This window comes from Shewanella sediminis HAW-EB3, assembly GCF_000018025.1.
GTDB lineage: Bacteria > Pseudomonadota > Gammaproteobacteria > Enterobacterales > Shewanellaceae > Shewanella > Shewanella sediminis.
Genome location: NC_009831.1, coordinates 1,211,099 through 1,326,441, shown reverse-complemented (window position 1 = coordinate 1,326,441; position 115,343 = coordinate 1,211,099). Strand labels below are relative to the sequence as shown.

The 115,343-nt window shown below is 47.8% G+C and carries 100 protein-coding genes and 1 tRNA gene (2 of these 101 running past the window's edge); 55 read left to right on the top strand and 46 right to left on the bottom strand.

All coding sequences use genetic code 11. The annotated features are described in order from the left end of the window. From SSED_RS05715 to SSED_RS05680, 8 genes are all read left to right on the top strand, one after another. On the top strand, window positions 1–512 hold the 3' portion of the coding sequence (locus SSED_RS05715) for a trimeric intracellular cation channel family protein (RefSeq protein ID WP_012141459.1). It extends 115 nt beyond the left edge of the window; only the last 512 of its 627 coding nucleotides appear in the window; the start codon falls outside the window, past its left edge; the stop codon is at window positions 510–512. Window positions 513–514: 2 nt separating this feature from the next. After that, the gene (locus SSED_RS05710) at window positions 515–988 is read left to right on the top strand and encodes a nuclear transport factor 2 family protein (RefSeq protein ID WP_398355938.1); all 474 of its coding nucleotides are present in this window, start codon (window positions 515–517) and stop codon (window positions 986–988) included. Window positions 989–1,452: 464 nt separating this feature from the next. Continuing rightward, window positions 1,453–4,041 carry a TonB-dependent receptor gene (locus SSED_RS05705; protein ID WP_012141457.1) on the top strand — a complete coding sequence of 863 codons (2,589 nt, stop codon included), beginning with the start codon at window positions 1,453–1,455 and terminating at the stop codon, window positions 4,039–4,041. 223 nt (window positions 4,042–4,264) lie between these two features. Further along, window positions 4,265–5,302, top strand: a complete 1,038-nt coding sequence (locus tag SSED_RS05700) for a helix-turn-helix domain-containing protein (protein WP_190273194.1) — start codon at window positions 4,265–4,267, stop codon at window positions 5,300–5,302. 115 nt (window positions 5,303–5,417) lie between these two features. Beyond that, complete coding sequence (locus tag SSED_RS05695) at window positions 5,418–6,164, top strand: c-type cytochrome (protein WP_012141455.1); 747 nt, start codon at window positions 5,418–5,420, stop codon at window positions 6,162–6,164. 8 nt (window positions 6,165–6,172) lie between these two features. Further along, window positions 6,173–7,426 (top strand): cytochrome-c peroxidase, encoded by a 1,254-nt coding sequence (locus SSED_RS05690; protein ID WP_012141454.1) that lies wholly within the window; start codon window positions 6,173–6,175, stop codon window positions 7,424–7,426. Window position 7,427: 1 nt separating this feature from the next. Continuing rightward, window positions 7,428–8,957: a parallel beta-helix domain-containing protein gene (locus SSED_RS05685; protein WP_012141453.1), complete on the top strand. Its 1,530-nt coding sequence runs from the start codon at window positions 7,428–7,430 to the stop codon at window positions 8,955–8,957. Window positions 8,958–9,528: 571 nt separating this feature from the next. Next, window positions 9,529–11,163, top strand: coding sequence for a peptide MFS transporter (locus SSED_RS05680; RefSeq protein WP_012141452.1), 1,635 nt, complete (start codon window positions 9,529–9,531; stop codon window positions 11,161–11,163). Window positions 11,164–11,315: 152 nt separating this feature from the next. On the opposite strand, the gene tyrS is transcribed toward SSED_RS05680, so the two are convergent. Beyond that, window positions 11,316–12,512: a tyrosine--tRNA ligase gene (gene tyrS / locus SSED_RS05675; RefSeq protein WP_012141451.1), complete on the bottom strand. Its 1,197-nt coding sequence runs from the start codon at window positions 12,510–12,512 to the stop codon at window positions 11,316–11,318. Window positions 12,513–12,652: 140 nt separating this feature from the next. Between tyrS and SSED_RS05670 the strand changes: the two genes are divergently transcribed. Both SSED_RS05670 and SSED_RS05665 read left to right on the top strand, forming a co-directional pair. After that, window positions 12,653–14,080, top strand: a complete 1,428-nt coding sequence (locus SSED_RS05670; protein ID WP_012141450.1) for a peptidoglycan DD-metalloendopeptidase family protein — start codon at window positions 12,653–12,655, stop codon at window positions 14,078–14,080. A 154-nt stretch (window positions 14,081–14,234) separates the two neighbouring features. Further along, complete coding sequence (locus SSED_RS05665; RefSeq protein WP_012141449.1) at window positions 14,235–15,344, top strand: anhydro-N-acetylmuramic acid kinase; 1,110 nt, start codon at window positions 14,235–14,237, stop codon at window positions 15,342–15,344. 423 nt (window positions 15,345–15,767) lie between these two features. Here SSED_RS05665 and SSED_RS05660 read toward each other — a convergent pair whose 3' ends face one another. Beyond that, window positions 15,768–17,909 carry a winged helix-turn-helix domain-containing protein gene (locus SSED_RS05660; RefSeq protein ID WP_012141448.1) on the bottom strand — a complete coding sequence of 714 codons (2,142 nt, stop codon included), beginning with the start codon at window positions 17,907–17,909 and terminating at the stop codon, window positions 15,768–15,770. A 354-nt stretch (window positions 17,910–18,263) separates the two neighbouring features. Between SSED_RS05660 and SSED_RS05655 the strand changes: the two genes are divergently transcribed. The 5 genes from SSED_RS05655 to SSED_RS05635 all read left to right on the top strand — a co-directional run bounded on the left by SSED_RS05655 (window position 18,264) and on the right by SSED_RS05635 (window position 26,371). Further along, the gene (locus SSED_RS05655; protein WP_012141447.1) at window positions 18,264–21,032 is read left to right on the top strand and encodes a TonB-dependent receptor plug domain-containing protein; all 2,769 of its coding nucleotides are present in this window, start codon (window positions 18,264–18,266) and stop codon (window positions 21,030–21,032) included. A 120-nt stretch (window positions 21,033–21,152) separates the two neighbouring features. Further along, the gene (locus tag SSED_RS05650) at window positions 21,153–23,729 is read left to right on the top strand and encodes an alpha/beta hydrolase family protein (RefSeq protein ID WP_012141446.1); all 2,577 of its coding nucleotides are present in this window, start codon (window positions 21,153–21,155) and stop codon (window positions 23,727–23,729) included. Window positions 23,730–23,753: 24 nt separating this feature from the next. Next, window positions 23,754–25,175 (top strand): alkaline phosphatase, encoded by a 1,422-nt coding sequence (locus tag SSED_RS05645; protein WP_012141445.1) that lies wholly within the window; start codon window positions 23,754–23,756, stop codon window positions 25,173–25,175. A 294-nt stretch (window positions 25,176–25,469) separates the two neighbouring features. Further along, window positions 25,470–25,841, top strand: a complete 372-nt coding sequence (locus SSED_RS05640; protein WP_012141444.1) for a DUF2750 domain-containing protein — start codon at window positions 25,470–25,472, stop codon at window positions 25,839–25,841. A 125-nt stretch (window positions 25,842–25,966) separates the two neighbouring features. After that, entirely contained in the window at window positions 25,967–26,371 is a 405-nt protein-coding gene (locus SSED_RS05635; protein WP_049772150.1) for a hypothetical protein, read from the top strand. 82 nt (window positions 26,372–26,453) lie between these two features. Here SSED_RS05635 and erpA read toward each other — a convergent pair whose 3' ends face one another. Then, complete coding sequence (gene erpA / locus SSED_RS05630; protein ID WP_012141442.1) at window positions 26,454–26,816, bottom strand: iron-sulfur cluster insertion protein ErpA; 363 nt, start codon at window positions 26,814–26,816, stop codon at window positions 26,454–26,456. Window positions 26,817–26,942: 126 nt separating this feature from the next. Beyond that, window positions 26,943–27,782 carry a DUF6776 family protein gene (locus SSED_RS05625; protein ID WP_012141441.1) on the bottom strand — a complete coding sequence of 280 codons (840 nt, stop codon included), beginning with the start codon at window positions 27,780–27,782 and terminating at the stop codon, window positions 26,943–26,945. Window positions 27,783–27,878: 96 nt separating this feature from the next. Here SSED_RS05625 and SSED_RS05620 point away from each other — a divergent pair, with 96 nt between their 5' ends. After that, a complete protein-coding gene (locus tag SSED_RS05620; RefSeq protein ID WP_012141440.1) occupies window positions 27,879–29,588 on the top strand; it encodes a chloride channel protein in 1,710 nt (569 codons plus the stop codon). A 614-nt stretch (window positions 29,589–30,202) separates the two neighbouring features. Continuing rightward, window positions 30,203–30,763 carry an NAD(P)H-dependent oxidoreductase gene (locus SSED_RS05615; RefSeq protein ID WP_012141439.1) on the top strand — a complete coding sequence of 187 codons (561 nt, stop codon included), beginning with the start codon at window positions 30,203–30,205 and terminating at the stop codon, window positions 30,761–30,763. A gap of 130 nt (window positions 30,764–30,893) precedes the next feature. Here the strand turns inward: SSED_RS05615 and aspA are convergent, their stop codons facing one another. Together aspA and SSED_RS05605 are read right to left on the bottom strand one after the other, a co-directional pair. Beyond that, complete coding sequence (aspA, locus tag SSED_RS05610; RefSeq protein WP_012141438.1) at window positions 30,894–32,351, bottom strand: aspartate ammonia-lyase; 1,458 nt, start codon at window positions 32,349–32,351, stop codon at window positions 30,894–30,896. Window positions 32,352–32,613: 262 nt separating this feature from the next. Next, window positions 32,614–33,117: a hypothetical protein gene (locus SSED_RS05605; protein WP_012141437.1), complete on the bottom strand. Its 504-nt coding sequence runs from the start codon at window positions 33,115–33,117 to the stop codon at window positions 32,614–32,616. A gap of 437 nt (window positions 33,118–33,554) precedes the next feature. Here SSED_RS05605 and SSED_RS05600 point away from each other — a divergent pair, with 437 nt between their 5' ends. The 3 genes from SSED_RS05600 (at window position 33,555) to nhaD (ending at window position 37,693) form a co-directional block, all read left to right on the top strand. Next, a complete protein-coding gene (locus SSED_RS05600) occupies window positions 33,555–34,574 on the top strand; it encodes an aspartate carbamoyltransferase (RefSeq protein ID WP_012141436.1) in 1,020 nt (339 codons plus the stop codon). 27 nt (window positions 34,575–34,601) lie between these two features. Next, on the top strand, window positions 34,602–35,888 hold the full coding sequence (gene hemL, locus SSED_RS05595) for a glutamate-1-semialdehyde 2,1-aminomutase (RefSeq protein WP_012141435.1): 1,287 nt from the start codon (window positions 34,602–34,604) through the stop codon (window positions 35,886–35,888). A 557-nt stretch (window positions 35,889–36,445) separates the two neighbouring features. Further along, on the top strand, window positions 36,446–37,693 hold the full coding sequence (gene nhaD, locus SSED_RS05590) for a sodium:proton antiporter NhaD (RefSeq protein WP_012141434.1): 1,248 nt from the start codon (window positions 36,446–36,448) through the stop codon (window positions 37,691–37,693). A 73-nt stretch (window positions 37,694–37,766) separates the two neighbouring features. Here the strand turns inward: nhaD and SSED_RS05585 are convergent, their stop codons facing one another. Together SSED_RS05585 and SSED_RS05580 are read right to left on the bottom strand one after the other, a co-directional pair. Then, on the bottom strand, window positions 37,767–38,786 hold the full coding sequence (locus SSED_RS05585; RefSeq protein WP_012141433.1) for a general secretion pathway protein GspB: 1,020 nt from the start codon (window positions 38,784–38,786) through the stop codon (window positions 37,767–37,769). Continuing rightward, window positions 38,786–40,411 (bottom strand): ExeA family protein, encoded by a 1,626-nt coding sequence (locus tag SSED_RS05580; RefSeq protein WP_012141432.1) that lies wholly within the window; start codon window positions 40,409–40,411, stop codon window positions 38,786–38,788. The genes SSED_RS05585 and SSED_RS05580 overlap by 1 nt, the downstream gene beginning before the upstream one ends. A gap of 211 nt (window positions 40,412–40,622) precedes the next feature. On the opposite strand from SSED_RS05580, the gene SSED_RS05575 reads away from it, so the two are divergent. Both SSED_RS05575 and SSED_RS05570 read left to right on the top strand, forming a co-directional pair. Beyond that, window positions 40,623–41,864 carry a multifunctional CCA addition/repair protein gene (locus SSED_RS05575; protein ID WP_012141431.1) on the top strand — a complete coding sequence of 414 codons (1,242 nt, stop codon included), beginning with the start codon at window positions 40,623–40,625 and terminating at the stop codon, window positions 41,862–41,864. Window positions 41,865–42,074: 210 nt separating this feature from the next. Continuing rightward, the gene (locus SSED_RS05570) at window positions 42,075–42,341 is read left to right on the top strand and encodes an Lpp/OprI family alanine-zipper lipoprotein (RefSeq protein ID WP_012141430.1); all 267 of its coding nucleotides are present in this window, start codon (window positions 42,075–42,077) and stop codon (window positions 42,339–42,341) included. Window positions 42,342–42,606: 265 nt separating this feature from the next. On the opposite strand, the gene SSED_RS05565 is transcribed toward SSED_RS05570, so the two are convergent. The 5 genes from SSED_RS05565 to folB form a co-directional block, all read right to left on the bottom strand. Further along, window positions 42,607–43,608, bottom strand: a complete 1,002-nt coding sequence (locus tag SSED_RS05565) for a L,D-transpeptidase family protein (RefSeq protein ID WP_012141429.1) — start codon at window positions 43,606–43,608, stop codon at window positions 42,607–42,609. A 117-nt stretch (window positions 43,609–43,725) separates the two neighbouring features. Continuing rightward, on the bottom strand, window positions 43,726–44,622 hold the full coding sequence (locus SSED_RS05560; RefSeq protein ID WP_012141428.1) for a putative RNA methyltransferase: 897 nt from the start codon (window positions 44,620–44,622) through the stop codon (window positions 43,726–43,728). A gap of 58 nt (window positions 44,623–44,680) precedes the next feature. Next, a complete protein-coding gene (locus SSED_RS05555; RefSeq protein WP_012141427.1) occupies window positions 44,681–45,481 on the bottom strand; it encodes an undecaprenyl-diphosphate phosphatase in 801 nt (266 codons plus the stop codon). Between the two features lie 98 nt (window positions 45,482–45,579). Next, window positions 45,580–46,077, bottom strand: coding sequence for a 2-amino-4-hydroxy-6-hydroxymethyldihydropteridine diphosphokinase (gene folK, locus SSED_RS05550; protein WP_012141426.1), 498 nt, complete (start codon window positions 46,075–46,077; stop codon window positions 45,580–45,582). Then, window positions 46,078–46,431, bottom strand: coding sequence for a dihydroneopterin aldolase (gene folB, locus SSED_RS05545; protein ID WP_012141425.1), 354 nt, complete (start codon window positions 46,429–46,431; stop codon window positions 46,078–46,080). Between the two features lie 308 nt (window positions 46,432–46,739). Between folB and plsY the strand changes: the two genes are divergently transcribed. After that, window positions 46,740–47,342, top strand: coding sequence for a glycerol-3-phosphate 1-O-acyltransferase PlsY (gene plsY, locus SSED_RS05540; protein WP_012141424.1), 603 nt, complete (start codon window positions 46,740–46,742; stop codon window positions 47,340–47,342). 144 nt (window positions 47,343–47,486) lie between these two features. On the opposite strand, the gene tsaD is transcribed toward plsY, so the two are convergent. Further along, window positions 47,487–48,500, bottom strand: a complete 1,014-nt coding sequence (gene tsaD, locus SSED_RS05535) for a tRNA (adenosine(37)-N6)-threonylcarbamoyltransferase complex transferase subunit TsaD (RefSeq protein ID WP_012141423.1) — start codon at window positions 48,498–48,500, stop codon at window positions 47,487–47,489. A gap of 389 nt (window positions 48,501–48,889) precedes the next feature. Between tsaD and rpsU the strand changes: the two genes are divergently transcribed. From rpsU to SSED_RS05510, 5 genes are all read left to right on the top strand, one after another. After that, window positions 48,890–49,105 carry a 30S ribosomal protein S21 gene (gene rpsU, locus SSED_RS05530; RefSeq protein WP_012141422.1) on the top strand — a complete coding sequence of 72 codons (216 nt, stop codon included), beginning with the start codon at window positions 48,890–48,892 and terminating at the stop codon, window positions 49,103–49,105. 6 nt (window positions 49,106–49,111) lie between these two features. Next, window positions 49,112–49,555, top strand: a complete 444-nt coding sequence (locus tag SSED_RS05525) for a GatB/YqeY domain-containing protein (RefSeq protein WP_012141421.1) — start codon at window positions 49,112–49,114, stop codon at window positions 49,553–49,555. Window positions 49,556–49,652: 97 nt separating this feature from the next. Continuing rightward, window positions 49,653–51,374, top strand: coding sequence for a DNA primase (dnaG, locus tag SSED_RS05520; protein ID WP_012141420.1), 1,722 nt, complete (start codon window positions 49,653–49,655; stop codon window positions 51,372–51,374). Window positions 51,375–51,505: 131 nt separating this feature from the next. Next, window positions 51,506–53,335 carry an RNA polymerase sigma factor RpoD gene (gene rpoD / locus SSED_RS05515; RefSeq protein WP_190273193.1) on the top strand — a complete coding sequence of 610 codons (1,830 nt, stop codon included), beginning with the start codon at window positions 51,506–51,508 and terminating at the stop codon, window positions 53,333–53,335. A 207-nt stretch (window positions 53,336–53,542) separates the two neighbouring features. After that, window positions 53,543–53,619 (top strand) — tRNA-Ile (locus tag SSED_RS05510). A gap of 69 nt (window positions 53,620–53,688) precedes the next feature. Here the strand turns inward: SSED_RS05510 and SSED_RS25060 are convergent. After that, entirely contained in the window at window positions 53,689–53,817 is a 129-nt protein-coding gene (locus SSED_RS25060) for a hypothetical protein (RefSeq protein ID WP_263053383.1), read from the bottom strand. Between the two features lie 89 nt (window positions 53,818–53,906). On the opposite strand from SSED_RS25060, the gene SSED_RS05505 reads away from it, so the two are divergent. Together SSED_RS05505 and SSED_RS05500 are read left to right on the top strand one after the other, a co-directional pair. Beyond that, window positions 53,907–54,329 (top strand): hypothetical protein, encoded by a 423-nt coding sequence (locus SSED_RS05505; protein WP_012141418.1) that lies wholly within the window; start codon window positions 53,907–53,909, stop codon window positions 54,327–54,329. An 875-nt stretch (window positions 54,330–55,204) separates the two neighbouring features. Next, window positions 55,205–55,855 (top strand): hypothetical protein, encoded by a 651-nt coding sequence (locus SSED_RS05500; RefSeq protein ID WP_150104312.1) that lies wholly within the window; start codon window positions 55,205–55,207, stop codon window positions 55,853–55,855. Window positions 55,856–55,984: 129 nt separating this feature from the next. Here the strand turns inward: SSED_RS05500 and SSED_RS05495 are convergent, their stop codons facing one another. The 12 genes from SSED_RS05495 to SSED_RS05440 form a co-directional block, all read right to left on the bottom strand. Then, window positions 55,985–57,037: a 2-oxoacid:ferredoxin oxidoreductase subunit beta gene (locus tag SSED_RS05495; RefSeq protein WP_012141416.1), complete on the bottom strand. Its 1,053-nt coding sequence runs from the start codon at window positions 57,035–57,037 to the stop codon at window positions 55,985–55,987. Window positions 57,038–57,112: 75 nt separating this feature from the next. Continuing rightward, complete coding sequence (locus tag SSED_RS05490; RefSeq protein ID WP_012141415.1) at window positions 57,113–58,942, bottom strand: 2-oxoacid:acceptor oxidoreductase subunit alpha; 1,830 nt, start codon at window positions 58,940–58,942, stop codon at window positions 57,113–57,115. Then, window positions 58,939–60,732, bottom strand: coding sequence for an FAD-dependent oxidoreductase (locus SSED_RS05485; protein ID WP_012141414.1), 1,794 nt, complete (start codon window positions 60,730–60,732; stop codon window positions 58,939–58,941). The genes SSED_RS05490 and SSED_RS05485 overlap by 4 nt, the downstream gene beginning before the upstream one ends. A 143-nt stretch (window positions 60,733–60,875) precedes the next feature. Continuing rightward, window positions 60,876–62,993, bottom strand: a complete 2,118-nt coding sequence (locus SSED_RS05480) for a methyl-accepting chemotaxis protein (protein WP_012141413.1) — start codon at window positions 62,991–62,993, stop codon at window positions 60,876–60,878. 248 nt (window positions 62,994–63,241) lie between these two features. Then, a complete protein-coding gene (locus SSED_RS05475; protein ID WP_012141412.1) occupies window positions 63,242–64,528 on the bottom strand; it encodes an NAD(P)/FAD-dependent oxidoreductase in 1,287 nt (428 codons plus the stop codon). Between the two features lie 171 nt (window positions 64,529–64,699). After that, on the bottom strand, window positions 64,700–65,527 hold the full coding sequence (locus SSED_RS05470) for an ABC transporter permease subunit (protein WP_012141411.1): 828 nt from the start codon (window positions 65,525–65,527) through the stop codon (window positions 64,700–64,702). Beyond that, entirely contained in the window at window positions 65,524–66,429 is a 906-nt protein-coding gene (locus tag SSED_RS05465) for an ABC transporter permease subunit (RefSeq protein ID WP_012141410.1), read from the bottom strand. The genes SSED_RS05470 and SSED_RS05465 overlap by 4 nt, the downstream gene beginning before the upstream one ends. Window positions 66,430–66,440: 11 nt before the next feature. Next, a complete protein-coding gene (gene potA / locus SSED_RS05460; protein ID WP_041421557.1) occupies window positions 66,441–67,577 on the bottom strand; it encodes a polyamine ABC transporter ATP-binding protein in 1,137 nt (378 codons plus the stop codon). Between the two features lie 102 nt (window positions 67,578–67,679). Further along, the gene (locus SSED_RS05455) at window positions 67,680–68,780 is read right to left on the bottom strand and encodes a polyamine ABC transporter substrate-binding protein (RefSeq protein WP_012141408.1); all 1,101 of its coding nucleotides are present in this window, start codon (window positions 68,778–68,780) and stop codon (window positions 67,680–67,682) included. Between the two features lie 317 nt (window positions 68,781–69,097). Continuing rightward, complete coding sequence (locus SSED_RS05450; protein WP_012141407.1) at window positions 69,098–70,447, bottom strand: glutamine synthetase family protein; 1,350 nt, start codon at window positions 70,445–70,447, stop codon at window positions 69,098–69,100. Window positions 70,448–70,449: 2 nt separating this feature from the next. Next, window positions 70,450–71,211 carry a gamma-glutamyl-gamma-aminobutyrate hydrolase family protein gene (locus SSED_RS05445; RefSeq protein ID WP_012141406.1) on the bottom strand — a complete coding sequence of 254 codons (762 nt, stop codon included), beginning with the start codon at window positions 71,209–71,211 and terminating at the stop codon, window positions 70,450–70,452. 819 nt (window positions 71,212–72,030) lie between these two features. Next, the gene (locus tag SSED_RS05440; RefSeq protein ID WP_041421992.1) at window positions 72,031–72,579 is read right to left on the bottom strand and encodes a cupin domain-containing protein; all 549 of its coding nucleotides are present in this window, start codon (window positions 72,577–72,579) and stop codon (window positions 72,031–72,033) included. Window positions 72,580–72,782: 203 nt separating this feature from the next. On the opposite strand from SSED_RS05440, the gene SSED_RS05435 reads away from it, so the two are divergent. Then, window positions 72,783–74,090 carry an NAD(P)/FAD-dependent oxidoreductase gene (locus SSED_RS05435; protein ID WP_012141404.1) on the top strand — a complete coding sequence of 436 codons (1,308 nt, stop codon included), beginning with the start codon at window positions 72,783–72,785 and terminating at the stop codon, window positions 74,088–74,090. Between the two features lie 640 nt (window positions 74,091–74,730). On the opposite strand, the gene SSED_RS05430 is transcribed toward SSED_RS05435, so the two are convergent. From SSED_RS05430 to cyaB, 8 genes are all read right to left on the bottom strand, one after another. Further along, on the bottom strand, window positions 74,731–75,120 hold the full coding sequence (locus tag SSED_RS05430; protein WP_041421555.1) for a hypothetical protein: 390 nt from the start codon (window positions 75,118–75,120) through the stop codon (window positions 74,731–74,733). Between the two features lie 57 nt (window positions 75,121–75,177). Next, on the bottom strand, window positions 75,178–75,414 hold the full coding sequence (locus tag SSED_RS05425) for a hypothetical protein (RefSeq protein WP_012141402.1): 237 nt from the start codon (window positions 75,412–75,414) through the stop codon (window positions 75,178–75,180). A 125-nt stretch (window positions 75,415–75,539) separates the two neighbouring features. After that, entirely contained in the window at window positions 75,540–75,935 is a 396-nt protein-coding gene (locus SSED_RS05420) for a DUF4019 domain-containing protein (RefSeq protein ID WP_012141401.1), read from the bottom strand. A 106-nt stretch (window positions 75,936–76,041) separates the two neighbouring features. Next, window positions 76,042–76,521, bottom strand: a complete 480-nt coding sequence (locus SSED_RS05415; protein WP_041421554.1) for a hypothetical protein — start codon at window positions 76,519–76,521, stop codon at window positions 76,042–76,044. Between the two features lie 92 nt (window positions 76,522–76,613). Next, window positions 76,614–77,036, bottom strand: coding sequence for a GFA family protein (locus SSED_RS05410; RefSeq protein ID WP_012141400.1), 423 nt, complete (start codon window positions 77,034–77,036; stop codon window positions 76,614–76,616). A 230-nt stretch (window positions 77,037–77,266) separates the two neighbouring features. Beyond that, window positions 77,267–77,671 carry a GFA family protein gene (locus tag SSED_RS23900; protein WP_012141399.1) on the bottom strand — a complete coding sequence of 135 codons (405 nt, stop codon included), beginning with the start codon at window positions 77,669–77,671 and terminating at the stop codon, window positions 77,267–77,269. A gap of 131 nt (window positions 77,672–77,802) precedes the next feature. Then, window positions 77,803–78,486, bottom strand: a complete 684-nt coding sequence (locus SSED_RS05405) for a hypothetical protein (RefSeq protein WP_041421553.1) — start codon at window positions 78,484–78,486, stop codon at window positions 77,803–77,805. Between the two features lie 578 nt (window positions 78,487–79,064). After that, window positions 79,065–79,622 (bottom strand): class IV adenylate cyclase, encoded by a 558-nt coding sequence (gene cyaB, locus SSED_RS05400; protein WP_012141397.1) that lies wholly within the window; start codon window positions 79,620–79,622, stop codon window positions 79,065–79,067. A 268-nt stretch (window positions 79,623–79,890) separates the two neighbouring features. Here cyaB and rihA point away from each other — a divergent pair, with 268 nt between their 5' ends. The 4 genes from rihA (at window position 79,891) to SSED_RS05380 (ending at window position 84,280) form a co-directional block, all read left to right on the top strand. Next, on the top strand, window positions 79,891–80,829 hold the full coding sequence (gene rihA / locus SSED_RS05395) for a pyrimidine-specific ribonucleoside hydrolase RihA (RefSeq protein ID WP_012141396.1): 939 nt from the start codon (window positions 79,891–79,893) through the stop codon (window positions 80,827–80,829). A 76-nt stretch (window positions 80,830–80,905) separates the two neighbouring features. Further along, window positions 80,906–81,811: a ribokinase gene (gene rbsK, locus SSED_RS05390; RefSeq protein WP_012141395.1), complete on the top strand. Its 906-nt coding sequence runs from the start codon at window positions 80,906–80,908 to the stop codon at window positions 81,809–81,811. 171 nt (window positions 81,812–81,982) lie between these two features. Further along, the gene (locus tag SSED_RS05385; RefSeq protein ID WP_012141394.1) at window positions 81,983–82,759 is read left to right on the top strand and encodes a substrate-binding periplasmic protein; all 777 of its coding nucleotides are present in this window, start codon (window positions 81,983–81,985) and stop codon (window positions 82,757–82,759) included. A gap of 318 nt (window positions 82,760–83,077) precedes the next feature. Further along, window positions 83,078–84,280: a dicarboxylate/amino acid:cation symporter gene (locus tag SSED_RS05380; protein WP_398355934.1), complete on the top strand. Its 1,203-nt coding sequence runs from the start codon at window positions 83,078–83,080 to the stop codon at window positions 84,278–84,280. 59 nt (window positions 84,281–84,339) lie between these two features. Here SSED_RS05380 and SSED_RS05375 read toward each other — a convergent pair whose 3' ends face one another. Beyond that, window positions 84,340–85,851: an aldehyde dehydrogenase gene (locus SSED_RS05375; RefSeq protein WP_012141392.1), complete on the bottom strand. Its 1,512-nt coding sequence runs from the start codon at window positions 85,849–85,851 to the stop codon at window positions 84,340–84,342. 334 nt (window positions 85,852–86,185) lie between these two features. On the opposite strand from SSED_RS05375, the gene aptA reads away from it, so the two are divergent. The 4 genes from aptA to SSED_RS05355 all read left to right on the top strand — a co-directional run bounded on the left by aptA (window position 86,186) and on the right by SSED_RS05355 (window position 90,440). Beyond that, window positions 86,186–87,523: an omega-aminotransferase AptA gene (aptA, locus tag SSED_RS05370; RefSeq protein ID WP_012141391.1), complete on the top strand. Its 1,338-nt coding sequence runs from the start codon at window positions 86,186–86,188 to the stop codon at window positions 87,521–87,523. Between the two features lie 110 nt (window positions 87,524–87,633). Beyond that, window positions 87,634–89,124, top strand: a complete 1,491-nt coding sequence (locus tag SSED_RS05365; protein WP_012141390.1) for a CoA-acylating methylmalonate-semialdehyde dehydrogenase — start codon at window positions 87,634–87,636, stop codon at window positions 89,122–89,124. A 75-nt stretch (window positions 89,125–89,199) separates the two neighbouring features. Next, window positions 89,200–89,583 (top strand): cupin domain-containing protein, encoded by a 384-nt coding sequence (locus SSED_RS05360; RefSeq protein WP_012141389.1) that lies wholly within the window; start codon window positions 89,200–89,202, stop codon window positions 89,581–89,583. Between the two features lie 137 nt (window positions 89,584–89,720). Further along, the gene (locus SSED_RS05355) at window positions 89,721–90,440 is read left to right on the top strand and encodes a TorF family putative porin (protein ID WP_012141388.1); all 720 of its coding nucleotides are present in this window, start codon (window positions 89,721–89,723) and stop codon (window positions 90,438–90,440) included. A 74-nt stretch (window positions 90,441–90,514) separates the two neighbouring features. On the opposite strand, the gene SSED_RS05350 is transcribed toward SSED_RS05355, so the two are convergent. Beyond that, window positions 90,515–90,697: a hypothetical protein gene (locus tag SSED_RS05350; protein WP_012141387.1), complete on the bottom strand. Its 183-nt coding sequence runs from the start codon at window positions 90,695–90,697 to the stop codon at window positions 90,515–90,517. 219 nt (window positions 90,698–90,916) lie between these two features. Here SSED_RS05350 and SSED_RS05345 point away from each other — a divergent pair, with 219 nt between their 5' ends. Beyond that, window positions 90,917–91,261, top strand: a complete 345-nt coding sequence (locus tag SSED_RS05345; protein WP_012141386.1) for a DUF3634 family protein — start codon at window positions 90,917–90,919, stop codon at window positions 91,259–91,261. Window positions 91,262–91,310: 49 nt separating this feature from the next. Here SSED_RS05345 and SSED_RS05340 read toward each other — a convergent pair whose 3' ends face one another. Both SSED_RS05340 and SSED_RS05335 read right to left on the bottom strand, forming a co-directional pair. Further along, complete coding sequence (locus tag SSED_RS05340) at window positions 91,311–91,517, bottom strand: hypothetical protein (RefSeq protein ID WP_049772105.1); 207 nt, start codon at window positions 91,515–91,517, stop codon at window positions 91,311–91,313. 4 nt (window positions 91,518–91,521) lie between these two features. After that, window positions 91,522–92,454, bottom strand: a complete 933-nt coding sequence (locus SSED_RS05335; protein ID WP_012141385.1) for a polyprenyl-phosphate transporter — start codon at window positions 92,452–92,454, stop codon at window positions 91,522–91,524. A gap of 226 nt (window positions 92,455–92,680) precedes the next feature. Here SSED_RS05335 and SSED_RS05330 point away from each other — a divergent pair, with 226 nt between their 5' ends. Further along, window positions 92,681–93,157 carry a hotdog fold domain-containing protein gene (locus tag SSED_RS05330; protein ID WP_012141384.1) on the top strand — a complete coding sequence of 159 codons (477 nt, stop codon included), beginning with the start codon at window positions 92,681–92,683 and terminating at the stop codon, window positions 93,155–93,157. 1 nt (window position 93,158) lies between these two features. Here the strand turns inward: SSED_RS05330 and SSED_RS05325 are convergent, their stop codons facing one another. After that, the gene (locus tag SSED_RS05325) at window positions 93,159–93,428 is read right to left on the bottom strand and encodes a MarR family winged helix-turn-helix transcriptional regulator (RefSeq protein ID WP_398355932.1); all 270 of its coding nucleotides are present in this window, start codon (window positions 93,426–93,428) and stop codon (window positions 93,159–93,161) included. A gap of 155 nt (window positions 93,429–93,583) precedes the next feature. Here SSED_RS05325 and SSED_RS05320 point away from each other — a divergent pair, with 155 nt between their 5' ends. The 7 genes from SSED_RS05320 to bamJ all read left to right on the top strand — a co-directional run bounded on the left by SSED_RS05320 (window position 93,584) and on the right by bamJ (window position 100,474). Then, window positions 93,584–94,066: a hypothetical protein gene (locus tag SSED_RS05320; protein WP_012141382.1), complete on the top strand. Its 483-nt coding sequence runs from the start codon at window positions 93,584–93,586 to the stop codon at window positions 94,064–94,066. Window positions 94,067–94,224: 158 nt separating this feature from the next. Beyond that, window positions 94,225–96,885: a reprolysin-like metallopeptidase gene (locus SSED_RS05315; RefSeq protein ID WP_012141381.1), complete on the top strand. Its 2,661-nt coding sequence runs from the start codon at window positions 94,225–94,227 to the stop codon at window positions 96,883–96,885. Next, on the top strand, window positions 96,882–97,256 hold the full coding sequence (locus tag SSED_RS23600; protein WP_012141380.1) for a hypothetical protein: 375 nt from the start codon (window positions 96,882–96,884) through the stop codon (window positions 97,254–97,256). Before SSED_RS05315 ends, SSED_RS23600 begins: the two co-directional genes overlap by 4 nt. Window positions 97,257–97,320: 64 nt before the next feature. Beyond that, the gene (locus SSED_RS05305) at window positions 97,321–98,019 is read left to right on the top strand and encodes a response regulator (RefSeq protein WP_012141379.1); all 699 of its coding nucleotides are present in this window, start codon (window positions 97,321–97,323) and stop codon (window positions 98,017–98,019) included. Window positions 98,020–98,021: 2 nt separating this feature from the next. Then, window positions 98,022–99,311, top strand: a complete 1,290-nt coding sequence (locus SSED_RS23595; RefSeq protein WP_049772104.1) for a sensor histidine kinase — start codon at window positions 98,022–98,024, stop codon at window positions 99,309–99,311. Between the two features lie 88 nt (window positions 99,312–99,399). Then, window positions 99,400–99,807 (top strand): DUF1294 domain-containing protein, encoded by a 408-nt coding sequence (locus tag SSED_RS05295; protein ID WP_150104310.1) that lies wholly within the window; start codon window positions 99,400–99,402, stop codon window positions 99,805–99,807. 196 nt (window positions 99,808–100,003) lie between these two features. Continuing rightward, window positions 100,004–100,474 carry a BamJ family beta-barrel-assembly machinery protein gene (gene bamJ, locus SSED_RS05290; RefSeq protein ID WP_012141376.1) on the top strand — a complete coding sequence of 157 codons (471 nt, stop codon included), beginning with the start codon at window positions 100,004–100,006 and terminating at the stop codon, window positions 100,472–100,474. An 84-nt stretch (window positions 100,475–100,558) separates the two neighbouring features. Here bamJ and SSED_RS05285 read toward each other — a convergent pair whose 3' ends face one another. The 4 genes from SSED_RS05285 to SSED_RS05270 form a co-directional block, all read right to left on the bottom strand. Further along, window positions 100,559–101,776 carry a M24 family metallopeptidase gene (locus SSED_RS05285; protein ID WP_012141375.1) on the bottom strand — a complete coding sequence of 406 codons (1,218 nt, stop codon included), beginning with the start codon at window positions 101,774–101,776 and terminating at the stop codon, window positions 100,559–100,561. A 282-nt stretch (window positions 101,777–102,058) separates the two neighbouring features. Continuing rightward, on the bottom strand, window positions 102,059–103,372 hold the full coding sequence (locus SSED_RS05280) for a phosphatase PAP2 family protein (protein ID WP_012141374.1): 1,314 nt from the start codon (window positions 103,370–103,372) through the stop codon (window positions 102,059–102,061). A gap of 411 nt (window positions 103,373–103,783) precedes the next feature. Next, a complete protein-coding gene (locus SSED_RS05275) occupies window positions 103,784–104,563 on the bottom strand; it encodes an ROK family protein (RefSeq protein WP_012141373.1) in 780 nt (259 codons plus the stop codon). A 93-nt stretch (window positions 104,564–104,656) separates the two neighbouring features. Next, complete coding sequence (locus SSED_RS05270; protein WP_012141372.1) at window positions 104,657–105,853, bottom strand: MFS transporter; 1,197 nt, start codon at window positions 105,851–105,853, stop codon at window positions 104,657–104,659. Between the two features lie 294 nt (window positions 105,854–106,147). Here SSED_RS05270 and SSED_RS05265 point away from each other — a divergent pair, with 294 nt between their 5' ends. After that, window positions 106,148–107,935, top strand: coding sequence for an aminopeptidase P family protein (locus SSED_RS05265; RefSeq protein ID WP_012141371.1), 1,788 nt, complete (start codon window positions 106,148–106,150; stop codon window positions 107,933–107,935). 93 nt (window positions 107,936–108,028) lie between these two features. Here SSED_RS05265 and SSED_RS05260 read toward each other — a convergent pair whose 3' ends face one another. Then, entirely contained in the window at window positions 108,029–109,228 is a 1,200-nt protein-coding gene (locus tag SSED_RS05260) for an EAL domain-containing response regulator (RefSeq protein WP_012141370.1), read from the bottom strand. A gap of 379 nt (window positions 109,229–109,607) precedes the next feature. Between SSED_RS05260 and SSED_RS05255 the strand changes: the two genes are divergently transcribed. The 6 genes from SSED_RS05255 (at window position 109,608) to SSED_RS05230 (ending at window position 114,875) form a co-directional block, all read left to right on the top strand. Continuing rightward, window positions 109,608–110,915 carry a DEAD/DEAH box helicase gene (locus SSED_RS05255; protein ID WP_012141369.1) on the top strand — a complete coding sequence of 436 codons (1,308 nt, stop codon included), beginning with the start codon at window positions 109,608–109,610 and terminating at the stop codon, window positions 110,913–110,915. A gap of 81 nt (window positions 110,916–110,996) precedes the next feature. Beyond that, window positions 110,997–111,623 (top strand): DUF2913 family protein, encoded by a 627-nt coding sequence (locus tag SSED_RS05250; RefSeq protein ID WP_012141368.1) that lies wholly within the window; start codon window positions 110,997–110,999, stop codon window positions 111,621–111,623. 180 nt (window positions 111,624–111,803) lie between these two features. After that, window positions 111,804–113,294 (top strand): carboxypeptidase M32, encoded by a 1,491-nt coding sequence (locus SSED_RS05245; protein WP_012141367.1) that lies wholly within the window; start codon window positions 111,804–111,806, stop codon window positions 113,292–113,294. Window positions 113,295–113,400: 106 nt separating this feature from the next. Next, window positions 113,401–113,886 (top strand): GNAT family N-acetyltransferase, encoded by a 486-nt coding sequence (locus SSED_RS05240; RefSeq protein ID WP_012141366.1) that lies wholly within the window; start codon window positions 113,401–113,403, stop codon window positions 113,884–113,886. Window positions 113,887–114,005: 119 nt separating this feature from the next. Then, window positions 114,006–114,263, top strand: coding sequence for a DUF2960 domain-containing protein (locus SSED_RS05235; RefSeq protein ID WP_012141365.1), 258 nt, complete (start codon window positions 114,006–114,008; stop codon window positions 114,261–114,263). Window positions 114,264–114,365: 102 nt separating this feature from the next. Continuing rightward, complete coding sequence (locus SSED_RS05230; protein WP_086022463.1) at window positions 114,366–114,875, top strand: RDD family protein; 510 nt, start codon at window positions 114,366–114,368, stop codon at window positions 114,873–114,875. A 142-nt stretch (window positions 114,876–115,017) separates the two neighbouring features. Here the strand turns inward: SSED_RS05230 and lptG are convergent, their stop codons facing one another. Beyond that, window positions 115,018–115,343, bottom strand: the 3' portion of a protein-coding gene (lptG, locus tag SSED_RS05225) for an LPS export ABC transporter permease LptG (protein ID WP_012141363.1). It continues 733 nt past the right edge of the window; 326 of the gene's 1,059 nt are visible here — the last part of the coding sequence; its start codon lies beyond the right edge, outside the window — the gene reads right to left on this strand; its stop codon occupies window positions 115,018–115,020.

Genomic DNA, 115,343 nt, shown 5'->3' with positions numbered 1-115,343 from the left:
CGGTCACAGCAGTGGGCGGCGGCAGCATTCGTGATGCCCTGCTGGGAACGACTCCGGTTTTTTGGATCCGCGACCCCAACTACATCATCGTCATATTGATCACTGTGCTTCTGACCATGCTATTGGTGCGAAAGCCTAAGAAAGTCCCACAGCATACCTTACCCATAGCCGATGCATTAGGACTCGCTCTTTTTACCGTGATTGGTGCCGAGAAGGCTCTCAGCCTCGAGTTAGGTGGCATGATAGCCGTGGTCATGGGCTTGATAACTGGTGTCGGAGGAGGCATTATTCGAGACTTGTTGTGTCGACAAATACCTATGATCTTAAGGACCGAAATATATGCAACCGCATCTATCTTAGGCGGGATCTGCTACAGCCTGAGTATTCACTTAGGGGCCGTCGACAAACAAGCCTTGGTGCTTGCGATTATCGTAGCGTTGGCCATCAGGCTGGCCGCGATAAAATGGCACCTTTCTCTACCTGCATTTGATCTGAAGACGAACAAACAATGAACTTGCGATATCTGTGGTTAATTTTTACTTTTTTCAGCGTACCTTCGATGGCCAACACCGGAGAGATGCCCATCGAGCAGCAACTGGCCGTGCGGTATGTTCAGGCATTGACCGATCACGACTACAAAACCTTGTTTAATTTTTACAATCGGGACAGTGTTTTTTATGACAGGACCGCGAGTAAGAAGTACACCGGCAGACGTCATATACTCAGCTTCCTGAAGCGCGCTCATCAGGGCGTACTCGAATATGGGTTTAATATTGAACATATGTTTAACTCGGGCTCCCTGGTCGTAATGATAGGCAACTATCACTATAAGGGTCCCGGTGAACAGTTTGGTAAACCCGGCAAAATTATCGACCTGGCCATTCCTGGAGTCACCACGGTAAAATTAGATATGGATACTCATAGAGTCAAGGAACATGAAGATCTGATGGACTACCAAACTATGGCGGATCAGTTGGCGGTTCAATAGCTTTCGGTAGCGAAATCGTCTCCTCCGCCACTCACTTATGCCCAATCAGATAGGTTTGTAGCGGTGGTATAGACAGCTAACGTGTTTAAATTAACACGCAACCTCACCTCCCCAATTTAAGCCTTAACTCCCTACCAAGCCTCTCAGCCCGAAAGGCTCTACCTATTATTCGGCCCATAAAAACTCCCCAATTGGTTCTTATTACAAAACATTCTCTTGGATGAGATGAAAATGTACTTCACTGCAAACTCCCCTAGCAAATATAAAAAACAATTGCTGTGTTTTTGGCCGTAATTCTGTCATTTTGTAAAAATAACTCAGACTATTTTAACTATTCGTCACTGCTTTTCAGGAAAACATGAGCAATTCAAATTCTTGATGTATATGTTGAATGTTAACGCAAGGTTAAAAGTGTAGATAAGTGCGTATATAAAAATTCCAATAATACGATACTGGGGAAAGTTATGAGATCTGATTACCAACACCTTTGCTCTTCTAAGATGCTAAAGAGAAGCAAAATTGCACAAGCCGTCCTTTTCGCTATATCAATAGCCCCTATCACTCTTCAAGCTGAAGAAGCAGAACCACCATCAGCAGACACTGATAGCTCCTCTTTAGAAGTGATCACGGTAACGGCGCAGAAACGTGTGCAAAATATTATGAAGGTCCCGGTAACGGTTGGAACAGTTTCAGAGAGCACCATAAAAGAGAGTAGCTCTATACTCCTCAGCGATCTGGACAAGTTTATTCCCGGATTTGATTTTAGCGATGCCAACATGACACAGGGTGGCGTAACCATGCGCGGGATCTCCAGTCCAAATATCAGTGTCGGTGGTGACCCCTCATCAGCCGTATTCTTCGATGATGTCTATATGCCCAGAGCGGCACAGAATGTCATCTTTTCCGACATGGAGCGCATAGAGGTATTAAAAGGCCCTCAAGGGACACTGTTTGGGCGTAATGCGGCCATGGGTGTCGTCAACATGGTGCCTAAAAAACCGATATCCGATCTGGAGGGCTTCGTTAAAGGCAGTTACGGTACCGATAACCTCCAGCGCTATGAGGGGATGATTAACGTCCCCTTAAGTGAAACATTCTTTATTCGGGCTAACTTCTTAGCTAACGCCCAAGATGGAATCGTCGAAAATGTAGCAGACCCAAGCTGGAACCAGAATAGCAAGATCTGGGATCTCGGAGAGCGGGACCATAAGGCCGCCAGACTCTCTATGCTCTGGAAAATCGCCGATTCAACCAACCTCCAGCTCTCCTACGATTGGGACGATCTGGAGCAGGGTCCTCCGATGGCGATAGGCATTAGTGAATATGCTTACAATGGCGGGAAAACCCCATTTGCAGATAAAGCCGAAAATGATGTTAAAAATGGCGTCGAAGCGCGAGACATGTATGCACTGACCGCCAAACTTAATCATGACTTTAACAATGAATGGTCGATGAAATATATCCTCAGCTACCGGGATTGGGAGACGGTCAACCGTGAAGATGAGGATGGTACGGCTGACATCACCCGCTACTTCGACACCTCAAATAATGAAGACTCGAGCATCATCTACAGTGAGCTGCAGCTCAACTACATCGGCGGTAGAGTCAATGCAGTCGCAGGCTTCTCCTACTCTAAAGAGGATGTTAACCAAAGAACCGAACTTAACCTGACAGCAGATACCGCGGCAAGAATGATAACCTCAGAGCTTAACGAGCAGATTGGCGGGATAATGTCGGGTCAACTCGAAGCCATGCTAGGTGGCAACACCGACGCCCATGCGGAAGCGGCATTTGGCCCAGGCACGACCTTTGCCGGCGTCGTCGACAGCATCTACTCCTCTTCCGGGTTCCCGATGGATCACCTCTGGAACGCCAATGAGTGGGCCAATGTTCTGAACGTACTCGAGTTCCCCGGCTCCCCCTACTCACCAGAGATGGTCGAAGCTACGGGCGATATGACCTATGACGCCGTATCAATGGCCATGGGGATCCCGGAAATTTTTGGGCCAAGCTTTGCCGGTCAGTGGTGGCAGGAGAATATCTATAACAGTGGTGATTTTACGAACTGGGGAGTCTTTGCCGATGTCGATTATGCCCTCACCGACAAGTGGAATATCATAGGAGGTCTGCGCTATTCCAAAGATCAAAAAGAGTTTAGCTGGTATATCCCTAAAACCACCTTCGCCCAGGTGCGTGAAGGGGTCAGTAATATCTTGTTCGATGAGGTGGATATGAGCAGCTCTGACTCATGGGATGAGATAACCGGGCGCTTGGTGACCAGCTACCAGCTCACCGACAGGCATATGGTATTCGCCTCATACTCAACGGGCTATAAATCGGGTGGCTATGACTCACTGCAACCCAGTACAGAGTCATTCGCACCGGAGAACACGACTAACTATGAGGCAGGTTACAAAGGGATCATCTCTGACTCCCTGATAGCCAACATCAGCGCCTACTATCTGGAGGTCGATGGTCTTCAAACGACGGTATCTTCACAGCGGCCTGACAGTACAACGGCTGTGCCCTTGATCATCAACCTGGATAAGGAGATAACAGGCGTAGAGTTAGATCTTCGCTGGATGGCAACCGATAACCTGACACTCGGTGTCGTTAGCGAAGTACGAGCCACTGACACTTATAACCCTGAGTTTTACAACTCGGTTGGCGAACTTGTACCAGCTGAAACACGCTCCGAAGATCCCGCTTTAAACTACACATTAACCTTAGACTGGATGCCAGACTTTGGAGTAGGAACCACCAACCTACATCTGGACTATCAGTTTGTTGAAAATACCAACGCTGACGAAGTGGGACTGGAGGATTATAAGAAAGCGATACCCGAATATTTCAAAGATATGAAGAATCTCAGTGCACGACTCTCATGGACTGACGACAGTGAAAGTCTCGAGATCGGACTCTGGGGACGCAACCTGCTCGACGAGAGATATATGGAGTCACTGGGCGGCTTAGCCGTGGATTATCTGGGTACACCACACGGTAGAGTTAACCGTGGATTAGAGACAGGAATTGATCTGCAGTACACATTCTAACGAGCCTGAGGCCGGTATTCTGAAGCCTGATGTACTCATCAGGCTTCTTTGCCATCTAAAATAGTGACAGTTGCAATTACAAACTTAAACCTGTTAGGTTGAGGGAAAAGATAATAAATGGTTAACCATCAAGTTCTGCCTAGGCGTTAATTCGAATTTTCAGGTTAACTCACAATAACCCAATTTGAATCGGGCCGAATCCATGTATGAATTGCAGCATTTTTTGTCATCTATCGCTTTCTCTCAAATGCTTATCTGTAGTCTGTTACTGCTCCCTCAATGGAGAGAGAATCACTCCGTTCGCCTGTTTATTCTGCTGATGTTAGCCAGCTCCTGCTACCTGCTTGGCGAGGTGCTCGAGCCCGCCAGCCTACACTCACCCCTTTGGTGGATTGAGCTCATCGGTGGCAATGCGCTACCCGGTCTGTTCTGGCTTGTTAGCCTAAGTGTTTTCGGAGAACATATTGTGCTTAGGAGGTGGCAATATGCCTTAGCATCACTCACCTTAGTCATTCCGTTAAGTGTCAAACTGCTGGAAATTACCTTCTCATTTAAACTAAACACCTCCGTTGCCTTCAATGGTTTTATTCACTACGGTTCACTGCTGCTAGAGCTGATGCTTATCAGCCATGCACTGTTAATCGCAGCGCAGCAGTTACGGGACGATCTGGTTCAAAACAGACGCTATATTCGTGGCGCAGTGATCACCCTATCGGCAATCTACATCTTTCTTGTGATCTTAATTGAGCAAACCTTCAGAGTTCAGTGGGCCGGACTCGATCTGCTTAAGGGGGCAGGTCTTGCCCTATTGATGACGGGAATAAACTTTTTCCTGTTTCGTCTGCGCGAATCGAGCCTGTTTGAAACAGAAAAACCAAAGGAGCAGCCGACAGAAATTCAGAGCAAGCCGCCATCTAAGGAGCTGGAGCAGATCCTCAACGCGATGACCGAAGATAAGCTCTATCAACAGGAGGGGATCACCATTGCCACATTAGCCAAACATCTCTGCATCCACGAATATAAGCTGCGACATCTGATCAATCGCGAAATGAATTTCCGCAACTTTAATGATTTTCTCAACCACTACCGCATCAAAGAGATCACCGGGAAACTTGAACAGAGTGAGTTCAATCAAACTCCGGTGTTAACCCTGGCATTAGAGAGTGGTTTCAGAAGTTTAAGCTCATTTAATAAGGTATTTAAGACGACCCATCAGCTCACTCCCACCGAATACCGTAAAAGAGCAATCGCTAACGCTTAATAAATCCTGTTATTGCTGACGTTTTTCAAAAATTCGTCAGCATTTTTCGAAATAGATAAGCTTTCCCTCCTCCCAGTCCATATAGTGAATTAAACGTCTCCTATAGGGTTTCACTATGTTTTTCAATATCACAACGACAAATAAAACAGCCCCAAATGGCTCCGGTTATCGCCGGGGATTAAACGCCTCTCTCGGTCGATATATGGCAATAGCACTACTGCTATTCATCGCTCCCTTTCGGGTCATGGCCGGCACACCGATACAGCTAGCCTCAGCAGCTTCCCCAGAGGGGGGAGTAAAACTATTTAATCAATGTGTGGCATGCCATGGCGCTCGGGGAGAGGGTAATGCGCTCCTGAAAGCACCGGCAATCGCCGGACAAGCAGCATGGTATACAGACAGACAGCTCAACAACTTCATTAATGGACTCAGGGGAGCTCATGAGGAAGATATCAATGGCAAACAGATGCTAGCCATAGTCAAAGGACTAAGTAGGGATGATATTCCAGCTTTAACTGCCTATATAGAGTCCCTGCCTCGACCAGATGCTCAAGACAATGAAACTATCGGCCAAACGACAGGCTCTCTTAAGAATGGCAGCCGTTATTATCAAGGCAAGTGCGGCGCCTGCCACGGTGGACAGGCCGAAGGTAACCCGCAATTTAACGCTCCCAGACTGACCCATCTCTCCGCCAGCTACCTACACAGACAATTAGCTAATTTTACTCAGGGGATCCGTGGGAATCATAGCGAAGACAAGCTAGGAATGCAGATGGCTATGATGGCCAAAACCACATCCGGCGATGAGCTCAACGATATCGTCTATTTCATTACAACCCTGTCGAATAATGAGCAGAAGTAGGAGTTATCATGAGAGCCATCATCAATATCATCTCACTCGCTACATTAGCTCTTACACCCGGTGTCCTCCTGGCGCTAGAGGCTCAGGAGGTAGAGCTGCAAGGTACGCCGTTTACTCTGGCAGAGAGCTGCCCCCCCAGTTTTGAGTTGATCAAAGAGGAGGAGGAGAAGGATCGCTGCCGCCTGGTCAATCAATATCAATTTTATGACTCGGTTCAGGGGCGCGGACTTGGGGGTACTCAAACTTCACTGCCCAGACACAGAGATGGCTTCACTCCCGAGCAGATCGATCTCGGCCGATACCTGTTTTTCGATCCGCTACTGTCAAAAGATGGTTCAATCTCCTGCGCCAGCTGTCACCAGCCGGAAAAGGGATTCAGCGACGATCTGGACAGAAGCATAGGAATTACAGGTGAGAAAGTCGGCCGAGGGGCTCCGACACTGTGGAACGTCGCCTTTCTGGACAAGTTCTTCTGGGATGTGCGTGCAAAGACCCTGGAGGAACAGGCCCAGGGACCGCTGTTTGACCCGGGCGAGATGGGCAATACGCCCGAGAATCTACTGCAAACCCTGAGGGAGAATGGCAGCTACCCTTCAATGTTTGCTCAGGCCTTCCCGGAAGCTTCCCGGTTAGAACTTTCACAGGTCTATACTGCGATAACCGCCTTTCAGACGACACTTATCTCACTCAACAGTCGCTATGATCGCTACGCCCATGGCTATCACGAAGCACTGACGGAGAATGAGATCTTAGGGTTGAATGTATTTCGATCCTTCGTCGCCAGATGCGCCGAGTGCCACCAGCCTCCTCTGTTTACTAATAATCAGATAGCCGTAATAGGCACCCCTGAGCCGCAAGGTCGTGCGCTCGACATAGGTGCAGAGAAAACCTATGACGCACCAAAACTTCGTGGCGCCTTTAAGGTTCCAACACTAAGAAATATCACAAAATCTGCCCCGTACATGCACTCGGGGCGATATAGCAAACTCAGAGATGCGGTCAAATTTTATAACGATGGACGTGGCAACTCGATACCGGATGGGGAGAGTATGTTACTGCACTGGCATATCTCTGAGCCCGATCTCACCGATGATGAGCTGGACCGTATTGTCGACTTTCTCGGCGCATTAACTGACGAGAGCCTCACCCCTAAAGTTCCACAGGCGGTCCCATCGGGACTCGCGGTAATCGATGAAAAATACCAACAGGAAAAAATAAAACAAAACCCGAGCAGTAAAACTAAAAATCAGAGCGGAGAATAAGATGAAATCCGGAAAAATTATAACCACAATTCTGATAGTTGCAGCCTTTACTGGCGGTGCCTATTACGGCGGAAACAGCAGTGCGCCAACCATAACAGACAGCAAGGGTGGAGCAAGCTATGGCGGAGGTTATGACCGCAGTGCCGATAGCGATGCCAGCTCATCGACTCAAGTGGGTAAAAAAAGCGCCGCCGCTAAACGAACCAAACAGGGGAAAACCCATGTGATCGATGATGGCGACAGCATCATGGAGGCGGTAAAGCTGGCCAAGCCGGGCGATACGATTCAGATCATGCCAGGCACCTACCATGAAACCGTCTATATCGATAAAGACGACATCCATATCATAGGCGTAATTAAGGAGGGGCAACGCGCCACCTTAGACGGTCAAAATAAGTTAAATGACGCCATCCTCTATTCCGGCAACAACGTGATCGTTGAGAACCTGACCATAACCCGCTACAAGGGCAACGGCATCATGGGGCAAGCGGGTAACAACTTCGAGATCCGCAATAACATCATTGTCGATACCGGCGTCTATGGGATTTTCCCTCAGCTGGGTAAGAACGGTATCGTCGAATACAATGTGATCTCCGGTATCGAAGATGCAGCCATCTATGTCGGCATGAGTGACAACATCCATGTGGCCTATAACGATGTGTTCGACAGCGTCGCCGGCATCGAGATCGAAAATTCACGCCATAGCATAGTCGAAAATAACTTTGTCCATAACAATACCGGCGGGATCTTAGCCTTTATCACGCCGGGGCTTCCCATCAAGACCACCACAGATGTGATCATTCGTAATAACTTTATCACGGGAAATAATCATAAAAACTTCGGTGCCCCCGGCTCAACCGTTGGCGGGATCCCGGCGGGTACAGGGATCTTAGTTATGGCTGCGGACGAGGTGGTCATAGAGGGAAATATTATCTCAGATAATAAGACTGCGGGGATCTTAATCACAGATCACCATAACGCACCCAATGTCACCATCGACCCTGAGTCCGATCCAAATCCGGATAACATTATGATCTTAGACAATATGATGATCAACAATGGTTATGACACCATAGATGAGGTCAAGGCATTGATGTTGACTGAGTTTAAACAGGGCAACGCCGATATCGTTCGGGTTGGTAACAGCAGCAGTAGCTGTATCATCAACCGCCACCGCTACACGACAGTTGGCGTTAGCAGTTGGGATGAATGTAGCTTCACCCACACCTCAGGCATTGACAGCTATCTTTTGGATGAGCCGGTCCCCCCTCGTAACATTGACCCATCCGAACGTGGGAAAGTGGTCTACATGGGAATTTGTGCAGGCTGTCATACCTATACAGGCAGGATGATCGGCCCACCGGTACAGATCATTCAGGCGTTATATATGGATAATCCTCAGGGAATCGCCGACTTTATCGCCCACCCGATTAAGAAACGAGAGGACTATCCTGAAATGCCGCCTCAGGACTACCTTGATGCAGAGACTCGTCTCGCTGCCGCTAAATATATGCTAAGCCGTAAGGGATAAATGTTCCAGACACTAAGCCTGAGCTATACCATCCATGGTGCTAAGGCATAAATGTTCCAGACACTAAGCCTGAGCTATACCATCCGTGGTGCTCAGGCATAAGTGTTCCTGACACAAAGCCTGAGCTATACCATCCATGGTGCTAAGGCATAAATGTTCCAGACACTAAGCCTGATTCAGCCGTCCCCTACACAGATGGCTGAATCAGGCTTTCTCCTTCCCCGCCAAAACAGCGCAGGGCCATAACCATCGACTAGTATTATACCAACCCTACTAAATATGTGATCTTTCAGCGGGAGTTCAAAGCGCTGTAGGCAAGGCGGATGCTTGAAGCTAATCGTTATTCTATATCAAAAGCATCTCACGCAGCATAAAGTGCTTTGAAACCCGCACTAAGTGAGCCTCTCAGGCATTCCGATTCTGTGTTGCATTGACTTAAAAGGGAATAACCATTTCTTCATCAATGCGCCTTGAATTGAAAAGCCTGAATGGCTCTGAACTGCTCACCTATTTAGTGAGATTGGTATTAGTACTACAGCCATTTTTGTACTTATGGTTCAAGGAGCTGTTTATGGAGTCGGTGCCAAAGCTTCCCGAAGAAAATCAGCTAGCTAACGAAGAGTTATTTGGCCACCCCAAAGGCTTGTATATCTGTTTTACCACAGAGATGTGGGAGCGGTTTTCTTTCTATGGCATGAAGTATCTGCTACTCCTCTATCTGACCAAGTATCATCTGTTTTCCGATGGTGCCGGGTTGGAAGTCTTAGGGGCCTATGCCGGCCTGGTTTACTCATTACCGGTTATCGGTGGCATGTTGGCCGACCGATATTTAGGCATGCGTAAGGCTGTCATATTCGGCGGAATATTACTCTGCATAGGGCACTTTTTGATGGCGGTTGAAGGTCATCAGGCCATACAGTACGCCGCCGGTACTGAGCTCATCTCAGATATCACACTCAGCGACGGAACAACTCTGGTGGCCGGAACTGTGTTGACCGAAACGATTCAAATTCGTGATTTAGCTGCCCTTAACATCTTTTATCTGGCCTTAGCCTTGATTGTTGTCGGTGTCGGTTTTTTAAAACCCAATATCTCCACCATAGTGGGTCAGCTCTATGACAAAGATGATGTCCGTCGAGACTCCGGCTTCACCATTTTCTATATGGGGATCAATATCGGTGCCTTCGCCGCGACCATTATCTGTGTCTATCTGGGCGAGACATTCGGCTGGGGCTATGGCTTCGGCAGCGCGGGGGTCGGCATGCTGTTCGGTTTATTTACCTTCCTCAAGGGGCAAAAATACCTGAAGGGTTTAGCCGAACCCAGCGATCCGCAGCTTCTGACAGAGAAAGTGCTGGGGCCCATCAATAAGGAACAGCTTATCTACCTCATAGCTTTGATGAGTCTGGGGCTGATCTGGCTGATGCTCCAACATGAAACCCTTGTTTTTGCCGCTCAGCAGGTCGTATTACTGGCAGCCGGCATAGGGTTAATTGGCTATGCCGCGTTCAAAGGCACCCGGGAGGAGATGCACCAGATGAGCGTACTCATGGTGCTCATCGCATCGACGATAGTCTTCTGGGCACTGTTTGAGCAGGCGGCTGGCTCGATGACCCTCTTCGCCGATAGGGTGATCGACCGCAATATCCTGAATATTGAGATAGCAGCGGGTCAGTTTGGCTCCCTCAATGCCGGATTTATCATGCTACTGGCCCTGCCCTTTGCGGCACTTTGGGTCTGGCTCGACAAGTTCAACCTGAACCCCAATATCCCGGTAAAGTTTGGCTTAGGTATCATTCAGGCGGGACTGGGATTCGGTGTACTGGTTCTGGGATCCAATTTCCCCGATGAAGCGGGAAAAATGAGTCTATGGTGGCTGGTGCTGGCCTACCTGCTCCATACAACGGGTGAACTATGCCTGTCGCCGGTGGGACTGTCTGCGGTGACAAAACTGGCTATTCATAAGGTGGTCGGTCTGTCTATGGGGGTCTGGTTTCTGGCCATGGCGCTATCGGAAACCTTGGCGATGCGCTTAGGACAGCTCACGGCCATCGATATGTCCAGCCCTCAAGGCATGGACATAGCTCAGACTAGTGCGACTTACATACAGCTATTTGAATTCTTAATGTGGACCGGCATCATCTGTGGTGCCTTCATCATTATTATCTCACCGATACTGACGCGGGGCATGCATGGGGTCCGTTAATCAAGGGCGGGATCAAAAACGGCCTGTATAGACAGGCCGTTTTAACGTTTATTAAGCTGTAGTGGCTAAGGACTTAGCCCCAGCTCTTTAAACCAGAACTTTAAGCCAAGGCTTTAAACCAGCTATTTATACCAGGACTCTAAACCAGCTCTTTATACCAGAGTGATCTTAGCAAACTTGCGCTTACCCACCTGGAACACACCCGTAGTCCCGGCGCTTAGCTGAAGACGTGTATCTTCAATCTTAGTGCCATCAATCTTGGCGGCACCTTGCTTGATCATGCGCATCGCATCTGAGGTCGAGTTTACAAGACCCGCTTCTTTAAGCAGGTTAGCGATAGCTATCCCTTCACCGGCTGCGATCTCTAACTCTTGAATATCGGTAGGGATGGCGCCTTTTTGGAAGCGATTGATAAACTCCTGATGAGCAGCATCGGCAGCGGCTTCATCATGGAAGCGTGCAATGATCTCCTTGGCTAGCGCAATCTTGATGTCACGTGGGTTAGCACCGGCGTCTACATCGGCCTTGAACTGCTCTATTTCACCCAGTGGACGGAATGATAATAGCTCGAAGTAGCGCCACATCAACTCATCAGAGATGGACATTATCTTGCCAAACATCTCACCGGCAGGCTCACTCACACCAATATAATTGTGCGCAGACTTAGACATCTTCTTCACGCCATCGAGGCCTTCAAGCAATGGCATCATGATAACCGTTTGTGGCTTCTGACCTTCCGACTTTTGCAGCTCACGGCCCATCAGCAGGTTAAACTTCTGATCGGTACCGCCGAGCTCAACATCCGACTTGAGTGCCACCGAGTCATAACCCTGTAGCAGTGGATACATGAATTCGTGAATCGCGATAGACTGACCCGAGCCATAACGCTTCTTAAAGTCGTCACGCTCCATCATACGAGCAACGGTCTGCTTCGATGCCAAACGGATCATACCGGCGGCGCCCAGAGGCTCAAGCCAGCTGGAGTTAAACTCGATACGAGTCTTAGCCGGGTCTAAGATTTTGTAAACCTGCTGCTTATAGGTTTCAGCATTGGCCAACACTTGCTCGCGCGTCAAAGGAGGACGAGTACTGTTCTTACCGCTTGGGTCACCGACCATACCGGTAAAGTCACCGATCAAGAAGATAACTTCATGACCCAGCTCCTGAAAGGTACGCATCTTATTTAAGATAACGGTATGACCTAAATGAATATCAGGCGCGGTAGGATCGGCTCCAAGCTTGATACGTAAGGGACGTCCCTCTTTTAATTTTTCCAGCAGATCCGCTTCGAGTAAAATCTCATCGGTACCACGTTTAATTTCTGCTAATGCTTGGTCTAAATCAGCCATCTCGCCAGCTACTCCAAAGAGCCTATGAATAAATAAAGAGAGTCATGTTACTTGTTAGCCAGCACAAATGAAAGTGTGTACACTAAGGGGATCGGTATAAGCGACAAAAATTGCTATTTAGTGTGACGGGAAAGGGGTCGATGGGAAAGGTTATTACGTTATTAAAATTACTGCCTAGATTGCATCAAATGCTGCTGACACTTCTGGTTTTGGTCACACTGACCATTCTTCTTATCCCGGCCGATGATGCCCAGGCATCCAAAAACACCAATACTCAGCTTTCAGGCAGTATCGATCTCGGCAATAACTCGACCGACTCAGTATCAAATACTGAAGCGCGTAATGCTCAGCAGTTAAAACTCCCACTGGCATTTCGCAAACCCACACCGCCATCGGGAAACCATTCCGCTTCAAACGCTGAATCTAATCATATTGAACCTCTAGCTGACGGTTCAATGGAGAAACTAAAAGCTAAGCAAGCAGAAAATTTAGATGTTGAACGTTTTCAGGTAAAAAGCGGAGATACCTTAGCCGCTCTCTTTATTCGGGCAGGCCTAAGCTCCAGAGATGTCTATGAGATAACCTTACTGCCTAAGGCAAAGAAGAACCTGCTCAAAATCATGCCGGGTGAAGAGCTCATTATCGCGAAAGATTCGGCGGGTGAATTAGCCGAACTTAAATACCAGCTCAACCCGATCTCGACTCTCATCATCACTAAAAATGAAGCTGGCTATAAAGAGCTCATCTCAGACAAGCAGGTAGAGAGTCGTAACAAATTTGCCAGTGCCACCATAAGCAGTAACTTCTGGAATGCCGGAGTCGGCGCAGGATTAACGCCAAACCAGATCATGCAACTGGCCACTATTTTCGGCTGGGACATCGATTTCGCACTGGATCTCAGAAAAGACGATCACTTCGCGCTCATCTTCGAAGAGGAGTATGCCGACGGTGAGTTCCTGAGAAACGGGAATATTCTCGCGGCCGAGTTCAGTAACCAGGGTGACCGCTACACGGCGGTGCGTTATACCGATGGTAACTACTACTCCGAAGAGGGCCGTAGTATGCGTAAGGCCTTCTTGCGCTCCCCTGTCGACTTTAAATACGTAAGCTCAAGCTTCAACCCCAAACGACTTCATCCGGTCACGGGAAAGGTCAGAGCACATAGAGGCGTAGATTACGTCGCCAAGGTGGGCACGCCGATTAAAGCCGCGGGTAAAGGACGCGTCATCAAGTCAGCCTATAACCAATACAATGGAAACTATGTGTTCATTAAACATAATGACACCTATACCACTAAGTATCTGCACCTGAAGAAGCGTAAAGTGAAGCAGGGCGCGACCGTAAAGCAGGGGCAAGTCATCGGAACCTTAGGTTCTACCGGACGTGTCACTGGAGCACATCTGCATTACGAATTTATCGTCAACGGCGTTCACCGTAACCCGAGAACAATAAAACTTCCCAAATCATTGCCTATTGCCAGTAAAGATAAACCTAAGTTTATGGCACTTAGCAAACAGATCATGACTAAACTTCAACGTAACAAACAGGTTTACCTGGCATCTCAATAACCGCGCTAAGAAGATCAAAAACGTCGGTCAGGCAACCCCGGGTCTACCAGATCCGGAGCCGATGTCAGGTGCCGGTTTCAAAATTTCAGTTCAGACTCCTGCTCGCATTGAAAACTAAACGAGCAGATGAGTCCGACGACAACGGATAACAGTAATGAATACAAACTATTTTATAGGTTTAATGTCAGGCACCAGCATGGATGGCATCGATGCCGTTCTGGTCGATTTTAGCTCGCCAAGTCCAAAACTTGTCGCTAAACACAGCCAGGTCATCCCCAAACACACCCTGAGAAATCTTCAGCGCCTCTGCTTGCCCGGCAGCGATGAGATCAACCTCTTGGGTCAGTTAGACCGTAGTGTCGGCCTGTTATTTGGTGCCGCCGTCAATGAGCTCCTGGCCAAGGCCGGAATATCCAAAGAGCAAGTCGTAGCCATAGGCAGCCACGGTCAGACTGTCAGACATATGCCTAATCTGGATATGGGATTTACACTTCAGATTGGCGATCCTAATACCATAGCCATCGAAACCGGCATCAATGTTATCGCCGACTTCAGGCGTAAAGATATCGCTCTGGGCGGGCAAGGTGCCCCTCTGGTTCCCGCCTTCCACCAGCAGATGTTTGCCAGTCCTGATACACCGCGCATCATTCTCAATATCGGCGGGATAGCTAACCTTACCTACCTGCCCGGCACTAATGACGATGTGATTGGATTCGATACCGGGCCAGGTAACACCTTAATCGATGCCTGGATACAGCAGGTAAAAGATCAAGCCTATGATGAAGATGGTGCCTGGGCTGCAAGCGGAACGACCGATGAAAAGCTACTGAAACATCTGCTTTCTCATACCTACTTCTCTCAGCCCTTTCCTAAGAGCACGGGTAGGGAGCTATTCAATCAGGCCTGGCTTGAACAACAGGCCGCCGAATTCGGCTACCTGAATGAAGCTGACATTCAATCCACTCTACTCGATGTCACTTGCCACAGTATTGCGAAAGACACCCTTGCCCTGTCACTCAGGGGAGAACTGTTTGTTTGCGGAGGGGGGGCGTTTAACACCGAACTGATGTCACGCCTGGACAAGTTACTTCCCGGATATAAGCTCAGCACAACCTCGGATCTGGGTATTGCCCCTCAGTGGGTCGAAGGGATCGCATTTGCCTGGCTTGCCATGCGTCATCATCAAGGTCTCTCTGGTAACCTACCCGCCGTAACCGGCGCCTCCAGAGAAGCCGTGCTGGGCTCACTCTTTCCCGCGGATTAATACCAGTTTCACTAAATATGTTATCAATTCAGAGTCACTCAGGCTTTTGAATTCAAGACGCATTGATGGAAGAATGGTTATTCCCTTGTAAATCAATGCAACGCTGAAGTGGGAAGTCTGAGAGGCTCCCAACGGGCGGCTGATGTTTAAAGCCAAGGGCAAAGCCCTGCATGCTGCGTTCGATGCTTTTGATATACGACTGCATGGATGCAGAAGGTAGAGCAACGCAGGAGCTTGTTGCCGAGAATAACTATTAGCTTCAATCATCCGCAAGCCACATGGATGTGGTGAATGTCTATATTGCAGGAGCAATATATAGACCTTGCCTTCAGCGCTTTGAATTCCCGCTGAATGAACAGATATTTACTGAAATTGGTATAAGCCCTTTGGCTGGGGGCACTAGCCTCCAGCTTTTAAACTGAATCAATGCAATAGTTTATGTTTAAGTTTAATCACATCACGCTTCGAATACTCAGACAGGGTCATCAGCAGGCGTCTTTCGCCGGGAATATAGCTCATGGCCCCAAAAGAGCTCAAACTGCTCGCGGGCAATTTTAAAATAGGCGTGGTGAGATCGGTATTAAAGCTCCAGAAATTTATCAGCTGATACCCTGCGTTGACCTCACGAAAATAGACCCCTTTGTCAGTCACTACCCAGTTGTAACTCTCGCTAAAGTCCTCTATAGCAATTAAGGGCTCCACTTGTTGTGGATTCGAAATATCCATAGACCAGAGGCCATATTCATCATAGCGGGTAAATACTAAGGTATTTGCATCGGTCATCTTACCTAAACGTACATCGATAGAGCTCAGATGCTTGGGGGAATGGTTGTGCAGTGAGAAGGCGGTTAAGCCATCATTGGTCGATGATAGCACCCATTCATCTCCCCATGCCCAGCTCGGTCTTCTATGATCTGAAGACCTCGAAGGTAATATGCTGATCCCGCCGCTGGAGAGGTCTACAATATGGATCTTATTCCCTTCATTTTTATCGTCCGGAGCCAGGAACGCAATTTTGCTACCATCATGGGACCATGCCGGATAGGCGACCCTCCGCTTAAGATCGGTAAGTTGTACTCTGTTTAATCCATTATGATCTGACGTCCATATCTCATTGAACCCGGTCTCGTTGGACACATAGGCGATACGTTTGGCTTTCGATGAGTAATCGGGGTTACGGTAACTATACTCCGCTTGGGATATTGGAAAAACCGTCGAGGGAATGTCCTGGTCCAGAGCCAAATAAGCAACACTAAAATCTTTGATATAGTTGGAATAGACCACCTCATCTCTATGGGGAATAAATTTTGGGTAACTGAACCCTGAGATCGACAGCGGCAACATCTCTTTCGACTCAATATCGACAATAAAACCATCCCTGAATCCTGAGTTTTCAGTACTGAAAACCAGCTTCTGACTATCCTGATCCCAGCTCAAACCACGAATATCCTCTAAACCTTGAGTCAGACGAACCTCATCGCCGGTTACAATGTTCCGTATAAAAATATCCTCAGAAATCGTGCCATATCGCCTCGCTATAGCAATCCACTTCCCATCGGGACTGAAGGCAACATCTCTGTCCCTGTAACCACAATCACGCTCACATGATAGTCTCAGCGGAGCAAGTTCTGCGGATAAGAGATCGAGCAGGTAGAGGCCCGCATCAAGCTCCTCCCTCTCCTTCTCTTTCCATATATAGATAAGCGAACGACCATCGGCAGAGATATCTAACGCAGAGGTATAACTGTAACACTCAGATAGATAGCTCACTTCATTCGTCTCTAACATAAGGCGATTCATATGGCATTCGCGGGTAACTCTGTCTTCACTGGGATATATCAGTGATTTACCATCAGACGACCAGATAGCCCTGAGTTCACGGGTCCGTTTCGATGTCAGTCGCTTGGGTGTCAGGGTCGGCGACTCTAAATCCTTGAGGTACAAATTAGACCGCTTACCATAAACCAACCAACGTCCGTCGGGCGAAACAGCCGGATACAACTCAGCCCCCGCAGCCCGCGTCAATTGTACCATTTCAGTTTGACGCAATTGCTTACTGTCCTGATACAGATGCAAACCGGCGAACACACCCACAACGAGCAGGATTACAAGCATGGCATACGACCTCAAGCGTAACTGCTTACTTAAGCGCTCAACCTTAGCCTGCTCGACTTGTAATATTTCGGGTTCATCTACCAAGTCCGAGGCATCAAACAGAGGTTCAATCAATAATCGATAACCGGTTTTTCTGACGGTTTCTATCGCTTGCTCGCCGCTAAGCAGAGGGTTGAGATGTTTTCTCAGATGCCAGATAGCATTCGTTAACGCCTTCGCACCGACATAGGTATTCCCTTCCCAGATGTTGTCGATAAGCTCATCGCGGGTTACGACATTTGGATATTTTCTTGCAAGATAACTCAGCAACTCGATAAATTTGGGCTGAATAGAGACCTTTCCCGGAGTCACGCTATCCGGAACGGGCTCACAGAAGTTAAGACTATTCTCACCGGGCATGACTTCACAGCCTTCCAACTTAAATACAGCCTCTTTTCTTATCTTTATCATCCCACTCTCCGGAAGGCGTTGATTCTAATTTTATAGTCGCTCAACTTCGCCCTAACATTTTACATCTAACCAACACCGGATCACAAGTAACCATGCAGGCATAAAACACAATGTAACCAACTAATTTAAAAAAGAATAGATATTAAATAGATATATAAACAACAAAGAAACGACACACCAGGCATTGCTGGCGAATAACAAATTAATTACAACTGGAGTCAGTTGACAGCTTGCGACTTCTTGTAGTGCTTATCGACACCGTTCTCCCCAGAAAAGCCTGTATCTATGTGACGGTTACTGCGAACCGTAGAGTGAAACCTATAGGTAAATTATAAAAATAAGGACAGCAATCAGATGAAACCACAGATGAAATTATCGGCATTAACATTAGCCATAACCATGGCGGCATTGGCACCTTCGTCGCTACTCGCTGCAGAAGATTCTGCCGCGACAGACGGCGCAAACAGTAAGATTGAGAAAATTGAGGTAACGGGTTCCCGTATTAAACGTGCCGACTTTGAAGGGGTTGCTCCAGTCACGGTGATCACAGCAGATGATATTGCCAATAGTGGCCTATCTTCTATCTCTGAAGTCCTTCAATCTTCAGTGGCAAATAACGGTGGTTCACTTAACGGTGACAGCGATGGTTTTACCGATAGCGCAAGCTCAGTTAACCTTCGCGGTATGGGCGCCAACAGAACTCTGGTACTTATTAATGGCCGCCGCCAAGCCTCATTCCCTTCTGCTGCTGGTGGTACTTCAAACTTCGTCGATACCTCTGATATTCCAACGGCTGCAGTTGAACGTATCGAAATCCTTACCGGTGGTGCATCGGCGATTTACGGTTCAGATGCTGTCGGTGGTGTAGTAAACATCATCCTCAAGAAGCAATATGATGGTGCTAAGGTTGAAGCGAAATACTCAGATACTACCCAAGGTGGTGGTGAGCAGTTTGATCTATCTTACCTGCAGGGTATCAACACTGAAAACAGTCAATCTTTGATCATGCTCGAATACAAGCAGGTTGGCGCAATCCAGACCTATCAGCGTGACGATCTATACAGCCCTGCCTATTATGAAGATGAGGATGGCGACATTCGTTGGGGTTCTGGACCATACGGTGACTCATTTCCATCAAGCTGGGCATCTTGGATCAGAGATTACTCAAAAGTTTATACCGATGATAAGTACAGCCCTGTCGATGAAGCTCAGTGTACTAATCTGTTCGGTGACAAGGGGGTCTATGTAGAAGCTGGTACTTATGATTGTTACTACGATAAGTATGCCGACCGCGGTCTACAGTCAGAATATGACAGAATCAACCTGGTTGTTAACAGCACTTACGATCTTAACGATGATTGGCAGATTTATGGAATGCTTAATGCCTCCTATAAAGAGAGCACTAAGTATAAAGATGAGAAAGGTTTCGGGGATTACTTCTATCAAGATGAAGCCACAGGTGCAATGAGTTACGACAAGTACGAATTTGAAGATTACAACAAATTCCAGATGCGTCGTCGTATGGAGGAGTACCCTGGGCCACGTACCTATGACACCCAGAACACTAAAGCCTCTCTGGCTTTTGGTGCTAACGGTACCATTGGTGATTACGAACTGGATATCTCCTGGTCTAGCGGCTACGCACTGTATGAGAAGCAGAACCATCATATGGTCAGAGCTGATGCCCTACTCGGTATGGTGACTTTCGATCCTAATGACACAGATGCTTCTAAGTGGTACCCAAATAACCAGTTAACCACAGAGCAAGCTGAAGCACTTATTGGTGACTCAACGAAGAAATCGGACTCTAGCATGCACCAGTTACAGGCCGTATTTACCGGTGACTTGATGGAGCTGGAAGCGGGTACTGTTGGCTTTGCAACTACAGCAGAGTGGGCACGTGAAAGCTATGAAGATACCTTAGATGAAACCACCATGAACGGCGGTTTTATCGGTATGGGTGGTACGGGTGGTAAGGGTGACCGTGACCGTGTTGCTGTTGCAGGTGAATTGCAGGTCCCACTACTTGCCGATATGACAGGTGTTAAGTCATTAGACCTATCTGCTGCACTTCGTTATGACCAATACCTGGATGATTCAGATGTGGGCGGAGCAACGACTCCTCAGGTTGGCCTAAGTTACCGACCAATTGATGAGGTAATGGTACGTGCTAACTGGGGTAAGAGTTTCCGAGCGCCAGATATGCATCGCCTCTATTCTGGATTAACAAGAAGTTTTGGTGGAACAGAGTATCCACATCCAACAATACCAGATGAGATCTATGAAGATGATTACGATGGCTTCAACTCTGGAAACCTAAACCTTACCGAGGAGAAGGGTGAATTCTGGAACCTAGGCTTTGTTGCCAATGTTACGGATAATGCAGATCTAACATTAGACTGGTGGAACATCGAACTTGAGGGTGCGGTTAAGACAATTTCAACCGATGAGATGCTAGAAGACCCGAGCTATATCAAGAATGGTCAATATACAGATTGCGCAACAATGCCAGAAGTGGGTTACCTGACTGAGTTTGATGATGACGGCATCGAAAACATCGCCTGTATGCGCAAAGGTCCTATTAATAGTGCCTATGAAGCATCGGAAGGTATCGATGCCAGCTTCAACTACCTGTTCCCGGAAACTGCTGCCGGTGAGTTTAAGTTCAAGCTTGCAGCCTCTTACCTACTCAAGAAGGAGTATCAAGAGAGAGAAGGTGATGAGATAGAGGAGCAGACTGAGACGGATTATTTCCCTAAGTGGAAGGGTAATGCCAGCCTGAGCTGGAGCTATGAAGACTTCACGGCAACCATCGCATACTACTACACTGGAGAGGCCGTAGGTACCGATCTATTTGAATACGTTGATGAAAATGGTGATGATGTAGAGTCGATGGAGACTGATACCTTAGATCCATATCAGATCATCAACATCACGCTATCTTACTACGCACCATGGGAAGGTAAGTTCACCGCAGGTGTTAAAAACCTGACCGATGAGATGCCTCCACTTTACGATATACGTAACGACGAGCACAACGACTGGCCATACTATCAAGATGATAACAGCAGTTACTCTGCCAAAGGTCGTAGCCTGTTCTTGGGTTACTCACAGAAGTTCTAATCAAAGCACTATCTAGATAAAGCAGTAACTAGATAAAGCAGTAACTAAACTGTAGCGCCCTTCATAGGGCGCTTATCCTCTCAAATAACAGTTCTATCCCCCTTTGTATCAGGAGATAAAATGTCTCGAATGTCCATCTTTATGTATTCCCTGATAGCTTTTTTTAGCGCATCTGGCATTGCAGCCGAATACCAAACTCCCTCTCAACCGCTTAAAGAGGTTGTAGAGCAGAAAAAAAAGGTAAGTACTCGCTTATCGAATAACAGGCAGTGGTTGGCGATACTCACGCCTGAGTCACATACAGATATCGAAAACTTAGCCAGAAAAGAACTTAAATTAGCGGGCCTGAGGTTATCACCCAATCGACTGACCCCAAGCCGAATCAAGGCCAAGTATCTTAGTATCGAGTTGGTCAATTTAGACAATGACTCGGTAAAGAGAGACACCATTCTCACACCAGCGGATCTGACCGTCACTAAGGTGCAATTTTCTCCCGATAGCCGTTTTATCAGCTATATCGGAATATCAAATCATGGCGCCGACCTCTACCTATACGAGATAGCGACTCGTCAAAGCTTCAAACTAAGCAAGAGCCGTATCAACGCCAGTCTGGGACTTAAATACCAATGGCTGCATAATAGCCAGGGCATAGCAACCAGCATTGCCATCGATAGTGAACACTCACCTCAGACGCCTCAACTTCATGGGCCAAACATCAGTATCACTCAAGGTAAAAAAGCGCCGAGACGAACCTATCAGGATCTATTGAAGAATGCACAGGACGAAGCACAATTCAGTCAACTGACCACCAGCCAACTGAGTATCATAATGCTCGATGGTCAGGTAATAAAAATCGGTAAGCCTGCAATTAACATCGGCTTTAGTCTTTCTCCCGATGATAAGTACGTGCTGGTGAAGCGCATCAAGCCCCCCTTCTCTCATATGGTAAAGTATCGTGATTTTGCCCAATCAGTGGAGATGTTCCATAGCTCCGGAGAAAAACTCACTACCCTGGCCGAGCTTGAAAGTGGTGAGTTTCGACCTTCCGGCAGCGACTCCGTCAGAAAGGGCCCCAGATTAATTCACTGGCGCAGCGATAAACCCAATACTCTCGCCTATGTCGAGGCGCTCGACGGGGGTGACAGCAACAAAAAAGCGCAATACCGGGATCAACTACGACAAATCAGCGCTCCCTTTAACCTTGCGCCTAAAGCCTTAGTGAAAACCCCATGGCGAATTGCAAACGTTCAATGGGGCGAAGAGCGACTCGCACTCATCACGGAGCGGAACTCGAAGAATAAACAGATGAGGGTCAGCTTCCTGGACACAGAGTCTGGATCTGATAACTCTGTTTCTGGCAATTCTGTACCAGAGCAGAGCACTGCGATGCGCCTCTGGTACCAAAAGGCACTCAGGGACAGCTACAGCGATCCCGGTCGTCTCTATAAGCACACCCGCCCATCAGGGCTAGGGCATCTTTTCGCCGTCGATAATCAAAGCGTGCTCCATTATGGATTGGGCGCCTCACCTGAAGGCTATCAGCCTTTCCTGAGAATGACGAAGGTTCCGCTAAAAGATGAAGGGGCAGATACTTATCTTGATAAGAGGGTAGGCAAAGAGGCCGTTAGCCAAGCCGCATCTACACGCACTACGACCAACTCTACAACACTGTGGCGTTCGGCAAGTAACAAGCTGGAAAGCGTTCGCTATCTGCTCAATCGTAAACCGCTCAGGCTCATCATCAACAGACAATCGAGCGATACGCCATCGCACTTAGTCCTGCTCGACGTCCAAGCCGGAACGGAGCGGGTACTGCAGCCAAAAACAGCCGAGATAACCGCGTTCAAAGGCGTTAGCCGACAACTGGTGACCTACACGAGAGATGATGGCTTACCTCTATCTGGTAATCTCTACCTACCTGCCGGCTATACAAAAAAAGATGGTCAGCTTCCGGTTTTGATGTGGGCTTACCCCAGAGAATACAAGAATGCGGAGGTGGCCAGTCAGGTCAACTACTCTCCCAACCAATACAACTATATCAGCGCCAAGGGCCCGGTCCCCTTCGTTGCCAATGGGTTTGCCGTGTTCGATAGGGTAGCAATGCCCATCGTAGGCGAAGGAAAAGAGAAGCCTAACGATAACTTCCGTAGTCAACTCATCGCTAATGCCAAAGCGGCAATCGACACCTTAGTCGAGATGGGCGTCGCCGACAGAGACAAAGTTGCAATCGGCGGTCACTCCTATGGCGCCTTCATGGTCGCCAACCTGTTAGCTCATTCGGATCTGTTTGCCGCTGGCATAGCCAGAAGTGGTGCCTATAACCGCACCTTGACTCCATTTGGCTTTCAAAATGAGAAACGTAACTTCTGGGAGGCACCGAGCCTGTATCAGCAGATATCCCCTTTCACCCATGCCGATAAGATTGATGAACCACTACTGCTGATGCACGGCGAGATGGATGCCAACTCGGGCACTTACCCCATGCAATCGGCCAGACTGTTTAAAGCGATTAGAGGCCTGGGTGGCAATGCCAGACTGGTCACCTTTCCATTCGAGAGTCACAGCTATCAGGCCAAAGAGTCTCTGATGCATATGCTATGGGAACAGGAAAACTGGTTAGATCAACACCTGCGGATTAAAAGTAAAACTAAAAATAAAGATGAGACAGCTTTGGATACCCGCGTCTCGTTCCATTGAAAAACAGAGTAATAGGACATAAATATGCGTGCTTTAACAGCCTGTTTAACGCTCTCAATATTGAGTAGTGGCATCTTTACGGCTCAAGCAACAGCAAGAGAGATAGTCATAGAAGATGAGCATCTTCCCAGAAATATCATCTACCTGATCGGCGATGGTATGGGTCCGGCTTACACCTCAGCTTACCGATATTATTCAGACAATCCCGATACTAAACCCGTCGAGAAGACGATATTCGATGACCTGCTCGTAGGCATGGCAAGTACCTACCCGGACGATGATACCTATGTCACCGACTCGGCCGCGGCGGCAACCGCGCTGGCCACCAGCACCAAGAGCTATAACGGTGCCATCTCGGTTGACCATCAGCACCATGCGCTACCGACCCTACTCGAGATAGCTAAGCACAAGGGGAAAACAACGGCCATCGTTGTGACATCTCAGATAAATCACGCCACCCCAGCCAGCTTTCTGGCCCACAACGAGAGTCGAGGAAATTACAATGCTATCGCCGATAGTTACCTTACAAATCTAATCAAGGGTAAACCCGTCGCAGATCTTATGTTGGGCGGCGGTACTAAGTATTTCGTTCGGGAGCAGCGAGACCTGACATCTGAGTTCGAAGCACTCGGTTATCAGTATATCGATAGGCTCGAGCAGCTGGACGAAGTTGAGACGCTGCCGGCATTAGGCCTGTTTGCGCCATCGGGACTTCCAGCAGCATTGGGCAGCGATGACCCTCTCAGACTCACCACGATGACACACAGCGCATTGAGGCTGCTATCATCACAATCTGCACCATTTGTGATGATGATTGAAGGCAGTCAGATAGACTGGTGTGGTCATAGCAATGATATCGTCTGCGCCATGACCGAGATGCACGATTTCGCCAACACCTTAGAGAGGGTAAAGCGCTATATCGACAATCATCCCGACACCTTATTGGTTGCCACCGCAGATCACTCCACCGGCGGGCTCACACTCGGTAAGAATGGGGTATACCAGTGGAAAGGTAAGCAATTACAAATGATCACTATGCTGCCCGAAGAGATTGCAGACAAGTTGATTGCATCGCCAAAAATTCTGGATAAACCGGACAGCTTCAATACTTTCTGGTCTGAGTATATCGGCATAATCCAATCCGTTGAGGCACAAGATAAGTTAAGGCAGCAGATCCTGGCCAATCTTCAACAAGACAAGGGCGATCTTCAAACAGCCAAGGACAAAGTTGAGACTCTGATAAAGTCAGCCATAGATACCCTGACTCACACAGGTTGGACAACCTCGGGTCACGATGGCATCGACGTACAAATTTTTGCCTATGGAAGAGGCAGCCACTACTTCGCAGGACATATGGATAATACTGAGATAGCGGCAAACTTAATCGAGATGATAAATAGCGAAAAAGCCAGCCATAACGCGCTGTTACTGGAACCCAGAATTTAGGTTTAGCAGGCAGTTTCGCAAGTAAAAGTGTTCAACACTCGCCTTCTCACCCTGGTAACAAATTGGATGGTTACCAGGGTGAAAATTAAGTCATCTACTGGTTTCCCCTTTGAACGTCGAGTCTTGGATAACCGGTCCACAGCTCCCCCCCATGAGCCCGACTCTCACATGGGAGTTTTCACCGACTTCTCCTCTAAAACGCCTTACCAGCCAAAATCTTTTAATTTCCATCGCCCGAAATGCTATTATCTGCAGCAATCGGCCAAACGCCAAACAAACCAAAGAGACGACACCATGAGCAAAAGCCCAAAAGATGCAAGCAAGATGACTCCAGAAGCTCGCTACGACTATTTTATCGAGCAGGCTAAAGAGCATAAGACCCTTTGGACGCTACAAGACAATGATGGTTGTGTCATGCTTACCACCGAAGAGGAAGATTGCATTCCTATGTGGCCTAGTGAAGAAGCCGCAAAGCTATGGGCTGTCGATGATTGGAAAGATTGCACTACCTTGTCGATCCCTCTTGTCGAGTGGCTCGAACGTTGGGTTCCAGGCATGCAAGATGATGACCTTTTCGTTGCAGTCTTCCCGGTTCAGGAAGATTTGGGTGTCGTTATCGAACCCTATGAAGTTGAGCAGCGACTGGCACCAAAACAACGTCACTAAGGAGATCCAAGTTGGAGAACCAAGCCGCTAAGTCTACTCATTCTGCCAATTCCACAACCGAAGAGGCAGCTAAAGCAAGAGAGCTCAATGCTGCAGCCCCGGAGAGTAAGGTAACCGCTAAGCCGGTGAAGCCTAAGCTACCCAAACGGCTTGCTGCCTTGTGTGCCTTGCTCACCATTGCCTCGGTCAGCGGCATCATAGCCAAACAGGGGGTACTCTTTTGTATTATCACCTTGATGATGGTCGTGGCTATTCTTGGACGTCAAAGAACGGCGATGTATATGCTGCGGGGCTATACCCTAATCCAACTTGCCTTAGTGAGTATGCTGCCAGTGATCTTGTACGATCCCGGTAACTTAGTTGTGGGTAACCCTTCGAGCTTTCAGCTCGGTGAGCTGCAAGGGAAGATCCCCGACTACATCATCTTCGCGCTATTAATTCTGTTCTCTATGTTACAGGTATGGATAGCCTTCACTCCGAAGGTCAAAGCCTACTTTAACACTAAGATAAATATGAATATTATGAGCTAACGGCAGTGACTAAGTGCAGGTATTAAAAAAGCCAGTTGTGTTAACAACTGGCTTTTTTTGAATCAATTTTTTGAAATCGGACTTATACCGAGAAGCTGGCACCACAACCACAGGTAGTGGTGGCGTTAGGGTTTTTCACGAAAAAACGAGACCCTTCCAGTCCAGAGGTGTAATCCACTTCGCCGCCTACAAGGTATTGCAAGCTCATTGGGTCAACCACTAACTGAACACCTTGTTTTTCAACGGTGAAATCGCCTTCATTAACTTTTTCGTCGAAGGTAAAGCCATACTGAAAACCAGAACAACCACCACCGGTCACATACACGCGTAGCTTTAACGCATCATTTTCCTCTTCTTCAAGCAAGGTTTTTACTTTTGAAGCGGCGGCATCCGTGAATTGGATTGGCATTGCATCTTCAGCTTGTTCAGTAGTTTGTTCAGTCATGAGTACCTCTTACATCTGTTGGCTGAGCGGGATTATCCAATACCTGACCATTTTGTTCAAGTAATATGCGCACCCGATCTGATTTCTGTGATAAAACCGTGCTGTGTTGGCTATCTATTTATGGTTTTACTTTACCGTTTCTCCGGCCGATAAAGGCGCACTGACTTCAGGCTCATCTTCAATGACCTCTTCAAGCTTCTCTTCTACAACAGCTTCCTGAAGTTCAGAAAATGGCTTAACCGAGGGAGCTTTAGATGGTAACAGATCCACAGCAGCAAACTCGACTTCGGCCTGTGACCCTTTGGTCCAGCGGCTTGAAGGGACAATAACCTTAGTCTTAAGATGAGATAACTCAAACCCTTCCGGCAGGGTAAACTCGGCATCTAAGATTTGAAAATAACGGAATTTAAAGGAAAGTTGCACATTGGTAAGCTTAGCCAAATCTAACTCTACCGCTTCACCGTCCTGCACACCCACAAGCTTAATCTCAGCCTTACCCTTGAGTGATTGTTTACGCTTTTTAAGTTGCGTTAAAATCAGCTTCACCCGATATTGCCTTGGCAACAGGTTTGGCGTTAGCTCCAGCCCATTGATGGATACGCCATCGGCGTTATTTTCAGGTGCCATAATACTGCGATAAAAAGAGAGCTCTCTCTCGAGTTCACGCTGCTTTTTATGCTGGACAGAAAACAGCTGTTGCATCTTGTCATTCGCTTCTTTCTCAATCGTAAGTTCGAGATTTTTAGAAGCCATGACTTGAGCCTGACTTTTCAACTGTTTAACCAATGTATCTGTCTGTTCTGTGTTACTCTTTACTACAGGCAGATTATGTTCAGACCACAGGTTGTAGCTCACCCCACCTAAGGTAAAAGCGACTAACACCAACAGGCACAGGTACAGGCTGGATGGCCGGAACTTCCGCTCAATCACTTGCATGCGATCGATCCAACGATGATAATTTGGCATTAACTAACAACCTCTTCTCTTATAGTTTGAATAGTTTCTTATATTTTAACCCTGACTCATTTCAGCAATGGGCAACCCAATATATAGAAGGCTCAGGTGCGACACAGATTAAAGAAGACACATACCCAATGGTTGAGATACCAGAGAACGGAACTTAAAGATACTCTTTCTCAAGCTAAGATCAGTCTGCAACTCTCTCTGCTCGCTCTGTTATTTGCCCTGATGGCCTCGGGTGTGATCTTGCTGTTCCGGCTATTACTTATCTGGATAAACACCTACACAGAAACCAGTGAGCTGGATTTTACTGAGATCATCGACGACTGGCGAGTGTTATTACCACTGATTGGCTCAATTTTAATCTGGTTAGTCGCACGAATGGGATCTAAACGCTATAGGCGGATGGGTATCGCCTATGTTTTACACAGAATTAAACTTCACCACGGTAAGTTGCCTCTGCAGTCGGCACCCAGTCAGTTTTTCCAGGCCCTGTTCGCCCTGGTCACTAACTTTTCTGTCGGCCGGGAAGGCCCGGTGATCCATTTAGGCGCTGTTACCGCCAGCGTATTAGCTGAAAAATTTAAACTGCCGGATAACAGTGTTCGTATCATGTGTGCCAGTGGTATCGCTGCAGGTATCGCCGCCACCTTCAATACACCACTTGCGGCAGTCATCTTCGTTTTCGAGGTGATCTTGCGCGAGTACAAGGTTCACTATTTCTTTCCCATCATACTCGCCGCTATCTGCGGGGCAGTATCATCGCAACTCGTCTTTGGCAACATTCACGAATACGAGCAGATTGGCGTTATCCATATTCCGCTCTCCCAATACCCGGTTCTGGCAATAAGTGGTGTGCTTTTAGGTTGTGTGGCCGCCCTATTTAACTTCTCTTTGCTCAAGGTTACGGCCACGGGTCAACACTGGCCACTGCTAAACCGGGTATTACTGGCGGGGGTGATCACCACTATCGTCGGCATCTTTCTTCCCGAGTCTCTTGGCAGTGGTGAGCTTGCCATCGAACAAGCGATAAGCGAGCATCCCAGCATTCTATTTTTAATCGCGCTGTTGATTGGAAAAATCATCGCCACCATCGCCGCCATAGGCCTCGGGATCCCCGGTGGTATCATCGGACCTATTTTTGGCATAGGTGCACTGCTTGGCGCCATTTTGGCCCTCGCCAGCGCGGCGATATTCCCGTCTGTCGCTTCCTATATCGGCCTCTATACCATCATAGGTATGACCGCAATCATGGGGGTCTGTCTCAGCGCACCACTTGCAGCCCTGGTCGCCCTGCTCGAGATGACGAACAACCCCTCTATCATATTGCCGGCCATGTTCGTTAGCATCCCGGCCTTTCTCATCGCTCATCAAGGCTTTAAGTCAAAATCACTCTTCCTGCAACAGCTAGAGATCATGGGCTTAGGCTATAAGGTCTCCCCCCTCGAACTTGGATTACAGAAACGTGGCGTCAGGGCGTTGATGGATAAGAGGCTGGTTATCGTAAAGGATGACGATGAACTGTTACTCGAGGTGCTCAAGCGCGCCGCGGGTCGTTCAGTATTAGTCCGGAATGCACAAGGTCAAATGGAGATGCTACAACTCGAGATGCAACTTCATGATCATGAGAGCTCCCTCACCCGGCATCCTATCGAGGGACTCCCCGATACGGCGACGCTGAATGAAGTCTACGGCATTCTCTCACGGGATCGACGCGGTGAGGTATATGTCTATCAAGACAAAAGCGATAATATCGTCGGGGTGATCAGCTGGGCATCTTTGCAACAAGAGATACGTTCCGGACAGGTTTGAATTAACTTGTCGGATAACAAATTTTAAGTATCTTTTAGTTAATCAAGCTGCGCTTGCATCTTTATCGTTAGACTTCGCCTAACAACTAACGTCGTGGAATTCCATTCCACACCAGGGCAAGGAGGACTGCTCGTCCTTATCCTCCTTGCATCCACCATTACGCCCAGGCGAAGTTACATGCATTGAGTACGAGCCTCATACTTCAACAAAAATCGTCTAACTACTCAGATGCTACATCCATGTAGCTCCGAGTCTGAGCCATCATCCATGATGTCTCTACGACATTTGTGCCTACGTATTTCGGCAACTTCCAACAGGGAATAGTTGTAGTCTTCGGCGGTGTTTGGATTGACTTAAAGTTGTGGATGACACCGTTAACCATACTTATCTCAACAAGAGTAAATCGAACGGTGTAGTGAGCTGGGCATCACTCTCATTTCTAAGCCGGGCAAGCGATAAGGAAGCCATAGCGATTTTATCGCTTCCCTTTTTCAGCCCTTATCATGGGTCTATTTCTGAGAGTGTGAGCGATCGCAACTTCCTCAATCCATAAATCTGACATTTTCGGTTATCATTCCAGCTAAGCCAGCAACAGTTCAATATAGAGGAAGTGCATGAGTAAAGTAGTCATAATTTCGGGTCACCCCAACCTTAATGAATCGATGGCGAATTCAAAAATAATCCAGATTCTCGGCGCATTAAATAACACTCATGTACGTTGTCTCGATGACTTATATCCAGATTACAAGATTGATATTCCAGCCGAGCAGGCCGCGCTGATCGACGCCGACCTGATTATTTTTCAATTCCCTCTCTACTGGTCGACATATCCGGCCATAATGAAGAAGTGGTTCGATGATGTATTCACCTATAACTTCGCCTTCGGTCCCGAGGGAGATAAGTTAAAAAACAAGAAAGTGATACTCTCTATCACAGCAGGTGCAACGGCAGAGTCTTATAGCGAAGGGGATTTTAACTTTATGCCTCTGGACGATTACCTGGAGTCTGCACTTCACCCACTCAAGGCCGCTCAGGTCGATCTGGTAGACAGTATCGTTACTTTTAATATGAACTCAGATACCAACGAAGGGGGCAATGTCGATACCGTCAACCGTCTCGTCGTCGAACATGCAGATAGGGTCAAGGCAGCGATATCCCACACGATTAATCGCTGACTCTATCAGTTGGCTACTCGACAGTTGAAGCTGAAGAACCAAGCAGGCCAAGCGGTCAAACCGGCCTAAGCGTCGCGGGAAATCACCCGCGACTTCATCTGTTGTCTAACCTATCAGCGACGACGCTTGATCACCCGGATGTAACCTGTGCAAAGCGCTGCGCCTTATACTTAGGGTTCATCAGATTTTCTATGGAGAAGATCTCATCGAGCTGCTCCGGTGATAACAAGCCGCGCTCTAATACGACCTCACGCACACTCTTGCCTGTTTCGGCGCAGATCTTACCTATGATATCTCCCTCATGATGACCAATAAATGGATTCAGATAGGTGATAATCCCGATGGAGTTAAGCACGAAATCCTGACACACCTGACGGTTAGCGGTGATCCCTTCGATACACTTACCTTTTAACGTCACACAGGCATTTTCCAGCAGTGACAAGGACTCAAACAGAGATTGACCGATAACGGGCTCCATCACGTTCAACTGCAGTTGTCCCGCCTCAGCCGCCATGGTGACGGTGAGATCGTTACCGCATACCTTGAAGGCCACTTGATTCACCACCTCAGGGATAACCGGATTCACCTTAGCTGGCATGATAGATGAACCGGCCTGCATCTCTGGCAAGTTAATCTCATTTAAGCCGGTGCGTGGCCCGGAGGATAAGAGGCGAAGATCATTACAGATCTTAGATAACTTGACCGCGAATCGCTTCAACGAGCTGGACAGCATCACATAAGCGCCACAATCTGATGTCGCTTCGACTAAGTCTTCAGCAGGAGTAAATGGATGGCCCGTGATCTCGGCCAGTTTTTCGATAGCCAACTCAGAATATCCGGCGGGTGTATTCAAGCCGGTGCCAATAGCCGTAGCGCCTAAGTTAATCTCCAGCAGCAACTCCTGACAACGTTTGATGCTCTTAATCTCTTCTCGCAACGTGATACCAAATGCACGAAACTCCTGCCCCAGAGTCATAGGGACAGCATCCTGCAACTGAGTACGGCCCATCTTAAGTACATCACTGAACTCTTCAGACTTAGCCAGAAAAGCCTCAATGAGCAGAGTGAGCGCTGATAACACAGTATTAGTCCGTTCAAACAGGGCAACACGAAAGCCTGTAGGGTAGGCATCGTTAGTACTCTGACTCTTGTTCACATGATCGTTAGGGTTAATATGTTGATAATCTCCCTTCACATGCCCCATCTGCTCCAATGCAATGTTGGCGATCACTTCGTTGGTGTTCATATTCACCGATGTCCCGGCGCCGCCCTGAAAAGCATCGATGGGAAATTGATCGTAAAAACGGTCACTGGCCAGCAGGGTGTCGCAGGCTCTGACAATGGCAGCGGCAATATCTTGAGAAATAGTACCCAGATGCCCATTGGCCATCGCGGCCGCCTTTTTAGTCTTTACCATGCCACGGACAAACTCGACACAATCACCAATCTTTTCATTGCTGATCTCGAAGTTCTCCATCGCCCTTAAAGTATGGATCCCATAATAAGCGTCACCGGGGATAGGTTTACTCCCCAATAGATCGGTTTCTGAGCGCGTGTTTTCGGTGAGATCTGGATACATTACCGTCATTGATTAGTTCTACTTTTTAATTGCGATAAGAAAATCTGAAGTACAGGTTATACATGAGTCATGGCGGGCACTTCAAGGGGGGAAGCCGCTAAAGGTTGGGCTTTTTCAGAATAGATATAATTAAACCGAATTTCTCAGGTCTCATACCAGAGAAAACGCCATCCCATGGCCTCATGAGTCACTTAGAGGTAAGTAACTCAAATTGTAAAAGTGAAATAAATAGTAAAGAGACGATCAGCTACGAAACAAAAAATAAACACGACTACCTGATGTACCGCCCAAGCAGTGTCTTCAATTTAGCTAGTTGCTCGCCCTCCATCATGCCTATCGGGATCTTAACCGGCTTACCCGCAGTGAAGGTCAGAATGTAGGTCTCGGAGCTTGAGTCTGAATATGACTTTAGCTCGACCCGTTTCAGATCGGCGAGTGTCGATATCATAGGTGCCCCTATGATACGAGTGCGTATTATTTGGGCCTCGTCAAAATAGAGGCGGTATGTTCGGTTTTGTACCGCAATGATGACACATAGAACAAAGAAAGCCGCAAACGCCAGATGGCCTACGATGCTATTGGGGGGATCGACAAACGTTTGTGCCAGCAATACCAAGGCGACGAATGATGCGAACCAGGTGATCCCGGAAACAAAGAGCGACATAGTCACAAAACTCAATCCAGAGTACTTCTCATCATGCTCTTTAACGTATTTCCGCTCCAGGTAGATAATCAGCACCAGAGCCAACGGTATTAAGATATAGAAAAATTGCACAAGACACTCCTTTACTTGCCGTCCAGATTTATCAGCCTGGCTTGTCACCTTGGCTTACTGTCCTAACTTCACCCCAAGCTTGTCACCCTGCATTTAACACCAGAGTTGACCCCATAACGGCTGAAAACATTAGTGCAAATGATGGTCCAAACTCTTACTTATCAGCGCCACTGACCATTGCATAGCGTCAGAACTAAAACCAGAACTAAAAGCCGGAGTTTAACGTAGAGACTTCAGATACAGTTTAACTTAAGAGTTTCACATGAGGATGATTTTCACTGAAACACTCAAAAAGTGAGCAGAAATAACTCAGCCACTTATTCCACTGTAACGGCCATTCTGGTATAGTGTCGCCTCAGCCACCCTACATAACTTTAGGGCACGATGACAGGTTCCAACTTGCCATTTCGCCCCCCAGAAATTGGAAATAAAGGCTGATGACTCAGTTTCAAGGATCACATATCCTCTCGGTAAACCAGCTTAACCTGGATGCCGTCCAACAGATATTCAATGTTGCCGCCCGCATGGCCCCCTATGCTTTAAGACAGAAACGTACAACTGTCCTCGAAGGCGCGATTTTAGGTAACCTTTTTTTCGAGCCCAGCACACGAACGCGTATCAGTTTCGGCTGCGCCTTTAACTTGCTCGGTGGAAAGGTTAACGAAACCGTTGGTATGGCCTCTTCATCACTGTCTAAGGGGGAATCCCTCTATGACACGGCGAGAGTGCTATCGAGTTACTCGGATGTAATCGCCATGCGTCACCCTGAAGCGTTCTCGGTCAGAGAGTTCTCTGAAGGCAGCCGGGTCCCGGTTATCAATGGGGGGGACGGCTCTAACGAGCATCCGACCCAAGCTCTGCTCGATCTGTTTACCATTCAAAAAGAGCTCGCCACACGCGGCCAGGATATCAGTGGAATGCATATCGCCATGGTGGGAGACCTGAAATTCGGCCGTACGGTTCACTCGCTCTCTCGTCTGCTATGTATGTATAAAAACGTAAGTTTTACACTGGTTTCACCGAAAGAGTTAGCAATGCCTGACTATGTGATCAGTGACATTGAAAATGCTGGGCATAAGATCACAATAACAGACCAACTTGAAGGCAATTTAGATCAGGCTGATATACTCTACCTGACTCGCATTCAAGAAGAGCGTTTTCCTTCACAAGAAGAAGCGAACAAGTATCGCGGTAAGTTTCGTCTTAATCGCAATATTTACACAAAGCATTGCAAGTCAAACACTGTGATCATGCATCCGCTACCTAGAGACTCGCGCAAGCAGGCCAACGAACTGGACAATGACCTTAATAGTCATCCTAATTTGGCCATCTTTAGACAGGCAGATAACGGACTCCTGATCCGCATGGCACTGTTTGCCCTGACACTCGGCGTTGATGCGCAACTCGAAAAATATGAGTGTCCGGTTAATTGGTATTCACGAAAAGCCGACTTTTAATTTGGCGACTGACTTTAAGGATTGATAATGACTCGTTCTGACGAACTATTTGAACAGGCTAAGAAAACCATCCCAGGCGGGGTTAACTCTCCGGTACGTGCATTCAACGGCGTTGGTGGCTCACCACGTTTCATCGAAAAAGCCGATGGCGCATATATCTATGATGCCGATGGTAAAGCCTATATCGATTATGTTGGCTCTTGGGGCCCTATGATCTTAGGTCATAACCACCCTAAAATTCGTGAAGCTGTATTGGCTGCTGTTGAAAACGGCCTTTCATTTGGTGCACCGACTGAACTTGAAGTCACCATGGCAGAGAAAGTCATCGAGATGGTTCCTTCGATGGAACAGGTTCGTATGGTGAGCTCAGGTACTGAAGCGACCATGAGTGCGATTCGTCTGGCACGTGGTTTCACTAGCCGTGACAAGATCCTGAAATTTGAAGGCTGCTACCACGGCCACGCTGACTGCCTACTGGTTAAAGCCGGTTCTGGTGCACTAACTTTAGGTCAGCCAAGCTCTCCAGGTATTCCGGAAGATTTTGCTAAGCACACGCTAACTGCAACTTATAACGACCTAGAGTCTGTTAAGGCGCTGTTCGAGCAGTACCCTGAAGAGATCTCTTGTATCATTCTTGAGCCGGTTGCCGGCAACATGAACTGTATTCCACCGGTAGAAGGTTTCTTACAAGGCCTTCGTGCTATCTGTGATCAGTACGGCGCATTGATGATTATCGATGAAGTGATGACAGGCTTCCGCGTATCTAAGAGCGGCGCTCAAGGTCACTACGGCGTGACTCCTGACTTGACTACACTTGGTAAGGTCATCGGTGGCGGTATGCCAGTGGGCGCATTTGGTGGTCGTAAAGATGTGATGCAGTTTATCGCACCAACAGGTCCTGTATACCAGGCTGGTACGCTATCTGGTAACCCAATCGCCATGTCGGCAGGTCTTGCCCAGATGGACGCCCTGTGTGAAGAAGGCGTTTACGAAGAGTTAGCGGCAAAGACTAAGCGGATCGCAGAAGGCTTTAAAGCTGCGGCTAATAAGCACGGCATCCCGATGTCAATCAACTACGTTGGCGGTATGTTCGGACTCTTCTTCACCGAAGAGGAAAAAGTCACGTCGTTTGAGCAAGTCACTAAATGTGATGCAGACAAGTTCCCTGAGTTCTATCACGGCATGTTAGATGAAGGTGTATACCTTGCTCCTAGCGCCTATGAAGCAGGCTTCCTGTCTATGGCCCATGGTGAAAAAGAACTTGAAGAAACATTAGCAGCAGCCGACCGCGTGTTTGCTAAGATGGCTAAGTAAGCATTGATATCAGGCTAACATCTAGCTAGCTGAAATCGAAAAAGGACGCATCTCGCGTCCTTTTTTATTGCCTGTTACTTGTCGTTAATTGCAGCCTGAACCGTGCCGGCAGAAGCAGGCTTCCTCCTATCGATAACACACGGTGAGAAAGAGCTTGAAGAAACATTAGCAGCAGCCGACCGCGTGTTTGCTAAAATGGCTAAGCAACTGAAAAGTAATTAATGGTTGTCAGTATCCTGACAAAAGTTGATTAATTAAAGGGACGCAATTCTCGTCCCTTTTTATTCCACCCAGTCCCCTTGCACTATCACTCCCCCTGTATTCAATACTCCATCAGGCATGACACTTAGCTGGTAATCCGTAATAAAAACCATTAGCGAACAACCGCAACGATTCGACTCACACTTTTCTTTAAAACAAGATCCAGTTAACGCTTGTTTTATGTTCTTCTCTATGGCCTAATCCGCAGCGTTAACACACCAAGCTTAATCAAACCTTGATTTTAGTCATTGTTTACCTTTTAGGGTAAACGATTAATCTGCTGTAGGAAATGATCTATGCTCTACCTATTCCTGATATCTCTCGCCGTTTTAGCCCTGTTAAGTATCATATTCGAAGAAGTCACCCATCTGAATAAAGCCAAGACCACACTGTTTTTTGGTTGTATCTCCTGGATTGTCCTGTTTATGAGCGCCGGAGATCCCGCTCACGAAAAAATAGTTGAAGCAGAACTTAACGAAAACTTATTGGAAATCGCCACTCTTTGGTTGTTTCTTATGTCGACAATGACGTTCGTTGCCTATCTCAATGCTAAAGGCATGATTCAGATTTTAGTGCAGAAGCTATTCCCCCAGAAAGTATCGGTAAGAATACTGATGCTGCAGGTGGCACTCTTCTCTCTGGTTTTATCAGCCATTTGTGACAACGTCACCGCCACACTGGTATCACTGGGTCTGCTAACCACATTCAAACTCGATAGTCAGATACGTCGACGTATGGCGGTGCTGATTATTTTTGCGGTTAACTCCGGCGGAGTGGCGTTAATTACCGGTGACGTCACCACCTTGATGATCTTCCTCGGCGGACATGTTCAGATGTCTGAGCTTCTGCTGTTATTTGTCCCGGCTGCCGTCAGTGTAATGTTACTTGCCGTGCTATTTTCATTGAAAGCCGAAGGCCATGTCAGTACGACACCGATAAAGCGGGAGTATCAGAGGGTCGATGTGGTGATAGCGGTAATCTTTTTCTCAACCATTGTTGCGACCATGGCATTAAACGTACTCTTTAGTATTCCCCCGGTGCTGACATTTTTGACGGGCCTCTCTGTGATGTTCCTCGTCGGCCACAGCTCCCGAAGCAATAAAGAGGAGTTACAGATCCTCGAATACATACGTCAGGTGGAATACGACACCCTGCTCTTCTTCCTGGGAATACTCCTGTTGGTCGGCATGCTGAAAGAGATTGGAACCTTAGACCTACTGACTCAGGTCTATGCCCAGTTCGACCCTAACATTTCAAACTTTGTTACCGGTATTGGCTCGGCGCTGCTCGATAACGTGCCTCTGACCGCAGCACTATTAAAGGCAGAGCCAATACTCAATACACCTGAGTGGTTGGGGTTGACCTATTCGGTTGGCGTTGGTGGTTCTCTGCTGGTGATAGGTTCGGCGGCGGGGATTATCGCCATGAGTAAGGTAAAGGAGCTGACTTTTGTCAGCTACCTTAAGTACGTTCCTGCACTATTGCTGTGTTACAGCTTAGGTTACGGCTTGACCCTGCTGCTGTCGTATAAATTTTATGGATAGGTGTACAAGTTATTAGGTGTGAGGTACGAGGTGCGATAACTTAAAACTAAGATATCAAACCTCGTAATCACTTCTAGATCGCTGGCACCTTAAACTGAGTTCCCTCAATCGCCAACACCACATCTCTCGGACGTATCTCAATAATCTCTAACTTGCCTCCAATCATATCGCCTTGCTGTAGCTCGGCACCATCGACATTAAGCCAACGATTGTCGGGAGCACTCGAATACACATGAGCGTTAATATTAAATTCCGGCACTTGTAGTTGTAACCCCGCCGGTAACTGGCCATATTTAGGTAAATCATCCGCTTTTGGGGTAGGAATAGGGTCGAGTTTAGGCTCTGTCACCGGGCTGGCGACAGACTTTTCTACTTCAACCTCTTTAAGCGCCGCTTCAAATGCCGCTAATAAGTTATTCTTACTCTGGTACTGCTCCTTCTGCTCAGGAGTATCTGACTGAACGGGAGCCTTATTCATTCCTAGTTCAGAAGCAGCCTCATCCACCTGATACTTAAGCGCATCGAGCACCTCTTGTCCTCTGTGGTTGCTATTCGCACCTAATATTATCGGCTCTTCAGCCACAGATGAAGGTTCACTCTCAGGATTCAGTTGAGCCACCTCGACAGCGCTAACCTTTTCATGCTGTACTCTTCTTTGTTGCACAGGTACAGCCTTAGGGTAACGACTCTCAACAACGACAGACTTGGTCGGAAGCGCCATAGCTAAAGGCAGGGCAACTTTTCCGGCTAATTTAACGTCATTATCACCAGAGGCTGATCTATTTTTTTCTACCTCAGCAGATCCCTTAAGTTGACCATCGGTGCTTAACGGTACAGAGGAGTGACCTTCTGGAGTTCGGGCTTCGCTCGAAACTTGAACAGAGGGAGTATTGCCCGACGAGAAGTGACTCGTTGCCAGCCAGACAATGACGACCAACAGGCTCAATATAATCACGATGAGCGACAACATCAGTGTGTTGTTTTTGGGTTTAGAAAAATTATCGTACTGAGCTCTGGGCGTTAATACAGGGTCGAGATCGGACTCCAGCTCCTGTTGTTTAGCCCGCGTGACGGCCTCGAGTAATATGGACATCAGTATTGTCCCTTACTTTCCAGCGAACCTTCTACCAGCCTAGGGCCTTGAGCGCTCAGATAAAGATTTAGCTGCACTAAGGTTTGACTTCCGGCAATCGCATCGGCTCTTAAGCCATGTTCACGTTGAAAGCGTTTAAGCTGCTCCTCTAACTGACTATCGAAGCGATTGACCAATCTGGGAACCGTGTTATCGATATGGGCCAAGCTATTCTCTAACCATTGAATTTGAGCCGGGTTTGCTCCCTGGCCAATCTCTCTGGGTTGATCTGAAGGTGCCTGCCAAAGGATCTCAAAGGTGCCACTGAAGTGGCGGGTAAACCAATCTCGCTCGACCCAAAGCTGTTGTTCATTGAGCTGCAATAACAGTTGATCTCCCTGTCGGGATACAACCGTTCCGTAAAAGGCTCGCTGCTCTGCATCGACAAGGTAGACAACCGCTGGGAAATTTAACCGTATCAATGAATTCCAGTTTCCCTGCTGCTGAAAGCATGACAGGCCCTGCTGCTCAGCCGACTGACAGGCTGTCAGTCCGATATAGGGCACCTTGCCCCACAGGCCAAGGATGCTGGCATAGGCGGAGTCTATACTGCGGCTGCTGTCTATCGCACTATTAAGCACCCGCTGACTCGAACTCAGCTTAGCCGGACTTGTTTTCTGACCAGCCTCCAGCTGTTGGGCCACTTGAGAAGCTTGCTGATTCTCGACTCTTGTCTCTGGAGTAAAACTCACTTGATTAAATATCAAGTAACCCAGCACACAAGTTAAGCCAATAGCGGTAGCCACACCCAAGGGAAGCAGGTAGTTAGTCTCCTTAATATCTTCGCCCAATACTTCGGCCGATGCAGAGCTCACCATTTTATGATCGATAGGCACTTTAGACTGGGCATAGCCTGCCATCAATGCACGCTCACACAGAAGGTTAATCAGTCTCGGAATGCCACCACTATATTTATGCAATGCCTTAATAGAGCGGCTGTTAAACAGAGGCTCATGACGGCCAGCGACTTGCAGCCTGTGCTGTACATACAGGCCAACCTCTTCAAGCGTCAGAGGAAGAAGGTGATAACGGGCAGTGATCCTCTGTGCCAGTTGACGTAGCTCCTGTCGCCTTAATAGCTGTTGCAATTCAGGCTGACCGATGAGGATAACCTGAAGTAATTTTTTCGTGTCGGTTTCTAAATTTGTCAGCAGACGTAGCTGCTCAAGCACTTCGGCGCGCAGATGCTGCGCTTCATCGATGATCAGAACGGTATTGCGTCCTTTCTCGTGGTTGGCCAACAGGAAATGACTCAACAGATCCGTAAGCTGTTTCAGGCTGGGATCCTTCTCATATTCGATGGAGAGTTCATCACAGAGGGTGGCCAGAAGCTCGAGCTCGGTGAGAGAGGGGTTAAGAATAAACGCCGTGTCGGTGTTCTCCGGCAATTGGTTCAGCAGACAACGAGAAACTGTGGTTTTTCCTGTCCCCACTTCGCCGGTCAAGAGTACAAAGCCGCCGGTTTCTCCCAGCCCGTAAGTCAGGTGTGCCAACGCCTCACGGTGCCTGTCACTGAGGAAGAGATAATGGGGGTTGGGTGCGATAGAAAAAGGGTTATCGCTTAATCCAAAAAACGCCTTGTACATGCAGCTATCTATCCTTATACCGGTCTAGAGATTAAAAAACAGTTAAAACTAAAGCTAACGGCCCACCATGTCAAAAAATGCGGGGAAAAATGAGGCGAATGGACGCATATTTTACAAATGAGGGCGGCTCAATCGGGTTTTGTTGCGGCTCGATAGACAATGCGTGATAATCTGGAATTAGTCTCACCAGTGCAACAAAAGCGAATTAAAAGTGAAATTCTACCTCGTCGGCGGCGCCGTTCGCGATAACCTGCTTAACCTTACTGTCAAAGATCGCGATCATATGGTCGTCGGTGCAACCCCGCAGCAGATGCTCGAGATGGGATATCGCCAGGTCGGTAAAGACTTCCCCGTATTCCTGCACCCTGAGACAGGGCAAGAGTATGCTCTGGCCCGCACGGAGCGAAAAACCGGTGTAGGTTATGGAGGCTTTAGCTGCCATGCCAGCCCGGATGTCACTCTGGAGGAGGACCTTCTCAGGCGCGATCTCACCATTAACGCCATCGCTCAAGATGAGGAGGGGCAGTTATATGATCCCTATGGCGGCGTCGATGATATTAACAACAGAGTATTGAGGCATGTCTCCGATGCATTCGTCGAAGATCCCTTAAGAGTGCTCAGAGTGGCGCGCTTTGCCGCACGTTTTCACCGGCAAGGGTTCACCATTGCAGACGAAACTCTTGCGATGATGACTCAAATCAGCCACAGCGGTGAACTCGAGGCTCTGACTGCCGAACGGGTTTTTCTGGAATTAGATAAGGCCTTGGCAACCGACAGTCCCCAGGTGTTTATCCATGTTCTCAATCAGTGCGATGCGCTGGCCATACTCTTTCCGGAGATCCACGCTCTGTTCGGTGTCCCTCAACCGGTAAAATGGCACCCAGAGATAGACACCGGCATACATACTCTTATGGTGTTAGAGCAGGCCGCTAAACTTTGTGATGATAATTCGGTGCGATTTGCCGCTCTGGTTCACGATCTGGGTAAAGCCTTAAGCCCGAAGGAGCACCTGCCTAAGCATCACGGTCATGGCCAAAAGGGGTTAGCCCTTATCAAGGTGCTGTGTGCCCGGGTCAGGGTACCAAATGACTATAGAGATCTGGCCCTGCTCGTCAGCGATCTCCATCAGAACATTCACCAGATAGAAGAGCTAAGACCCGACACCTTAGTTAAGATATTCGATAAGGCCGACTTGTGGCGCAAACCCGAACGACTCGAACAGATAGCGCTCGCCTGTGAAGCCGATGCCAAGGGGCGACTGGGGCAGGAAGAGTGGAGCTACCCCCAAGCCGATTACTTCAAGCAATGTTTTATGGCTGCGAACAAGGTTGCGGTAAAACCCATCATAGAAGCAGGCTTTAAAGGGGCAGAGATTAAAGCTCAGTTGCAATTAAAACGTATTGAAGCTGTCGCAGAAATAAAACAAAACCTTAATCAAACAGACTCACCCTGAATACAATCTCGGGCTTATTTGCATAAAACTTCGGACTAATGTTTAAAAAACGTTCGTTCAACTTGCATTTAAGCCGATATTCGTTAATGTATTCAGGCCTAAGGGTGAAAATTCATAGCAAAATAAAATAGCTATGACATAATTAACAAGTTGCAGTCGTGTTTTACGCCTGCTCCATTTCAATCCAACCTAATATAAAGGGATTTCCCAATGAACAAAAAAGTACTCATGATTGCTGGTGTAGCAATGACTGCCCTTCTAGGTGGCTGTGCAAACACTACTGCTCTTGAAGAAAGCGTAGCTAACCTTGGCAACAAAGTTGACCAACTATCATCTGAAGTTAGCTCTCTGAAGTCAGAGCAAGGTGCTCTTTCTGCAGACGTTAAAGATGCAAAAGCAGCTGCTATGGACGCACAAGCAGAAGCTAAGCGCGCAAATGATCGTCTTGACAACGTTGCCTCTTCTTACAAGAAGTAATTTGTCTGTATCGGCAATGCATTAGTGTTGCCGATATCTCCTCCCCCCTTTAATCACTCCCTTAATTCTAACTTCCAACACTGCACCTCAAACCTAATCAAGAACTATCAAGCATCTCTTAGCACTTAAAACTTATCGCTTACTGATCGACGTTCTCACGTATTCGGCCAAATTCACCCCAATAAAAAAAGCGCCCACCAGGGACGCTCTCTTCACGTAAGCTTTGCTAACACCTATCGGTAAAAGGCTATAGGCTGGCCGAAGACTATAAGCTGGCTGAGGGCTCACTCTCATTTGTTACAGATTCAGAACTTGCCGCAGACTCAATGCCCGAGGATAGTGTGATACTGTCTGAATCATCCATTGTGCGGATATTCACCGGCAACCCGTTTTGAGTCAATAGCGCATCATTAGCCTTAAAGCTATCAATCCCTTCCTGGCTGATAAATTTTACTACTCCGGCCTTCATTGAAACGACCTTCTCCCGCTCGACATCTGACTCAGATTTAGACAGAGCGGAATGCACCTCGATGATCTGACTGCCATCAGGCTCAGAGGAGATCTTAACGGTTTCATTGATCACTCTCACCGAATCACCGTATTTAGCCTGATGGAACAACCATTCGATATCGTCAGGGTTCAAACGGACACAACCGGAGCTCACACGCATGCCGACACCAAAATCTTTATTGGTACCATGAATGAGGTAACTGCCGTCTCCATGAGAAAGCTGCATAGCATATTTACCTAATGGATTGTCGGGTCCGGCAGGCACGACGCGCGGTAGCACCTCGCCACGCTCTGCGAGATGGTCACGACGTATACTTGCCGGTGGCGTCCAGCTAGGGTTAGGGATCCTCGACTTAATCTTAGTCACCATCTCCGGGGTTTCACGACCGACACGCCCAATCCCCACAGGGAAAACATGCACCTCTTTACCATTTGTCGGAAAATAATAGAGGCGAAGTTCTGGCAGGTTAATCACTATCCCTTTTCTGGGAACATCGGGAAGCAACATCTGAGTTGGGATGACAAGCTTTGAGCCCACAGTAGGAAGAAACGGATCGACACCCGGGTTCGTCTCCATCAACTCAAGAATACCTATATTGTATTCTTTCGCTATGGTTTGAAAATAGTCGCCCTGCGCTACCACATGTTCCTGGACTTCACCGATAAGACGGCTTCCCTTCTCTGGCAGTGGATACACATTAGCCAGGGTCACGGCAGGAATTAAGCTTAAGATGAACCACATCATTACTCGCATCATCGGTATTTCTACTTCCTGTTCTGTTTAAATAATTTATCTGTCTAGTCTTTAGCATTGCCCAAGCTTAAAGATTAACCTGAGCGCTCGCTAAAGCCTAGGAGAAAACGCCCACTGTCATTATTTCTTCTTCGACAGGGTGACAACAAAGTCGATCTCTAAGGCCTCGAATCTGTTATCCGCTATCTGCTTGCGCACCTTATCATTGGCTCGCCACGCATAAGGCGTCATCTCCAATAGCGCTAGAGCCTGGTTGCCATCGATAGCCAATTTAAAGCTGGCTCGCTCGGTTTGCAGCAGTTCCAGTTCACTCGATTGTGGGGTATTAAGCGCTTTCTCCTTCATATCAGGATAGATATATTCTTTTATCTGCCATAAATGACGAGGAGCCGGAGAGACCTGAATCAAGAGGCCGCCAGGTTTTAATACCCTAATCAACTCTTTACCTTTGAGCTGCTTATCAATCAGAGTCACGAGATCTAAACTCTCACTGGCAAGAGGCAGCTTCTTCAAGGTACTGACGATAAAGGTCGTATCCGACTCTGTATCGCAGTCAACTATATCGTCATCGCCATTGAGTTCGGCTTTCGCCTCAGACTGAATCTTAGCGGCAGAGAAAAGTGCATTCTCAGCTTCTGTGATCCCATAGGTATTCAGTCTATTGGCAATACTTTTGCCTTCGACACTCTGAGCAAGCTTAGCTTTAATCTCACGCAGGTAATAACCTTCACCACAATCGTAGTCGAGGTAACTAACCTCTCCTTCGGTCAGGTCTGATGCGGTGATCATCGCCTCAACCTTGTCTACAATCGGCTGAAATATTCCCGACTCGAGCAGGAACCGCTTGGCACGCATTATCTGTCTGGAGTCGATCTGCGGTTTCTTGGCCTGACTAAAAATCCAATATCCATTTTCACTTTTATCAAAATGGTGTTTCTTACAGCAATGCAATCCCTGAGATGCCTCGTGAATTAACAGAGGTTGGTCACACACAGGGCATAAATAGATACTTTTCATAATTTCTCTTTCAATGACGATGAGCACTAAGCACTGGGCTCTTCGTAAAATAGTCAGCTTAGGCAAACATAAATGCACACAGGATTGCGCCTAATGCCAAACGATAGATGACGAAAGGCGTCATCCCCATGCGGCTGATAAGTTTCAAAAACAGATGAATACAAGTATAGGCCGCCACGAATGACACGATAATACCCAGAGACAGCGCCTGATAATCTATCGTCTGACCACTGGATATCAGATCTTTAGTCACCAATATAGCCGCACCTAAACTGACCGGGACAGACATCAAAAATGAAAATCGGGCGGCAGCTTCACGACTGAGCCCCAGCATTAATGCGGCGGTAATAGTAGCCCCCGAACGAGATGTTCCCGGAATTAGCGCCATAGCTTGGGCGACACCTATCACCAATGCCTTTTTCCAACCGACCTGAAATTCAGTAAACCCCGGCCTGAACATCCTATCCGCCCACCAGAGAAGCAAGCCGAACACTATTGTCGTTGTCGCTATGACAGCGGTATTTCTTAAGTAAGTTTCAATGAAGTCTTTCGCGGTAAACCCGACAATAACGGCCGGTATTGTCGCTAAAATGATCCACCAGGAAAGTTTGCTCTCATCGGTCTGCTTTCGTGTGATAATACTGTCAGTCCAGGCTTTGAACATAGACCACAGCTCATGCCTGAAATACATCACAACGGCAAGCAGGGAGCCTGTATTTACCGCTACATCGAATGACAAACCTTGATCTTCCCAGCCCAGAAGTTGCGACGGTAAAATGAGGTGTGCAGAGCTGGAAATGGGTAAAAACTCGGTCAAGCCCTGAATAAGGGCCAAGATGATGACCTGAAAGGTATCCATAGTTATCCTTTAAAAATACTATCTGAAACGTAAAATCGATTCTGAAAATAACACAGCCTCTGAAAGTGAAAACCAGAGGTGAAGTAGAAAATAGATGCTTAAGACGGTGCCCAGGCAAACGGAACCGGCCAAAGTTTTTGCTCCGTTTTATCATATTCATCCCACAAAGCTTGATAGCTTCGCGCTAACAGGGGATGTAACAGATCCGGGGCAACCTCAGCCATGGGCCAGAGCACAAATGCATTCTTGGTGATTTCGGCTCTTGGAAGCTCGACAGGTTCCTGAGTCACAACATCATCATAAAGAAGCAGATCGAGATCTAATGTCCTGGGTGCAAACTTCTTGGCCCCAACCAGACGACCATTATCCCGCTCTATTCGTTTAAACAGAGTAACGACCTCAGAAATACTCAAACAGGTATCGACCGCGACAACCATATTCAAGAAGTTACTGCCATCGAAACCGACGGCTTCACTGTCATAAACTGATGAGAGTGTGAGCGCCCCAAAATGATAGCTAAGCTCACTTAAGGCAGCCTTAAGGTAACGCTGAGGTTCAATATTACTTCCTAAACTGATAAAGACTCGCGCGGACATTTAATATTGACCCCGCTCAATTTCGACACCCACCGCAGCGGCGCTAGGTACAGCCCCAGGCTTCATTACCGTCACTTTTACCCAAGGTACACTAAACTCGGTCATCAAACAGTTAGCGGTCATTTCGGCTACAGTTTCAATCAACTCAATCGGCTTTTCGGTGATTAAAGCTGTGAGTCGGTTCGAAACCGTTTCATAGCAGAGTGCATGCTGGTAATCATCACTCGCCGCAGCGGGTTTATTATCCCAAGCCATATCGAGATCGATAAGTAAGCTTTGATGGATCTTTTTTTCCCACTCATAAACTCCGATAACAGTTTCTATCTTTAACTGTCGTATTAAAACCCTGTCCATGACTTCTCCGAATGTGAATTCTGTCTATGACGGTTTCTGATTTTTTATTTCATTGAAGTCATAGATTATTGGTCATTTATCACTGAGGTCAGATAAGCTAAATCGAATAAAGAGGTTATAATCCGAATCTAATCAGTGATATTGTTCGTTCTCTCTTTCTAACAGGCTTAAACCCAAGTAGGATAAGCTGTTATAGAGAGATTTTGCTGCCCGGATATCCCCTGAATTACTCACGAGTAATAAACGGTAAATATCGGGTAAAAATAATTGTGGCGCGATGATACCTTAAGAAGGGTAAGGAAACCAATTTGACCATAACAACACTCACTCTGGGAATGATTTTAGCCGCCTATTTGGCCGGTTCGATCTCCAGCGCTGTGCTTGTGTGTCGATTGCGTGGCTTACCCGACCCAAGAACAGCGGGCTCCGGCAATCCTGGCGCCACGAATGTTCTACGAATAGGTGGCGCAAGCTCAGCCGCCATGGTGCTCTTTTTTGATATGCTCAAAGGGGCATTACCCGCTTACATCGCATTTAGGTTAGGCATAGATCAGGTCGCACTCGGCGCTATCGCTATCGCTGCCTGTTTAGGCCATATTTTCCCCATCTTCTTTAAGTTTAAGGGCGGAAAAGGAGTCGCAACCGCATTCGGTGCCATGGCCCCCATCGGCCATGAACTTGCGCTGGCCTTGATGGTAACTTGGATAGTCATGGTACTCATCAGCCGTTACTCGTCCCTTGCAGCTATCACAACGGCAATGCTCGCCCCCATCTATACCTGGTTTTTAGACGAGAGATTTACCATTCCTGTCGCCATGCTATCGACCTTAATCGTTATTCGTCACAGGGATAACATACACAGGTTGCTCAAAGGCGAAGAGTCTAAGGTGTCGCGGAAGAAGAAAGGTTAGTGAGCTGCGAGCTAAAGATAAAGCCAAGAAAGTGGCGAGTCACGAGCTAAAGATAAAACAAGAAAGCTACAAGCAATGAACTCGTAGCTTATAGATCGTAGTTTTAGTCCGTAGCCCGTAGCCCGTAGCCCGTAGCCCGTAGGATTATACCGCCGGAAGCGTATCCAGTGGCCAACGAGGTTCACCTTTTACGCCTAAGTCTTCTATATGACCAGCCTTAAGTCTTTGTAAACCTGCATAAGCAATCATGGCACCGTTATCGGTACAGAACTCACCGCGAGGATAGTAGACTTGGCCGCCCTGAGCTTGCATGGTCTCGGCTAAGGTCGTACGTAAACGGGTATTGGCGCTCACACCTCCGGCAACGACCAAACGCTTATAACCCGTCTGTTTCAGAGCGCGACGACACTTAATCGAGAGAGTATCTACGACAGCCTCTTCAAAGGCACGGGCAATGTTAGCGCGCGTCTGCTCATCATCGGGTTCTTTGGCAATGGTGTTAGCCGCAAATGTCTTAAGCCCCGAGAAACTGAAATCGAGTCCGGGTCTGTCGGTCATGGGACGAGGGAAACGATAATGGCCTGTCTCTCCCTTTGCTGCGAGCTTTGACAAACGCGGCCCGCCCGGATAATCGAGTCCCATCAATTTTGCAGTTTTGTCGAATGCTTCGCCGGCAGCGTCATCGACAGACTCACCAAGCACTTCATATTGACCTATTCCCTCTACACCAACCAGCATCGAGTGACCACCGGAAACAAGCAGCGCTAAGAAAGGAAACTCAGGCACATCATCTTCAAGCATTGGGGCTAACAAGTGCCCTTCCATATGATGCACCCCGACAGCTGGTTTCCCCCAGGAGTAAGCTAATGCTCTTCCCATGCAAGCCCCGACGAGTAGAGCACCAACCAATCCAGGCCCCTTGGTATAAGCAACACCATCGATATCATCTAAGGTACAATTTGCATCGGCCAGCGCTTGCTTAACCAATGGAACTATCTTTCTTACATGATCTCTGGAAGCCAGTTCAGGGACCACTCCGCCGTAATCGGCATGAAGCTTTACCTGACTATATAATGTATGAGACAACAAGCCCTGCTCGTCATCATAGACAGCAACTCCAGTTTCATCGCAAGATGTTTCAATACCTAAAACCCGCATCATATCCCGTCACGCAGTCAAAATAGGGCGCTAATTCTACCTGCTGTTACAGGCTTATACCAATATAATCCCGCCACATTTTTAGGATAAAAAGCCAAAATGACAGCTTAATTAGTTAAAAACCAATATTATAGTGAGCTAGGCTCAATAATTTCACCAGCGTTCATACCCAAGTTACACCCACCAAATGCCGATAAAATCAGGGTTTATTCCCCTTGAAACTTCGACTAGGCTTAAATAAGATCAAAAGCAGGCCGGAAAGATCTTAATTTGGATCAAAATATTGGCTTTACAAAGTGGTCTAACTCGGTATAGAATTCCGCACCATTTTTAAATAAACTAGAGTCAAGTGATTGACTCCAACAACTACACCTAAGGGGTGATGGCGTATGCCAATAATTAAAGTACGCGATAACGAACCATTTGACGTAGCTCTACGTCGTTTTAAGCGCTCTTGTGAAAAAGCCGGTATCTTAGCTGATGTTCGCGCTCGTGAATTCTACGAGAAGCCAACTACTGCACGTAAACGTGCTAAAGCCGCTGCAATTAAGCGTCTTGCTAAGAAGCTTTCTCGCGAAAATGCGCGTCGCGTACGTTTATACTAATCTCTTATGAGCCTAGTTGATCAGCTAAAAGACCAAATGAAAGAAGCCATGCGTGCCAAAGAAAAGGTGCGCTTGGGGACTATTCGTATGGCACTAGCCGCCGTTAAGCAGATTGAAGTGGATACCCGCGAAACTCTGACTGACGACCAAGCTATAGCGGTCTTAACCAAAATGGTTAAACAGCGTCGCGATTCGATTGCACAATATAGTGCAGCCGGACGTGATGAACTAGCAGCAATTGAAGCAGCGGAGATTCAAGTTATTGAACACTTCCTGCCTAAACCTCTTTCCGAAGAGGAAATTGTCGAGCTAGTTGATGCAAGCATTGTTGAAATGGGCGCATCCTCCATGGCGGATATGGGTAAAGTAATGGGAGCGTTAAAACCTAAGGTCTTAGGAAGAGCTGATATGGCGGCAATTGGCGCTATGATCAGAGCTAAACTTAAGTAATTAGAATTTGATGCGTGAATAAGCCGTGCTCTTGCACGGCTTGTTTGTTTATATTGTTTCTGTTTTATCTTCGCGAAAGGCGGCATTTACCAAACTAATGGCGATACCTCGTGATTTTATCAATGAGCTAGTAGCTCGAATCGATATTGTCGATCTTATCGACGCAAAAGTACCCCTGAAAAAGGCGGGTAAGAATCATTCTGCCTGTTGTCCGTTTCACAGCGAAAAATCGCCCTCTTTTACCGTTAGTCGAGATAAGCAGTTTTATCATTGCTTCGGCTGTGGTGCCCATGGAAATGTCATCGACTTTGTCATGGAGTACGACCGACTCGATTTTATCGATGCGATTGAAGATCTCGCTGGCCAATTGGGCGTTGAAGTCCCAAGAGAGCAAGGTACTGGTCCAAAACGCGATGAAGGTTTAAGTCGCGACCTCTATCAGTTAATGGAAGAGGCAAGCCTCTATTTTCAGAACCAGTTAAGACAACATAATGACAAACAAAAGGTCCTCGAATATCTAACACATCGCGGACTATCCAATGAAGTTGTTGAACACTTCAATATTGGATTTGCTCCCGATGGATGGGATGGTTTATTAAGCCGTTACCGTCAAAATCAGGATGCACAAGACAAATTACTTACTGCCGGAATGGTGATTGAGAACGATAATGGCAAACGTTACGATAGATTTCGTGACAGGCTTATGTTCCCCATTCGTGACAGAAGAGGCCGGGTTATCGGTTTCGGTGGCCGAGTTTTAGGCGATGGCACACCAAAGTACTTGAATTCTCCGGAAACGCCCATATTTCATAAGGGCAATGAGCTATATGGACTCTATGAGCTAAAACAACGCCATAGAGATCCCAAGCAAGTACTCATTGTTGAAGGCTATATGGATGTGGTGGCACTGGCACAATTTGGCGTCGACTATGCGGTTGCTTCGCTGGGTACCTCAACCACAGCAGAGCAATTTCAGCTACTACTACGCAGTGCTAAAGAAGTGATCTGTTGTTATGACGGAGATAAAGCGGGCGTCGAAGCGGCGTGGCGTGCTCTTGAAACGGCATTACCCTTGCTTAAGCCAGGTAATCAAGTCAAATTTATGTTCCTACCTGAAGGTGAAGACCCGGATACTATGGTTCGTCAGGTAGGCAAAGAAGTATTCGAAAGTCAGGTTAATGATGCGCAGGAACTACCCGAGTTTCTTTTTGAAACCTTAGCCAAGCGATATGGCTCAGATAAAGGGACGTTGGCCAAGCAAGCCATTACTCTGACAGAGAAGATACAAGATACTGTTCTACAAAGTTTATTGCTCGAAAGCTTAGCCTATAAATTGGGTATGAACAGTGCTGAAGAGCTAAAGCGGAAACTTGGTTTTTCTTCAAAAGAACAAGTAAAGCCTCTTCAAAAGAAAGCGTTAAAAGGACGTGGAACCCCATTGCGATTAGCCATCGCATTGCTGGTACAACATCCTAGTCTTGGTGAAGGACTGCCAGAGCAACCAGCGCTTAAACACCTAAAGATGGCCGGCATTGAACTGCTGATCCTCTTGTTAGACGAAACTCGTGTGAAAGTGAAACACAGCGCACAACTACTTGAACAGTTCAGGGGCGACAAACAGCTCAGCACCCTGAAAAAACTGACCCAATGGGATCATCAAGTGGCGGATGAAAACTTGCAGCAAGAGTTTAGAAAGACCCTGATTTGGTTGAACAATCAATATATTGAACAACGTTATCAGGAGTTGAGTCTAAAACAGAACCATACTAAAGAAGAAAGGATTCAGCTCACTAAGCTAATCTCAGTCATAAAAGGCTAAAATTAAGGCAGTTTCTGTCTCAATAGTAAGCTCTTTGACTGGCACAAGGAAGCGCACAAGGCTATAATTGACGATTTGCGCGGCAATGTTTTGCGCGTCGTTTTAACAGTTACCCAACTTGGATGATATCTATGGAGCACACTCCTCAGTCGCAACTTAAATTGTTGCTAGCCAAAGGTAAAGAGCAAGGTTACTTAACCTATGCAGAAGTGAACGATCACTTGCCTGCAGATATGGTCGATGCCGACCAGATCGAAGATATTGTCCAGATGATTAATGACATGGGTATTCGCGTCTACGAACAGGCGCCGGATGCTGATGAAATCATGATGTCTGAAGACAGCACCGATGAAGATGCTGCCGAAGAAGCTGCCGCTGCACTTGCCACGGTAGAAGCCGAATTAGGCCGTACAACTGACCCGGTTCGTATGTATATGCGTGAAATGGGTACCGTTGAACTTCTTACCCGTGAAGGCGAAATTGTTATCGCCAAGCGTATCGAAGAGGGGATCAACACGGTTCAAGCCTCGGTTGCCGAGTATCCACAAGCGATCTCTATGATCCTTGAGCAGTTCGACCGTTATGAAGCTGAAGAAGTAAGATTGTCAGATATCATCTCAGGTTTTGTCGATCCTAATGCCGATGATGTAGCCCCCACGGCAACTCACGTCGGTTCTGAACTCTCAGATGAAGAGTTAGATGATGAAGACGATGAAGAAGATGATGATGAAGAAGAGGAAGGCCCGAAAGGTCCCGATCCTGAAGAAGCTAAAGAACGCTTCACTCAGCTAAGAGAAGTACATGAAAATACGCTGAAGGTCATCGCTCTTAAGGGACGCGGCCATCCAGAGTCTACCTTAGCGCTATTCGAAATTGGCGAGCTCTTTAAAGAGTTCCGCCTAATGCCTAAGCAGTTCGACCGCTTAGTCAAAAACATGCGCGCTATGATGGACAAGGTACGTGTTCAAGAGCGTCTCATCATGAAGCTTTGTGTTGAACAAGCTAAGATGCCAAAGAAAAATTTCGTTAAGGTATATACCAGTAACGAGAGTAGCATCGAATGGTTTAACGAAGAACTCGCCTCTAAGAAGCCTTACGTCGAAGGTTTAGAGATGGTTGATCCGGATGTTCGCCGTTGTCGCGCAAAACTTGATGCGATTGAAAAAGAAACCGGTCTTGCGATCGCTTCTATCAAAGATATTAACCGTCGTATGTCAATCGGTGAAGCTAAGGCTCGTCGTGCGAAGAAAGAGATGGTTGAAGCTAACTTACGTCTGGTTATCTCCATCGCTAAGAAATACACCAACCGTGGTCTACAGTTCCTGGATCTTATTCAGGAAGGTAACATCGGCTTGATGAAAGCGGTTGATAAGTTTGAATACCGTCGTGGTTATAAATTCTCGACCTATGCAACTTGGTGGATCCGTCAGGCGATCACTCGCTCAATTGCCGATCAGGCAAGAACAATCCGTATTCCGGTACATATGATTGAGACTATCAACAAGCTGAACCGTATCTCACGTCAAATGCTACAGGAGATGGGTCGCGAACCTTCACCTGAAGAGCTGGCTGAGCGTATGCTGATGCCTGAAGATAAGATCCGTAAGGTATTGAAGATTGCCAAAGAGCCTATCTCCATGGAGACGCCGATTGGTGATGATGAAGATTCGCACTTAGGTGATTTCATCGAGGATACAACCCTCGAGCTACCATTGGATTCGGCGACAGGCGAAAGCTTAAAGAACGCGACTCACGAAGTACTTGCTGGCCTAACAGCCCGTGAAGCAAAAGTACTGCGTATGCGTTTCGGTATCGATATGAACACTGACCACACTCTTGAAGAGGTTGGTAAGCAGTTCGACGTTACCCGTGAGCGTATTCGTCAGATCGAAGCGAAGGCACTGCGTAAATTACGCCACCCTTCACGCTCAGAGATATTGAAGTCCTTCCTGGACGAGTAACTCTTAGCAAGCTGGATCAACTGATAATAAAACCTGCCTAACTGGCAGGTTCTTTTTTGATTGAAATTCGGCTAAAGCTAAGGCTTATTGATTAACAGATAAGCAGTTGAATTCAAAGTTGTGATTTCTTATAAGATCACGGGTGACAACTGCATTTAAACCTCGTATACTTCTGTTCGCTTTCGGTAGTGACGACTTCCTTAAGTAGGCCCCTTAGCTCAGTTGGTTAGAGCATACGACTCATAATCGTCAGGTCCCCAGTTCGAGTCTGGGAGGGGCCACCATAGTTTCAAACGAAAAAGCCTGCCTCGTGCAGGCTTTTTTGTGTCTGGAATTTGATGGCCTATTCCAATCTACTTCCCGGCACCATAATCGTCATCACCACCTCTCACCGAATAGCTCACCGCCAAATAGCTGTATAACCAGAAGCTGATAAACAGGTTATAGCTTTTTAGAAGTATACAATCTTGCTTTAGTGACATAACACACCATTTAAAAGATAAAACTAATGTAACATCATCGTCCATAAGAAAAATCTCATTTAATAGAGAATAAAACGGAGATGTTACAGATGTTCATGATTGAGTTAAATGATACCGGCTGGAGATATTGGCTGGTAACCGCAGCACTGCTTACCTACGGGGTCGTCGCTGACCCCATAGGTTATGTGCTTGCCATAGGCCTTACCGTAGTTCATCTGCTCCACTTTGTCATCATTAAGCGAAGTGTTACCGCATTTCCCATACAGGTTAGATTCTGGTATCTGTCGCTGCTGTTATTGGCACAAGTCGAGGGTCTTGGGTGGATATATTGGATCCCGGCGATAGGCACCTGGGCTCAGGTACTCTTTGGCTACTGCGCCATGGCGCGCTTCGTTTCACTACTGCCCTGGAACAGCAATGAGCGTTTTTCATTTTCCCTGCTCACCCGAACATTTCTTGCCCGCCCCGTTAAAGGAAGCATAAAGCAAAAGGTTGCAGCTGAAAGACGGTAGATACTCATCAATGAACTAAATCCACAGTAAGCCCACCGAGTATGAGCTCTTCAGTCAGGCTCCTGGAGCGATATATCTTCATTAGCCACCAGAGAAGCCCCCTAAATTAATGCACCTGAAAGACAAGGCTCATTCAGGTGCTCTTCGATTTCAAGCCAGAACCTGAAGTTAAACCTAGAATCGGCACAAATGAGATCAATCCAGATACGCCTTAAAATAAACCATTTCCGCGAATTAGAAACAACTCATAAACATTTTCATAAATGTATAATCCTCCAACAACCTTATTTATTAAATTCAGCCCCAGCCCCCATGTACCTACGTCACGCAACAATTAAAACCAAGAAAAACAACAAGTCTAAAAAATAACATTTAATCATTCAGCTCATATATTAATGATATACACACCCAACAGCCGAATTAAAAGTTATTAAATAATAGGTTATCAATCTAGCTACCACCTGAAATCATTTATATAAATACACTTTGATTATAAACATTTAGCCCATCCATTACACCTAGGAATTACAACAGTCAACCATAACCAACTGTTTTTAATAAGGTTGTAAGTAATACAATAATAATCAACTGTATTAAAACCTTATAGAAGGTATCGTAATAACACGATATTTTAAAATACTTAATTGTACTAACCCCACCAACAAACTCATCTAAACTTTAGTGACTGGACATAAAGCACTCGTTTACCAGCTTGAATTTAATATAAATTCCGAGCGGAGGCCGTGTGAACAAGCACCAGTAATATTTACCAGTACTCATTATTTAATATATCAACAGCAAAAACTCATGAATAATTAGGAGTTAACATGAACTGTTCTAAAATTAGCTCACTCGCCTTAATTGTTGGAATGTTAATGACATCAAGCATATATGCGGATAATTCAGCGTCTTCATTTACCAGTGACGGTACGGCCGTGTTCGGTGCCGTAGCTAACAGGGCCGAATTAGCTGCGACCGATGGTTATACCAAAGTGCTGTCTACAGAACTAAAAAATTCTGGCACCCCCAAAGATTTGGTCATAGGTCTGTCGTTTGAAACCACCCTTTTTACCGAGACAGTGGTAAGGAGCAAGGGCGGTAGTAAATCTTCGGCGACCGCTAACGCTACAATAGAGATGAAGGTGTACGTGGACGGCGAAATGGTTGAGCCCGGAGAGGTAGTATTTGACAGGCGTGAACAGACACTATTTGCCAGCCTCGGTGGTGTGCTCGATTGTGTCGATGAAGTAGAAGATGACACTGGTGTACCCAATGGGATCATCGGCTTCGATGAGTGTAACCTCACCGATGAGGAGATAGGCCTGATACTGGATACCACTGCGGCTCACTCCTTTAACTTCCTTGCCTATGATATAGGTTCGGGCTCTCATACAATTGATGCCTACGCCAAGCTGACCTGGAATGATGAAGTTGTTACTCCAGAGGCTAACTCAAGTGCCAGTGCCTCGCTCGGCAAGGGCACCCTGACTGTCTGGGAAGTGCATGGTTCTAACTCAGTTGAATAATTTCTTCTGTAGCTGACATCACCAGACTCTGGATGGTGTTACGCTTAATGATGCTACAGGCCTTCCCAACTCCTAGCCAGTAGCATTTGGTTCTGCCTCGATTGTTGCTAACTTCAACTAGTATGAAGCTTATCTGAAGCTCTCATTTATGGTCTGTAATACATGATTCCCCGGGCAGAGTGTCTCCTGCTTCAGGGCGTTGAGAGGGGTATCGGTAGTCTGGTTAATTTCATGATAATCATCGGCTTCCGGATCTATATACATTAACCCCGTTAATATCTTACCTTCGGCCTTCACCTGTTCAATTCTGGCCATAGCGTGCAGACGATCATGGGCGTCATAATCAGGCTGGATCCGGGACAGGCGTAATATAGAACCGTCATGTAAACAGATATCTTCGCTATCGGCATCACCATTCTCACAGCGGATCTCCTGTTTCACCGGCACAAAATCGGCGACCGCCGCCGTGACTATATGGTCATGGACATAGTCATAGGAGCGAGTCGAATCAGGGTTGTTATTGAAGGTGACGCAGGGGGAGATGATATCGATAAAGGCGAAGCCCTTATGGCTTATCGCCGCCTTAATAAGGGGCACGAGTTGAGCCTTATCACCGGAAAAACTGCGAGCAACAAAGGTGGCGCCAAACTGCAGCGCACTGACGCACAGGTCGATATCGGTAAACAGACTGGCCTCTCCAGCCTTATTTTTCATCCCCTGCTCCGCCGTCGCGGCAAGTTGCCCCTTAGTCAAACCATAGACACCATTATTGGCAACCATGTAGAGCATATTGAGTCGTCTGCGAACCACATGGGCGAACTGACCAAAGCCGATAGACGCACTGTCTCCGTCGCCCGACATCCCCAGATAGATCAGATCTCGGTTCGCCATATTCGCACCTGTTGCCACCGACGGCATACGGCCATGTACGGTATTAAACCCATGTGCGTGATTGAGGAAGTAGTTAGGCGCCTTGGAGGAGCAGCCAATGCCGGATATTTTTGCAATCCGATGAGGCGGGAGTGATAACTCGGCGCAGGCCTGCGTCACCGCGGCGGTGATGGCATCGTGTCCGCAACCAGCACACAAGGTCGAGAGGGCTCCCTCATAATCCCTGTGAGTTAAACCTAGATCGTTCACCTCCAGACGTGGATGTCTGAACTGGGGCTTTCGATAACTCATTCTTTTAATCCCTTTCCATTGCTGTTAATCCAAGAGCTCTTCTATACCCAATCACTTTCAATTTCCCTGCGACTTTTAACCTGCCACTCGGTTGGTTTGCGCCGACAACTGTTCCTCCACAGAATCGGCAATAAACTCACCCGTAATGGCTAAGCCATCGTAATGAAGTACCGGTGTCATAGCCGCCGGGTCTATCATCAACTCATTGCATAGTAGCGTCCTGAGCTGTCCGTCTCTGTTCTGTTCGATAACAAACACCCGCTCATGACTATCGATAAAGTCGAGCACCTGCGCACAGAATGGAAATCCTCTGACACGCATGGTATTGGCTTTTACCCCCTGCTCGGCTAGCAGCGCTACAGCTTCAGGAATCGCTTCCAGCGTCGAGCCGTAGAAAACTAACCCAACAGATGCAGGCTTAGCATTAAGTTGAATCACGGGCTCGGGCAGAAGTGTGGCTGCGGTGGCAAATTTATGGGCCAGGCGCTCCATATTATTGGTGTAATCTTCAGTCTTCTCAGAATACCCAGCCAACTTATTTTTTGAAGTACCTCGGGTAAAGAAGGCGCCCTTCTTAGGGTGGGTTCCCGGCAGGGTGCGATAGCAGATCCCATCGCCATCGATGTCGGCGTAACGAGCGAAGGCGGCAACTTCGTCCAGCGCCCCGGCATCGAGTACCTTACCCGGATCGTATTTATGAGCATCATCCCACCCGAAGGGACGACTCAGATGATGATTCATGCCGGTATCGAGATCTGTCATCACTATGATTGGCGTCTGTAGCCTGTCGGCGAGATCGAATGCCAGTGCGCTAAACTCGAAACATTCATATGGCGACGATGGGATTAAGAGTACCTGCTTACTATCGCCGTGAGAGGCATAGGCACAGGTCAACATATCTGACTGCTGGGTACGGGTCGGCATGCCGGTCGAAGGTCCAGCCCTCTGTACATCGATAAGCACCAGAGGGACTTCGGCAAAATAGGCCAACCCTAAAAACTCGGTCATCAGTGAGATCCCGGGGCCACTGGTGGCGGTGAATGCCCTTGCCCCATTCCAACCGGCTCCCAAGGCAACTCCGATGGCCGCGGTTTCATCTTCTGCTTGTACTATGGCGTAATTTTTTTGACCGCTGGCAGGGTCGATGCGCAAGCGCTGGCAATATGAGGAAAACTTCTCGATAACAGAGGTAGAGGGGGTGATGGGATACCAACCAACAACAGTGGCACCGCCATAAACCGCCCCCAGAGCGCAGGCCGTGTTACCGTCGACCATAATTTTGTCGCCCACCAGCTCCCTGCGTTCGAGGTGTATGGCTAACGGACAACTAAACTGTTTAGCCGCAAATTGAAAACCAAGCTCCAGGGCATACAGGTTTGGACGGATAAGCTTATCTTTTCCCTTAAACTGTTCCGACACCAACTGCCTGAGCACCTGAAAGTCGAGGCCCAATAGAGCAGCCATAGCGCCTACGTAGATCACATTCTTAAAGAGCTGTCGCTGCCGTTGATCGCTGTACTCGGTGCGGCAGATCTCGGAGATTGGCATCCCCAAGAAGGTAATATCCTCTCGCTCCAGACGCTGAGGTAACATGCTACTTGAGTCATACAGCAGATAACCACCGGCGCGCACCGAGTCGATATCTTCACTCAGGGTCTGAGCATTCATGGCCACCACCATCTCTGGCGCGCCGCCGCGACGCCCCAGATAGCCTTTCTCACTGATCCTAACCTCGAACCAGGTGGGCATACCTTGAATGTTAGATGGGAAGATATTCTTAGCACTTACCGGAAGCCCCATTCGCATGATGGCCTTGGCGAACATGTTGTTAGCGCTGGCAGATCCTGTGCCATTAGTGTTGGCAAAGCGCACCACAAATTCGTTAATTGATTCACATCGGGTCATTCGATCGCTGCCTTTACATTGTTTAATATGAATTTTTTCATGTCCCAGGCTCCAGTAGGACAGCGCTCTGCACACAATCCACAATGAAGACACACATCTTCATCCTTGATCATCAGATGGCCCGTCTTCAGTGGGGCTGACACAAAAAGTTCCTGCTCAGGGTTAATATCACTGACCCTGAGCCTGTTCACGACTATGGGGTCTCTTACCTCTGTATCCTCTGCGTGAGCCGGGATAAAGTTAATGCAGTCCACCGGGCAGACATCTTCACAGGCGGAGCATTCGATACAGATATCTTCACTGAAGATGGTATGAACATCGCAGTTAAAACAACGGTGGGCTTCGTCAAGAGCAAGCTTCTCGTCATAGCCTAATTCGACCTCACTCGTCAGTTTCTCTATCGCCTCCTGCCAATCGAGACGCGGCACCGGATAGCGTGAATCCAGCTTTATCTTATTGTGATAACTCCATTCATGAATACCCATCTTCTGACTGACAAGGTTGAAATCACTGACAGGTCTTTCTAAGACAGGATCTTTACCATGACATAGCAGGTCGATTGAGATGGCAGCCTTGTGTCCGTGAGCCACTGCGGTAATGATATTTTTTGGGCCAAAGGCGGCATCGCCACCAAAAAAGACCGTAGGTAAGCTCGATTGCAATGAAGCCTCATCGAGCACCGGCTGTTGCCATTCATTGAATTCAATTCCAATATCACGCTCTATCCAGGGGAAGGCGGTATCCTGTCCTATTGCGATCAAGACATCATCGCACTCCATCATCACAGTATTGCCCGTTGGAGTCAGCGTACGCTTCCCCTTCTCGTCATAACTGGAGTTAAGTTCCTCGAATAGCACGCCCTTAAACTCCCCCGCTTCCATGACGAACTCTATGGGCGTGTGATTTGGGATTATCTCTATTCCTTCCTCGCCGGCATCGCTTTTCTCCCAGGGAGAAGCCTTCATCGCATCAAAAGTCGAACGTACCACCACCTTTACCTGTTTGCCCCCCAGGCGTTTAGCGGTTCTACAGCAGTCCATGGCTGTATTACCTCCCCCCAGAACAATAACCCGCTCGCCGATACTACGGGTGTGGCCAAAGGCAACGCTGGCTAACCAGTCAATCCCCAGAGTCAGATGCTCCTTTGCCTCCTGGCGACCCGGGATTCTGACATCCCGACCTTTCGGCGCCCCGGTCCCCACAAAGACCACATCAAATATCTCCTCAAGCATGGATTTCATGCTATCTATGGCAACGCCAAAGCGAACCTTGAGTCCCATTTGCAGAATCAAATCCAGCTCTTCATCGAGAACGGCTTCCGGTAGGCGAAACGCCGGAATTTGGCTTCGCATCATGCCACCAGCCTGGAGATCACGTTCGAATAGTGTGATCTTGTAACCCAGCGGCAGTAGATCCCGGGCGACCGTTAGTGAGGCGGGACCGGCACCGATCAGGGCGATATGTTTACCGTTCTTCGTTCGGGGGATCTCCGGCAACAGAGCTTGTATCTCCCCCTTATAATCTGCCGCGACACGCTTCAAACGGCAGATAGCCACCGGATCGTCTTCGACACGTCCCCGACGACATGCAGGCTCACAGGGACGGTCACAGACCCGTCCCAAAATACCGGGAAAGACATTTGATTCCCAGTTGAGCATATAGGCTTGAGTGTATTTTCTGTCGGCAATCAGACGAATATATTCGGGCACCGGCGTGTGGGCAGGGCAGGCTTGTTGGCAGTCAACCACTTTGAGAAAGTGTCGGTAGTGGGAAGTATCTGTTTTTTTCAAAGTAACAACCTTGGTTAATGACAGACTTAGTTAATGACAGACTTGTTTAATGAGAGTAAAGTTTTCCTGTATGTTTAATGTACATCATAATCACCAACAAAGAAGGTTTTTTTGTTATTTTCCAGCCTTGTACAGAATCAAGCTTAAGTCTTCAATCGACCCAGCTGCTCATGCTGTGACTTCACTAAATCGGCCAGATTAGTACTGCTATCCAGCGCTTCACCGGCAAGCCTGGCGAGATCGGATGCGGAATCAGAGATCCCGGTTATATTCTTATTCACCTCTTCGGTGACGGCACTTTGCTCCTCAGCTGCAGTGGCGATATGGGTAACCTGGCTCGAGACCTCATCTATCTGTGCCACCATGGCGTTGATCGAAGCCAGCGCCTCCTCTGTTTGAGCCACGGCCTGCTGGGCTTTTACTGCACCACTGTCTATCACATCAGAGGCACTACTCACCTCCATCTGCAACGAGCTGATCAACTGAGTAATGTCGTCTGTCGATGTCTGTGTCTTCGACGCCAAGGCTCTCACTTCGTCGGCAACTACCGCGAAGCCCCGTCCCTGTTCGCCGGCTCTGGCGGCCTCGATGGCGGCATTAAGTGCGAGTAAGTTTGTCTGTTCAGCGATTGAGCGGATAACCTCAACGATTGAGCTGATATTATCGCTGCTTGTAGAGACTCGACCTACCGCCTCTTTAGCCTGTAGAGACTCTTCAGACATAGTGGTCACACACTCCATGGCCGTCATCAGGCTATGCTCACTCTGCTTCACATTCTGCGACATCGCATCGGTTTCCATCGCGGTCTGCTCCGAGGCTTTAGCCACTTCCAGTGCCGTAGCGCTCATCTGATTCACCGCAGTAACCACACTTTCAATCTCACCGTATTGACCATTGACACTGTCTCGGGTTTGCTGCGCAATATTTGCAACGGTCAGGCTTTCCTGTTGTGACTGGCTTGCCAACTGTTTTAGCTCGACGATTAATAACCTGAGTTTAGTGAGAAATGCATTAAACCCTTTGCCTAAGGCTATCAATTCGGCATGTGACTCGACCTCGATAGATTGAGTCAAGTCCCCCTCCGCACTGGCAAGGTTTTCGACTCTGGATTGGATCATCCTCAGTGGTGATATGATGCTGCGGATCACCAGCCAGATACTGAAAACGGCAATAACAGACACGACCGCGCCTAATGTGAGCTGCAGACTTCCCAATGATTGGGCCATCGCCTGCATCTGATCATTAAGCGCCATGGCGGTCTTAAATGCCTCCTCTCTGGGTACCTCAATCACCAGCGACCAGGTACTGCCAGACAGCGGAATATCGATGGGATAGGCGACCGCGATCTCAACGTCATTTTCGAAATACCTCTCCCCCTTGTGGAGATTCCGCAATTGCCCGGCCAGATCGGCACTCATCGCCTCCTTTACTGGTCTCGCCATCTTGTCATAGTGACTCGCCGCAACGATTAACCCCTTGCTGCTCAGTAGTGTCACCTTAGCCTTGCCTTGATACAGTTCCCCCGATAGCTCTTTTATCAATTTTTGAAATATAGGCAGGTTAAGATCGGCGCCCACTAATCCGGTAAATTTCCCATCTTTCATTACAGGTACCGTCAGCGAAGTCATCAAGGCGTTATGACCCGGTGTGACTTCATACAGATAGGGCTCCATCAAACAGGGTCGCTTACTGTCTTTGGCGCACAGATACCATTCCGCTTCGCGAATACCGAACTCATTCAGCGTCGTGACATACTTCTCCGCGGCATCATCCACCGCCTCCTGAGTGACACTGCCGTCATCATTACGCACGAAATACAGCTCTAAACTCCCCGCCCCCGCCACACTGTGGCTCGTTCCAGAGAGGTATTGAGCGTCATTACCATCGAAACCATTGGCTTCAAATTGTGCATACATAGATGACAGCTGACTATTCTTCTTTAACACGGCAGCGACACTGACCTCTAACCCTTCCCGGGTTAAATGCTCTGTACCCGAAGACTGCTCAATCGTTGCCGCAAACGAATATGGGATGCGGTAAGCTTCATTAATAAACCCCGCAATCATCTCACCATACTCACCGGCTCTGGCTTCCAGTTTCGCTCTGGTCTCCTGATGGAGAACTTCCTGCACCTCATTGGCAATCTCAGCGTTCTTGCTGCTCAAGGCCCACCACAAGGTGACGGATAAAATAGTCACAATCGCCAGAAACAGCGCTGAGGTGATCCAGAGTAACTTGGTACTGATGGGCAGATGTTTCATCGGTTTCTCCAAGAGAATACTTTATTCAAACCAGATAAATTCAAGCCAGATAAGTTCAGGCCAATTAACTTACGAAAAAGTGAGGGATTATCTTGTGTCAGTATTAAAAGTAGCAGGCTCAGGAACAAGTGCCATCTATATGAATAAACTCTTAAGTTTGAAATAAACCAACTTTCGATATTTTTAACGGAAGAATCTGCCTCGACTGGGATTCGAGGCAGATTAATGATGACAGAGGCAAGGGGTTATCAGATCCCCAGTCTATCCCTCATGGTGTAGTACCAAGCACCTATGGCACTGAAGGGGATCTTGAACATATGTCCGCCGGGGAACGGATAATGAGGCAGGCTGGCAAAGGCATCGAACCGGGTCGCCTGTCCATGTATCGCCTCGGCCAATATTTTGCCCGCCAGATGAGTATAGGTCACGCCATGTCCGCTGCAGCCCTGTGAATAGTAGACGTTATCACCAATACGACCCACCTGTGGCAGGCGTGACAGGGTCAGCAGGAAATTCCCCGTCCAGGTGTAATCTATCTTCACATCTTTAAGTTGAGGGAAGGTCTCCAACATCTTAGGGCGGATTATGGCTTCTATATCGGCAGGATCCCGCGCACCGTATACCACCCCACCACCATAGATGAGGCGCTTATCACCCGACAGCCTGAAATAATCGAGCAGATAGTTACAATCCTCGACACAATAATCCTGAGGTAACAAGCTCGCCGCCAATTCATCACTGAGCGGCTCAGTGGTCACCACCTGTGTGCCACAAGGCATAGACTTAGCCTGCAGTTGTGGCATCAGGCCATTGAGGTAGGCATTACCAGCCACCACCACAAACTTAGCTTTTACCGAACCTTTAGCCGTGTGTACGACCGGGTTATCCCCCTGCTCGACCTTAATCACCGCCGAGTCTTCAAATATCTTGCCGCCCAATGACTCGACCGCATGAGCCTCCCCTAAGGCGAGATTGAGTGGGTGAATATGTCCGCCACTCTTGTCGAGCAGTCCACCGACATAGCGCTCAGAGTCGACGACGGAACGGATCCCTTTCCCATCGAGTAGCTCGAGATGCCCCATATGGCCGTGCTTCTCCCACAGCGCTTTTTGCGCCTCGAGATGGCCCATCTGCTTGGGGTTTATCGCAGCAAATACACCACCTTCTTTAAGATCGCACTGAATATTATACTTGTGGATCAATTCTTTGATGATGCGCGAGCCTTCAAATGCCATCTCGCCAAACAACTTGCCGCTCTCTTTACCTACGGTTTTTTCAATCGAGTCAATATCACGACTGAAGCTATTCACTATCTGACCACCGTTGCGGCCCGATGCGCCCCAACCAATACGCGCGGCTTCCAGTACTGTGACACTAAAGCCAAGCTCCAACAGGTGTATCGCCGTCGATAACCCGGTATAACCGGCGCCTATGATACAAATATCGGCCTCAACATTGTCTGCCAATTGAGGACGTTCAACTTTATCGTTTGCTGAAGCTGCATAATAGGATTCTGCGTGAGGTACACTGCTCATTTCTCTGCCCTACCTTCTTATCTGTTTGGCCATACAGTCTGCCTCTATCTTCTTACCTGAGGCTTTGCTATTGAGACCAAGTTATATGGATAAGTGTGCCGAACCATTACTGTTCATATGACGACACACTTCTTTACTCTTACTGAACTTATTTCTCACCCTCTAAGCCCGTTACATGGCTGGCGGAAGGCTCTTCTTGTCACTTCGACGAGCGAAGTACCAGGAGATAAATGCAATCAGGGAAACGGTTAAAATAATCAGCGTCGCCAAGGCATTAATCTTAGGTGAAACCCCCATACGAACGGAGGAGAACACCACCATAGGCAGGGTCGTCGCGCCCGGTCCCGATGTAAAGCTGGCTATCACTAAGTCATCCAATGAGAGGCTAAATGAGAGTAACCAACCCGCCATCAAAGAGGGGGAGATCATAGGAACTGTGATAAAGAAAAACGTCTTAAGCGGGGTCGCCCCCAGATCTTGAGCCGCTTCCTCGATGGATTGATCCAACTCCCGAAGGCGCGCCGAGACCACCACGGCTACGTAAGCGGCGCAGAATGTCGAATGCGCAAGCCATACCGTCAACATTCCCCGTTCGGCTGGCCATCCAAAGGTGTCGGCCATATGCACAAACAGCAACAGCAGTGACAAACCCGTGATCACCTCAGGCATAACCAGTGGCGCAGTGATCATGCTCGACAGTGTCGTCTTGCCCCATGAGCGGGAGAACCGAGTCATCACAAATGCCGCCATAGTCCCGAGTATCACAGCCATCGATGAGGCAAAAAATGCCACCCGTAAACTGGTCCACACCGCATCTAATATCTGCTGATCACGAAACAGCTCACCGTACCATTTAGCGGAGAACCCGCCCCACACCGTCACCAATTTCGACTCGTTAAATGAGTAGAAGATTAAGATAAACATAGGAACGTAGAGGAAGAACATTCCAGCCCAAAGCATGATGGTAGAAAAACTTAACTTATCCTTTAGGCTACTCATGCGTCTTTCTCCATACTTCTGGACTGATAACGGTGAAATAAGGTTATCGGAATAATCAACAGACCCAACATCACGATGGCAAGCGCAGATGCGACCGGCCAATCCCGGTTATTGAAGAACTCCTGCCATAACACCTTACCTATCATAAGAGAATCCGGACCACCGAGCAGTTCAGGAATAACAAACTCACCGACCACAGGAATAAAGACCAACATAGAACCGGCAATCACGCCCCCTTTAGACAGGGGAAGGGTGACCTTCCAAAACGTATTCATACTTCTCGATCCCAGATCCGATGCCGCCTCTAACAGGCTGCCATCGAGCTGAGAAAGCGTGGCATACAGAGGCAAGATCATAAACGGAAGGTAGCTATAGATGATGCCGATATAGACCGCAAAATTAGTGTTCAGCATCTGAATCGGCTCGGAGATAACCCCCAACCAGAGCAGCAGATTATTAATCAAGCCGTTATTGCTCAAGATCCCCATCCAGGCGTAAACCCGAATAAGAAAAGAGGTCCAGGAGGGCAACATCACTAAGAGGATCAGCAAGGTTTGCTGTTGTTTCGGCGCCCTGGCAATCGCATAAGCCATAGGATAGCCAATCAAGAGGCAGCCTAAGGTCGTTATACAGGCCATCTTCAATGAGCCAAGATAAGCATAGATGTAGAGGCTGTCATCAAAAATGAGCAGGTAATTACCTATGTTCAGCAGGATCTGCAGAGATTCATCGGCGAAACTGAACAGTGACTCATAGGGCGGAATGGAGATGGCGGCCGTCGAAAAACTAATTTTCAGAACGATAGCGAATGGCAGAGCGAAGAAGAGTAATAACCAGAAATAGGGCACTCCTATCGTCCAGCATTGGCCTTTTGGCAATCTAAACTTCAATGGTTTTTTCATGGTATCTCCTCCTATGATCTGAGGACCACACCGCTGGTGGCCTCCCAACTGATGAAGACCTTATCTTTCCATGTCGGAGGATCGGAGCGTCTATCCCGGTTAGTCATCACCGACTGAATAACCTGATCGTTAGCGAGGCGGATATAATAGACAGAGATGCCGCCAAGGTAGGCAATATCCTCAACCTCACCGCGACACCAGTTATATTCATTTTGCGGTTGTTCACGACTGATGCGGGCTTTTTCGGGTCTCACGGCTAACCAGACCTTCTTATCTTCCACGTTGGTCGATACGCCGTGACCAATATAGAATTGCTGTTCCAATCTTGGGGACTCGATGATGGCATGATCCGCTTCATCGACAACAATCTCACCTTCGAACAGGTTAACAGACCCGATAAACTCGGCCACCATTCGAGATGACGGACTCTCATAGATATCCATAGGAGAGCCGGTTTGGGCTATCCAGCCCTCGTTCATGATAGAAATGCGTTCGGCCATGGTCATCGCCTCTTCTTGATCGTGCGTCACCATCACACAGGTAACCCCCACCTCTTCAAGAATATCGACCACCTCTAACTGCATCTGAGTTCGCAGCTTCTTATCCAATGCCCCCATCGGCTCATCGAGCAAGAGTAACTTAGGACGCTTCGCCAGCGAACGGGCTAAGGCGACACGTTGACGCTGACCTCCGGAGAGCTGAGCCGGCTTACGCTTGGCATACTGCTCCATATGCACCAGCTTAAGCATCTCTTTAACACGGGCGGCTATCTCATCCTTAGGCAATTTATCCTGCTTCAAACCAAATGCGATATTTTGTTCCACCGACATATGGGGGAACAGGGCATAGGATTGAAACATCATGTTGATTGGACGTTTGTGGGGTGGCATATCGGTAATGTCTTCACCGTCCAGATAAATGCGGCCCTCTGAGGGCTTTTCAAATCCAGCCAATATGCGCAGCAGTGTCGACTTACCGGAACCTGAACCGCCTAATAACGCAAAGATCTCCCCCTGATTGATGCTTAATGAAACATCATCGACGGCGCGAACTTCATCGAATAATTTACTGACCCGCTCAATCTTAAGCAGGACTTTTCCATGCGTCTTTGTTGTTGGTTTATTGGTGACGCCCGAGGTACTAGCCATATAACTTCTCCACAAAAGGCGCCTCATCTACAGGCACCTACGGCAATTTAAACGTGTTGAAAGGTGAAACAAGGGCAAGAGTGACTTGCCCCTCGAGGAGTGTTAGTAACCTGATTTGACCTTAGTCCAGACTCGGGTCAGTGCTCTTTGTGCCTTTAAGGCACGAACCTCACCCACATAAAGACGCTTCAATACCTCATCAGTCGGATAGATACCCGGGTCGTTACGGATCTCGTCATCGACCAAGTCTTGAGCCGCAGCATTAGGATTGGCATAAGAGACATAGTTCGAGATAGGGGCTATCACCTCAGGACGAAGCAGATAGTTGATAAAGGTATGAGCATTGCTCACGTTAGCGGCATCGGCGGGAATGGCCAACATATCAAACCAGAGATTTGCGCCCTCTTTTGGTATCGAGTAACCGATAACATGGCCGTTTTCAGCTTCTTCTGCACGGGTTGCAGCCTGCAAGATATCGCCTGAATAACCTACTGCTACACAGAGATCGCCATTGGCAAGATCTGTGATGTAACGCGATGAGTGGAAATAGGTGATATGTGGACGAATGGCTTCTAACACTTCACCCGCACGCTTAAAATCATCCTTCTTGCTGCTGTTAGGATCCAGGCCCAGATAGATAAGCGCCATCGGTACCATCTCATCGGCAGAATCGAGGAACGACAGACCACACTTAGAGAGCTTTGAAGCATACTTAGGGTTAAAGATAAGCTCTAAAGAGTCGACAGGTGCATCTTCACCCAACACCTCTTTCACTTTCGCCTCGTTATAACCGATACCATTTGTTCCCCAAAGATAAGGAACGGCATATTGGTTACCCGGATCGGCAGTTTGAAGCTGAGTCATCAGATCTGAATTCAGGTTTTTATGGTTAGGCAGAAGGTTTGAGTCCAGCTTCTGAAATGCGCCGGCTTTAATTTGCTTAGCCAGGAAGCTATTAGAGGGGACGACAATATCATAGCCGGAGCGGCCAGAAAGTAACTTAGCTTCCACGACCTCATTACTGTCAAACACATCATAAACCACACGAATGCCGGTCTCTTTTTCAAAATTAGCCAACGTATCTTCGGCGATATAATCGGACCAGTTATAGACCCGAACCTCCTCTTGTGCCATTAGATTAGTGCTTGCCAACACACCCGCACCCAATAGTGCTATTGTCGTCATCTTCTTTAAAAGCTTCATGCTATCTCCTTGATTTAGCGTAGCAGCCGTGAGTCACATCACCGCTGTCTGTCATTGTGTTACCGGTAATATCCGGATTTAGTTTTAATTTTTAACCAATGCTACACCTTAAAACCGCATCGGCAGTCTGCTACTGCTCTACAGCTAACGTATCCTTGTGCACTCGTATAAATGGCAACAAGCATCCCGATACGAAATCTAAAAATCCCTCCAATTATCAACCTGGCGATCCAACCCCAATTGAATCGTCAGTCACACTCTCTTTACTCTTTAACCTTCAATATGAGGGAGCACGACAACCATGCTCCCTCAGAAAATCAGACGGTGAGTAACAGGTACTCTCGCTCCCATGAACTGATCACGCGTTTATAGCTGGCAAGATCTGCCTGCTTCACCGCGATATAACCCATGGTAAATGCTTCACCCAGATATTCCCGACAGGCAACGCTTTCAGACATAACACCTAACGCTTCCTCTAATGTCAGAGGAAGACTTATACTCTGACGTGACTCGTTGGCTCTTCCCTGAACCGGCGTCGAGGGTTTTACATCTTCGACCATACCGATATAGCCACATAACAGGCTCGATGCGATCGACAGATAACTGTTCGAATCGGCGCCGGCAATACGGTTTTCGACGCGAAGGTTCTGCGGTGAAGACTCAGGAATACGCAGGCCACAGGTACGGTTCTCTTCCCCCCACTCCAGGTTAATCGGTGCCGATGTGCCGGGTAGGAAACGTCTGAATGAGTTCACATTCGGGGCTAACAGAGGCAAGAGTTCCGGGATGAATTTCTGTAATCCACCGATATAACTGAAGAAGAGCGGACTCTTAGTGCCGTCTTTCATCGAGAAGATGTTCTGCCCTGACTTCACATCGACAATACTCTGATGCAGGTGCATCGCGCTGCCCGGCTCATCTGCGACAGGCTTAGCCATAAAGGTGGCACAGACACCATGCTTAAGTGCGGCTTCTTTGAGCGTACGCTTGAAAACGAAGACCTGATCCGCCATAGAGAGTGCATCGCCGTGGCTGAAGTTAATCTCCATCTGGGCAGTGCCCTCTTCATGGATTAACGTATCGATATCCAATCCCTGCACTTCACACCAATCGTACATATCTTCAAACAGAGGATCGTACTCATTTGCCGCATCTATCGAGAATGATTGTCTGCCCGACTCTTGACGTCCGGAGCGTCCAACCGGTGGGATAAGTGGCTGATCCGGATCTTCGTTACGACGAGTGAGATAAAACTCCATCTCAGGCGCAACGACTGGCTTCCAGCCTTTATCTTCATAGAGTTTCAAGACTTTCTTCAGCAGATTTCGAGGTGACAATTCGATAGGGTTACCCATCTTGTCGTAAGTATCATGGATGACTTGAGCGGTAGCCTCGATAGTCCAAGGCAGCTGAAAGACAGCATTCTCATCGGGAACACAGACAAAATCGATATCGGCACTATCCAAGAGTGCATCATAGGGTTCATCTTCGACGTAATCGCCGGTCACCGTCTGCAACAGGACGCTTTCAGGCATGCGCATCCCTTTTTCATCGATAAACTTGGCGACAGGGGCGATCTTACCTCTGGCAATACCGGTCATATCGCTGATCACACACTCAACTTCGGTAATCTTGTGTTCGTTTAAATAAGCAGTTAACTTCTTCATTTTTATCTCACTCGTCTCTTTGCTCGGCGCTCACAGGCATCACTGAAAGCATTAAAAATAGAGGTATAGAAAGCGTTATTCAGTACCTTCCATTCAGGATGCCACTGCACGCCCAGCGCAAAATTCTTTGCTTCTTTAATAGAGAAAGCCTCTACTAAACCATCTGGTGCATATGCTTCTGGCCGTAACCCAACTCCGAGGCGATCTACGCCTTGAGTATGCACAGAGTTAACCTCTGCAGAGCTACGGCCCCATGCGTCGTGAAGCAGTCCTCCAGGTTCTATCTGTACCTCATGGGAGATCCCATATTGCACCTCGACAGCCGTACTTTTATCTTCGCGGTGTTCGATAAAGCCGCCCACTTGATGCAATTTTTGATGTAGGCTTCCGCCATACACGACGTTCATCTCTTGAAACCCACGGCAGATTGCCAAGACAGGGATACCTGCCTCTATCGCCGCTTTTAACAGAGGAAGAGTCGTCGCGTCTCGCTTGGGATCATGATGAGTGTCAGCTTCGCTTGCTTCACCTTGAAAGTGATGTGGCTCGATATTTGAGGGAGAACCGGTAAACAAAATACCGTCCAAGCGAGGCAAAATAAGCTCACTCGGGCAGTGACCCAGCGCGGGAATAACCAAAGGCCAACCCTTGGTCGCATCAGCAATAGCAAGAAGGTACTTCTCGCCCACTATATTAAAAGGATGTAAGCCTAACTCCTGGTTGCACGCCGTCACCCCAATGACAGCAAGCCCTGCATCCGACATAAATCACCTATTTGGTTATATTTTATTTTTATAATTTTTGTTTTTATATGAGTTCTTATAAGAGTACGTATATGAGTTCTTATATGTGAACACTCTTTAACCTTCTGTTCACTTTTTCAAACACTACACTGAAAATTGAACACAGGCAAGAGGAGATATAAATACAATTTAAAATCATAAAAACGAAAATCAAACAACACTATAAATCAACAAGATAGACCAACAAACAAAATATTACAGTTACCATCAGCTCGTTAATTCTTTCCCAACAGACAAAAATCGCCCGAGTTTCAGACCATGACAAACATCACAAAAAACAGTTGACATTGACCAATATTATTTACATAGATAAATTCTAAAATAGAGAAAAACCCCGGATACATGGGTTTAAATAGAGCGTTTTCCGATGAAAAACAGCATAAAATACTAAAATGAGGTGAGTAAATTTAAAGCCTGTTCGAGAAACAGCACAATGGGGAGTCGGGAGAGCACGAGAAACAGGAACTAGCAGGGTTTAAAAAAGGAGAAGGATAACCAGATGGCAACAGAGAGTGGCAACAGAAATTATTCGCCCGTAACGCCACAAACCGGAACGCTTTTGTCGAATGAATAAAGCTTTTGGATTAAGAAAGCTTCCGGCTTAAAGCCGGACTCTGGTTGAAGCTTTACAATATTAAGTTTAAAAAGAGATCCGATTAGAACGATTAAACAAAGCCGTTCAAGACTATTAAATAAAGCCGTTCAAGACTGTTAAACAAAGCCGTTCAAGACTGTAACAAAAAGCCGCTCAGGGCTGCTAAACAAAGCCGTTCAGGACTATTAAAAGTTTGCAGGCGTTGTCGCGCTAACGATACGGCAGTTTTCATCGAACGGATTTCTGAATCTATGAGGGGTCTCGCTGTTAAAGTAATAACTGTCTCCGGCTTCGAGAATAAACACCTCTTCACCTACGGTCAGCTCAAACTTACCTTCGATAACCATGGCCGCCTCTTCGCCTTCATGTTTGAGCATCTCTTCACCGGTATCGGAGCCTGGTGGATAGGTCTCGCTCATTACAGACATCGCCCTGTTAGGGTAATCTCTGCCCACCAGCTTATAATCTAAATTGCCATCACCGATATCGAGAAGTTCGTCGCTGCGATACACCACTTTTTGCTCGCTGCCACCGCTATCTTCCATAGAAAAAAAGTCCACCAGGGACATAGGCAGCCCCGATAACACTTTTTTCAAGGAGCTTACCGACGGGCTCACACTGTTCTTCTCAATCATAGAGATAGTGCTATTGGTCACTCCGGCTCTTTTCGCAAGTTCTCGTTGCGAAAGGCCTTTTAGTTTACGGACAGCCTTAAGGCTAGTTCCAATATCCAAATGCATCTCTCCTGTTAAAATCACAATATTGATTAAAGTGTTCAAATTATATTACATAGTAATTTGTATCAAACAAAAAAGCATGTTAAATATAATCAACACCCGTGAATTATATATGACTCAGAGCGAAAGTATACCGTCTTAGGTCCCATTAATTCCTGGCCATGAATACTCAATAACAACAATTATAATTTGGAGAGATGATGCAAGCCAAGAGTCCAGTACACAGTGACATGTATCCGTCATCATACTATTTAAACACGGCAAAAGAGCTCTATGAGCATCCACAACTCAGGGAGCGAATCGATGTGGATGTCTGTGTCGTCGGTGGTGGTTTCAGCGGTATTAACACGGCTATCGAACTGGCGCAGAAAGGTTTTTCCGTTGCACTACTGGAAGCAAAGCGTATCGGCTGGGGAGCATCAGGTAGAAATGGCGGTGAGCTTATTCGTGGTATCGGTCATAATATTGAACAGTTCAGAAATGTGATTGGCGATGAAGGTGTCAGTGCCATAAATCAAATGGGTTTCGAGGCGGTGGATATCGTCAGACAACGCGTTGCCGAGCATAACATCGACTGTAACCTACAGATGGGTTATTGCGATCTGGCCATGCGTCCACGCCATATGAAGGAGTTAAAGCAAGACTTCGACGATCTTGTCTCTCAGGGACGAGGCGAAGGCTTCACCCTGTTAGAAAAAAAGGATATGGGTCGGGTCATAGGCTCGAACTGCTATGAGGGGGCGCTGGTCGATATGAATAGCGGCCATCTGCACCCCTTAAACTTAGCCCTTGGCGAAGCCCGTGTCGCCAGGGAGCTGGGGGTAAAGATGTTTGAATACAGCGCAGCACAGAAGATTATCAAGGGAGATAAGCCTAAAGTCATCACAGAACATGGTGAAGTGAACTGTCAGTACTTGGTGCTGGCGGGCAACGCCTATATAGGTCATCAACTCGACGGCTATGTCGGGGGCAAGGTACTACCGGCGGGCAGTTACCTGCTGGCCACCGAGCCCCTTAGTGATGAACAGTGCAAAGATATCATTCCTCAGGATATGGCCTTCGCCGATATGCGTATCGATCTCGACTACTTCCACCTGTCAGAAGATAACCGCCTGCTTTTCGGTGGCCTGTGTACCTATTCAGGCAAAGATCCCAAAGATATCGAGGCTGCACTGCGCCCTAATCTCGAAAAGGTTTTCCCGCAGCTTAAGGGAGTCAAAATCGATTTCGAGTGGGGAGGCATGATAGGCATAGGAGCCAACAGGCTCCCTCAAATCGGCCGTATTCCGGATTGCCCGAACATCATGTATGCACAGGCCTATTCCGGCCATGGCGTCAACGCCACCCATATGGCGGCAAAACTCATCGCTGAAGCGTTATCGGCCCAGGCTGGACGATTCGATATCTTCGATAAGATACAGCATATGACCTTCCCCGGCGGGCCAACATTCAGATCGCCCATGTTGGCGGCAGGGATGCTATATCATAGGTTTTTGGATATTTTTTGATAGCCAGTTTTGGCCTACTTGTCGGATAACAAGTTTCAAATATCTTTTATCGGTTCATTGGGCCGATTGGGTGTTTGGTAAGTGTGGTACTTAGTACGTGTGCTAAGTACCAAAGCATCATTGGTATATATTGCTTGCAGCAGGTGCTGTATAGGGATATACGAACGTCGTGATCACATGGTCAGAGATGTTCCCTACATCTCAAGACATTTCCCATATCCTTATGGGTCAGATGTGAATGAACGACCTTTAGTGCAAGTAATCGCTTGGTACGCTGGCTCTTGATTTCAAAAGAGTTATCCCTATACGCTCTGCGGTTTCAAACAACGTCCCTGTATAAAAGCCTGTTCGATAAAGTATCTCCATATACAAATTCCAGTTCAGCCTCCATGCTTCTTGTTCATAAGCTTATGGCTTTGCCATATTCACCCTATCTCTCGCTCAGAGAGTTTCACTATGTGAAACCTCGCCCTGAAACCGAAGCCCACAGCCGCACCTACACCTGACTCTGGTTTTCGAGAAAGTGATCTCTTCGATTTAGGCTTTAATTTATTAACACAATTTGGGACAGAATGTTTGTCGATAACGCCTGCAATAACAGGCTGAAATTTGGAAGAGAAGTGACTAAAACCAACCCGTTTTAGTCCTTGTTAGTGCTCAACTCTCTGACTTTCATATACCCTGAGTATCCCAATAAAAACAACAAAAATGAAATGGGAATACGAAACCACATAGATTCAATATGAATAAACCCATTTGAACGTGTGAGTACCAGACCGAAAAACAGAAGAAGGCCCCCGGCAATTGTAGGAAACAGAAGGGTAGTCCATGCCTCTAACTCTTCATTTTCTATGGATTCTTTTTCTTCTTTTATTTTCTGTTGCTCAGCAAGTTTTCGGCAATGCTCTTCATCACCTAACAGTGCCAACACTTTCAGATACCTATCTCGACACCTTTCTTTATCAATATTATCAAGAACATCCAGCAATTCTTCTAATGAATATTCAGAGTAATTCGGTTCAATTTCCATATGAGCACTAACGTCAAGCTTGCTGCGGCCTAAGCTTGAACGCCTTGTAAAATGCAGTCACTCCCACCCTAGCTCTGCATAAGTCTTTTTGTCATGCTCAGGGAAGTCAGTGGTGTACTCTCCCCAGCCCATATATTCATAATACTTGGTCATTGCTTCAAAATTTGATGGAGCCTCACAAGTCCAAACAAGTTTGGCATTAGGCTCTAACAATTTTCGAGCCCTTTCTCCTCGCCTGCCAGACAAGCAAAATGTTTGCTCATCCTCATTTTCAATCCAGAGTTCATGTTTCATATATTTGCAGTTAACACCCGGTTAATGGGCAACACCAGGAACGTTCAATTTGTGTCTTTTGAAAGTTGCGAGACGAGTTGTTGTCCATACATTAAACCACTTGTGAGCAGTATGCCTGCCCCACCTCACTTTATGAAATAACCAACTGGTAACCACTGCCCACTACTCTTACTTAAAGTGAGTGTTTCAATAGATGTTTTCTTATTTGAAAACTCAGTCTGGTATTGAATAACAAGGTATTCGCCATCGGGTGCACCTGGTAGCGATGAATGAGCTTTGCTACTTAACTCGGAACGTGAGATCACCTTGCCTAATGGTGCTCGCACACCTTTTAATGCTGCATCCCACTTGCTTTCAGTGAGTTGAGATTTGAAGAAGGAATCCGCTTTTTTCCAGCTCTCAATATAATTACCGGCATCAACAATATTTAACCACTCTTTAGCGGCACCTGAGCCTGAGTCTCCGTTCGCCCAAACAGCAGAGGAGACACATAGAGTTAAAATTAAAAATAGTTTTTTCATAACAAATCCTTTTTCATATGAGTTAATTATTATAGCTGAACCTTTAGCGACAGCTAACTCAGCACCTTGCCGAGTCTATTGTTGCGCCTTGTAATGTAAATACACCTTACTTCCCTTGAGGCTTATACACAATTGCAGGTATGGAGTTCTCCACCCCTAAAATGGATTCCAGCTCTGAATAATTATCTTTAATATCTACCAGTAGAGCATACCAATTCGTGCCTGACACTCTAGAGCCTATTACCCACGTACCGGCGTTAGATATAGCATTATCTGAAACCTGAAAGCATAAAGGGTTCAATATTTTTACTTTTTGTGACGTTGAAATGTTAAACGATCTAAAACAATAGCGCCCAGGCTCTAAATAAATAGCTTTCGCTTCATTATTTTGATGAATTGACCTGACTTGTTGAGTTTCTTCATTGATTAATTGGTATGAGCTAAACCTTTTAAAGTAAGTTTTCTTTATTGGTTTATTTTTATTATTCAACTCTACTTTATGAATTGATATTAAAGTATTTGGTTCTTTTGCCCAAGAAGCATTACAGACAAATAAAAACAAAAGAAAAAATAAATTCCATCTCATAGGGCATCCTCTAGTGGTTCACATAGCGCCCGCAGCTGCGGACGACTTGTAGCGACGAAGGCGCGGAAAGGCGTTCCGACAGCTTACGCTGGTTATATGTTTTGGTCGGGTGCATATTTTGCTATTACCTCTGCCTCGGTCATTATACTTGTCTTATTTGCAAAGCTGTAAAATGATGGCTTCTTATCGATATATACTTGCAAATCGAATTTGAAACTCGATTGACTATCGAAAAGACCAGCGGATAATTGGTACTCACTAATTTGTTTAAGCCTATAAAATAGGTGGCTACCGCAATTCTTACAGAAACCACGCTCAGCCCAATCAGAAGAACTATAGACAGATATATTTTCCTTTCCCTCAAATGACACATCCGACCCACAGCTAACAGCCATCAGCGGACCACCACCCCATGTCCTGCACATGCCACAGTGACAAGCTGCTACACTGTTTTCGGAATTTTTCGCAACAAACTTGACCGCACCACAAAGGCATTGTCCTTTTCTCTCAGTCATTTCTCCTCCTATAACTCAGCCTTGTGGGAACACATAACGCCCCGCACCGAAGGTGAACTACAAAGCCACCCATTTTAAGGTATATAAAAAGTGACATAAAACTAAACCCACCGACCGCGGCGTAAGTTCTTGCGTCGATATTTACTATATAAAGGTATCACTTCCAGCAAGCTCGGGCTTGTTCAACACTCGGGATAAGGACGCGGCTGCGCGCGGCCTATCCTTATTTGTTATGAAGCTGACCTATCGGCTGGATGATTAACCCCGTCGTTTGTGACAACATCACCTAAATCAAATGGATTTACGCCCTCAAGACAACCAATATTGAAACCATATTCTGTGGGATTTGAACGGCGCTGATGATGCGTATAAATACCGCAATTTGAACAGAAATAATGTTTAGCTGTATCCGTGTTAAATTGATACAACTTCAAAACTTTTTGTCCTTTAACGATTCGAATACCACTTAAATCGACAGAACCAACGATTGCGCCTTTTCTTCGGCAAATAGAGCAATCGCACCTTCTAGGGTTTTCGATTCCGTTTGGTAATGTTAATTCAAGAACTACCGAGCCACAGTGGCACGTAGCCCTATGTTTCAGCTTAATTTTTGTGTTTCCAACTTGATCGATCATACTTAAAGCCTCCCTGCTTCATAGTCATACCAACGCCTTGCTAAGCGGCGTAAAATAGTTGGTTAAAATTAGTGAGGAACGAACGAAAGCCAACTGTTTTTCGTCCGTTTGAGCAATTTGTTAGGGCGAACCTAAAGCGCTTCATAGTACTTTTCCAGACTCTTGCACAATTGAGAGTACTCATAGAAGGGTTCAGCCCATGGTATCAAGTCTTTGTTGTTAGGCAGTTCTCGATTTGCAGTGTGCTTTAGACTCACAAAATACGAACAATCTTCAATCGCAGATAATATTTGGGCTAGCTCCGTATCTAGATGCGGCATAAGCTTGAAAACTTTTCCAATTTTTTCTTCCGTGTAGTACCGCCTACTATCCATATATTGAAGCCAATTTGCAGCAGCCCCACCAAGACCTAAAGTCATCGGTGCTGTAGCCATAGGATTAATGCTCTTGAAAACAGCTTCAATATCATTTTTTGTCAGGAATTTCTCAGGAGAGCTATCTCCTGATAATTTCTTTAGTTTACCGATGACGTCATCATGGTTCGCTACAATATTTTGAGATTTTTTCAGCACATAAGGTTGTATATTAAGCTTGTCGGACTGCTCCTTGAGGTGTACTACAAAAAAATAAAATATGTAACTAACAACAATTCCAATACAAAAATTGTAATAGGCATTCAGAAGCCCACTAGCTCCTGAAAATAGTTCTGGCAAGTTGTTGAAGACAAGGTCTGTTAAGACTATTGATATCAAACTTATTATTAACACTGAATTAATTTTACTATCAACTTTCCCGATATCTTTCAGTAATTCCACATTTTTTCCTATGTTTCGTTTCAAGCCCTAACATTTGTATTGTGCGCATGCGCGTATATTTGGCTAAACGCGCATGCACATTTAATAAACCTATTATTTAAGCCTCGCCTTAGCAAAGCTATTGATTTATAAGTACTCTATCAAACTAAGGTTGGGAAAACGAGCACGGGTAATCGAAAAAGTGCGCAGTGATATGTAGGCTCCAAGCTAAGAGCTAACAGCAAAGCCCCATCGAAGAGAGCCTTCTTGTGAAAAACCAAGTGTAGATACGACAGAGGGTATCGAAAACATGGCCGAAAATGTTCCAGACATTTTTCGGCATTCACTACGTACTTGTAGGTCAGGTGTTCAGGCAGAGACTAGAAAGCTAAATCGGAGAGAAACTCTTCTCGTGAAAAACCAAGTGTAGATACGGCTGCGAGCTTCCAAAACATGGATGTTTTGGCAGAGCCCACACGGAGGTGTTCACGGCGACTCGCAGAAGTGTCTGCACATACTCCACCGGAGGTGATAGATAACCATAAAGGTTCGACCTTCAAGCAGGAGCCCGCTCTTTACAAAAAATAAGTTCAGGATGACTAGTCCGAATGGCTATTCGAGTTAGCCTGTAACTCCCGATAAGAGCGGGTCTCCAACTGTGTCGAATCCAGCCCCAGAGTTGCTGCCAACTCCAGTAACTGCTCTCTGTATTTTTCCAACCTATGCTCATCGTCGGTCATGATGGCCAGCTCGGCAAAGTCCCCTATCCCTTCCAGATGATCCAAGGTTGCATGAAACTCCCCCAGAAAGTAAATACTGCGGGTCTTCTTCATCTCTAATACCCGCTTAAAGCCCATGGTTTGAAGCATGCTGCAGGCTTTCTCATCATCGGTAATATTCACCGCTTCACATCTGTCAGCTTCGGGGCCTTTTACGATCCAGAGCTTGATCCCCGAGGGCTGCATGTTGCGGATACAGACACTCTTGTTCTCTCCCTTTAACTCGCCACCCGGCAGGTCGAAATAACTGTCATGCTCCAGATTATCTTCCAGCATGATCTCAGGGTTCATCGCCTTAAGGCGCGATAGAAACTGAGCTCTTGAAGTTAAGCGATACTTCAACTCCACCTCATACCTGCCTTTGAAATGATCGGTCATAGTCTGTTCCAGTTCCTGCTATTGATTTAAGTGAGTGAGCGATTGAGTGAGTGAAATATTGGATAGGAAGGGCACTATAAGCACTATAATTCATGGTGTTGGAAAACTTGAGTAACCTTGTGACACAAACTTCCAGCTCAATATTACATAATAAGCTAACCTTACTATGATTTTATTGACTCTTGTCTCACAAAAATAACAACTACCTTAGAACATAGATGGATCTGTCGTGCTAACCTGCATCTCTGTCAAATGAAGGAGTATGACCATGACACGCCCAATTATTCTCGATTGTGATCCCGGACATGATGATGCAATAGCGCTCATTCTCGCCTTAAGCACCGATGCATTTACCCCACTTGCAGTAACGACCAGCGCCGGTAATCAAACGCCGGATAAGACCCTGAACAACGCCTTAAGGGTGTTGACGTTATTAGGCCGCAGCGATATCCCGGTTGCAGGCGGAGCCCAAAAGCCATTAGCCAGAGAGTTGATCATCGCCGATAACGTTCACGGCGAAACCGGACTCGATGGTCCTAAACTGCCCGATCCCGGCTTCGACCCTGTATCTATGACAGCCATAGAATTGATGGCGTTAAAACTCAGAGAGAGTCAGGTTCCGGTCACGCTTGTACCGACAGGCCCCCTCACCAATATCGCCATCTTGCTCACCAGCCATCCAGAGCTACACGATAAGATAGAACGTATCGTCCTGATGGGGGGCGCCGCCGGCGTGGGCAACTGGACCCCGGCTGCAGAATTTAACATCTACGTCGATCCCGAAGCCGCCGATATCGTCTTTAAGTCCGGCATTCCTATTACAATGTGCGGCCTGGATGTCACCCACGAAGCACAGATCATGGATGAAGACATAGAGCGGATCCGCGCAATCGATAACCCTATCGCTTTGTGTGTGGCAGAGCTTCTGGATTTCTTCATCGTCTATCACAGGGATCCTAAGTGGGGCTTTACCGGAGCACCGCTGCATGACCCTTGTACCATCGCCTGGCTACTTAAGCCGGAACTATTTCAGGCTCAGGACTGCTGGGTCGGCATAGAGACAAAAGGCGAGCATACTCAGGGGATGACAGTGGTCGACCGCCATCAGCTCACAGGTCATGCCGCCAATGCAACAGTGCTGTTTAATCTGGATAGACAAGGTTTTGTCGATCTATTAGTCGAGCGTCTGCAGGCATATAACAGATAGAAGACAGAGTATTTACCGACCGTTTTGTCGAGCAATTGTTTGAGTGACTACAGGCATACAGTAAATAGGGGAAATCATGAGCAGACTCGTCATTTTAGGCAGTGCCAATGCCGACCATGTGATGTCATTTGAATATCTGCCCGCCCCCGGGCAGACTTTGATGAGCAAGGATTATCGATTCGAACACGGTGGGAAAGGCGCAAACCAGGCCGTTGCCTGCGCCAGACTATGCCAAGCCGGCAATCGAATCGATTTTATCTGTCACCTGGGAGCCGACGGCATTGCCGACCAGATGTGTCAGAGTTGGCATGATGACGGTATTCACTCCGATGGGATCACTAAGGTCAATGGGCTAAGCACGGGCACCGCCATGATTTTTGTCGGCGCAAATGGCGAGAATAGTATCGGGGTTTCACTGGGTGCCAATGCCAGTATGACGACTGAGGCACTCGAGAAACACCAGACGTTATTAGCACAAGCCGATTGGTTTCTGGTGCAACTGGAAACCCCGACAACAACCGTTGCTCAGGCGCTGAAGTCGGCGAAAAAACATGGCGCAAATACCCTGCTTAATCCTGCCCCCGCGACTGTGCTCGGCACAGAGATCTACAGATGGGTCGACATTATCACCCCAAATGAGACCGAAGCCGAGGCGATAACGGGGATTGAGGTCTGTGATGAGAATACGGCAAGGCTCGCGGCTCAAATGCTTCATCAACTCGGGCCTGAGACGGTGATCATCACCTTAGGCTCCCGAGGTGCGTATTTAAGCTGTTCAGAGTTTGAAGGCGTAGTCGCCGGCGTAGATGTTAAACCAGTCGATACCGTCGCCGCCGGAGATACCTTTAACGGGGCCTTGATGGTGGCTTTGAGTGAAAACCTGGCGATGCGTGATGCGGTAGAGTTTGCTAACCGAGCCGCAGCCATAGCAGTAACCCGGCCCGGAGCACAGAGAAGCATCCCCTACCGTCACGAACTTTAATAAGCAGAGCTTCCATAATCAAAACAAGAAAGCACTCTGATTGAGTGCTTCTCTCTTTAATCCCCACCGTTCTACCTTGTCGATTCAGACAATATCAACTAAGTTGATCAAGAGGGCCCACCATTTGGCGTCAAGGTGTAGTGTTATAAAAATAGGAGGACTGTGAATAAGATGATTGTGAATCGACAAATCAAGATTCTAATTTCTACCTTCATCATTTTATCGGGTCTGTTTATCCCAGTCAGGGGGGAAGAGAGTCAAGAGAGCCGGAAAATTGAGATCAGGACGATCGCGATTCTTCCCTATGGCATTGAGCGAAAAAATCATCTTAGCGGCATCTATTACGATATTGCCAATCTGTTAGCCAAAGAAGCGGGGTATCAGGTTAACAACCTTGTCTATCCCTATGCCAGAATAATGTTCGAGCTCAAGTCCGGTAAAACTGACATGACCATCATGTTTAAGTATGAGGAACTAGAAGATTACGTCGTTTACATAGCCCCCTTACCTAGTCTCAAAACCGTCGTTATCGGCTTAAAAGGAAGCTCTTTCGACTCGGTAGAAAACTTAAAAGGGAAAAAACTCGCCTATTTAAGAGGCGCTAAATTCAGTGATGCCATAGATAGCGACCCGGATATTATCTCCATAACCACTAAGGACTTTGTTCAGGCAATAAAGCTGCTTATGGTTGGCCGGGTCGATGCCATTATCGGCCCTATGGACCCAATACTCAGCGCCGCGATTCAACTGGAAGTCGGTGAAACACTTTTCGGGGAACCTTTAGTGGTCTCCGAGCGGACTCCTTGGGTTCAGGTATCAAAAAAGAGTCTGGATCGTATATCGGTAGATAAGCTTAGAACGCTTTTTGAAGCATTTGAAAAACGTGGAGAGCTGGAAAAAATACGCCAAAAGTACATCAGCAGTAACAAAGCTGAGTCAGACAAGTAGCCTGATTATACCTTTCATCTGCTCCCATAAGGAAAAAGCATCAAAGTAAGAGGTTAAATAAAAAGCGGTAAATACAGATATCAAAATCAGCCCCATTAATTTTGAATTCATTTTAGCGATTTGCAAAATTTTACCTATACTTTTTAAGAATAATTCAATGAGAGTTGGATTTGTTTATAGAAGGATGAGTTTACCTCCTGGATAAGTGCTGTTTCACAGTGCCTGATACACTTGTGTGATAACTTTACGCCCCTTCAAAAAAGCTTAACAGATCAGTTCAACAACGGAGCGAGCGTGGGAATTCGAAATAAAAAATTAATGCACAACATAGGGCTTCAGGTGGTTATCGCCATGATAATTGGTGCATTAGTAGGCCTTTTCATGGGAGAAGGTGCCGCCATATTTGGGCCTCTGGGTACCATCTTCATTCATCTGATTAAGATGCTGGTCATCCCCTTAGTCGTGGTATCCATTATCGCCGGCGCAGCCAGCTTAGGTGACAGCCCCTCGGCAGGAAAGATAGGTATCGGCACCTTTGCCTTCTTTATTATCACCTCGGGTGTTGCCGTCACACTCGCACTGGTCATGGGCAATATATTCAAACCCGGAGCCGGAGTGGATTTTAGTGCTCACGGTCAATCACTAACCCAAGTCACCGCAGAGCAAGGCGCACTGCCAGGCGCCATGGATACTCTGATTGGCATGATCCCAACCAATGTGTTCGAATCTATGACCTCGGGCAATATTCTGCAGATCCTGGTCTTCTGCATCTTCTTCGGTATCGCTCTGAGTAAAGTGAAAGGCGATGGTGCCAAGCCCATCATCAAAAGCCTCAATACCATAGTTGAAGCCTTCGTATGGATGATCAACTGCGTGATGGTCATCGCACCTTTAGGGGTTTTCGGCCTGATGGCAGAGTCTGTGGGCTCATTCGGATTCCAGGCGCTTGAAGTGGTCTTGAAGCTATTCGTCGTATTTGTAGTGGCGATTCTTATCTATGCCTTCATCTTCTTCCCCTTGGTAGTGAAGTTCTTCTCCAACGTCCCTGCCATGAAGTTTGTCTCGGCGATGAAGAAACCCCAGGCGATGGCACTGTCTACCGCATCATCTATGGCGACTCTGCCGGTCACTATGGAAACCTGTGAAGAGGAGCTGGATGTATCCAAGGCGACCGCAGCCTTCGTACTGCCGCTGGGCGCGACCATCAACATGACGGGTAACGCTATCTACTATGGTCTTGTCGCCATGTTCTTCGCCCAGATGTATCATGTCGATCTGACTATGACAGCCTATGCCGCCATTATCTTCACTTCGACACTGGGCGCCATAGGTCAAGCCGGTGTACCTGGTCCCTCCTTCCTGGTCGTTGCAGTGCTGCTTGCAGCCGGTATCCCGATTGACGGACTACCACTACTGTTCGCCCTGGACCGTATATTTGACATGATCCGTACCTCACTGAACATCACAGGCGACGCCGTCTGTGCCGTCGTGATGGATAGGTTCAACCCGGAACATAAGTAGTCTGATAGCGAGGTTTGAGGTTCTAGAACCTAGGTACTAGGACCTCGAACCTCGATTCTTCAATCTAGTGCAATCCAGGTCGCCTTCATTTCGGTGTACTTATCGAACGCATGCAGTGACTTGTCACGGCCATTACCCGACTGCTTATAACCACCAAACGGTGCCGTCATGTCGCCGCCGTCATAGTGGTTAATCCATACCATACCACTACGCAATGCCTTCGCCGTCTTATGGGCCTTGCTGATATCTGAGGTCCACACGCCGGCTGCCAGGCCATAAATGCTGTCATTTCCTATCTCTATCGCCTGCTCCATTCCATCGAAGGTGATCACCGACAGTACCGGGCCAAAGATCTCCTCTTTAGCGATCGTCATTTTATTATTCACCTCAGAGAAGATGGTTGGCTCGACATACACGCCACCGCTCTCGGCCATCACCTGACCGCCGCCCTGAATAAGCTCGGCTCCCTCCTCGACGCCGGATCGAATGTAACTCAGCACATTGTCCAGCTGCTGCCTGTCGACAACGGCGCCACAGGTCGTCTCGGGATCCAGAGGATGACCGGGCTGCCAGGCAAGCAACTCTTTCGCAATCAGGTCAAGCAGCTCATCTTTAACCCCCGCCTCGACCAGTAGACGTGAACCTGCAGTACAGACCTCTCCCTGGTTAAAGGCAATGGCAGAAGCGGCGGCTTCGGCCGCTTTTTGCAGATTCGGCGCATCGTTGAAGACGATATTAGGGCTTTTGCCACCGGCCTCTAACCAAACCCGTTTCATGTTTGACTCACCGGCGTAGATCATCAGCTGTTTGGCGATTTTAGTCGAACCGGTAAATACCAGAGTATCCACATCCATATGCAGGGCCAATGCCTTGCCGACGGTATGACCAAAGCCCGGAAGCACGTTCAATACCCCCTTGGGGATCCCGGCTTCTATGGCTATCTGAGCCATACGAATCGCCGTTAAAGGTGACTTCTCCGAAGGCTTTAAGATGACACTATTGCCCGTCGCCAGAGCCGGGCCCAATTTCCAACACGCCATCAAGATAGGGAAGTTCCACGGCACGATAGCCGCCACCACGCCAACGGGCTCGCGGGTGATCATGCCTATCTCATTTGGCGCCGTCGGGGCTATCTCATCATAAATTTTATCGATAGCCTCACCGGACCAACGAATGGCGCGTGCAGCGCCCGCCACATCGACGCAGCCTGAATAGCGGATGGGTTTACCCATATCCAATGTCTCTAGCAAGGAGAGTTCATCTTGATTCTGTTCGAGTAGATCGGCGAAACGTATCATTATCTGTTTGCGTTTTACCGGTGGCAGAGCCGACCAACTCCCCTCATCGAACGCTTGCCTTGCACTGCTTACGGCAATATCGGCATCTTGGGACGAGCAACTGGCGACGTGACAGAGTATCCGGCCATCTATGGGACTCACACATTCAAAGGTCTCACCCGATACCGAAGGAAGATATTCGCCATCGATAAATGCAGAGGACTTAATCTCCCCTTCACTGATTAACTTATCGGCCAAGCTTTGCCATTGATTGCGATTTGTAGGTGTACTCATGATGACCTCTTAACGGGTAATGATAATGATAGCTTCGCATACGGAGCCCTCCGGTCGCACTTTAGCGGTAAAACGCAGAGCTATTCCTATATCGTAAGCGACTTGGCTTCGATACCTAAAGCTCAAACTAAGTGCACAGTAAGGATCTGCAGAGCACCAGATTACGCTTTTACCCGACCATTTTTCAACAATAGTTTCAATATATTTTACAAAAATACATATTTTGCTATAAATAAACGAACAAAAAGCTTTCATGTTCATTATTTCTGACATAGCATGGAAAATATCAACCGCTCATAATAACAACGAATAATACTGAATCGGGGTGTATGCTATGTCAGATAGTCAGGCAAATATGCAAAGCGAAACGCAATCTCTTGAACACTACTGGATGCCTTTTACGGCAAACAGGCAGTTCAAGTCGAAACCAAGAATGCTCGCCGAAGCACAAGGCATGTATTACAAAGATACCACTGGCAGACCCGTACTCGATGGCACGGCAGGACTATGGTGTTGTAATGCAGGGCATGGACGCAAAGAGATCTCGCAGGCTGTAAGTAAACAGATCCACCAAATGGATTACGCTCCCTCTTTCCAGATGGGACACCCTATTGCCTTCGAACTCGCCGAACGTCTGGCCCAAATCAGTCCTGAAGGGTTGAATAAGGTGTTCTTCACCAACTCTGGTTCAGAGTCGGTCGATAGCGCCCTGAAAATTGCCATTAATTACCACAGAGCCAGGGGGGAAGCGACACGAACGCGTTTCATCGGTCGCGAGCTTGGTTATCACGGTGTCGGCTTCGGTGGAATATCCGTCGGCGGCATCGGCGGGAACCGTAAGACCTTCAGTCAACAACTATTGCCCGGTGTCGATCATCTGCCCCATACATTAGATATGCAGGACAACGCCTTTAGTCGTGGCATGCCTAAGACCGGAGCTGAAAAAGCGGATGTGCTGGAGCAGTTGGTTGCACTTCACGGGGCTGAAAATATCGCCGCAGTGATTGTCGAACCTATGTCAGGATCGGCCGGCGTGATATTACCGCCAGAAGGCTACCTGCAAAGGCTCAGAGAGATCACCAAGAAGTATGGCATCTTACTGATTTTTGATGAGGTGATCACCGGTTTTGGGCGAGTAGGCGATGCATTTGCCAGCCAGCGCTGGGGCGTTACGCCAGACATGATCACCACTGCCAAGGCGCTCAACAACGGAGCGATCCCCATGGGCGCCGTACTGATCGATGACGCCATCTACGATGCCAGTATGCAAGGCCCGGATGGTATCGAGCTGTTTCATGGTTATACCTATTCAGGCCACCCCGTCGCCGCAGCTGCGGCCATAGCGACTCTGGATATCTACCAAAACGAGCAACTTTTCGAACGTAGCAGAGAACTGGAAGGTTATTTCGAAGAGGCCGTTCATAGTCTCAAGGGGCTGCCTAACATTATCGACATACGAAACATTGGCTTAGTCGGTGGCATTCAATTCTCTCCCAGCGAAGAGGGCGTTGGAAAGCGAGGCTTTGGTATTTTCGAACATTGCTTTGCCAATGGCACCTTAGTCAGGGCCACCGCAGATATTATCGCAATATCCCCCCCATTGATCATCGATAAGCAGCAGATCGATCAGATAGTCAACACCTTAGGTGATGCTATCCGGGCTGTGGGTTAACCGCCAAGTAACCTGAATCGATCAACAGACAGATATTCCAGTCGTGCTGAGCGACTGGAATAGACACCCAATTACCACACCAGCAGCGCAGGAAAAAAGGATTGAGTAAGATGCAGACGATCACCCATTTCATTAACGGCAGCCATACTGACACAAGCGAGCGCACGGGTCAGGTTTTCGAACCCGCCACCGGAGAGCAAACAGCATCGGTATCCTTGGCCAGTGCGGCCGAAGTTGCCGGCGCTATCGAGTTAGCCAAGAGAGCACATAAGAGCTGGTCTCAGATCTCACCACTCAATCGCGCCAGAGTCCTGTTTAAGTTCAAGGCGCTGGTCGAAAACAATATCGATGAGTTAGCAGAGCTTATCACCCGGGAACACGGCAAGGTATTAGATGATGCCAAGGGCGAGATCATTCGAGGCCTGGAGGTCGTTGAGTTTGCGTGCGGCATTCCACATCTGCTTAAAGGCGAGCACACCGAGCAGGTAGGCACCGGCGTCGATGCCTGGCATGTGAATCAATCGCTCGGCGTCGTGGCCGGTATTGCTCCGTTCAACTTCCCGGTCATGGTTCCCATGTGGATGTTCCCAATCGCGATTGCCAGTGGTAACACCTTTATCATGAAGCCATCGGAGAAAGATCCGAGCTCTGTGATGCGCCTGGCCGAACTGCTTAGTGAAGCGGGTCTGCCCGATGGTGTGTTCAATGTCGTAAACGGTGATAAAGAGGCGGTCGATACCCTGCTGACCCATAAAGATATTCAAGCCGTGAGTTTCGTTGGCTCAACCCCTATCGCCGAATATATCTATGAGACGGCATCTAAATACGGTAAACGTGTACAGGCACTGGGTGGCGCGAAAAACCATATGTTACTCATGCCCGATGCCGACTTAGATCAAGCCGTTGGCGCCTTGATGGGCGCAGCCTATGGTTCAGCCGGCGAGCGTTGCATGGCGATATCTGTGGTACTGGCGGTAGGCAACTCCGGCGATGCACTGGTTGAAAAACTGCTGCCACAGATTAAAGCATTGCGCGTGGGTAACGGAGTCACTCCCGAGATGGACATGGGGCCTTTGATCTCCGCGCAGCATCTGGCCAAGGTCACCGACTATGTCGAAACCGGCGTGGCAGAAGGTGCCACCCTCCTCGCCGATGGCCGGGAGTTAACGGTTGCAGATCACGAGCAGGGCTATTTTCTCGGTGGCTGCCTGTTCGATAATGTCACCCCTGAGATGACTATCTACAAGGAGGAGATCTTCGGTCCGGTGCTGGCCATCGTCAGAGTCGATGATTACGCCGAAGCGCTCGAACTCATTAACGAACATGAATTTGGCAATGGCACCGCCATCTTTACTCAAAGCGGCGAGGCGGCGAGACATTTCTGTCATCACGTTCAGATTGGTATGGTCGGCGTTAACGTGCCGATCCCCGTTCCTATGGCTTTCCATAGCTTCGGTGGATGGAAGCGTTCACTGTTTGGTCCGCTACATATGCATGGGCCCGACGGTGTTCGCTTCTATACCAAGCGTAAGGCTATTACTGCCCGCTGGCCAAAACCAAAGCATGCTCAGGCTGAGTTTGTCATGCCAACGATGAAGTAATCATCACAAAGGTGCAGCCTTGCCTGCACCTTTGCTGTTAACGCTAAATGCTAATTCAGATGGAGATGACGGACCTTGAATATTGACTCAATCATTAACTTTTCGACCTCCCTTCCTGACGTAGAAAACTTCAGGCCGGAACAGGAGAAGATCTTATCCGGCGAACCACTACAACGGGTTGAAAATCACTACTCCAGTCCCTGTAAGCAATTTGATGCGGGCGTATGGACGGGAGCGAAAGGCGCCTGGAAGGTCGGCTATACCGAACATGAATATTGCGAAATACTCGCCGGTTCCAGCATCATCACAGATAGCCAGGGGCAATCGATACAGGTTAATAGAGGGGATAAATTTGTCATCCCAGCCGGATTCAGAGGCACATGGGAGGTGTTAGATACCTGTAAGAAAATCTATGTGGTCTTCCAGCAGAATAACCAGAACATCACACAGCCTTGCTAATAGAGATAGATCTTAAAATTGAAACTTAAGTTTCATAATCGACACCATGAGGTACAGCAACTTAGCTGCTGTTTGGTACACATGAAATGGACTCATAGCAGTCATTTATGTCAATAAAGTAAAATGGAGAAACTACCGTGTATAAAAAATTCAATAAAAAACGGATTGCCCAGGTTACCGGCCTAACATTGGCTGCAGCGCTAATCTCACCTATGGTATCGGCAGAAGTATCGGGCGAAATTGGAGTCACCAGTGACTACCGTTTTCGCGGGGTCTCACAGACGGCCGGTGATTTTGCCGTTCAGGGTAGCATCGACTACAGCGCCGATAACGGCTTCTTTGCAGGGGCATGGGCGAGTAATGTTGATGATGAAAGCTATGATGCAGATGTAGAGATAGACATCTACGCCGGTTATTGGGGCGCGTTCGGTGAAGATGAAGAGTTCGAGTACGATGTCACTCTGACCTATTACACCTATCCGGGACAAGATGAGAGCAGTAAATATTTAGAGGCCAATGTAGGGTTCTACTTTGCGGGTTTCCACCTGGCGCAGTGGTACACCAACGATTATGCCAACGCAGATGTAGACCTTCACTATACTGAGCTTAACTACTCCTATGAGTTTATCGAGAACTGGAGTATCGATGCCCATGTGGGTTATAGCTATGGCGATGGTGCAGACTTAGATTGGGGAGAAGACTATATGGATTACTCCATCGGCGTCTCCACAGAGCTTGCAGGTGTAGGCTTGTCTTTAGCCTGGTTGGATACCAACCTCAGCGACGATAACATGATTGATGATGGTCCCTGGAAGAATGAAGGCACGGTACTGGCCACCGCCAGTTACGCATTCTAAGAGCTATTTAGTTCCAACCATTATTAACACCAAAAAAAACCGCCATCCGGCGGTTTTTTTATTGAGTCACAGCACTACTTTATATCATCGACTCGCGGCGTCTCGCCACGTCTAACTTGCTGTTCCAGCCTTCGCCAGCAGAGACCTAAATCGGTATGATTTTCACGACGTTCCGGGAAAGTTTTTGAGAGACTTTCGACAAGCTCAGCTTGACGATGACAGAGTTGAGCCCACTGCTCAGCATTCGATAGATGCATAGTGTTATCCTTAACTTTGATGATTGAAATAAAATGCTCCATATCAATCATTGAGTCTAGCAGAAACTGGCTTAAACGTGAGCAAATACCAATCGGTATACTCAGAAACGCTAAATTATCGCTGAGCGATCACATCTTTATATTGATTGGTATTCTCTACTACCAAAACGGTAACAGCCGGAGTATCTTTAATAAAACGAGTCTAAAAAGGATGACTAAATGACCCCTACTGTATTGAAGATTATTTTTATCGCTATCGGGATTGTCCTCGCCTATAAATTGATATTCAGCGGTAAGAAGGGACTCTCGATTTTTGAGATGCATTTTAAGGATGGCAGGTTAGCCTCCCATAAAGGAAAGATCCCGGAGAAGTTTCAAAAAGAATGCCGCGCGATCGCCAAGGCAGAGAAGCTTACCTGTTCAGTCAGATGCGAAAAAGTCGGTACTGTCAGGCTGCATGTATCAGCCAATGTGAGCGACGATATCACCCAACGGATCCGTAACCTGTTCCCGTTCGAGTATTACGACAAGAAGCAGGTCGATAACAGCCGTCAGGCGGGTTAAATGATAATAAGTGACTAGATCCTAGGCTCTAGTCACGAATAGCGTATATCTAGTTTCTCTCCAGCCTGCCATCCTGTCTGGCTTCATTGACGATACGTTCATTATTGCCCGCCATAGGATCAGCTCTGGAATCAGGCAACTCCCCTTTGGCCTCGGGTTCAACATGGACATCTATCGGGGCAAACTTGAGGTTCGAGCAAGCGGAGATCCCCAGTAACAGAGCTAACAACACAGCATTTTTCATAGAAATAGCCATAATATTAATCCTCGCTGCCCACGCCACTGCGTGCGGCAAACTGCTCCAGCCCCCACACCAACAAGATGCCACACAAAAGCGCGCCAACGGCCCATGCAATATGGGCAGGCTGGCCCGTTAACTGTTCAAACTGCATCGGTGACAGATTCTGCTCCAACAAGGGCACCTGTTCACCTTTGGAGTTACTGCGCCAGGTAAGCACCTCTTTCCAGGGCCAGATCTTGCCTAACGTACCTAACATCAAGCCAGTCAGGAAGATAAGTGTCGCATCGTGGTACTTTCTCAGTAGCGCCGACAATAGATGGCTGAAGGTCAGTAAGCCCGCGACGCAACCCGATGCGAAGATGGCGAGCACTGTGATGTCTAAATTTTTGGCCGCTGCGAGTACCGAAGGATAAAGACCCAGTAGCAGTAGAATAAAACTCCCGGAGATCCCCGGTAGCAACATGGCACAGATAGCAATGCTCCCTCCGATAAACACATTCAGGTAAGTCATCTCCAACGAAATAGGATTCAACATGGTGATCCCCCAGGCAAATAGGACACCAAGCCCAAATAGTACTACCCGAACCATAGAGAAGCTTTTTACCTGTTTAAGCATATGAACGACCGAGATCAAGATAAGCCCAAAGAAGAAGGACCAAACAGGAACCGGGTGGGTAACAAGTAGATAAGAGATGACTTTTGATAAAGTAAAGATGCTGGTTAAAATACCGCCGAAGACACAGACAAGAAAAGGGCCATTAATATGCATGAAGGCGCCTTTGATACCTTTCTCCTTAACCACCTTGATTATGGTCGGATTAATACGGCGAATACTCTCCAACAGGGTATCTAAAATACCTGTGATAAATGCAATCGTGCCACCGGATACACCGGGAACAACATCAGCGGCGCCCATCGCCATGCCTTTCAGGTAAATAAGCAGGTATTTCAATTTCTATCCTTAATGTGAATTCAACTAATCTGGGGTTATAGGTACCCAAGGCATTATACCGATTGGCATTATACGTACCAAAGTGAGACAAGTGGAAATGAAGTTTGTTTCATTATTAAAAAAATTCCCCGTTTCAACTCACCATTGTTAATCATTTGTTATTCACCTGTTTTTCAATTAGTCTAAACTCATCCGACCAGAATAAGAATAACGCAGGAAGATATTGATGGCGCAGCAGAAACCGACCAAAGTAATGAAGCTTTACAATAGAGTCACCCGTTTACCCTATGGCAATAAGATCTTCTCGCTTATGGTGTCCCGTATGGCGCCCTACTTCGGCACGATAAGGCCTTTAATCACCGAGCTCAGACCCCATTACTGCGAATGTTTAATCAAGAAGCGCAACGCCGTACATAACCATATTAAGACCGTGCATGTGATAGCCATCTGTAATGGTCTTGAGATGGCTATGGGCGTTATGGCGGAGGCCTCTATCCCGAGCCACCTGAGATGGATACCTAAAGGGATGAGCTTAGATTACACCGCCAAGGCGGGCAGCGATATTCGTTGTGTGGCAGAAGTCAAACCCGAGCAGTGGGTCGAGGGCGATCTGCTGGTGCCTGTGACCGCCTATGATGATAATGATGTCGTGGTCGTCGAGGGTCATATCAAGCTGTGGATCTCGGCTAAGCCCCCAAGATAACCTAACTTTTTTCAAAGTGAGTCACGAGTTTAGCGACGACTTTCAGGGTTGTCGCCAACTCCTGTTCGGTAATACCTTCCAATGCCGCGTCACTCCAGGCAGGAAGAAGCTCACTTAGCCTTTCAAACAACTGAGCGCCCTTCTCGGTACGCTCAATCAATTTAGCCGTCTTATGATCCGGGTTATCTTCAAACGAGACAATCGCCAACTTTTCCAACTCGTTGGCGATGCGCTGTACGCTCTGCCTAGTCTGCCCCATGGTTCTTGCGATTTGAGATACCTGTTAATGAAGAATGCGACGGCGGGTCGACGCTTAACCGCAGACAAAAGCTTAAATGTAAATCTTCCCGGTTAGATGGAACTCGATGAGCAAAGCCAGTACTCTGGCAAGATTCAACAGGCTCAAATCAGAGACACTCCAGGCTCATGGAACAACACGATTACTTCATCATAGCCCGCGCCATACACCTACTCGGGGTTGTACTCTGGATAGGTGGCGTCGCCTTCGTCACCACGGTTCTTCTGCCAGCAATCAAAAAACTCACCTCTCCCGAGAAACGACTGGAACTGTTTGAGACTCTGGAGAACAAGTTCTCATTTCAGGCAAAATTTGTCACTCTGGCAACCGGTATCTCCGGCTACATAATGCTTGATATTATCGATGGCTGGGAGCGCTATCTCCACCTCAATTTTTGGTGGATGCATCTGATGACATTAGTTTGGGCAATCTTCACCCTGGTGCTTTTTATCTTAGAACCCCTCTTTTTGCATAATTGGTTCCGAAAAAAAGCCGCACAAGATAGCGAGAAAACCTTCTCTTTGGTGCATAAGATGCACATCTTCCTGCTCTCCCTAAGCCTGATAGCAGTGGCGGGCGCGGCGGCAGGCTCCCACGGCTTTCAGTGGTAAATTGAAACTACACCGGGATAAGACCCAAAGCCAGCGGGTGAACCGGCCCTTTGTATCCGTTTGTATCAAACGAGGCAAAGCAGCTACAATTTGCCAAGGAAGTTAACACCCTTATTACATTAAGGTGATAACTCTTCATTTGGTAAAGGGGAACCACCATGAAAAAAGTCTTGACGGTTTTGAGTCTCTGTATCGCGACGGCTGTATCATATTCCGCCGTCGCCGGAGTTCAGTCCGGGAGTCAGTTTAACGAATGGCAAAAGCTTGCTAACAGAGACGATCTCACACGGGTAAATAGCCAGGCTCTTTCCAGTCAACAGCTGAGCACAAATATCGCCGCACTGAATCAGATACTGTTGACAAACCGCGACTCGGTCATCATTACCCTGCCTCTACCCGATGGTAACTTTGCCGACTTTGAGCTCAAACCTTCCGCTATAGTCGAGGGAGGGCTTAATGAAAAGTATCCCAATATTAAAACCTTCAGTGGTCATGAGTTGGGTAAACCGGACAATCATGGCCGTTTCGATATTACGCCTCAGGGTTTTCATGGTTTATTCAGATACGGCAAAGAAACGGTCTTTATCGACCCTCAATATCGCGACAGCGATGCTCGCTATATCAGCTACTTTCGCAAAGACGCCATCCCGCTGAATCTAGCAAATATGCCCAAACGCTTGCCACCAAAGATCAGAGATAAGAGTCAACAGGCATTCACTAGCCATGCCCTCAGAGACGCGGCTATGGTTCCCCAAGCCATGGCTTCCCGAGATAAGGACGCCCAGGCTCAGGCGACTCAACTGAAGACCTACCGGATAGCCATCTCCGCCACGGGAGAGTACACCCAGTTCCATGGTGGAACCAAGGAGAGGGGTCTTGCCGCCGTCATCACTATGCTCAATCGGGTCAATGATGTTTATCAGGCCGATCTGGCGGTGAAGTTAGAGCTGGTTGCCAATAATGACTCGCTGATTTTTGTCGACCCGAATACCGACCCCTTCGCAAATACCGATGCCGATGGTGAAGCCAACACCGGGATCATAGATAATGCGATAGGCAACACCAGTTACGATGTCGGCCATGTGGTCGGAACCGGAGGTGGCGGACTGGCAGCACTCGGAGTCATCTGTGACGTCACAGCCAAGGGTGACGGAGTAACCGGTAGCCCCAGCCCCACAGGCGATGCGTTTAATATCGACTATGTCGCCCATGAGTTAGGTCACCAGTTTGGCGCCGATCATACCTTTAATGGCCTGACCGATTCCTGCGATGGCAACCGGGCCGACAGCAGTGCTTTTGAGCCGGGAAGTGGTTCTACGGTCATGAGCTATGCGGGGATCTGTGGTCAACAAAACCTACAGGATAACTCTAACCCCTATTTCCATTCCCATTCGATTGATGTCATACAGGCCCATATCACCACGGGCACTGGCAGTAGCTGCGCTCAAGTCGGCACGACGTCGAATACAAATCCAGAGGTCAACGCGGGAGCCGACTATACTATTCCCGCCCGCACTCCCTTTGTGTTGACGGGTAGCGCAACCGACGCCGATGGCGATCCCCTCTCCTATGACTGGCAACAATATGACTTAGGACCGGCCAGCGCCAGTGCAGCCGAGCAGGTCGATGACGGTAAACGCCCTCTGTTCAGGGTCTGGAACCCGACCAGTCAACCCAGTCGCACCTTGCCGAGACTCGAGGATATTCTGCTCAATAAACTGACCATTGGCGAAACCTATCCAACGACGACCCGTGAACTCAACTTTCGCTTAATGGTGAGAGATGGTAATCAGGGACTAGCCCGTGACTCGATGAAAATCAGCGTGGTCGACACCAGTCAAGCCTTCGCCGTTATCGAGCCGGCTGCGGGCAGCAGTTGGGCTAATAACAGTCAGCTCGTTACCTGGAATGTCGCCAATACCGCTTCGGCGCCTATCTCATGCAGTAAGGTGAACATTCAGCTTTCAACCAATGGGGGAAGTAGCTTCGATACAGATCTGGCTATGGGGGTCGACAACGACGGCAGTCACGAGGTCACTCTGACTCAAATAACGTCGAATAGCGCCCGCATTAAACTCTCCTGCGCCGACAACATATTCTTTGCGGTCAATAACGGCAACTTCTCTGTTGCTGCGGGGACAAACGAGCAGAGTATCGAGATCACCGCTCTTAAGACTCCCCTCACCATGGATGAGGATGGCGAACTGACATTATCGACCGATATGTACCAGTACCAGGGACTCACGGCGACCAGCCTTACCCTGCAAGCCGGGAATAACTACCAGGTGAATGGCAACACCATCTCACCGACTGCCGACTTTAACGGTGAGTTATCCGTCCTTGTCATCGCTCACAGTGGCAGCATAGAGAGTGAGGCATTCCCGACACTTGTCAGCGTCACGGCGGTGAACGATGCGCCCAATGCAGTCAATGATGCAAGCAGTGTAAGCCAGGACTCATCGAACAATGTTATCGACCCCTTAAGCAATGACAGTGATATCGATAGCGGCGATCAACTCAGCCTGTTAAGTCTCAATTATACGGGACAAGGCACAGCCACTATCATCAATAACAAGATAAGCTACACCCCGGCAGCAGGCTTTTCTGGCAGTGAAACCATCACTTACACCCTGCAGGACTCATCGAAAGCCACTGCCAGTGCAGTCGTCACCATCACAGTTAATGCCACAAACACGGGTACCACAGGGGGCAGTGGAAGCGAGACGGGTGGTAGTTCATCCGGCGGCGCCTTAGGCTTCTGGTTATTTATCTTACTGCCATTGCTGGGAGCAAGAGGTTTAAGAGGGAGAGACCTATGAACAGAGTCAGCGATCACTTACTCATTGTATTAGCCATATTGTTTATGACGACTCAACTTAGCGGGTGTAACCATACAGAAGACTCAAACATAGATCCGACAGAGGCTCAGGTCGCACAGTCCGTCAAGGAGGCTCAGCTCTTGGGCGACCTGAGGCTCTATGCAACCACAGGGCGAAGAGCGACCCTGCCCGGGATATCTCAAGAGGAGAGTGAGCAAGCCAAGACCGTGTGTGGCGTGCAATATATGACAGGTACCGGGGATGCGATATCCACCACAGAGCAGAGAGAGAAACGTAAACAGCTCATAGACTTTATGACATCTTATAATCGGGTTATATTCGAGATGTGCAAAAAGAAGCTGGCAGACTAATAACGTATTAAATATTGACTGAGATAGCTCCCGTAGCAATAGGGGGCTTACCTCGGAGAGTTCAATGAAAAACAAATTATCCGTGCTACTTATCGATGATGATATCGAACTTTGTGAGCTTGTTCGTGACTATCTGATCCAAAACGATTACAGGGTCAGTGTGCTTAACGATGGCCTCAACGCCGCGAAGGAGATCCTCAGTCAGAACCCACACATAGTCATACTCGATCTGATGCTCCCCCATGTCGATGGACTCACCATATGCAAACAGGTCAGAGAGGACTACCACGGCTCGATAATCATGTTGACGGCACTCGATGATGATATCGATGAGGTCACCGGCCTCGAAGTCGGCGCCGATGACTATCTGGCGAAGCCCGTTAAACCCAGAGTGTTACTCGCTCATATCAGGGCGCAACTCAGACATCTCGAGAAGCACAAGAAACGTCAGGAGATGGAAAGTATACAGTTTGGCAACCAATGCTTTGTGCTCAACCCGGCAAACAGAACCCTCAGCGTCGACCACCAGCCGATCGAACTCACCGGCGCCGAGTACGATGTCCTGTTGCAACTCGCCATACACTGCGGTGAGATAGTCAGCCGGGACGCACTACATAAAACCATCTTCAATTTTGAATATGATGGTATTGAGCGCTCGATAGACCTACGCATATCCAGACTCAGAAATAAATTAAACCAACATGCCGAATCGGGGAATATTATCCAGACGGTCAGAAACAAAGGATACCTGCTTGCGAGATGATAATGACTAAATCGGTTCGTGCGGCGATAGCCTTATCTATCAGTTTTAGCATTGCAGCCTTGCTGAGTCAGGCTATCTTCTATGACGTCATAGACAGACTCGCCATGAGTAGCTTCAATGACAACCTTCTGGAGTATCAGACTCAGGTCAAAAACAGTGTTGAAAACACCAATCCAAATCAGTGGCAACAGAAGGCGGCGCAGCTTTCCGATGAGTTAAATACCCCCGTCTATCTCGACAAACGAGATCAGGACAACTTCACTCAGGATATCCTAGGACAGCTTGACTCAGAGATAGGCAGTAACGGTATTATCGACCCGGATATGGGGCTTATTTACTACCCTATTTCGAAGGAGTATGCGCTAACCGTCGGCCCTTTCGATGATATGACCTTGGCCTATGCGGCAGAAATATTCACCTGGCTGTTTGCCCTGCTCACCGCTATCGCAACCTTTACCCTGTTACATCATCAAGAGAGAAAAGCACTACAACGCCTCAGTGACTCGCTATATCTTGAAAATCCCCCCTCCCCCTCGCAGATAAGTATCGACTCATTGCAAGCTCAGGCAGACCTGATGTCGGACACAAATCGGCAAAAATCGACCGCGCTGGATCAGTTACTCATCACCCAGAGAGACCTCCTCCATGGGGTCGCCCATGAGTTCCGCAGTCCTCTGGCTAGAATGGAGTTCGCCATAGAACTGCTCGAAGAGGCCGATGAAAATAAGCGTTCACAGCTTAAGGGGCAACTCGAACGTTCGATTAAAGAGCTCGATGAACTCGTCAAACAGGTGCTGCGTTACTCCCGACTTCAACACGATGGAGCGGAACTGGAGCTAGGCTCAATAGGTACCAGAGAGCTTATCGAGCGCTCGGTTGAGAAAGTGCAACACTTCTATCCCAAGATCCAATTTAGCATCCATGATGAGACTCAGTGTCAGTTAAGGTGCGACATCAAATTGATGGTGATAGCCCTATCAAACATATTGAGAAATGCGGGGCGCTTCGCTTACGCTAAATGCCTCATCACGGTAGCGAGCCAGCATAACGCTTTAACAATCAGCATTCAGGATGATGGCTCCGGCCTCGCTCCGGGCAAGAAGAAACAGATATTTGAGCCTTTTACCCGTCTAGACCCCAGCCGTTCACGTGACTCGGGAGGTTATGGGTTAGGGCTCGCGATAGTCCAATCGATTGTCCATAAACATGATGGCAGTATCGCTGTGGAGGACGCACCGATAGGGGGGGCAAATTTTATCATCACACTGGAAAATTCAGGTGCAAATAACTAACCAGCCCAACAATGCCGCTTCTAATCTTGATATAATCTCAACAGCAGATGAGTACCGCTATTAAATAACAACGAGTACAGATGAACAGATGAGGACAAAACTTACTAAGCCGCCGAGACACAGAAGCTCCCTTGGCTTACTGTTTATTCTGGGTTTCTCAATGCTTATAGCCACCGCACTGTTTCAGCAGATGTTGCCCTATCATATAGCCCCCTTCTACCTCATAGTTAGCGGCTTCACCTTTATCGCTTATGCTCTTGATAAGTCCGCAGCACGTAAGGGGAACTGGCGCACCAAAGAGAGCACACTGCAGCTGATGGCGCTTATTGGTGGCTGGCCCGGGGCGCTGCTGGCCCAGAGGTGGCTTAGGCATAAATCTCAGAAAATGAGTTTTCGAATAACCTTATGGTTAATGATTGCTTTAAACAACGGCACCTTGTTATGGCTTCTCTCATCGAAGGGACAAACACTACTGCATCAGGTTAAATTACTTTAATGTCCAAAAATTAGGACTGCTCTATCGAAACAGGCAATTTGTTAATGCATCAGCCTCCACCTTGCCAGCAAGATAAAAAAGGGAAGAACAAATACTTCCTGTTTCATCCGAAGCCGGTTATCTGGTTTTTCCGAATTTACCTCTCACAATGGATTGGTTATCATGGCTATCAAAATCTGACTAATCGAAAATTATAATGAAAATTCTACTCGCTATTGTCGTCATCGCCGGTGTTATCTTTTACTACTTCACCTCGATGAATAATCAAAAAGCCGCACAGGAAAATATCAAGATAGGCAGTGCTTTCCTCGCCGAGAACAAGGTCAAAGAGGGAGTGACTACAACCGATTCAGGACTTCAATATCAAGTATTAGCGAAGGGGGATGGCACCAGTCACCCGAAAGCGAGCGATACCGTGACCGTGCATTACCATGGCACATTGATCGATGGCACCGTATTTGACAGTTCAGTAGAGCGAGGCGAGCCGATCGACTTCCCTCTAAACCGTGTGATCAAGGGGTGGACAGAGGGCGTTCAGTTAATGGTTACGGGTGAGAAAACCCGCTTCTTCATTCCAAGCGAACTGGCCTATGGAAATCGTAATGCGGGGAAAATTACCGGCGGTTCGGTACTTATCTTCGATGTCGAGTTAATCAGCATAGATTAATCTTACCCCAAAAAAATAAAGCCCCGGACAGCTTACTGCCCGGGGCTTTTTCATTTATACCGACTCAAATTATACCAATGGGTATTAAGCCTCATACCCAAATGGATCGTCGATAGAGTGTGCCGGCTTGGTGAACCACACCGGGCCTTGCTCAGTCATATAGAAATGATCTTCATGACGAACACCAAACTCACCAGGGACACAGAGCATAGGCTCATTGCTGAAACACATGCCTGCGGCCAGCGGCGTCTCATCGCCCCGAACGAGATATGGCCATTCATGAATATCCAGGCCTATGCCATGACCGGTACGGTGTGGCAGACCCGGCACAGCATAATCGGGGCCAAATCCCGCGGCTACGAGCACATCCCTCGCGGCTTTGTCGACACTCGAACAGGGGGCTCCGATCCTGGCGGCTTCGAATCCGGCGATCTGCGCGTCTTGCTCATATTGCCAAAGTTCACGCTGACGATCACTCGGTGTTCCGAACACAAATGTACGGGTAATATCCGAGTTATAGCCCTGTAGCTGACAGCCGGTATCGATAAGGACAGTATCGTTCAACTCCAGAGCTTTAGGAGACTTAACGCCATGAGGATAAGCACTGTCTTCACCGAAAAGAACGATACAGAAATAGGAACCGGACGGTATACCTACCGCCTTATGGGCCTCATTAATAAAGGCCTCAACTTCGGCAACCGTGATCCCTTCATGTAAAATACGCGCCGCCGCCTTGTGCACCTCCAGCGTCATATCTTTCGCACGCTGAAGCAGACTCAGTTCAGTCTCTGACTTGATCATACGGCAGGTCGCGGTAACGCTTTTAGCATTAACGTATTCGAAGTTTGAGTGTGCCTGACGCACGCCGTCAAAGATGAAAAATGCTGCTGACTCATCTATGCCTATGTTACCTGCCGTGATCCCCATCCTGTTCAATACAGAACCAAACAATTCATAAGGACTCTCATCCTCTTGCCAGGTGTTGACCCTGCCTTCGATAACCATAAAGCCTTCGAGTGTATCGACCTCAAATGCCGGCGCGATATATTCGACCGCGCCCTTAGCCGGAATGATGGCTCCAACCATACGCTCACTCGCATACCAGCGTGTACCGGTAAAATAGTATAAGTTGGTACCGGCATCGACATAGATAGCCTCAATATCTTGAGACGTCATCAGCTCCTGAGCCTTCTCGATGCGAGCTTGATATTCGCCATGACTGATAGGCTGAGTGCCTTCGGTCATATCGGTCAATTTCGCCAGCTCTTGTTCTACGGTTGAACCACCCACACCTAAGGTCATTTGATTACCCTTTATTTTCAATACCCGGGACACTTAATGCCCAAGCCTTAACCTATGTTACTCAAGATGGAGCCCCTTTCGGGCCTAGCCTTGAAATCAGAACTACTTTCTAGCATAAAATATACAAAGTATCAGTAGAAAAATTTTCAAACGGATAGAGGATGGGTGAATTTCGGGCAGTTCGGAGAGAAAGGACTTTAGGCAGGGCTAGTGTTACAGTCTGAAACAGGCATAAAAAAACCGGCCAATGTGGCCGGCATCTTATGGAAGATAAAAATCCCCCTAGAAGGCATAGGCAACGGTAAAGCCGCCATAAGCCAGAGACAGATCGTTGATTAACTCGTTCGTCTCAATTTGCTGCTCAAACTGACCCGCAACCAAGGAGGTAGACCAGCGCTCATCAAACCGATAATCGAAGCTCACCCACACATCTTGAGAATCAGCCGTACCGGAAAATGATGCTCGGTAGCCAATATTCGCAGAGATGCTGTCGGTGAATTGATAACCCACTTCGGCTATGGCCGCCGGGGCGATAAACCAATCCTCTCGCTCACTCAAGTTGTCGCCTTCGATATCATCTAAACGAATAGAAAGATGATTAACGCTCACCCCGGCACCCACATCGAGTTTCCAGTCACTATTTGGCAATAACTCAAACAGGTAATCCGCGGTTAAACCGTATAGACGGTAAGCCGAAACCACCTCCTTGCCCGCCCGATACTGTTTACCCCCGAAGTGAATATCTTCGTTGAGCTTACTGGTATCTCTGGACTCAAAGGGAGTGAAACTAAAATAGAGATACTGAGCCTCATCCAGGCCCCATTTAACTCTCGCAGAAGAGTAGGTATGGGGCTCGCTCTCACGGCTGAAATCATACAGATCGAAAGCTTGACCACCTGCGTCCTGAATGCTGTTCTCATTGGTATCGGCGCCGCCGATAAATAGCTCATAACTGTTGCGGTAGCTCTTATTGACCTTACCCCAATCACTCTTATGCTTTGAGCTGAGGTCAGATTTCGCCCCCGCTCTGCCCGGTGTGTAATTAACCGAGAGTCCTACGCTCCCCTCACCTATGGTAGGAGATATCACGAAGTCGGATTGGTTGTAAGGCTCGGTCCAATATAGGCTACTGAGCACAGCAATAGAACCACCGGCCATGACATCATCCAGATAGTGACGGTTAGCCCATACACGGCTGGCCCCCACAAAGGCAGCCGCACCATATGCAGGGATCCCCCAGGCATTGCCGTATCTGTGATGAATATAAGCGGCACCCGAAAATGCCGCCGAGGTATGCCCCGAAGGAAAGGAGTTGTGCTCACTGCCATCGGGTCTGAGTCGTTCATAGCTAAATTTTAAGCCGTGCGTGATGGCCGAGGTGGTCGCGACCCCCTTTGTGAGTTGCCAGGCACCTTCGGTGTCACCAATCCAGAGACTTCCTGCCAGCCCCCCAGCAGGAAGAAGGATCTGAACCACATCACCAATGTCAGATATTGTGCCGGACTGTCCGGCAAAGATCTCACTCTGGGCAAGAGCGGATGTGCTCAGTAAACCTATCGATATAGCTGCGGCTATCTGTTTTATCTTTATTTTCATTATTATCAACTCGAGGGAAAGTTAATGTCCTATTACATTAATACCAATCGGTATAAGAAAGTGGTCAACTCAGAGTTATTTTTGGCTGCATAATTCAAGGCGAAAGAGTGAGGAAATGGTGATCCATTTTGAACTCATTCAACACGGAAGTAGGCTGCCAAAAACACTCCTGAAAGGCGAGTTTTAGCACTTCCGATACGGCGTTAACGAGCTTAAACGTAGAATAACTATGTTCCTCACTCGTTGCCTTGCCTCACAAGCGCTAAACTCTCGCTGAGTGACCACACCTTTATACCGATTGGTATGAGCAGTTAATAAAAACATACTCAACATATTGGCTCTAAATGTAAAATGCGAAAGTGTGACTTAGATCGGCTCCTGGAATAAGGAGCCGATGACAGGCAGAGAAGATCAATCCCCTGATTGTGCGAGCAGCTTCTTCAGGCCTCGACACACTAAGGTTTCCATATCATGAACACGTGATACTTTTGCTTGAGACAAGGGAGCGGTTAGCGCCATATTATTGAGTGCGCTGATACAACCTTTATAATAATCGTCGCTGTTCATCATGCCACCGGCAAGCCATATGCGATTAGGGTTAAACAGGTTCACCGACCAGGCTATCCCCATCCCCAGATAACTTCCGGCGCGAAACAGCTCGCTGGATGATTTAAGCCCGCGCGTCCCAACAGAGGTGCCACTGGCAAGTTGCTCCAGGCTAAACTCACCGGATTCAGTCATCACCCGGCAATGCCCTAACTCTCCTGCTACACCGGATGCCCCGGTAAACAGTTTACCATTCATGGCAATGGACATCCCGATCCCGCTACCACTCATGATCAACAATTCACATGGGTGCTTAGGATCGCTAACAGCCTGTATGCCGGCATCGATATCATTTGAAATAACAATGTTCTTCGCTCGGCTCAAGATATCGACTTGGGATAAGCCATTTAGCCTCGGCAGAGACCTGCTCGACAGCAGTCGGTTATTTTGAACCAGTCCAGGCAGAGCTATCGCCAGCCCATACTCGCTAAATCCATAATCAGACTCTAACTCCGTTAAGTGCTGATTAAGGCTATCGATATTAAACCCGTCACCCGTAGCAATTTTATACTGCTCGACTCGACCATCAAGATGCATCTCAAATAATGCTGTGGTACCACCGATATCGACCGTTATTGTTTGCATTAACTGCTCCACAGCTCTCTTCGTATTCGAAAGAGAAAAGCATACTAAATTGAAACAAAAATTCTAACATAAATCCACAATCAAAAGAGGGTCTTATTTGTTAGCATTAGCCTCCAAGCGATTGCTTTGACTAAATTTCCACCAAGTCATCAACAAAAGCTGAAAGGCGATAAATGGCAGACAGATACTCAGCAGTAACTCCCACCCCAATTGATGAATAACCCATCCGGCACTCAAGGAGGCGAGCGCTTGAGAACCGAAGACTAAACTGTCATTCAACGCCTGTACCTTAAATCCTTCACCGTGAGCATAACAACGGGGTAGAAGCACGGTTCCGCCAACGAACAACAAGTTCCAACCCAGACCTAACAATACCAGTGCCAACCAATAGTTAAGAAGCTCGTTCCCCATCAAGGCGATAACGATAGTCACCAGATAGGCCGTTAAGCCCAGCAACATCATCTTAGATACCCCCCACCTCGCCACCAGCAGTCCGGTGAACAGAGAGGGAAGATACATGGCAATAATATGACTCTGGATCACCCATTTAGTGTCGGCCAGAGAGTGATGCTCGATATGATGCATATGCAGGGGGGTGGCGGTCATCACGAAGCTCATCATGGCAAAACCTATGATGGCGCCGGCAATCGCCACCCAGATTTGAGTGTGACTCAAAATAACCGGTAGAGGCCTGGGGACTGCATGAGTATGTTCCGAATGAAGGGGGGTAATTGCCGCAGTCTCACGGTAAAACATCAATGTAAAAGCCGCTAATAGGCAAACCAGTGTAAGAAAAAGAAAGGCACCAACATAGGGAGTAGCCACCAACTCACTACCGAACAGGGCCAGTTCCGGGCCGAGAAACGCGGCGACTAGCCCACCGAGCAACACCCGAGATGCAGCTTTAGCACCTAAAGCGGGTGCCACCGCTTCCATTGCCGCGAAACGATACTGTTGAACGATAGCCCCGGCGGTGCCAAGCAATGCACCGCTGATACAGAAAATGGTAAAGTCACGTTCACCTATCCCATAGGCCCCTATGAGGCCCGCTATGGCAGCCAAAAGTGATCCACCGATAAAGATTTTTTTACGACCGAAACGCTTCATCAATTGAGTCACAGGTAATATCGATATCGCAACCCCAACCACCATGGAGGTGATAGGCAATGTCGCTAAGGCCGGACTCGGTGCCAGCTCGATACCGACGATCCCTCCCAGTAGCATCATCATAGGTGCGGCGCTCATGGCAAACGCTTGTGCCAGCGTCAGCACCCAAACATTAAACGGCATTAATTAACTCCTGAAGTAAAAATCAGATACACCTTAGCTAAGAGATGGATGACCTTAGCCAAAAGAGGGGTGATTACTCTATTGCATTAATCTAATTGATCTGCACAAGAATGTAACAAGTTAAATGTTTCAAAGTTTACAGCAAGCCCCCTACAGCCCCTGTTTGAGTAAAAAATCACAGCTCAACTTCCCTCTCCTCCATTGAGCTGCGATAATCGGCAGCAAATAATCCCATTAGAATAAACACTGACAATGCATCCCGCCCGAAGTCGGTCAGTGATAACCGGAGTATGTATGACACAAACAATCGCCGCTCGTCTGGACGCCGTTCGCATCGAAATGGCCAAAGCCAACCTCGATGCCTTTATCATTCCACGCGCCGATGAATATCTGGGAGAATATGTCCCCGAGCGCAACGAGCGTATGCTGTGGATCAGTGATTTCACTGGCTCTGCGGGTATGGTGATCGTGCTTAAAGAGAGTGCGGTGATTTTTGTCGACGGTCGATATACCGTCCAGGTTAAACAGCAGGTGGATGGCACACTATTTGAGTATCTCAGTCTGACTGACACGCCACAAATTGAGTGGCTCACAGAGACCTTAACGCCCGATGCACGAGTGGGTTACGACCCCCGCCTTCACCCACTTAGCTGGCAAAAAAGTGCTGAAACTAAATTGGCAAAGGCGCAGATAAGCTTAGTTTCTGTCGATGAAAATCCTATCGACCTTCACTGGCAGGACAGACCCGCCGCCTCAACATCACCGGTCGTACTCTTTGACGCTAAGAGTGCGGGTAAGACGAGTCTGCAAAAACGTCTGGAGATAGGCGCCGCTATCGCAAAAGCAGGCGCCGATACAGGCCTTATCACCTCGCTCGACTCCTTCTGCTGGTTGCTGAACATTCGCGGTAGTGATGTCCCCTGTCTGCCTATAGTGTTAGGCACGGCGCTGCTGCACGCCAATGGTGACATGGTACTCTTCACTGACATTAAAAAACTTCCCTCAGGCATCAATGAACATGTGGGGCAAGGTGTCAGCTTCTGCGACGAGACAGAACTTAAATCAGCCCTCGATAAGTTAGCGGAAACCAGACTGTTGGCCGATCCTAATTCGGCTAACGCCTGGTCACAACTGACTGCCCAGCAGGCGGGCGCTACATTGATTGCCGGCTTCGATCCGGTTTCACTGCCTAAGGCACAGAAAAATGAGTCAGAGCTTGCCGGGATCCGAGCCTGTCATATTCGCGATGGCGTCGCGGTCAGTCGTTTCCTCGCCTGGTTAGATAAGGAGGTGTCAGCCGGCAACTTCTATGATGAGGGCGTCTTATCGGATAAATTAGAAACCTTCCGTCTCGAAGATGAGCTCTATCGTGAGCCGAGTTTCGACACTATCTCAGCGGTGGGCGGCAACGCCGCGATGTGCCATTACAACCATAACAATGGCACCCCGGCGACCATGACCAACAACAGTCTCTATCTGGTCGACTCCGGCGCTCAATACCTCGACGGCACGACCGACGTCACCCGCACTTTGGCCATAGGTCAGGTCAGTGATGAGCAGAAGAAAATGGTCACCTTAGTACTTAAGGGCCATATCGCCTTAGATCAGGCACGCTTTCCAAGGGGCACCACAGGGCAGCAACTCGATGCCTTCGCAAGACAGTATCTTTGGCAACATGGCTTCGACTACGATCACGGCACCGGACACGGAGTCGGTCACTTCCTGAGTGTCCATGAAGGACCACAGCGTGTAGCGAAAAACAGTAATGATGTTGCCCTGCTTCCCGGCATGGTTATCTCAAATGAACCTGGCTACTACCGCGCCGATGAATTTGGCATACGCCTGGAGAACTTAGTGACAGTACGTCCTTGTGAAGCCTTAGCAAACGCCGAACGTGAAATATTCGAGTTCGAGGCACTCACGATGATCCCCATGGATTCACGCCTCATTGATAAAACACTCTTGAGTGAGGCCGAGATCAACTGGTTTAATGATTATCATAGATTGGTATTCGATACCCTATCGCCATTAATGCAGGGTGAGGAGCTTGCCTGGCTGACAAACGCAACTAAAACTATTTAGTAACAAAAGACTATCTAGTTTTCAGGTCTCAGGCTCTAGCCCCTACTAATAGTAGTCATCCCGGAATCGTGGAACGAGATATCCGGGATTCTATTACACCTGCCCGCAACCTACTTTCTCGTGCGCCTTCAACCAGCGCATGATCTCACTAAAAGGTTTTGGTCGACAAATTAAGTAGCCTTGCAGGCGCAAATCATCGATCTGCTCGAGATAATTCAGATCCCGAATATCCTCAACACCTTCGGCGACCAGATCCACCCCCAAGCTCTGACTGATATCCTGCAGAGATTTCAAGATAGTTTGCGCCAGCGGATCTAAGTGGATCCCTTTAACCAGACTCATATCGAGTTTGACCTCACTAATCGGTAACTTACATAGTTGTGACAGATTGGTATAACCGGTTCCGAAATCATCGATGGCCACGCCAAAATTATGCATCCTTAACCGACTAATGCTCGAGTGCTGACTCTGCTTATTGAGCACCTGATTTTCAGTTATCTCTATGGTCACTTTCGAGGGCTCGAGCTGCTTTGCTTCACAATAGCGCATCAAGCGATTTGGCCAGCTTCGCTGTGCTAATTGGTTCGGAGTTAGGTTTATCGAGATACTGCTAGCCAAGCAGGAGCTCACCCGGCTTATCTCTCTCCACTCATCCATCGCCCTGGTGATGAGTTTATCGGTTAAGGTATTGAGCAGGTTATGCTCTTCGGCCAGATCGATAAAGCGGCTCGGTGAGATCAGTTGCAGTTGTTCGCCCTGCTGAATACGGCACAACACCTCAAAACCTTTTATCTCACCGGTTTTAACATCCATCTGAGCCTGATAATAGGGAATCACCTTGTCGCTATTAATCGCTTCCTGCAACTCCTTGACCTTCATCATAGGCTGCTTAGGAGCCAGTTCACTGTCCATCATAAACAAGCGCTCGATACATATCTTCAGCTGAGAGGAGCAAACGGGCTTCATCAGGGCGCCTAACAGCCTTAGTCTGGAATTCACGACGACCTGAGAAGCGGCTTCAATTATCCGGCTCTCCATACCCGACGCGATGATCACCCCGCCCTTGAAACCTATCTTACTGAGCCTGATTAACAACTCGATGCCATCCATTTTAGGCATGTGAAGATCGACCACGATCAGCTGATAATCATCTTTATATTTGGTTAGCGTCCGTAACGCCGTCTGGCCATCGCTGCAGTACTCGACTCTATCCACGTTCAACTGCATAAAGTGTTTACTCAACACACGACAAGAGCTAAGGGAATCGTCAATGATCAGAACATTAATCGTCATAACGCACCCTCATAAAAGTGAGTGAGAGTAAGTGAGAAAGAGAGTCAAAACCGGCGAGATAATCAGGTGCTTCCATTTGAGAACACTGTCGCTGTGTCATATTGCCTCCATGCAATCCAAGCTGTAAGAGTTATAAAGCCTAGACCACAAGCCAAAACTGTCAAACGGCTTGCACCTTTAAACAATCACAATGCGAAGTAATTCGGTTAATAAAAGCAGAATTAAACAATACCTGAATTTACCTGATAGTATTTGCTGTTAAAATCGACGCAAATTTGCTATATTCCGCCGCCGTCAATTTTTGACGACTATTGTTTATGGTGACATTGGCCTGCAACTTCGCAGGGCATTTGAATTGGTTAAATACAGGAAACCCAAGATGAGATTTGAATCTTTTAGTTTTGCTCCCGAGATTTTACGTGCTATCTCAGAATGTGGTTATCAGAAAATGACGCCAGTTCAACAAGAAGCCATTCCGGCGATCCGCAGAGGCCAGGATGTATTAGCCAGTGCGCAAACGGGCACAGGTAAAACCGCCGCCTTTGCACTGCCGATCCTGCAGAAGATGTTCGACAATCCGACTGAGACTCAACGATCGAATACTCGCGCCCTGATCCTGACACCAACCCGTGAACTGGCCAGTCAAATAGCCGACAATATCAATGATTACAGTAAGTACATGGAAGTTTCGGTATTAACCATCTATGGTGGTGTAAAGCTGGAGACTCAAGCACAAAAGCTCAAACGTGGTGCAGACATCATCGTCGCCACACCAGGACGCTTACTCGAGCACCTTCAGGCGTGTAACTTAAATCTGTCGAATGTCGACTTTATGGTATTAGACGAAGCGGATCGTATGTTGGATATGGGCTTCATCAGCGATATCCAGAAGATCATGCAGGCTGTTAACAAGAACCGCCAGAATTTACTCTTCTCTGCCACCTTCTCTAGCGCAGTGAAGAAACTTGCCAACGATATGTTGGTCAAGCCAAAACTTATCAGTGTCGATAGCCAAAACAGCACCGCCGATACGGTAAGTCAGGTGGTCTACCCGGTAGAGCAGCGTCGTAAGCGAGAGCTGCTGTCTGAACTTATCGGCAAGAAAAACTGGCAACAGGTGTTGGTCTTTACCGCGACGCGTGACGCCGCCGATAAACTGGTAAAAGAGTTAAACCTCGATGGTATCACATCGGCTGTTGTACATGGCGAGAAGGCTCAGGGTAACCGTCGCCGCGCTCTGCGTGAATTTAAAGAGGGCAAGGTACGCGCCTTGGTGGCCACCGAAGTTGCGGCTCGCGGCCTCGATATTCAAGATCTTGAGTATGTCGTTAACTACGATCTGCCATTCTTAGCCGAAGATTATGTGCACCGTATCGGCCGTACCGGCCGCGCCGGAAAATCAGGGGTCGCTATTTCTCTGGTCAGCCGTGAAGAGGAGCGTACCTTAGCCGATATCGAAAAGCTGATTGGCAAGCAGCTTCGCCGTATCACGGTCCCGGGCTATGAGGTGGGTAGCCGTGAGCTGCTTATCAAGCAAATTCAGAAACGCCGTAGTTTTGCCAAGAAACAACAAAGAGAAGATAACACCGGCGCGCAAATGATTGCAGAGAAGAATTTGGGCAGCCGAAGAGTTAAAGTTAAAAACTCATCGAACAAGGCGCCAACAAAGGTCAAGAAAATCAGATAACCTTGCTTTGATTGGTGGACCTTTTTATCTGAAAATCACCGCTTGACGGTGATTTTTTCTTAACGATACCGAGAACAAATAATGACAAGCTATAATCAGGCCATAGTTGAATTTGCTCAAGCAGGCCTAGCCGCCCTTGAAGAGCGTGCATCAAAAGGGAATACCATAAAAACTGCCGCAGCCGAGAGTCACTTTCTCTGCAGTTGGATGGCGAGCGCATTGAAAGTGCGCCAATTTTCCAAGTTGATAGCAAAAGACTTAACCCAATGGATCCGAGATGGCAGAAGTTTGGGTGCAGGTGCACAGCTTCCCTCCCTGCTAGCGCGTATCGATAGTCAGTATCGCGCAGCCATAAGCAACCAGCAGCTTGGCCAATCTCTCGAACACTTTTTAAGTGAATTAGTGGCGAATGACTGGGTCGTGATCCTGGATGAAGAGGTCACGACTAAGTTAAAACTCGACAGTGAGGGAGAAAATAGCCTGGTTATCTCAGTAGAGCAGTATGAGGGGCATATCCAGGACGAGAATATCATCAAGCCTATCACGATGTTTATACGCGCTAACGAACAGGATTTAGCTAAAGTGGCCGCCAAACATCAGCTTCTTCTCAGTCAGGGAGATAAGAAAGCCAGCTTAATCAAGCACCATAAGGCTTATCAAATTTTTCCAAATAATGAGCAACCGGCATTGGCACTACTGCTTGACTAAGCAGCCAAGCTATTGAAATCAGTCTCACCCTTAAAAAGCGCCCAGTGCGCTTTTTATGTGTTTATACCGATCCGCTTTCCCCCCTATTCAACACTCCCCCTGCCAACTGCAATGCCGAAGGTTGGCTGTTACATTAAAAGTCAGTACCATAACCTGCAAATGACCCCATATTGAGTTGATATGACCCAGCCCAACCTAAGCCCCCATTACGACAGGCTCACAAAACATTTTCAGACAATCTCTCATTTCGAACACCTGAGTGCTCTGGGTGACTGGGATCAGGCGACGATGATGCCAGTCGGCGGAGGCGCCGCCCGCGGCGCTGCGATGGCTGAGTTAGCCAAACATATTCACGAGCTAAAAACAGCCCCTTTCCTTGCCGACACACTACAACTTGCTCAAGATGAGATGCTAACTCGCGAGCAAGCTGCGAACCTGAAAGAGATGAATTATCAATTTTTTCAGGCCAACGTGATCCCCGCATCACTGGTTAAGGCTAAGACTGAGCTCGCCTACCGATGTGAACATGCCTGGCGTGATCAGCGCAAGAATAATGACTGGCAGGGGTTCAGACCTAATCTCGAAGCCTTGATGGCACTCGTTAAAGAGGAGGCGAATATCCGTTCACAGGCACAAGGCTTATCACCTTATGATGCCCTACTGAACAAATTTGAACCAGGCATGACGACCGAGCGTCTCGAATCGGTATTTGGTCACCTTAAAACCTGGCTGCCCTCGCTTATTCAGCGAGTTCAGCATGAACAGGCCAAAGAGCACAGGTTTAATATCGAATCCTGCGGCAGTCAGGCTCAGGAGACACTGGGACGAGAGGTGATGGACTTTCTCGGATTTGATTTTACTCAGGGTCGATTAGATGTCAGTAGCCATCCCTTTTGTGGTGGGGTGCCCGGTGATGTTCGCCTGACGACCCGCTACGATGAGTCCGATTTCACCAGCGCCTTAATGGGGGTTATCCATGAGACGGGCCATGCCAGATATGAGCAGGGGTTACCGGTTAACTGGCGAGGACAGCCTGCCGGCCATGCTCGCTCGATGGCTATCCATGAGAGCCAGAGTCTGTTCTGTGAAATGCAACTGGGACGCGGCAGCGGATTCCTCTCCCATTTACAACCCAAAATAGCCAAACACTTAGGTAGCCAACTTTCAACGGAGCAACTGACCAATATCTACACCCGGGTTAATCCTGGTCTTATCAGGGTCGATGCCGATGAGATCACCTACCCTTGTCATGTCCTACTCAGATTCGAAGCCGAGAAAGGCTTAATCGATGGCAGTCTCAGTGTCGCCGATCTGCCAGAATTCTGGGCCCAGCAGATGAGTTCGTTATTAGGCGTTAACACCCAGGGCAACTTTAAAGATGGTTGCATGCAAGATATACACTGGGCCGTGGGCGAACTTGGATACTTCCCCAGTTACACCTTAGGCGCTATGTATGCGGCTCAATTTCGTTTTGCCATGGAGGCGAGCTTAGGCTCGGTGGACACCTTGGTTGCCCAGGGAAATATCGCTCAAATATTTGAGTGGCTGGAACAGAAAATTTGGTCACAGGGAAGCCTGTTAAATACAGACGAACTGGTCAAACAGGCCACAGGCGAAACTCTGAACCCCGATTATTTCAAACGACACCTGGAGCAAAGGTATCTGAAATAAGGTCTTTGAAGTAAGGAACCTGAAGTAAGGCCTCTGAAATAAAGCAAAGGCACCTCAAATAACGTATTATACCGCCATCACAACAGCTGGCGATTTAGGGGATGAGATGCGACTTCGAAGTATAACTTCTGCGGATTGGAATGAGATATTACTGATCCAAGAAGAGTGCTACCCGCAAATTGAACCCGAATCGCTAGAAGTATTGCAGAGTAAATGGCTGGTTTCACCGCAAACTTGCTTCGTTATGGAGTCTGATAGGCAGGTCGTTGGATATTGCCTCGCCCACCCTTGGGTTGCCGACTCTCCACCTTCACTTGAACAAGTTCTGGTGGCTGCGACAGAGCCCGATACCCTGTATCTGCATGACATAGCCCTGTCATCGAAAGTGCAGGGACAAGGGGCGGGGAAACTGGCCTTTCAGGCCTTAGTCCAGCACGCCAAAAACCTTGCCCTACCCTGTATCTCTTTGGTGGCAGTGCAAGGTGCGGATAGTTACTGGCGCAGACGGGGCTTTATCGCTCAGCCCATAGAGAAGAGCCTAGAGAGCTACACTCCTGATGCCTGCTATATGGTGCTGGCACTAAGCTCTTAAGATTAAGCTCAAGTTTAATCGATACAATACTCGCATTAGATAGCTCATTTAATATAATGGTTTTTAGAGCACTTATTTTAAATGGCTAATTTTATACAACTTATTTTAGAGAACATATTATGGCTCGTAGAATCACCTACAAATTTAAGAAACAAGCGAAAGAGATTAACTTCGCCTATGACAAATTCAATAATATTCATGAGGCTGTCGCGGCAGCGGAAGGGATAGATCTAACCAACTATCATATGATGGAACAGCAGGTGATGATGACCTCTAAAGGAAAGTCGGCGGTAAGAGACTTTAGAGATAACGAGTTTGCCAAAATGGGCTTTAGCGATATCTACTACATCAAAGATGATCCGAAAGAAAATTCATAACCTGTCGTTTTAGCTAGTCATTTTATCCAGTCAAATTAGTGGCTGGATAAATAGCCTTGAATCTCAATTGAAGTTAAGAGAATATCAATGAAAGAAAGCTCAATGCCCAATAGCGAACATGCTAATTTCCCTCGTGCGAGTTTCTTCCGTCGTTTCGGCGCCATCGTCTACGATCTACTGCTCGCCGTTGCCGTTTACATGATAGCCGGAGCCATCGGCTTCGGAGTGTTTACCGCCCTCACCTCGGCAGGTCTGATTGAGATGGGAGGTTTTGAACATGTTTCAGACCTACTCAATGGTACACCTCTTTATAAAGGCATCTATCAATTCTGGATAGCACTGTGCGTAGGCTTGTTCTACATCGCCTTTTGGAGTCATGGTGGCCAAACTCTAGGCATGCGCGCCTGGAGACTTAAGGTTCAACATCCTAACGGCCAGAGCCTGAGCGTTATCACCGCCTCAGCCAGGCTGGTATGGTCTCTGCTAGGCATAGGAAATCTGTGGATCCTGATCAACGGAGATAAGCTAGCTCTTCAGGATATGATGACTCGCTCAGAAGTGGTCGTACTGTCGAAGGAAGCCAACCAGATGCGAAACTGGCATGGGGTTTAAAAGAAGCCGCGTGCTCAAGACAAAGCTAAGAAAGTATCGAGTTGCGAGTTAAGAAAGAGCGAAGAGAGTCCCAAGCATGCAGGGGCTCGTAGCTCGTAGCTCGTAGCTCGTTACTAGCCCCTCGTACCTCGCAGCTCGACACTTACTTCCTGATAAAGTAGACGGCTCCAGCACTGAATATCACTGCCGGCATTCCGGCGCCGATAAATGCCGGTACGCCGTATACTAAGGTTAGCGGGCCAAAGATTTCACTGCTGATATAGAAGCTGAATCCGGCGATGACCCCTAACAGCACTCTCGCTCCCATGGTCACGGTTCTTAGCGGACCAAACACGAAAGAGAGCGCGACTAACATCATCACTCCCACGGTCACTGGCTGCAGTAGCTTGCGCCACAGTGCCAATTCGTATCGGGCAGAATCCTGATTATTAACCTTGAGGTAATCCAGGTAGCCCATCAGTCCTTGAA

Excerpts from the sequence above, each read along its gene's own strand:
- SSED_RS05625 (WP_012141441.1), bottom strand. The coding sequence starts at position 27,782 with ATGCCAAATTATCATCGTTGGATCGATCGCATGCAAGTGATTGAGCGG.
- aptA (WP_012141391.1), top strand. The coding sequence starts at position 86,186 with ATGTCAGATAGTCAGGCAAATATGCAAAGCGAAACGCAATCTCTTGAA.
- SSED_RS05580 (WP_012141432.1), bottom strand. The coding sequence starts at position 40,411 with ATGTACAAGGCGTTTTTTGGATTAAGCGATAACCCTTTTTCTATCGCA.
- SSED_RS05420 (WP_012141401.1), bottom strand. The coding sequence starts at position 75,935 with ATGAAAAAACTATTTTTAATTTTAACTCTATGTGTCTCCTCTGCTGTT.
- SSED_RS05415 (WP_041421554.1), bottom strand. The coding sequence starts at position 76,521 with ATGAGATGGAATTTATTTTTTCTTTTGTTTTTATTTGTCTGTAATGCT.
- SSED_RS05650 (WP_012141446.1), top strand. The coding sequence starts at position 21,153 with ATGTCTCGAATGTCCATCTTTATGTATTCCCTGATAGCTTTTTTTAGC.
- SSED_RS05235 (WP_012141365.1), top strand. The coding sequence starts at position 114,006 with ATGGCTCGTAGAATCACCTACAAATTTAAGAAACAAGCGAAAGAGATT.
- SSED_RS05365 (WP_012141390.1), top strand. The coding sequence starts at position 87,634 with ATGCAGACGATCACCCATTTCATTAACGGCAGCCATACTGACACAAGC.
- SSED_RS05455 (WP_012141408.1), bottom strand. The coding sequence starts at position 68,780 with ATGAAGCTTTTAAAGAAGATGACGACAATAGCACTATTGGGTGCGGGT.
- SSED_RS05565 (WP_012141429.1), bottom strand. The coding sequence starts at position 43,608 with ATGATGCGAGTAATGATGTGGTTCATCTTAAGCTTAATTCCTGCCGTG.
- SSED_RS05560 (WP_012141428.1), bottom strand. The coding sequence starts at position 44,622 with ATGAAAAGTATCTATTTATGCCCTGTGTGTGACCAACCTCTGTTAATT.
- SSED_RS05285 (WP_012141375.1), bottom strand. The coding sequence starts at position 101,776 with ATGACCTTAGGTGTGGGTGGTTCAACCGTAGAACAAGAGCTGGCGAAA.
- SSED_RS05350 (WP_012141387.1), bottom strand. The coding sequence starts at position 90,697 with ATGCATCTATCGAATGCTGAGCAGTGGGCTCAACTCTGTCATCGTCAA.
- tyrS (WP_012141451.1), bottom strand. The coding sequence starts at position 12,512 with ATGGCTGATTTAGACCAAGCATTAGCAGAAATTAAACGTGGTACCGAT.
- cyaB (WP_012141397.1), bottom strand. The coding sequence starts at position 79,622 with ATGACCGATCATTTCAAAGGCAGGTATGAGGTGGAGTTGAAGTATCGC.
- SSED_RS05425 (WP_012141402.1), bottom strand. The coding sequence starts at position 75,414 with ATGAAACATGAACTCTGGATTGAAAATGAGGATGAGCAAACATTTTGC.
- SSED_RS05375 (WP_012141392.1), bottom strand. The coding sequence starts at position 85,851 with ATGAGTACACCTACAAATCGCAATCAATGGCAAAGCTTGGCCGATAAG.
- SSED_RS05525 (WP_012141421.1), top strand. The coding sequence starts at position 49,112 with ATGAGCCTAGTTGATCAGCTAAAAGACCAAATGAAAGAAGCCATGCGT.
- SSED_RS05465 (WP_012141410.1), bottom strand. The coding sequence starts at position 66,429 with ATGAAAAAACCATTGAAGTTTAGATTGCCAAAAGGCCAATGCTGGACG.
- SSED_RS05585 (WP_012141433.1), bottom strand. The coding sequence starts at position 38,786 with ATGTCCATATTACTCGAGGCCGTCACGCGGGCTAAACAACAGGAGCTG.
- rihA (WP_012141396.1), top strand. The coding sequence starts at position 79,891 with ATGACACGCCCAATTATTCTCGATTGTGATCCCGGACATGATGATGCA.
- SSED_RS05640 (WP_012141444.1), top strand. The coding sequence starts at position 25,470 with ATGAGCAAAAGCCCAAAAGATGCAAGCAAGATGACTCCAGAAGCTCGC.
- SSED_RS05670 (WP_012141450.1), top strand. The coding sequence starts at position 12,653 with ATGGGAAAGGTTATTACGTTATTAAAATTACTGCCTAGATTGCATCAA.
- dnaG (WP_012141420.1), top strand. The coding sequence starts at position 49,653 with ATGGCGATACCTCGTGATTTTATCAATGAGCTAGTAGCTCGAATCGAT.
- rpsU (WP_012141422.1), top strand. The coding sequence starts at position 48,890 with ATGCCAATAATTAAAGTACGCGATAACGAACCATTTGACGTAGCTCTA.
- SSED_RS05600 (WP_012141436.1), top strand. The coding sequence starts at position 33,555 with ATGACTCAGTTTCAAGGATCACATATCCTCTCGGTAAACCAGCTTAAC.
- SSED_RS23600 (WP_012141380.1), top strand. The coding sequence starts at position 96,882 with ATGAACAGAGTCAGCGATCACTTACTCATTGTATTAGCCATATTGTTT.
- SSED_RS05500 (WP_150104312.1), top strand. The coding sequence starts at position 55,205 with ATGACATCAAGCATATATGCGGATAATTCAGCGTCTTCATTTACCAGT.
- aspA (WP_012141438.1), bottom strand. The coding sequence starts at position 32,351 with ATGACGGTAATGTATCCAGATCTCACCGAAAACACGCGCTCAGAAACC.
- SSED_RS05555 (WP_012141427.1), bottom strand. The coding sequence starts at position 45,481 with ATGGATACCTTTCAGGTCATCATCTTGGCCCTTATTCAGGGCTTGACC.
- SSED_RS05705 (WP_012141457.1), top strand. The coding sequence starts at position 1,453 with ATGAGATCTGATTACCAACACCTTTGCTCTTCTAAGATGCTAAAGAGA.
- SSED_RS05240 (WP_012141366.1), top strand. The coding sequence starts at position 113,401 with ATGCGACTTCGAAGTATAACTTCTGCGGATTGGAATGAGATATTACTG.
- rpoD (WP_190273193.1), top strand. The coding sequence starts at position 51,506 with ATGGAGCACACTCCTCAGTCGCAACTTAAATTGTTGCTAGCCAAAGGT.
- bamJ (WP_012141376.1), top strand. The coding sequence starts at position 100,004 with ATGAAAATTCTACTCGCTATTGTCGTCATCGCCGGTGTTATCTTTTAC.
- tsaD (WP_012141423.1), bottom strand. The coding sequence starts at position 48,500 with ATGCGGGTTTTAGGTATTGAAACATCTTGCGATGAAACTGGAGTTGCT.
- SSED_RS05430 (WP_041421555.1), bottom strand. The coding sequence starts at position 75,120 with ATGGAAATTGAACCGAATTACTCTGAATATTCATTAGAAGAATTGCTG.
- SSED_RS05295 (WP_150104310.1), top strand. The coding sequence starts at position 99,400 with ATGAGGACAAAACTTACTAAGCCGCCGAGACACAGAAGCTCCCTTGGC.
- SSED_RS05340 (WP_049772105.1), bottom strand. The coding sequence starts at position 91,517 with ATGGCTATTTCTATGAAAAATGCTGTGTTGTTAGCTCTGTTACTGGGG.
- SSED_RS05320 (WP_012141382.1), top strand. The coding sequence starts at position 93,584 with ATGGAACAACACGATTACTTCATCATAGCCCGCGCCATACACCTACTC.
- SSED_RS05260 (WP_012141370.1), bottom strand. The coding sequence starts at position 109,228 with ATGACGATTAATGTTCTGATCATTGACGATTCCCTTAGCTCTTGTCGT.
- SSED_RS05265 (WP_012141371.1), top strand. The coding sequence starts at position 106,148 with ATGACACAAACAATCGCCGCTCGTCTGGACGCCGTTCGCATCGAAATG.
- SSED_RS05660 (WP_012141448.1), bottom strand. The coding sequence starts at position 17,909 with ATGATAAAGATAAGAAAAGAGGCTGTATTTAAGTTGGAAGGCTGTGAA.
- SSED_RS05690 (WP_012141454.1), top strand. The coding sequence starts at position 6,173 with ATGAGAGCCATCATCAATATCATCTCACTCGCTACATTAGCTCTTACA.
- SSED_RS05480 (WP_012141413.1), bottom strand. The coding sequence starts at position 62,993 with ATGAAACATCTGCCCATCAGTACCAAGTTACTCTGGATCACCTCAGCG.
- potA (WP_041421557.1), bottom strand. The coding sequence starts at position 67,577 with ATGGCTAGTACCTCGGGCGTCACCAATAAACCAACAACAAAGACGCAT.
- SSED_RS05435 (WP_012141404.1), top strand. The coding sequence starts at position 72,783 with ATGCAAGCCAAGAGTCCAGTACACAGTGACATGTATCCGTCATCATAC.
- SSED_RS05680 (WP_012141452.1), top strand. The coding sequence starts at position 9,529 with ATGGAGTCGGTGCCAAAGCTTCCCGAAGAAAATCAGCTAGCTAACGAA.
- SSED_RS05255 (WP_012141369.1), top strand. The coding sequence starts at position 109,608 with ATGAGATTTGAATCTTTTAGTTTTGCTCCCGAGATTTTACGTGCTATC.
- SSED_RS05615 (WP_012141439.1), top strand. The coding sequence starts at position 30,203 with ATGAGTAAAGTAGTCATAATTTCGGGTCACCCCAACCTTAATGAATCG.
- folB (WP_012141425.1), bottom strand. The coding sequence starts at position 46,431 with ATGGACAGGGTTTTAATACGACAGTTAAAGATAGAAACTGTTATCGGA.
- SSED_RS05305 (WP_012141379.1), top strand. The coding sequence starts at position 97,321 with ATGAAAAACAAATTATCCGTGCTACTTATCGATGATGATATCGAACTT.
- SSED_RS05445 (WP_012141406.1), bottom strand. The coding sequence starts at position 71,211 with ATGTCGGATGCAGGGCTTGCTGTCATTGGGGTGACGGCGTGCAACCAG.
- SSED_RS05475 (WP_012141412.1), bottom strand. The coding sequence starts at position 64,528 with ATGAGCAGTGTACCTCACGCAGAATCCTATTATGCAGCTTCAGCAAAC.
- SSED_RS23900 (WP_012141399.1), bottom strand. The coding sequence starts at position 77,671 with ATGATCGATCAAGTTGGAAACACAAAAATTAAGCTGAAACATAGGGCT.
- SSED_RS25060 (WP_263053383.1), bottom strand. The coding sequence starts at position 53,817 with ATGTCACTAAAGCAAGATTGTATACTTCTAAAAAGCTATAACCTGTTT.
- SSED_RS05450 (WP_012141407.1), bottom strand. The coding sequence starts at position 70,447 with ATGAAGAAGTTAACTGCTTATTTAAACGAACACAAGATTACCGAAGTT.
- SSED_RS23595 (WP_049772104.1), top strand. The coding sequence starts at position 98,022 with ATGACTAAATCGGTTCGTGCGGCGATAGCCTTATCTATCAGTTTTAGC.
- SSED_RS05250 (WP_012141368.1), top strand. The coding sequence starts at position 110,997 with ATGACAAGCTATAATCAGGCCATAGTTGAATTTGCTCAAGCAGGCCTA.
- nhaD (WP_012141434.1), top strand. The coding sequence starts at position 36,446 with ATGCTCTACCTATTCCTGATATCTCTCGCCGTTTTAGCCCTGTTAAGT.
- SSED_RS05380 (WP_398355934.1), top strand. The coding sequence starts at position 83,078 with ATGCACAACATAGGGCTTCAGGTGGTTATCGCCATGATAATTGGTGCA.
- folK (WP_012141426.1), bottom strand. The coding sequence starts at position 46,077 with ATGTCCGCGCGAGTCTTTATCAGTTTAGGAAGTAATATTGAACCTCAG.
- SSED_RS05470 (WP_012141411.1), bottom strand. The coding sequence starts at position 65,527 with ATGAGTAGCCTAAAGGATAAGTTAAGTTTTTCTACCATCATGCTTTGG.
- SSED_RS05330 (WP_012141384.1), top strand. The coding sequence starts at position 92,681 with ATGGCGCAGCAGAAACCGACCAAAGTAATGAAGCTTTACAATAGAGTC.
- SSED_RS05385 (WP_012141394.1), top strand. The coding sequence starts at position 81,983 with ATGATTGTGAATCGACAAATCAAGATTCTAATTTCTACCTTCATCATT.
- SSED_RS05345 (WP_012141386.1), top strand. The coding sequence starts at position 90,917 with ATGACCCCTACTGTATTGAAGATTATTTTTATCGCTATCGGGATTGTC.
- SSED_RS05410 (WP_012141400.1), bottom strand. The coding sequence starts at position 77,036 with ATGACTGAGAGAAAAGGACAATGCCTTTGTGGTGCGGTCAAGTTTGTT.
- erpA (WP_012141442.1), bottom strand. The coding sequence starts at position 26,816 with ATGACTGAACAAACTACTGAACAAGCTGAAGATGCAATGCCAATCCAA.
- SSED_RS05490 (WP_012141415.1), bottom strand. The coding sequence starts at position 58,942 with ATGACCCGATGTGAATCAATTAACGAATTTGTGGTGCGCTTTGCCAAC.
- rbsK (WP_012141395.1), top strand. The coding sequence starts at position 80,906 with ATGAGCAGACTCGTCATTTTAGGCAGTGCCAATGCCGACCATGTGATG.
- SSED_RS05665 (WP_012141449.1), top strand. The coding sequence starts at position 14,235 with ATGAATACAAACTATTTTATAGGTTTAATGTCAGGCACCAGCATGGAT.
- SSED_RS05570 (WP_012141430.1), top strand. The coding sequence starts at position 42,075 with ATGAACAAAAAAGTACTCATGATTGCTGGTGTAGCAATGACTGCCCTT.
- SSED_RS05695 (WP_012141455.1), top strand. The coding sequence starts at position 5,418 with ATGTTTTTCAATATCACAACGACAAATAAAACAGCCCCAAATGGCTCC.
- SSED_RS05270 (WP_012141372.1), bottom strand. The coding sequence starts at position 105,853 with ATGCCGTTTAATGTTTGGGTGCTGACGCTGGCACAAGCGTTTGCCATG.
- SSED_RS05275 (WP_012141373.1), bottom strand. The coding sequence starts at position 104,563 with ATGCAAACAATAACGGTCGATATCGGTGGTACCACAGCATTATTTGAG.
- SSED_RS05645 (WP_012141445.1), top strand. The coding sequence starts at position 23,754 with ATGCGTGCTTTAACAGCCTGTTTAACGCTCTCAATATTGAGTAGTGGC.
- SSED_RS05655 (WP_012141447.1), top strand. The coding sequence starts at position 18,264 with ATGAAACCACAGATGAAATTATCGGCATTAACATTAGCCATAACCATG.
- SSED_RS05315 (WP_012141381.1), top strand. The coding sequence starts at position 94,225 with ATGAAAAAAGTCTTGACGGTTTTGAGTCTCTGTATCGCGACGGCTGTA.
- SSED_RS05505 (WP_012141418.1), top strand. The coding sequence starts at position 53,907 with ATGTTCATGATTGAGTTAAATGATACCGGCTGGAGATATTGGCTGGTA.
- SSED_RS05230 (WP_086022463.1), top strand. The coding sequence starts at position 114,366 with ATGCCCAATAGCGAACATGCTAATTTCCCTCGTGCGAGTTTCTTCCGT.
- SSED_RS05495 (WP_012141416.1), bottom strand. The coding sequence starts at position 57,037 with ATGAGTTATCGAAAGCCCCAGTTCAGACATCCACGTCTGGAGGTGAAC.
- hemL (WP_012141435.1), top strand. The coding sequence starts at position 34,602 with ATGACTCGTTCTGACGAACTATTTGAACAGGCTAAGAAAACCATCCCA.
- SSED_RS05245 (WP_012141367.1), top strand. The coding sequence starts at position 111,804 with ATGACCCAGCCCAACCTAAGCCCCCATTACGACAGGCTCACAAAACAT.
- SSED_RS05280 (WP_012141374.1), bottom strand. The coding sequence starts at position 103,372 with ATGAAAATAAAGATAAAACAGATAGCCGCAGCTATATCGATAGGTTTA.
- SSED_RS05685 (WP_012141453.1), top strand. The coding sequence starts at position 7,428 with ATGAAATCCGGAAAAATTATAACCACAATTCTGATAGTTGCAGCCTTT.